Below are 115,343 nucleotides of genomic sequence, written 5' to 3'. Positions count from 1 at the left end.
AAAAGCTGACCAGATCGACCCCATCCGCCAACATGGCTTGGGGCGTCGGCTCTTGTTTTAGGCCAAAACGGCGTAAGTCGGTGAGTGAACCACTGCCAAGATCCGAGATCAGCGCGACCCCACGCTCGCGGCAGAGTTGGCCTAATCTGGCCTCATCCACCGAGGCGGTAAAACCACTGATATGGTAGTTGCTGGTGTGCACCTTCATAATGGCGGCGGTATTTTCGGTTATCGCCTGCTCATAGTCTTTGAGGTGAGTACGATTAGTGCTGCCGACTTCCACTAAAGTGCAACCCGCTTGGCGCATAATGTCTGGAATGCGAAAGGCGCCGCCGATTTCCACCAGCTCACCGCGGGAGACAATCACTTCTTTGCCCGCCGCGACCGCCGACAACATCAGCAGCACAGCGGCGGCGTTATTATTCACCACACAGCAGGCTTCAGCTCCTGTTAGGCGCTGGATTAACCCACTAATGGCATTATCCCGATGGCCGCGCTCACCGGCGGCTAATTCAAATTCCAGCGGCGTGGGATAACGCATCACAGAGGTCACGGCACGAATGGCCGCCTCAGACTGCTGGGCGCGACCAAGATTGGTATGCAGTATGGTTCCCGTGAGGTTCCACACGGGCTTAAGACTATGGCTATAGTCCTTAGACAATTGATCAACCAAATATCCGTTCAATAACGCCGGGTTAGCACACCAAGCGGGCAAGCGCCGCTCCTGGGCAATCAGCTCACGCGCCGTGCGTAACTGGCTATCCAGCGCCGCTTTTACTGCTGCTTTACCATAGCGTTGCAGCAAAGGGGCTAACGCCGCATCGGCGAGCAGACTGTCCATCGACGGCAGCGCGCGGTACAGGGCTTGGGGTGTATCGGGTACTTGGGTCATCATTTGTATCATCTTGATAAATATAAGGGGAAGGACTCGGTGAGCCCTTCCCGACTTTGGTTATTGCTCAGTTTCGTGGGCCAGCAGCAATGGATTGACCGTAGTCGCCCCAAAGCCCTTGGCATTTAGCTCACTGTCGAGCATCAGGGTAGCTAAGTCGTCAGCCGCAACATCCATCAGCGGTGACTTTTCGACGAACAGCATCTTGGTGTAACCATGGCATTCGTCGCAGCTCTCGATGCGCACCTGCGCCTTGGCATCATCGAATGACCAGAGCGTCGTCCCTTTATCCTGACCACAGCTAGTGCAGTGGGCGCGAATGTAATGCCATTCGCTCTCGCACAAACTGCAATGCAGATAACGCAGACCCGCTCGCGGCTGGTCGACGATCACGCTCGCCACGGGATGACACCCGCAAATCGGGCATAGGTTTTGCTGCACGACTTTGCGTTGATCGATCCGTTTAATCACCATAGGTGCCCAATGGGACCAGTAGACCCCCATCGCCGCCCAGATAAACAAACTGAAGCGCGCGGGCACTTCACTCATATGTCCCTGACGCAATGCTCTGCCCCAGGAGGTGAGTTGCTCTGGAGATTGCTGCATCAACAACCGCAGCACTCTCGCCATATCCTCATCCACCTGCGGCAGCAGATCGCTTAACAGTTGTTGTAGCAGTCCTTGCCAGTAGCTATCTGCCTCTGAACCCAAGTGGGAAAGCGGAATCGCTTCATCTTTCCCCCAAGCGAGAAGCTGACCGAAGTCAGCCTCCGCCGCCAATCTGGCCTGAATCGCAACCACACGGCGGCATAGCTCAAAGTAGTCGGCCAGCGGCGAGTCCTTGGCCAACGACAACAAACGCTGCGCCCGTCTGTGATACACAGTTTTAGGGTCCACCGCCTTTAAGGGTTTAAGCTCCAGCGGCGATTCGCTGCCGGGGACCATAGGTATCTCGGCTGTATGACTCATTAATGTTTCTCCACGTCCGAATGTTCATCCAACATCAGCGGATGATGTTTACGGCACCAAGCCTTAGAGACCTTGCCGTAAAGCATGCCTGTGATAGAACCTTCCACCCAGGTCGCCATCCAAAAGTGCACCATCACAAACATCAACATGATCAAGGCACAAATGGCGTGTAGCACGATCGCCCAGCCCACCACAGTGGCCGAGAAGTAAGGTGCAAAGTAGGGTTGCCACATGATGAATCCCGTCACGGTTAAGGTGATGGAAGTCAGCACAAAGGCACGGAACAGCACTTTTTGACCAGGGTTGTAATGGCCGATAGGCGGGATTTTGTCCTCGTTCTCGAACATCACGTCCTTAATGGCGAGCATCCAAGCCAAATCGTGTTTTTCCCATTTGTTGTGGTGGTAATAACGCACCAACATCAACATCAGCGGTAAACACATCATCAGGCCAGCAATTGGGTGAATAAACTTCGCCAATTGCGGTGTGCCCGCTATCGCGCCTAACCATTGGAAGGAGGGATAGAAGAAGGAAAAGCCCGTCAGAAAGGTGACTAGCCCCACGGCCACAATGAACCAATGACAGATGCGGTCGAACAGTTTGTGACGCACTACCATTTCTTGCTTGTTATGCTTGCTCATTTCTTGGCCTCCTCTTCCGCTTGCGCCTTGTCCTCTGGCGGCTGATAGCCGGGTTGGTCCTCTTCCACTATGTTGCGACCGACGGTGATCTTATGCAGGCAGGCCACAGCCGCCGTTGCAAGCAGTCCGACAGTACCCAGTGGTTTCACCCAGTCCTGCCACAGGGTGACAGACAATGGGATTTGCGGATCCTTTGGCATTTCGTAGGTTTCAGGCTGAGTGACATCGTGCAATATCATCAGCATGCCTGTGCCACCTACGCCCTCAGGGTTGTAGAGTCCCGCCTTGGCAAAACCACGTTCTTTCAGCTCGTTAACACGCTTTTCGGCGGAGAACAGCATGTCTTCGCGCGTGCCAAAACGCAGCGCACCTGTGGTACAAGACTTCACGCAGGAAGGCTCAAGCCCAACAGCCAAGCGGTCAGAGCACATAGTGCACTTGTAGGCTTTGTTGTCGACGGCGCTGATCTTCGGGATATCGAATGGACAGGCACTGGCACAATAACCACAGCCAATACATTTGTCCGAATCGAAATCCACAGTGCCATTGGCATGTTGAACAATCGCGCCAGAGGTAGAACAGGCCTTTAAGCAGGCGGGATCCGCACAGTGCATACAAGCACTGTGGGTAAACTGCCAACGTAATTTGCCTTGGTCTTCGATCTCGTTGTACTTCATCAGGGTCCAGCACTCTGGGGACAGAGATGCTGGGTTTTGATAAGTCCCTTGGAACGAACCCACCTCTTCACGCAGGTCATTCCATTCGGAACAAGCGACCTGACAGGCTTTACAACCATTACACTTAGTCGCGTCAAACAGCTTCGCAATTTGCTTCACGCCACCGACTCTCGCCTGGGCAGGCGGAGTCGCTTGCGAAGTGCCGGAACGTTGAATGATATCTTGAGTCGCCATTATCAGACCTCCGCCTTTTCAACATTCACGAGGAACGCTTTGTACTCAGGCACACCCGTGTTGGCATCACCCATCTCAGTGGTAAGGACGTTACAGCTATAGGCCTTACGTGTTAGCGCGTTATGGCTGCCGTGACGTGGGATACCGAGTGTGTGTACCGTTTGACCATTGACCTGCAATGGGCGCATACGCTTAGTCACTAAGGCTTTGGTGAGAATGTGGCCACGTTTCGAGCTCACTTTCACCCAATCGCCATTCTTAATGCCTTTTTCTGCTGCCAATTGCTCATTCATTTCCACAAAGGTCTCTGGCATGGCAATCGCCGCTAAACGGCAGTGTGTCGTCCAGAAGTTAAAGTGTTCTGTGAGTGAGTAAGTGGTACAGGCGTATGGGTATTCCTCTTTAGTACCTATGGTGTCTTTCACCCCTTCGAACCAACGCAGCACAGGGCTGTGCACCACATTGGGATGCAGTGGGTTGGTGCCGATGGGCGATTCGACCGGCTCGTAATGCTCTGGGAACGGTCCTTCTTTCAGCAGTTTGAGCGCGAAGAAACGACCCACGCCGTCAGCCTGCATAATGAAAGGATGCGCACTTTCCTGTGGATTCAACTTGGCATTGAAGTCGGGCACGTCTATCCCTTCCCACTTGCCGTCTTTCCACTCGACAATCTTACGGTGCTCATCCCAAGGTTTACCGTTCACATCACAAGAGGCACGGTTGTAGAGGACGCGGCGGTTAAGCGGCCATGCGAAGGCCCAGCCCGGCGTAATACCTTTACCCGATGGGTCATGGTTGTCGCGGCGAGCCATTTGGTTACCGGCTTCGGTCCAAGAACCCGCGTAAATCCAACAGGCACTCGCGGTACTGCCATCGGCCTTCAGTTCAGCAAAGCTGCTGATCTGACGCTTGGTCGCAACATCGTAACCATTCAACTCTTTCGTCAGTTCGATAGAGCTTGGGTTGTGCGGATCGATATAGTTCCAGTTAATCGCTTCAATGGGCTCTGGCAGTTTGCCACCCTCTTCGCGATAGAGGTGTTTTAGCTCCTGCAGCAGACCAGAGACAATCTCAGAGTCCGACATCGCTTCGCCTGGAGGATTAGCGCCTTTATAGTGCCATTGCATCCAGCGGCCAGAGTTAACGATCGAACCTTCTTCCTCTGCGAACACAGTCGCAGGTAGGCGGAAGACTTCGGTTTGAATACTGGCGGTATCGACCTCGTTAAAACCGGGTTCGTTTTGCCAGAAGGTGGCGGTTTCCGATGACAAGTTATCAAGCACGACTAAGTACTTAAGGTTACTCAGCGCCTTGATGTTCTTGTTACGGTTAGGCATGGAGTTAATGGCGTTAACCCCTTGCACGATGCAACCGTTCACTTTGCCACGGTACATCATGTCCAGATGCTTACCGAAGTCATACATCTGATCCCACTTAGGTAACCACTGATAACCGAACTCGTTTTCAGGCGTCGCGTTTTCACCCCAGAAGGCTTTAAGCAGGGACACATAAAACTTCGGATAGTTTTGCCAGTAGTTGGTTTGACCTGGGCGCAATGGCTTAGGCGTGTTCGCCGCCAAGTGAGCCGCTAAGGTCGGTTCTTTATCGTTTGGCAGTTTAAGGTAACCGGGTAAACTTTGGGCCAGTAGCCCCATGTCGGTTGAACCTTGAACGTTGGCGTGACCGCGCAATGCGTTAACACCACCGCCTAACTGACCAATGTTGCCCAGTAATAACTGGATCATCGCCATAGAACGGATGTTCTGCGCACCTTTACTATGGTGGGTCCAGCCCAATGCATACATAAAGGTTGCCACACGATCTTTAGTATGAGTGCTCGCAATGGCGTCACATACCACTTGGTAGTCCGCTGTTGGCGTACCAGTGATATTACTTACCGTTGCAAAATCATAACGTTCTACGTGTTGTTTGAGTAAGTTCCACACACAACGCGGGTGCTCAAGTGTTTCATCCACTTTGGCATAGCCGTCTTCGTCGAGTTGGTAGAACCAGGATTCTTTGTTGTACTCGCCTTTTGCTTCATCAAAGCCTGAGAATAGGCCGTCATGGAAGTCAAAATCATCCCGCACCAGATAACTGGCGTTGGTATAGGCTTTCACATAATCGAAGTTAACTTGATTGGTCGAAATCAAATAGCGAATCACACCCAGAAGGAATGCTATGTCAGTTCCTGAGCGGATTGGGGCATAGTGATCTGCCAATGACGCACTGCGGTTGAAACGTGGGTCAACCACAATCAACTTAGCATTGTTATGCTGCATAGCTTCTGTAACCCAGCCGAATCCGACAGGGTGAGCTTCTGCGGCATTACCGCCCATAATAATCACTACGTTAGAATTTTTAATATCGATCCAGTGGTTGGTCATGGCACCGCGCCCAAATGTTGGAGCAAGACTTGCTACCGTTGGGGAGTGTCAGTTACGTGCAATAGTATCGATAGCCACTAGGCCTAAAGCGCGCGCAAATTTTTGTGTCGCTAAGCCACTTTCATTGGCCATACCGGATGAGGTCATCATCCCTGTAGTTAACCAACGGTTAACCGTTACGCCATCGGCGTTTTTCTCAATCAGGTTCGCATCACGGTCATCTTTCATTAAACGAGCAATACGTTTAAAGGCATCATGCCAGCTGATCCGTTCCCACTTATTGCTGCCGGGGGCGCGATATTCTGGGTACTGTAAGCGGTGTGGACTGTTAACATAATCCACAAGGCCCGCACCTTTAGAGCACAATGCACCTCGGTTTACTGGATGATCGGCATCACCCTCGATATGGAAAATAGCATGCTCAGAGTTTTTGCCCCCACTGCCTTGGCTGTACATCAGCAGGCCACAACCGACCGAGCAATACGGACAGTTGTTACGGGTTTCTTTGGCTCCGATCAGCTTAAACTCTCGCACTGCTGCATAGGCCTTTTCGGACATCAATCCCAGCGCTGAAATCGCTGAGGTTGCCGCTCCGGCCGCACACAGTTTAAAAAACTGGCGTCTGTTCATAGCGTTCTCTCACACTTTTGTCGTTATGAGTTTGGTAATTGCAGTGGTAACGCTGCAATCGTTTGAGTGAGTCAATAAAGCCCCCACTTAATCTAAGATTATCCTTAAAGTGAAAATAGATAACAAATAATGACATGAGATCGAGATCTCAATTCACCAGCTACAAAACAAACCACCAAAAAATAGATTTTAAATTGATATTTTCAGAGTTTAATTTCAGCGAAACGACACAAATAAAGATACAAATCCAAAAAACACCAAAAGACATTTTGTCCACCACTTAATGGGCATTTTGTCTCACAATGACATATTAAGGTTATATAGAGTGTGAATTTAAAGCCGAAATGAAATAAGAGATGGTTAAAAACACCTCATATTTACCGGTTTTGGATGGATAGACAGCCATCAAAGCTGACAATGTAAAGATTGGATAAAAAAGCACTCATCCTGCGGTGTTAAACACACCTAAAGTACAAAGTGCAAAAACAGCGAAATCGCCGCATAGGATAGACAAAAGGCATAGCAAATCGCTATGCCTTTCACTTTATTGGTCGCTTGCTTCAGCACTTTTCACCCGCTGATGGGTTATCGGTACCAAAGACTGTGCATTACAGACTCGGCAATACGCCTTGGGGCAAGTAAGCATTGAAGCTGGCGGTATAAAGCAGATCCGTTGCCGCATCGATATCCGGCGCAAAGTATCTGTCTTTATCATAGTAGGCAACCACTTCGCGTAGCTCGGCCTTCGCCTGCGCCACTGCTTTGCTTGGCATTAATGGCGCGCGGAAGTCCAAGCCTTGGGCGGCCGCCAATAACTCAACCGCTAATACGCCACGGGTGTTTTCGCTCATATCCCGTAAACGGCGCGCCGCAAAAGTCGCCATAGACACATGGTCTTCTTGGTTGGCCGAGGTTGGTAAACTGTCGACCGATGCTGGATGGGCGTAGGTTTTGTTTTCAGAGGCCAATGCCGCCGCCGTCACTTGGGCGATCATAAAGCCCGAGTTCACCCCGCCGTTTTTAACCAGGAAAGGTGGCAGTTTAGACAGGCTAGAGTCGATTAGCAGCGCGATACGACGCTCTGCAATCGCGCCTAATTCGGCAATCGCAATCGCCAAGTTATCGGCTGCCATAGCAACGGGCTCGGCGTGGAAGTTACCGCCGGAGATAATATCGCCAGTATCTTGGAATACCAACGGGTTATCGGTCACACCGTTGGCTTCTGTGCCTAACACCTCGGCCGCTTGGCGGATTTGGGTCAAGCAAGCACCTAATACCTGTGGTTGGCAGCGCAGTGAGTAAGGGTCTTGCACCTTCTCGCAGTTGATGTGGCTTAAGCTGATTTCAGACTCTTCGCCCAGCAGATGACGGAACACCATGGCCGCATCGATTTGTCCTTTCTGACCACGGGCTGCATGAATGCGTGGATCAAACGGACTGCGGCTACCCATGGCTGCCTCGACGCTCATGGCGCCAATCACTGAGCTTGCAGCAAACAAGTCTTCAGCGTGGAACAAGCCTTCCAGCGCCAGTGCAGTAGAAGCCTGAGTACCATTGAGCAGGGCTAAGCCTTCCTTCGCGGCTAAATCGATTGGCTTTAGGCCGGCGATTTCTAAGCCTTCGGCGGCCGAAATAATCTGACCTTGATAGCTCATCTCGCCCTCACCCAACAGCGGCAAACACATATGGGCTAACGGCGCTAAGTCGCCAGAGGCACCCACAGAACCTTTTTCAGGCACGCAAGGATAAACCTCGGCGTTCACTAGGCTGATAAGGAAGTTGATGACTTCTAATCGGATTCCCGAGAAGCCACGGCTTAAGGAGTTGATTTTTAACACCATCATCAGGCGCACTGTGGCGTCCTGCATGTATTGGCCCGTGCCCGCAGCGTGGGATAACACGATAGAGCGTTGCAGCAATTGCAGATCTTCCGGGGCAATCTTAGTGTTCGCCAGCAGTCCAAAACCTGTGTTGATGCCATAAACGGTGCGACCTTCATCCAACACCTTTTGCACGATTTGCGCGCTGGTGTTGATATCGGTAATCGCCTCTGGCGCCAGTTCAAGTGTCAGCTTATGGCGGCTGATTTCACGCAATTGCGCCAGACTTAAACTGCCGGGCGTTAATACTAAATGATTGACTGATTTCATTTTTACATCCGTATTCTTGTCGTTGTTTTTCACGGTTTGTGTTGAATTGTTAGTCTTTAAGCATGGGCAGATCTAAGCCCTGCTCTTTTGCACAGTTTTTCGCGATCTCGTAACCCGCATCCGCATGGCGCATCACGCCTGTCGCAGGGTCGTTCCACAGCACGCGGCCAACACGTTTAGCGGCGGCCTCAGTACCGTCACACACGATCACTACACCCGAGTGTTGACTAAAGCCCATGCCCACACCGCCACCGTGGTGCAGCGACACCCAAGTCGCGCCGCTGGCAGTGTTTAGCAATGCGTTCAGTAATGGCCAGTCAGATACTGCGTCTGAACCGTCCATCATAGACTCGGTTTCACGGTTAGGGCTGGCGACTGAACCTGAGTCTAAGTGGTCACGACCAATGACGATGGGCGCCGACAGCTCGCCGTTTTTCACCATCTCGTTAAAGGCTTGGGCTAAACGCGCACGGTCCTTTAAGCCCACCCAGCAGATACGCGCTGGTAGACCTTGGAAGGCGATACGCTCACGGGCCATATCTAACCAGTTGTGCAGGTGTGGATTGTCGGGGATCAGCTCCTTCACTTTGGCGTCGGTCTTGTAGATATCCTCAGGTTCGCCAGATAGGGCCACCCAACGGAACGGGCCGATACCTTCGCAGAAGAGTGGACGAATATAAGCAGGCACAAAACCTGGGAAATCGAACGCGTTTTTAACGCCAGTTTCGAAGGCCATTTGGCGAATGTTGTTACCATAGTCTAAGGTCGCAGCGCCTGCCGCTTGCAGATCCAGCATGGCTTGTACCTGTACCGCCATCGAGGCTTTAGCCGCTTTAACGACGGCGGCTTCATCGGTTTTACGCATGTCAGCCGCTTGCGCCATGGTCCAGCCCTGTGGCAAATAGCCGTTTAGCGGATCGTGGGCAGAGGTTTGGTCGGTGACAACGTCAGGAGTAATGCCACGCTTTACTAATTCGGCAAATACATCGGCGGCGTTCGCTAACAGGCCGACAGAAACGGGTTTGCCGGAGGCATTGGCGTCGTTGATCATCGCCAAGGCTTCGTCTAATGAAGTGGCCTTTTTATCCACATAACGGGTACGCAGACGAAAATCGATACGGGTTTCATCCACTTCACAGGCAAGCACAGAGAAGCCAGCCATAGTACCGGCCAGCGTTTGCGCGCCGCCCATACCACCTAAACCACCGGTGAGGATCCACTTACCGGCAGCCACGCCGCCAAAGTGTTGTTTTGCCACGGCAACGAAGGTTTCGTAGGTACCTTGGACAATGCCCTGAGTGCCGATATAAATCCACGAACCCGCGGTCATCTGGCCATACATCGCCAGACCTTGCTTATCTAACTCGTTGAAGTGTTCCCAGTTTGCCCAATGTGGCACTAGGTTAGAATTAGCAATCAGCACGCGCGGGGCATCTGCATGGGTGCGGAATACGCCCACAGGTTTACCCGATTGCACCATTAAGGTTTCGTCGTCTTCGAGGCGTTTTAGCACTTCGATAATCTTGTCGTAGCAGTCCCAGTCGCGTGCCGCGCGGCCGATACCACCGTAAACCACTAAATCCTCTGGGCGCTCGGCCACATCTGGATGTAAGTTGTTCATTAACATGCGCATTGGCGCTTCGGTTAACCAGCTTTTGCAGCTTAATTGGCTACCATGGGGCGCAATAATGCGGCGGCTTGGGTCGTGTCGCTTGTCCATTGAGATGTCCTCTTTCAACCTGTTGAACTCACTCGCCATTCGGCTAAGTGCTATTGTTTTTATTGTGTTTTTGTCGCTAAACATTGGATGAATGCCATAAGCCTTCACCGCTGTTTGCGTACGTTATTTATTGAATGTCAGGTGTCCGCCGAGCTTAAAGCGGCTACCTGGGTGTACCAATTTGGCAAAACTCACCACCCCTTGGCGCGACCAAGTGCGGCGTGAAATCTGTAAACAGGGCTCAGTCGCCGGAATGGCTAACCTCTGCTGCAATTCGCTACTGGCAATAATGGCTTCGATGGTGTGGTGCGCCTCGGTCAGCGGAGCCACCTGCGACAGGTACTCATGGGGTGTCTGCTCGCTAAAGTCCTGCTCTAAGTAATCAGGCGCAAAGGCAGGATTCACATAACGCTCCTCGACTTGCAGCGGCACGCCCTGCTCGCAATGCACTAACACCGAATGAAACACCGGACTTCCGAGCTCCAGCGCCAGTGCGATGGCGATAGGCGCGGTGGCATTCACTTGTCTAAGTGCTAACTGCTGCACACTGTAACCATGACCACGGTCTTTGATTTCGTCGGCAATGTTGCGGATCGCCAACATGGAGGATTGCGACTTTCGCCCGGCCACAAAGGTGCCCAGCCCCTGCGAACGCTCAAGCACGCCGTTATCTGTCAGCTCAGTCAAGGCGCGACGCGCCGTCATACGGCTACAGACAAACAGTTCGGCCAGCTGATTTTCCGAGGGGACACGGGCATTTTCTTCCCACTCACCAGACTCGATACAGCCAATGATATATTGCTTAATTTCTGCAAACTTAGGCGTAGCCAAAACACTTCCTCAAGATCAAATCTACCTAGGTTTGGCATGGTAAGTACTCACACACCAAAACACTGAGCCACTTTCAAACGTTCAAAATTGCGGCTACAATCCTAGCTTGTATATACAAGTAAATACAAGCTAGCTCACATAACTTTCGATAATAAAGAGTTTGCGGGGCCAAAAAGCCAACGCAGCGAGGGATAACAATGTCTTGGGATCAGGTTTGGATAGACGTTAACGTAGCAACAATGGACCCTTCCATATCAGCACCTTACGGCGCAATTACCAATGCAGCTATCGCAGTAAAAGACGGTAAAATTGCCTGGTTAGGCCCGCGCAGCGAGCTGCCCGCCTTCGATGTGTTGTCCATTCCTGTTTACAGGGGCAAGGGCGGTTGGATCACTCCGGGGCTGATTGATGCCCACACCCATTTAGTGTTTGCCGGTAATCGTGCCAACGAATTCGAGCTACGCCTAAAGGGCGCTACCTACGAGGAAATCGCCCGTGCTGGCGGCGGCATTATTTCCACGGTTAACGCCTGCCGTGAAGCCGACGAAGCCGAGTTATTTGATCTCGGACGCCAGCGTTTAAATGCCTTGGCAAAGGAAGGCGTCACTACGGTTGAGATTAAATCTGGCTACGGTTTAGATACCGAAACCGAACTCAAAATCCTGCGTGTTGCCCGCGAACTCGGCCAACATCACCATGTGGATGTGAAGACCACCTTCCTCGGTGCCCATGCGGTGCCGCCCGAGTTTAAAGACAATAGCGACGGCTATGTCGACTTAATAATCAATAAGATGCTGCCTGCGGTGATTGCCGAAAACCTCGCCGATGCGGTGGATGTATTCTGTGAAAACATCGCCTTTAACCTAGAGCAAACCGAGCGCGTGCTGAGCGCCGCCAAAGCGGCTGGCCTGCAAGTCAAACTGCACGCCGAGCAATTATCCAATATGGGCGGCTCTGAATTAGCCGCACGCTTAGGCGCTAAGTCGGTTGATCATATTGAATATTTAGATGAGGCTGGCGTTAAGGCCCTAAGTGAAAGTGGCACCTGCGCCGTGCTGTTACCGGGCGCGTTTTACTTTTTGCGGGAAACCCAAAAACCGCCTATCGACTTATTGCGTCAATACGGTGTGCCTATGGTGCTCGCCAGCGACTTTAATCCCGGCTCATCGCCCATCTGCTCGACTCTGCTGATGCTGAACATGGGTTGCACCCTATTCCGCTTAACACCAGAGGAAGCGCTTGCGGGTTTAACATTGAATGCCGCTAAGGCTCTTGGGATTGAAGAGAGTGTCGGCAGCTTAGTGGTTGGTAAACAGGCGGATTTCTGTCTGTGGGATATCGCCACCCCAGCGCAACTCGCCTATAGCTACGGCGTGAATCCCTGCAAGGATGTGGTGAAAAACGGTAAGTTAGTGCATCAATAATCAGCGGTTCAGCTAAACAAGGTCGCCATGGATACTGCCGGCCTTGTTTAGCAATCATATCTGCGGTTATTGAGCGCCATTTTCTAACTGCTCATCTTGTTGTTTTACCAGCTTATGCTCGCCTTCATTACAGCCGATTTTCCAGTAACTTGATGTATAAAAATGGCTTTTCGGTAAGTCGTATGTCTGCTTAAGCAGCTTTCTTAGGGCGCGCATACTGCTAAATTCGCAGGCGAGCCACACGGCGCCTTGTCCCTCGAGTTTTGGCAACTGAGCAATGCGTTCGACCAAGGGCTTACCTTCTGGGTCGGCCTCTGGATTAATCACCCAATGCAGTTGCACATTGCGAGGATGCACTAAGGGCTGAATATCGGCTTCACTTAGCACCTCAATCACTGCGTAACCCACTGCATTGCTTGGCAATTGCGCCAAGTTCACGCTGATGGCGGGCAAGGCCGTCATATCCCCTGCCAATAAAAACCATTCGGCATCTAAGTTGATCAGTTTTTTCAGTCCGGGGCCACCGATTTGGATGGTATCCCCAATCTCGGTCGACTTTGCCCAACGGGATGCGGGGCCATCGGTATCGTGCAGCACAAAGTCCACATCGATTTCATTCATCCGCTGCTGACGAATGGTATAAGTGCGCATTAATGGCCGCTCATCCCCCGGCTGCGGAAACAGTAATTTGATATAGGCGCTTTCTTGATCGGCGGGAAAACCTGCGAAGCCATCGCCGCCTAAGGTGATACGTAGCATATGTGGCGTGACTTGGGTTTTACCTATCACGGTCAATTCGCGCGGGGCGGGTCTGTTCATACTAAAACTCCAAAAAATAAATGGCATTCAATCGTTAGCTTTCCGCCACGCTATCGCTGATCTGGTTGGCAATACGGATAAACACCGCAATTTCATCCTGACTGAGCGCTTGGGTCATATGGGCAACGGTGGCTTTTTCGGCGGCAATAATTTGCGTCATCAACTGCTCACCCTGAGCCGTCGGTCTCAGCAACTGACTACGACCATCCTTAGGATTATCGACCTTGAGGATATAACCAGCCTGCTGTAGCTCATTGAGCACCCGCGTAATTTGGGCTTTATCCCGCTGCATACGTAGGGCAATAGATTGCGCCGTGGCCTCGGGGTGACGGCAAATCCCCTTGAGCACCCGAATATGGGTGACAGGCAATTCAATCTGCTGCGCAGCAATATCCGCACGCAGCTGTTTTTTGTAGGCATGCACTAATCTGTGCAAGGTTTCACCGAGGGAAGTGGTAGACATAATGGCATCTCGAGATAGTTGACATTATCAACAATATCAAGATTGATTGACTATGTCAACTAACTGCGTTTTTTGGATAAAGCCTTTACTCAGAGAGTAGACTTAAGCAATTAGCTCATAGCGTGCTTGATAGAGGATAAGGGCGACTAAAGTACTCACCTTGAGTATCATTGAATTTACAAAGGAAAATCCTGTAAGTTAATACAAACAAGCTAACAGGTGCGAAATGGAATAGTTATGTTAAGGATACTGAGTTTGCTGCTACTGATTTTTTCCAGCCAAAGCCTAGCTAGCTCATGGCCTGTACCTAAGTCGATTGTGATGGTCAGCCCTGATGGAGGAGTCATTGCGCGACTCCACTCTGGCTCATTTCCCTTAGACAAACCTGAGTCAGCGCAAATGAGTATTTTTATCTGGGATGAACAGTCTGGATATGTGCTTTCCAAGCGCTATCCACTGCCTTATCGCTTCGCACCAGCCAAATTTGCAGTAAACGACAATGGGTTTGTGATTACCGTAGGTAAATATGTTGCGGAAGAAACTGGCCCAGATATTGGCATTTTTAATCCTCAAGGACAGCAAATACAGTCCCATACCTTGGAGCAACTTTTCCCAGATACAACGCAAAGACAGCAATTAATCGCCCAATCACAAAAATTAACCACTGAATGGCAGCAACCTCAGCGAGATGAGCCCCAATGGTATTGCCTATCTGCCCCAGAGGCCATGATGAACAATGCTTTCTCCGTTAGATATGAATTAGGCGCTTTATTGTTTTATGTCGATGGGAATCCATTTGAAAGCTACCTATTTGAGAGTGGTTGCCCTCGCCTCTGAAATAAACTGGCTAATGCGGCCTGCGCATTCTTTCGCTTCATGGTCCCGCATAAAACTACAGATATCGACTTTTAAACCATCAGGCATTTGTAAGGTGACAAAAGGTTGGTCGTAGTCAGGATTTTGTGCTGGCAATCCAACCTTTGTGATTTCAATTCGGTCGAGTGAATATACGGTTACTTGCTGGGTTATCAGGTTGCGCCGCGTTAGCACAACTTCATTCGTCACTGCATTAATCCGCAACTCTATCGACATGGCTAAGCCTGCAAACCAGAGGGAGAGTGTCATAATCGCGGTAGGTAGCAGGCACAAAAACAAGGTATGAATACCGAGAAACAACAAAGCAGGAGGATTTGACCAATCTATTTGCAGCCAATGAGATAGAAAATACCCGAGCGGAAGCAGAGGAGTTACCCCCCCCAACCAAACCTACTAATAACCTGAGCCAGCCCGAAATAGGATTATGATAAAAGATCGCCCGCTCTTGATAGAGCAGGCAATCATCTCTTTTTCGCAGTGAGTTAAGCCATGCCATTAATGCCATCCTAACGACATGCGGATAAGTAAAAAATCTCAGAAGAGAAGCTTAATTTAAAACCCTTTGCTCATCATCAACTTGATGATAAAACTTAACTTCTTTAATCTTTTGCTCTGACTCTTCTTCCGTTAGCACTTCTTGCTTAACTAGCCATTTGAATTTGTTGATCTCATTATTCAACTCATTCTCAGGGTTGATATCAGCATACCAATTGGCCAACTGTGCTTTACGGCGCGCCATTAACTCTTCAATCAAGACATCATGATGTTTGTCTTTGATAATAAAGATATTAGCACCCTCAGCTTTAAATACAGTATAAGTAACCTTGGTCATTAGTGCCCATGTTAAGCAGGCGGCCCCAATAAATATCCACATGGGGTCAAAGTAAAAGGCACCTCGCGTAAAACTGCCATAGCCACTTTGAAACAGGCCAAGCAAGATCCACAATACACCTACGTTTCTAAGCCAATCATTTTGCTCAGTTTGCTCAGAACGTTTAAGGGGTAAATCACCGTAATAAACTTCAACATCCCCTTTAGCTGATCCATCTTCATAGGCGTATTCAAACTGCTCTTGCCCTAAGCGAAAAGTATGTTTGTTTTTTCCCCTCTTTTGTATAACTTCCATTTTTTGTCCTTTTATTGCTCGCTCATCCAAAACAATAAGATTTAAGCAACTTATACATTAAGCCGTCAACAAATTAGCAACAAATAACGATTTAAAGCAGTAATAAAATGAAAGTCGTAGCTTACAGCTCTGACTTTAATCCACTCAAAACGAGTAACAAAAGTTATACGGTTTGAGTGCAATAAACTGCTAGGATAACCGTTCAAATTTGAGCTTGATCACACTAAATACGGTTTAACGCTTGAGGGGTCAGTTCGATAACGGATTTGCCTCAATGTCTTTGTATGAGTAACCCGATGAAAAGAATAATAAATGCTTTAATGCTGGCCATGTTAGCAACGGGCTGTAGCGATCCAAACCCAACACAGACCAATCAAACCGCCGAGCAGGCCAAGGCCGAAAAGGCCGTCCAAGTATTGAGCCTTAAGCAACAACTTGCGCCAATCACCCAGCGTTATTTTGCCCTTAGACCCGAAATCGCCACCTATTATGGCGTGGCCGAGGATGAAGCGGGCAAGGATGTACTCTCTAAGCTGACCGATTACAGCCCATCGGGGGAAAATCATCGCCGTAAAGCGCTTAAGGCCATATTGACCGAACTCAATACTATCGATGCCAGCCAGCTTAGCGCCTCTGAGCAAGTGAGTTTAGGCTCGATAAAATCTGAAATCGCTGGCGCCCTGCTGCCAGCCGAAACCGTGGCCTATGGCACTATGCTCGGTGAATACGGCGTTTGGTTTTTACCTTATGTCGTCAACCACTTATCTGGATTGCATGTTGAATTTCCGGGGTATATGGAAGATAAGTTTGCGGTCACCACCCCAGAGCAAGCTAAGGCCTATCTCAACCGCTTAACCATGTATCCTGCCGCCATGGGCACAGTTATCGATAAGCTGGATCAAGATGTGCAAATGGGCGTGATCCCACCCGATTTTATTATCGATAAGACCATAGCCGTGTTGCAGCAACAATTAGTGCACCATGCTAATGAACATCCCTTGGTCAGCAGTTTTAAAGCCAAATTAACCGCCGCCCAAGTACCAGAAAGTGAAGCGTTGGTGAACTCTGCCGCCGAACTGGTGGAGACAAAATATTACCCTGCGACGCGCCAGTTGATTTCCGCACTGCAAGCCGTGCGCCTCAAGGCCACCCATGTAACGGGACTCGGACACCAACCTCAAGGCGCTAAACTCTACAAGGCGATGATTAAGCACCTCGCCAATTCGGAGATGACCCCAGATGAGATCCACCAACTAGGATTAGACGAAGTTGCCCGCATTACGGCCGAGATGGATGTGTTACTCAAGCAAGTGGGTTACCGCAAAGGCACAGTGGGCGAGCGCATGCAGCGATTGCTTAAGGATCCTAAATACATCTACCCCAACACCCCCGAGGGTAAACAGCAATTAATGACGGACATTCACGGCTATCTGACGAAAGTGAACGCCAAATTACCGTTGTGGTTTGGGCTGTTACCGAATCAAGAGGTTGCGGTTGAAGCCGTGCCAGACAGTCGCGCCGCCGCAACCAGCGGTGCATTTTACGATGCGCCTTCTCAAGATGGTTCGCGTAAGGGCACCTTCTGGATAAGCCTGTACGATATGGCGGCGCTGCCCTCCTATTCGCTGCAAACCTTAACCTACCACGAGACCAATCCCGGCCATCATCTACAGACGCTCATCGGTCTGTCGGATACCTTGCCGCTGCTGAGTACCATTTTTTACTCTAATGCCGCGGGAGAAGGTTGGGCACTGTATGCTGAGCGCTTAGCCGCCGAGATGGGCATGTATCAGGATAATCCGATTAACGACCTTGGCCGCTTGCAGTCTGAGTTACACCGTGCGGTGCGCTTAGTGGTCGACACGGGTATGCATGCTAAGGATTGGAGCCGTGAGCAAGCCATTGATTATGCAGTGGCGACTGAGGGAATACACCTCTCTGAAGCCACGGGCGAAATCGAGCGCTATGTGGTTTGGCCGGGGCAAGCCTTAGGTTACAAGCTGGGCGAGCTAAAAATTATCGAATTGCGCACTAAGGCCAAAAAAGCCTTGGGCGATAAGTTTGATATTAAAGTCTTCCACGACAGGCTACTCGAAAATGGCGCCTTGCCCTTAGATTTATTGGAGCAAAAGATGGATCAGTGGCTCGAATCCGCTAAGGCGGCCAATGCCGCCGCCGAGACCAAGGTGTAACTCGGGTAAAACCGCTCACATCATCTCAATATAGGGGTAGCTTAGGCGGCCCCTGTCTTTTTACGGCTCCCTATGCTTTTACGTTTCAGGTTAATCCGCAAAACGACGTTGATACTTGCCGCTTAAATAGCGGATCACCACAAAACCGATAACACCTGGCAGTGTCCACGACAGCAGACGCAAATTGCCATGGTCGATAAACAAACGGCTGCCACCAAAGGCGAAAAAGGCGGTGTAACAGGCGATACCCGAGCCAATCATGGCGCCTAAATGCTCAATCCACCATTCTAATTTGGTCAGGGTCGCCTTAACGCTATAACGCAAGAATCCCGCCCCAACCGTAGTGCCTAACAGGCCGAAAATCATCGCGAGGATCAGCTTTTCTTGGTATCCCCATATCGCCATCACAGGGCCAAGTAGCGTTAAGCTCAGCATTAACGACAGATGCATAGGCGATTTTAATTGCTGACGCTGCGCCTTATAACGCAGGACCAACACGCCATGCCTAACGGTCACTAGAGTTAACAAGCTGATATAGATGAGAAATATCCAAGCATTTTTACGATCTGCAATCTGCGCCGCTAAGGCGTCAGCGTTGGCCGCAGGCTGTTTAATCACCGCGAGCGGATCAATCAGGCCCGTCGTTGCCATCGCCACGCCCGTCGCCGCCACTGTGTACATGGCATAAACATAATAACGGCCAAAACGACTATGGTTCGCGCTGCCCTTTTTCAGCATGGCAGGCATCCAAAATAACACTAATGCCAGTGCGCCCGCGGTAATATGCACAAATTGCGACAGGGTGAAAATCGTGTTCATCATCTTGCTCCATCAAAGTTTGAAGCTTGATATTAACGAGCACGGGGAGTCACCCATAAGTGCCAAAAGTCATGTTTTAAGCTGTCGCATAGAGCAGCTACATTCTGTGGCTGCAATTGAGGCGACTGTCGCTATAACCCGGTATGTTTATCGAGTCTTAAGGTATCGATGATCGAGAAGGTATAACCTAACTCGGTAAACATCCGCTCGATATTGAGCTTAAAATCGATGGGGCGATCTAAATCGAGTTGATTGATAAAGAAATGGTGTTTTGTCGGGATCTTAATCAACAATTGTTTTTGATAGAAACAGGCTTCCACCTCGGCATTTAGCTCGCGGCCTAGGGCCAAGAGATTTTCCATCATCAAGGGATTGAGTAAGTAGCGCGCCTCGACTTGGTCACTGCTATACACCTCAAAACAACGCTCAAAACGTACATCCTCAAGCTTGACCCGCGACAGCTTTGTCTTAAACCCCTCAATACGATTTTTTAAACTGCCCTTATCCGTGACTAACAAGGTAGTGCCGTTGAATCGCTTAGGAATATTGCACACCAGTAGCACACCATTGAAGATGGTCACTCGCTCAACCGAGCCATTATTGTTCGATTTAGTGTTGTAAGCATCGACCTCATAAAACTGAAACGGCACCTTGTTATAGGTTCCCTTAAGGCAATTTTGCGCATACTGCTTATCGGTTTTAGGCAGCAACCCCAACTCAAGGAAGGTTGAGAAGTCCACCTTAGGCTCCCTCGTTAATGCATAATCATTGCCGAAGTACTTGAGACTAATGGGATAGAGTTTTTCAAAGGCGGCATTATAGAGTTCATTGCTTTCCTTTCCCGAGGCTATCGCCACTAACGCTATCACGGGAGTCGGCAGAAACGCGCCAATCATCAAAGGCACAAAATAATCCATAGGCACCAACATAAACTGCACCCCGAGCAGCCCTGCGAAGGCGCCCAAAATCACCGTGATGCATATGTAGTAGATTGGGGTGGTGAACTTGGCATTTTCACGCCGCCTTTGGTTCACGCCTTCACGCTTTGCTTCAAACGGGGCGCATTTAGGGGCGATTTTTTGTTTGTAATACTTCTGAAAGGGAATACGGTGATCTTCGGGAATATCAAATTCAATCGAACTCATTGGCTCCTACTCTTACGACTCAAATCCATTTAGGCCAATGATTTTACGGATTTTATTTCAGCAAGGCCAGTTTAAGGCCAACAAATGACCGATTAAGCCCGAGCAAGCCTGCGGCTACGGCGCTGCAATAAGCCAAAAATAATCAGCACTCCAAAGGTGGCGCTAAATAGGGTTAAGGCTCTGGCTACGCCATAAAAATCCGTAAGATTAAAGGAAATCCCATCCGCCCACAGCACTAAGGAACCTAAGGGCAATTGCATCGCCACCGCTGCATACCAATCGAATGGCAATCGAGGAAACAGCCGCTGATAGCTAAATAACATCAGCCCAGAGAGCAGCAATAATAAGCCCGCATCATGGGCACCTAACCCCAGATAAACCGGGCTAGTGTGGCTGAGGTTATCAACACTTCCGAGCAAAGCGTACATATAGCCCGCCGTAGCAACCAGCGCGAAACTCACAAAGCTTAATACCGCCAACAGAATACCTAAGCCAAATGCGGGTAAATATTTCATAAACAGTCTCATCAGTGCAGAACTCGCTCGACCTCATCCCTAAAACCCTAAAGGTGAACAAATTCAGTCGAAAGATAGTAAAGCTACAATAACAGCCAAAATTTCCCTTAGCTATTAAGACCATAGTCTTATGCCGACAACAAACTGTGGGATCATAAACAGCATAATTCTTCCGACTAAATCCAGTATTTCATCCATATCCACTAGATAAGCCTCTAAAATTCCTCATTTAATTAAGTTTCAGTCGAATAGCTGAGTGATATGGTGCACAATCTCCCACGGTCTAAGGGCGAAATCCACTAGCCAATTACCCCAATAACGCTTAGGATCGGGGTTGCATTTTTTAGCCAACATATTGTGGAGTATCAAAACATTATGGGTATCAGAGCCATAGTCGTAGACACAGCAGGCACCACGACAGACCTAACCTTTATCCAAGATGTGCTATTCCCCTATTCTGTCAAAGCCTTACCAGACTTTTTAGCGCAGAACCAACACAATGTCTTGGTGGAAAACTGTATCTGCGACACCCGAGATATCGCCCTCGAACCCGATGCCGATTTAGCCCGCGTGACTGAAATTTTGCAGCAATGGGTACATGAAGACCGTAAAGCGACCCCACTCAAAACCCTACAGGGTTTGATTTGGAAGCAAGGTTACGCCCATGGCGAATTTACAGGCCATATCTTCCCCGACTTTATCGAAGCGGTTAACCGTTTTACCGCGCAAAAACTGCGTATTTACAGCTTCTCTTCGGGTTCGGTTGAAGCCCAAAAACTGCTGTTCAGCCACAGTGATGGTGGAGATTTAACCGAGATGTTTAGCGGCCATTTTGATACCCGTACCGGTAACAAATTAGATAAACAAGCCTACGCCAACATACTCAACACCATCAGCCTAAGTCCTAAGCAAGTGCTGTTTGTGTCCGACGTGGTTGAAGAGCTTAAAGCCGCCGAAGCTGCAGGCATGATGACCTGCCAAATGGTGCGCGACAGCAAACAACGCACTGGCGATTATCGCACTATTAACAGTTTCGATGAGCTAGTGATCGACTAACATCGGCACTGCAAACAAAAAGCGACCCAAGGGTCGCTTTTTGTTTATCTGGCAAATCAAATCTACCTGTCCGCCGGGTGATTCACCCCATCGCAAACCGGCACATCGCCTAATTCATAAGGATTAACGCCTTCGAGGCAACCAAGGTTATAGCCATATTCATTGGGATTAGAGCGCCTTTGATGATGGGTATAAATGCCGCACATGGAGCAGAAGTAATGTTTGGCCGTTTTGGTATTAAATTCGTAGCACTTTAATACGGTCTCGCCTTTGATAATCTTCAATCCCGCCAGCGGCACTGAACCGACGATAGCCCCCTTGCGCCGACAGATAGAGCAATCACAGCGCCTTGGCTTTTCAATGCCATTGGGCAGCGATAACTCCAACACCACGGCGCCACAGTGGCAACTGGCGAGATGCTTTGCTTGGATCTGAGTATTGCCAACTTGTTTAATCACTTAAGCTCCTTTTGATTAACGCCCCAACCTACCATGCAGCTCAACTTGCGCTTGCCAGTTTTGCACTTGCTGCGCCTTGGCATTGATCACAGGCCCCAACATTTGACTCTTGGCGCGCTTAAAGCCACTAAAGGCTAACGTCGCGGTATCTAATTGCTTTAGGGCGGGCGCGCCTTGGAACCACTTGTAATACCAAGGCGGCGTATCCATGGTCATGATAATACGTGAGGTTCTCCCCTCGAGCAGCCGATTAGGAAAGGTTTTCCCCTGCTGATACTGAAAGGCAAAACCAGGTAAAAATGTTCTATCAATTAACCCTTTAAACTTGGCGGGTACGCTGCCCCACCAAATGGGCACCACAATCACTAGATGCTCGGCCCATAGAATGGCCTGCTGAAAGCGTTGCAAATCCGCCTCTAATGGCTGTTCTTGATGGTATCCCTGCTCCAAATTAGGCTCAAATGCCAACTCGCAGAGCTTTAACAGGCGCACCGAATGCGACTCGCCCGCAGCCTTGGCGTAAGTGTCGGCTAAATGTTCACACAGACTATCGGGTTTGGGATGACCAGAAATCACCAGAATTTTTTTTGTCATAGTAAAAACCTTGAGTATTCAATATGACAACAGCTTAAGCTCTGCCCCTAGGGGCAGAGTCAAGCTTGGAATTAGGCGCGGGATTCGCAGGTATCCAAACCATCAATACAGGCATCGAGCCTGACTAATTTATCTTCTAATTCGCTGATCTGCCGCTGGAAATCGGCTTTGATATTCAATAAAAACTGCTGCACAGACTCAAGCTGCGCCGCCTGCTCACCCTCGGTAAACAAGTCTTTAAGTTGCGAGAGTTTAATACCTAAGGTTTTGGCCTCTTTGATCAGCAATAACTGCTTTATATCGGTTGCGCTATAAGTACGATAACGCCCCTTACGGATCGGCGCACTGATCAGTCCCCACTCCTCGTAGAGGCGAATCGCCTTGATCGACAGGCCCGTTTGCTTCGCCACAGCACCAATATACATAGTATTTAATCCATTAAAATAATTGAAAAAATCATCATAAACCTCCAAGCCTTAGCCAGCATATCACCGCGCTTTAGGCTTGTCGCTCGCACTTTATACTGCTAGTCTGGCTGCCTTAAACGAGCGTTTTAACTAGAGCTTTTGACTATGAGTAATGCAATGGAAAGTCCAACACTAAGTCCAATGGAAAAGTTTCTCGCACAGCACCCTATAGTGACCGAAATCCCCGTGGCTTGGGGCGAAATGGATGCGCTGCAACACGTCAACAACGTGGTCTATTTCCGCTATTTTGAAACCGCACGTATCGACTTTTTCAACCGCCTCTTTCCACTCGATGCCCTGTATAAATCCGGTGTTGGCCCAGTGATTAGCGAAAATCAGGCCCGCTATAAACGTCCAGTAACCTTCCCCGATACCCTATTGGTCAGCGTGAGTATCAGCGATATTCAAAGCGACAGATTTACCATGCATTATCAGGCCTTTAGTAAGCAGCAACAGGCCATAACGACCTTAGGTACTTCGGTCGCAGTGATGTTTAACTTTAAAACGGGTCAAAAAGCCGAGCTTCCCACGGAATTACTCGCCATTCTTAAACAACACGAGCAAGCTTAAGCTACCGAGTCTATGGCAACATTGCCATAACACTTTAGGCCATATCAGAGGGAGGCTGTATGTCAGAAAAAGCGCCAATAGAAGTCGTTGTTGAGCATCAACAGGATCAACAACGTTTTGTGATCCCCGTTGACGGGCATGAAGCCGTGCTGGAATACCGACTCAATGGCCAGCACATCGACTTTAACCGAACCTTTGTGCCCGACGAGCTACGCGGCAAAGGCCTTGCCGAACGTTTAGTTCGCCATGGCCTAAAGTGGGCCAAAGCCCAAGATTTTGAGATAGCAGCCAGCTGTTGGTATGTGCAGAAGTTTTTGAAATAACAGGCTTCGCAACAGGTGTGCTAAATCCAATAGACTGGATAGTGGCGTTTGGGATCGGTGGAGAGATTATTCACGACCAGCGCCACCAGCAATAGCAGTAGTGAGCCGAGAAAGACCGGCATCAACGCGTAGAGAAATCCGAGTTGATGCACGTTATCACCGCCTATCACGGCAATTAATGCCGTTGCGCCGCCCGGTGGATGCAGCGTGCGAGTTAAATACATCAATGCGATGGCTAGTGATACGGCTAGCGCACTCGCGAGCACCATATAATCGGCAAACACTTGATAAACAGCCACACCAATCAGTGCCGATAACACACTGCCGCCAATCAAGTTACGTGGCTGAGAAAACTCTGCCAGCGGCGCGCCATAGACTAATACCGCCGATGCCCCAAATGAGCCAATCACAAACATAGTGCCGAGCAGATTATCGCTCATATAACTGGCGAGACTGGCGACTAAGTAAATGCCGCAAAAGGCTCCCACCCATGACCAAACGATCTTTTTCAGGGGTTGTCGTGGCGGACAGATGTCCTTAGAACGCATTCGGGTGAAGTAAAATCTCATGCTAAATCCGGCCGGAAGGAATAAAGGCGCGGATAAGTGATCCGCATCACATTTGCGGCCGCCACGTTAACGTTTTCACCGCGCAATTGCAATTGTGCGGTGAAAGCGAATATCTGACTTATGCAGCTTCGCCATTCAGGCTAGCTAGGATTTCACGAATATCTTCGGGGATGGGGCGGCTTTTTTCGCAGCTGTAGTCGTAGTGCACTAAGGTGGTTTTCACTTCGGCGGTTTTATTGCCAACCTGCCAACAGGTTTGAGTCAGCTCGAAGCTGCTATTGCCGATACGGCTGACATAGGTTTTCACCGTCACACTCTTGCCGTAATAAGTCGGCGCGATAAAGGCCACGGTAAAGCCTGCCACTATGAGGTTCCACTGATGCAAATCCAACTCGGGATTAAAAATCTCGAAGATTGGCGTGCGCGCCGCCTCGCACCACACGGGGATCACTGTGTTGTTGATATGGCCTAGACCATCGGTTTCGGTAAATCTTGGGTGGATTTCAAGGCTGTATTCGGTGACTGACATGCAAACTTCCCTTTTGTTGTTCTTATACTTTTATGCTGTGAATGGGATAAACGAGGCGCTTGCCCCGTTTATCCCCACCAAGCCTAACAGAAATAAGAAGCGCGATGCTAGAACTGGCAGCTCGCGGTCTCTGGGGTTTGCTTGCCATTGGCATCGTACTTTTTCATACAGCCAGCCTTACCCATATCGAATATTTTTTCGTATTTCAGCTTGCCACTGCTGTCGTAGGACTTAAACACACCATGGCTTTTAGGGTTCTCTAAGTGATAGATTTTGCGCCCCTTAGTCACATGGGAAAAATCCGAGAATCCGGGTTCCTCTTGATAGATAACACCGTTGATATAGCGCTTATGCACCACATGCTGCTCATCGATACGCAGCATTTCGCTGGCCAACTTACCATTTTGGTCATAACAGACTTTATCCACGGCATAATTGCTGTCGAGATCCTCGATACAACTCACGGCACCATTATCAAAGTACTCCCGCTGGATACCACAGCGCGCAATGGCGTTATCCCAGAAATAGGGTTCACCGTTCCAGGTTTCGCCTTCTTGCTGGCAATAGTTCCACAAGCTCTTTAACTGGCCGTTCGGGTAGAAAGTGTAATGGGGGCCAGAGAGGCGGTTATTGATAAGATGACCATATTGCACGAGCGAATAGCCGCCGTCGGTGGAATAGCGGATGCTTGGGCCATATTCCTGACCCGCTTTATAGGCCTGCAGAGACATTAAGCGACCGTTAGAATCGAATCGATATTCTTTATCGACTGACCCATTGGTGTAATAGCTTAATTCGGATAGGCGGCCGCCACGATAAACACGCTGCTCACCGTCTTTAATCGAGCTAGTTTCAGCATTTTTTGAACTTAACACCCCCTCACAATCGCCTGCGTAGGGTTCTTTTCGCATCATGCATTCATCCTGCGAAGGCTTAAGTGTCACGGCGTCATTAAACTTATACTGACTCAACTCATTCAGATCGCCGTTAGACTCGAGCCACATTTGTGCGCCATCCAACTCCCCTTGACGGTAATTGGCAACATTGCTGACGATATTTGGCGCTGAGTACCATAGACTTTCACCGTGGAGGCGGCCCTTATCGTAATGTTTGAGGGCGAACATAAAATTATCTTTATTGAATAGCTTAGCCTCACCTTGGCGTAGGCCATTCTCATAGTTGACTTCGGTCTTGTAGAGATAAGTCACCGATTGCTTAGTGGTAAAAGCATCGTTCTCATCGGGCGTTCGAATATAGACCCAAGTACCTGAACGTTTACCATCGAGATAGCTGCCTTCACCGGTTTGAAAGCGATAATCCCCCTGGGTAACCTTTTCCACCCAAGCGCCTTGTTTTACGCCCTTTTGGTATTGGCCTTTGCTGCCATCGGACTCAAGCCACTCGCCATCTTTTACGCCATTGAGATAGATGCCCTTTTCGGACAACTTCTTCGCGCCTTCGGTGCTGGAATCGTAATCTGGGGTATAGATTTCACTCGGGCCATCGGGCACGCCCTTGTTGTAGTGAATAAAGCCGTAGTTATCGGCATCATCCATAATGGACTGCAACACCCATTTGCCCTGTTTCTTACCGTCGAGGTACTCGCCTTCCCAATAGGTTTCACGGCTGTCGGCTTCAATCCACTTACCCACTTGCTTACCCAGCTTATAGTCACCGGCATACATCACACTGCCATTGCGGGCATCGTAGGCGGCAAAGTGACCATCCAGCTCACCCTGCACATAATGGGCTTCACTGGCAACGCCAGCCCAAGTACTGCCCATACTCATAAATTCGTAAAAAGGCCCTGTTCGCGGGATTTTTTCGCCGCCATTTTTAAGCCAATCGATGTCGTCGGCCTCGTAGCCAATGGCCACCAGCATAAAGCTGCTATCTTCTTCGACGTAGGCGCTGCGATCAAAGGTTGCCACCAGACTGTATTTTCGTTCACGCCCCTCGGCATCCTTATCGGTGCGAGTCAGGGGATAGCGCAGCTTGTATTCCACTGCGGTTTTTACATCCGTTGCCGTGCCTTCAGAATTGCGATAGCCAATTAAGGTCGGTTTGAGTTTTGAGGTACCATCAAGAATCGCTTTGATGTCAGCATCTTGGACGCCCTCAGCCTCATAGGTCATACGGTACTGCTGCGGTGGTAACTGGCTTATTACTTTGCGAACGCCGCCGACGGTAAAGGTGCTAATGGTGGGTGCGACTTCATCGAGCACGGCTTGTAGGCGCGGCAGTTTAGTCAACTCCTCGCCCTCAAAACCATAACCCCGTAGATGCTGGCCATCGGCATCCTTGAGCATGACGATCACCTCTTTAGTGCCGCCCTTGTCGAAGTCATAGTAAAACACCGCCACGATTTCGGCGCGGCCGTAATCGTCAATGCGTACACCAGGCGCATCGCCGTAGAGCATTTCGCCCCATACCTGTTGATCTTTTTGATAAAAATTGAGCCATTGGCCATTGGGAAGATCCACGGGACCGTGAACCATTTTGTCATATTCCGCCGCAAGTGCAGCAGGTATAACCGCAAAAGAAGAGAGCAACACCGCACCAACTGCGGCGCATAAACGACGAATCGAAAGTTCCATTTAACTATCCTTTACACCGACACCTTGCGCCTCGTGCGCACCAGTAAGCGGGGCGAATTTTAAGCGAAGTCCGATGCTTCAGGAAGTGGCTGACACAAAAAAGGCCGCTTAGCGGCCTTTTAAGATCAAAGATTTAACAATCAATTATTATACATAGCATTAATTTCATGGGCGTACTTGTGGTAAATCATTTTGCGGCGCAATTTAAGCGTCGGGGTGATTAATCCCGCCTCCATCGAAAAGGCTTCTGGCAGCAGGGTAAACTTTTTGATTTGCTCAAAACCCGCCAACTCTTGCTGTAAATGCTTTAAGCGCTGCTCGAAATGTTCAACCACATGGCTGTGACGCAGCAGCTCGATAGGCGACTCGTATTTCAAGCCCTTATCCTTGGCCCAGGCTTCGAGGGATTCAAAGGCAGGCACAATCAGCGCCGTCACATAGTTACGGGCATCGGCAATCACAGCCACTTGTTCGATAAAGGGGCAACGGCCCACTGTGCCTTCAACCCGTTGCGGAGCAATGTATTTACCGTTGGAAGTTTTCATTAACTCTTTGATGCGGTCGGTAATAAATAAATTGCCATTGGCATCGAGTCGTCCCGCATCGCCAGTCTTTAACCAGCCATCTTCGAAAGCAGCTGCGGTATCTTCGGGGCGATTGTAATAACCGCGCATCACGGTATCACCACGGACTAAAATCTCGTCGTCCTTACCAAGCTTCACTTCGATTTCGGGTAAGACTTTACCGTTCGAACCCGCAACTCGGTTATCAAGGGTATTACAGGTCACAGTGGCGTTCGTTTCCGTCATGCCGTAACCACAAAGTACCGGAATACCAATAGCATGGAAGAAAGACGCTACGTTTAAATCGAGGGCGGCACCACCGCAGGGCATAAACTTTAAGCGTCCACCGAGCACGGCTTGCAACTTGCTGTAAACCAGCTTGTGCGCTAAACGCCATTGCAAGGATAACCACAAACCGCCCTTAGCGCGGCCTTGGCTCACCTCAAACTGACGCTCGCCGACGCCCATGGCCCAGGCAAACAGTTTTTTACGGCCTTCGGCGGATTTAGCGACCTTATCCTGCACTGCGCTGTAAACCTTTTCGAGGAAACGCGGCACCACACACAGGGTATGTGGACGCACGGCGCTGATGGCCTCTTTCACTCTTTGAGTGTTTTGCAGATACACGTTGTGGCCGCCACGGCATAGCACATAGAAGCTCCAACCACGCTCAAACACATGGCTTAGCGGTAGGAAAGCTAACGACACATCGCCAGTGGTAAACGGCAAGATCTGATCGTGCTGACGCACAGTCGAAGCCATATTGCGGTAATCCAACATCACGCCCTTAGGGTCGCCCGTGGTACCAGAGGTATAAATTAGGGTTAACAGGTCGTCGAGATTGGCATCCTTTAAGCGCTGCTCAAGCTCAGCACTCTGGCCATATTCTTTGTCTAACAAACTGTCTAAATGCTGATGTTGAGCCTTGTCCTGCGCCAGCTCAACACTCGCGTCGAACACAATCACATGCTCTAGGGTCGGACACTGTTTTTGCAGTTCACAGGCCAGCGCATATTGCTTAGCATCGTCGACAAAAATCACCTTAGCCGCCGCATCGTTAATGATAAAGCTGGCTTGCTCTAAGGTGCTGGTCGGGTAAATGGGGACCACAACGGCACGACTTTTCAGGGTACCTATGTCGGCGCAGGTCCATTGAGGGCAGTTTTGCGACAGGATCACGCAACGGTCTTGCACTTGTACGCCAAGTTCAATCAACACCTGTGCAATTTTATGGCTGATTTGATCGAATGCCTGCCAACTGACTTGATGCCAAGGCGCAGCCATTTCAAAACCTTCCAGCGCTATAGCCTCTTTTAATGACTGGCTTTGCTGCTGTAATAGTCGAATTACGTGATATTGTTCGAGAGACATGAGTGACTCACCTTTTAGCTTACAAGTGTACCGCTTTTGCGGCATTCTACCTGAAGGCAAGCCAAAAACTAAGAGTTTTTGCTCTAATCTTGTGCAAATGTCGCCCAAATCACGCCATTTCAGGGCAATTAGAGCCCGCTAATGTCGCCCTGCCAGAGCTTTTTACTGCCCCAAATCAGTGCGATTTGACCAAGGATCAGCAGCACTAGATTACCCAGCGACCAATAGAGCAGACTGCCCTCGTGTTGCAGCGCCGCGAGGCTAATAGACACCCAGAGCGAATGCCCAAGCACCACCAGCATGGTCAGGCTCACTTGCAATACGCGGCGACACAGGCAACCTAGGCCTAACACTAAGGCGCAGGCCCAATACGTGCTCATCACTATGTGCGCCAGCAGAGGCAAGCTCAAATCACCATCGAGCCAAGTGACAAACAGACTGCAGATTAACACGCTCAAACTGAGCAGAAGCAGCAAGCGTTGTTGACCACGACCAAAGGCCTTAACTAAGCCTGCACGGCCGTCAAAGCTTGGCATCAACAGCAGCATTTCAGTCGCCCGAGAGCGTTGTACACGGCTCCAATGCACCAGCGAACAGCTAATCACACTAAATTGTGCCAATAGCAGTAATACGGGGAAGTTCCAATGCAGCTCGTGGGAGACGATCCCAAGTCCGATGGTTAACACGGGGAGCAACAGCAGTAACACGGTCAGCATAGGACCGATAAAGAAGTTAACCGGATGCAGATAACGCTCTAACCGAGTCAATATCCGTATGGATTGCAGACTAGGCAGCCAAAACCAGCCCATTTCCAAGCCGTTAAGATACACACTTCGTGCCTCTACCCGCCAAGGTAACACTAAGCATCGGCGCCAAATCAAGGCCGCGAGTACAAACAGCACTATGATGCTCAGCCACAGCGGCACTTGCTCCGCCAACTCGTTGGAAAACGGCACTAAGATAAACAGTAAAAAGGAGCTGTAAAACCATTGGGTTTGCCGCAGGCACAGCAAGATAAACCCTAGGCTTATCCCTTGGGCAAAGACCAGTAACGACAGAGTATCGGTCAGGTCAAACAGCACACACTGCAACACCGCAAGGCTAAAGGCGCCTATCAGCATCACTTCACACTGGATAAAAATATTCTGCCGATAACGGGGGATTAATATGGAGCACTCACTCGCCATCAGGCGGATCAGCTGCCATGCCACCGCTGCCGAGGTAGACACTAGCCCCATAGTGACAAAAATATCGAAACTCGCTTTTTGCCCCGCCCATCCCGCTAACACGCTCAGAGCCAAGCCAAATATGCCTGTGCCTAAAAAACTCACGCTGCCCACATCAAAAAACCATAGCCGCAGCATACCGTTAAAGGGATTGAGCGAATGGCCAGTGCCAATGCGGGTCGTTGATTCAACTATGGGTTTCGCGGCACTCATTTGTGCAGCTCCACAAAGAGTTGTTCTAAATTCAGCGCTTCGCTGCGCTGCACGCCGGGCAAATTAAGCTCCACATCGCCCCTATCCACCAGCACAGAATCGCCATCGCGGCTGAGGATACGCACCTGCTCAGATAACTCGGCGCCCTCCGCGAGCTTGACTAAACGCACCTCTTCCCGCAGGGCATCAATCTCCTTAAACAGCACTAACTCGCCCTGTTTAATCAGGGCAACATGGCTCGCGACCCTTTCTAAATCTGAGGTGATATGGGATGAAAACAACACGGCCGAGCCGGATTCGAGGGCCAAGTCGAACAAATCGACCATAAACTTGCGTCTGACTATCGGGTCGAGGCTGGCCACGGGTTCGTCGAGGATCAGCAACTCGGGACGATAGGCCATCGCCATGATCAAGGCCAAGGATTGACGCTGACCAACGGACAGGCGCTGCACCTGTTGAGTCACATCTAATTCGAAGCGGGTGAGCCAATCCTGCTCTAACTGCATATCCCAGTGGGGATAAAAACTGCGGTGCAAATCGAGGGCGCGTTCAACGGTAAAGCCTTCATAACCAAAGGGTTGCTGCGGAACATAGCCTAAGCGTTCCTTCGCGGCAGAAGAAAGCTGTTCCGGCGTTTCACCTAAGGTGCGGATTTCACCCGAATCTGGCGAGAGGATCCCCAAGGCGCAGCGCATTAGGGTCGATTTACCCGCACCGTTTTGTCCCAATAGACCGACCACCATACCGGCCGATAAACGTAAGGTCAGATCCTTGAGCGCACGTTTTTCGCTGGCGCCTTTGCCACGAAACACTTTGTTTACGTTAGAAAACTCTAGTATTGGGGTACAGTCTTGGTCCATCGAATTGCGTCCTTTTTATTCTCGTTTTCGCTTAGCTCGACTCAGGCTACCAACGCTCATTAATCAATTGCAGTAACTCGGGCAAACTCACGCCCAGCTGCTTTGCCTGCGCCAGCAAGGCATCTAATTGCGGCTCGAGCAGACTCACGCCCGACTCCATCGCCTCGGTACGCGCCGCGACCCTAGTCGCTTGACCACGGCGGCGCTCAAGCCAACCTTGATCGACCAATTGCTGAATCGCGCGGGACACCGTCATCGGATTGACCGCAAGATATTCAGCAATTTGGCGCACTGAGGGTAATACGTCTTCCTCTTGCAACTGGCCGCCCACAATCAAGCGCACGATTTGCTCGTGTAATTGCTTGTAAATTGGCTCACCACTGCTGGGGTTGACATTTAAAAGTTCTAACATTAGTCTTTACACACTGTATTAATACATTGATACACCGATACACTGTATTTAAAGTAACACACTCATCCTGAAATGCAAAAAGGAAAGCGCTCATGATAGATAGCATGATCCACAGGAAGTCCCATAATGCCAGCGCTGACGTGGCAATGAAGCGCATTGATACGCACCAGCTCTCGAGCAAGTTAAGCAAAAGCATCATCAGTTTGAGTGCGCTGATGCTCGCCATGGGTAGCGCCACGGCTTGGGCGAGCGACAACTCAGTAAAGCCCACTGAATCCGCCAACACCTGTTATGTGGAGGGCGTATCGGACCGCTTAAACTGCGGCTTTGTCACTGTGCCGGAAAACCCTAATAAGCCCGATGGCAAACAGATCCAAGTGCATTATGTGGTCTTGCCCGCGGTGAAAAACGTCAACCACGAAGAGGCCTTACTGGCGATCGCCGGCGGCCCAGGTCAATCGGCCATAGATAACGCGGCAGGCTTCGATAGCATGCTGAACAAAGTGCGCCAACAGCGCGACATTCTGCTTATCGATCAACGGGGCACTGGCCGCTCGAATCCACTGAACTGCAACTCAGGCCCGCAATCTCCGCTCGCCATCGACGAGGATAATGTCGATACCTTGGTCGAGGCGCAAAAATGCCGCGATCAATTCCCCGATACTGACGTTACCCAATATGGCAGCCTCAATGCGGTGCAAGACTTCGAAGCCGTACGCGCCAAGTTAGGCTACAAAAAACTGCACCTCTACGGTATCTCCTACGGCACGCGTATGGCGCAGCTCTATATGCGCTTATATCCCGAGCACTTAGCCACAGTCACCCTAGACGGCATTGTGCCCATGCAGCAGAGCGTATTGGAGATTGGCTCGGCGATTGAACGCGGCTTTGACTTGCTGTTTAAAGACTGCCAAGACACAGCCGCCTGCCATGCCGAGTTTCCTGAGCTCAAGGCCGAGTTTGACCAAGTAGTCGCTAAACTCAGCCAAGGCCCAGTGATGGAGCAAGTGCACGACCCTGTGACGGGAGAAAAGACCCTACTCACTATGACGCGCTCAAAGTTTTACGGCGCGATCCGCATGGCGCTGTATCAAACCAATGTGCGCGCCTTAGTGCCCCATGCGATTCATCAGGCCGCTAAGGGTAACTACCAACCATTACTCGGGTTATTTGCCTTAACTACGGATAATGCGGGTATGGCAATGGGCATGCACGCCTCCGTCGTCTGCGGCGAAGACATGCACCGCATCACTCCGGCGATGCGTGAACAGGCCAAAAACTCCTATGTCGGCAAAACCATGCTCGAAAGCCTCGAAACCTCCTGCTCTGTGTGGAAGGTGCCAGCGGTCGATGCCAACTTTAGCGAGCCTATCAAGAGCGATATCCCCACACTGTTGCTGTCGGGCGAAATTGACCCTGCAACCCCACCGAGCTGGGGAGAGCTGGCAATGGAAAAACTCACCAATGCCAAACACTTTGTCGCGCCATACGCCACCCATGGCGTGGCCTATCAGTCCTGTGCCAATAACTTAATCGCCGAGTTAGTGCGTACTGGTTCGGTCAAAGATCTCGATGGTGAATGTTTGAAGAAGGATGTACGCCGTAGCTTCTATTTAAATGCCAGCTCGGTTGAGCCACTCGCGACCGAAGCCGCAACCCAATCAGCCAAGAACAAGCCCAGCACTGGTGCCAAGGAGTAATCATGATCAAAGTATCCCATCTTTCTAAGCGTATCGGCGAAGTGCAGGCCCTAAACGATTTGAGCTTCGTGGCCGAAAACGGCCAGATCACCGGCCTGCTCGGCCCCAATGGCGCGGGTAAAACCACCTGTTTACGCACGATTTTCGGGCTGTTAAAACCCGACACTGGCACGGCTGAAATTGAAGGTATCGACGTTGCCATCGACCCGATTGGCGCTAAGCAGCAGTTAGGCTTATTCCCCGACCCGTTTGGTCTGTATGAGCGCTTAACACCGCGGGAATATATCCGTTACTTTGCCGAACTCAGCGGTTTATCCGCGAGCGATGCCAAGGCGGCCACCGACAATGTCATCGCCAAATTGCGCCTCGAAGATATCAGCGATCGCCGCTGTAAAGGCTTCTCCCAAGGGCAAAGAATGAAGACCGCACTCGCCCAGGCCATAGTCCACAGTCCGAGCAATATTATCCTCGACGAACCGACCCGTGGACTCGATGTAATGAGTACTCGTTTGCTGCGCGACATTCTTATTGACCTTAAGAATCAAGGGCATTGTGTGCTGTTTTCCAGCCATGTGATGCAGGAAGTCGCAGCATTATGCGACCAAGTGATCGTGATGGCGCAGGGTCGAGTGGTCGCCATCGGCAGCCCTGAACAGCTCTGCGCGCAAACGGGTAAGGCCTCACTCGAAGATGCCTTTATCCAGCTGATCGGTACCGATGAGGGGATTGCCGCATGATGACTCACAGCATTAACGCTCACACAAATTGCGATAACGCCTGCTTCGACCTCATGGCGAACAGACAAACTTGGGATAAGGAATAATCATGAACAAAATCATCGCAATGGTTCGCAAGGAACTGATAGACGCCGCCCGCGATAAACGCTCTGTGATGGCGGGACTCTACTACGCCATCGGCACGCCACTGATCATGTGTGGCCTGTTTATGGTGCTTATCGGCCAGCTGACCAGCCCAGACGATCTCAAAATCAACATCACTAACCCCGACAAAGCACCTGACTTAGTGAGATTTTTGTCCAACAAGGGCATTACCCAAGGTGAAGCTGGCGCTAAGGATCTGAAAGCCATCGAGCTGATTATCAGCCCCGACTATGCCAAGCAGATGAACCAAGGCAAAGGCGCCGAGATCACTATCGTGGCCGATAACTCAGAGGAAAAACTGCAAAACTCGATTCGTCGCTTAGAGAAACAGTTGCAGGCCTACAGCGCCGAAATGGGTAGCCTACGCTTAATCGCCCGTGGTATCGACCCTCGAGTGGTGCAGCCACTGAAAGTAAATGTGCATGACCAAGCCACGACCGACTCTAAGGGCGGGATGATCTTAGGCATCGCCATTTTCACTATGATTTATTCAGTGTTTATCTCGGGGATGAATCTGGCCATCGACACCAGCGCCGGTGAGCGTGAGCGCAACTCCTTGGCATTGTTACTCAGCCATCCACTGACCACACGCCAATTAGTGCTCTCTAAAATCATCGCCGTCGGCCTATTTGCCCTGCTCGGCTTAGTGTTGATTTTACTGGTGTCTAAGGTCGCCTATACCTTCGTGCCTTGGCAGGAACTCGGCTTTAGCGTCAGCATCACCAATGAGTTTATGGCGCTAATGCTGCTGGTCGGTATTCCCGTCGCGCTGATGGCCGCCTGTCTGCAATTGTTTGTGTCCTTTATGGCGAAAACCTTTAAGGAAGCCCAATCCTACCTGACCATGGTGTTGTTTGTGCCCTTAGCGCTATCGATGGCGGCCAGCTACAACATAGCGCCGGACATTCTGCAGTGGTTGCCCGTCTCGGGTCAGCAACAGGCACTGATGGATTTTATCAAAGGTAAGGACATGAGCATGCTGCAACTGCTGGTATCGACGCTCGGCACCTTAGCCATCGCCCTCGTCTTGGCGTTCGGTATGGAAAAATCCTTAAAGAGTGAAAAAGTGGTCTTCGGCTTATAACACTATCGACCCAAGGGCACTGTACGCCCTTGGGTTAAAGAGGTCAGTTATGGAAAACGAATATGTGCTGATGGTGATCATGGTGACTTTTGTGGTGGGCGTGAGTGCCACAGAAATGTTTAAGCATTATCTAAAAATCCGCCAACTGGGCGGCGGCAACGAGCGACAGCTTGAGGATAAACTCACGCAACTGAGTTTACAGAATCAAGTGCTTACCGAGCGTCTGCAAGTGCTGGAGCGCATAGTGACAGACGCAGAGAATGACACAGCCAAGAGATCTCTGGCGCAGCAGATTGATGCGCTGAAATAGCCGTTAATGCAGTTCGGCCTCGCAGCAGTTGTCGCTATCAAACTCATATTGCTGAGTATTAAAGCGCTGCCTGTAGGCCCTCGGGGTTAAGCTCGTTAGCTGAATGAATAATTTGCGAAACGAGCTGACATCCTCATAACCCACACGGGTGACCACTTCCTCTAAGCCTAAACTGGTCGTTTCCAATAGACGTTTTGCCTCATCCACCCGCAGACGCTGTACATAGCTGGCCGGAGTCTCGTTTAATGCCTTTTTAAAGCGGCGAATAAGGGTACGCTTACCTAAAGCAAATTTATCAGCAATATCATCTAGTAACAGCGGTTCGGTTAAATGATGCTGCATCCATTGCTGCACATTCCAAATCACCTCGTCCTTATGGCTCGACGTCATCAGATCCATGGTCATAAAGGGTTGTTGGGATTGGCGATTAGGATCAATCAACAGGATTTTTGCCATCTGGCTTGCTAACTGCTCACCCACCAAAATGTGCACTAAATGCAGGGCGAGGCTCATATTCGAGGTCGTCGCCCCCGCGGTATGCAGATGGCCGTCGGACACCACCAGCTTGTCCATCCGCAGGTTCACCTTGGCAAAGTGTCGCTGAAACATCTCATTCAGCCACCAGACGGTGGTCGCTTCACGCCCATCCAGCAGGCCGGAGGCCGCTAAAATCAAGGTGCCGGAGCAATAGGCCGCCAATGGTTTTCCTGAGGCAGCAAACAGCCTTAACGGTTCGAATAAGGATTCAAAATCATTGAGATAGGTTTGAAACTCGCTTTTATTGGTCACCATGGCCGAGGCCAAGATCACCGCATCGGAGTGCAGAATATCACTCGGGGTATTAAGCCCAACGGCAGGCACTTTAATACCTTGATTCGTTAGGATATCACCGCCATGACTCGACACCACTTGGCACTCAAACAAGTCTTGTTCGGCCTGTGGATTGACTCGCCGCCAATAGGTATTGCAGAAACTAAACACATCGAGAAAACCAATAATCCCGCTGGCAACCGTATTATCCGTCGCCAAAATAGTGATCCTTCTCATCCCAATGCCCTCCCCAGCCTCATCATGCATTGAGTCTAGCGCACTGGCCAAAAATGTCACTACTCACCCTAAAACTGTCAATAACGACACTTCAAACCCAATATGGGAGTTTTTAGACTGTGCTTAAATCTCCAGCACACAGGACGACACTATGACACAGCGCACCCTCAGCCAGTTTAAACGCCTGCTGGCCTTTGGCTTACTCAGCCTCATTTGGGCACTCTTGCTCTGGTTAAACTTCAGCATTGCACCCAATGCCTTCGCGCATTTTGTGGCTATCCCAGTGCTGTTTATCGCGACGGGCGTGTCGGCGCTGCTAATCACCAGCAAGCCACCAACTCCGAACAAGCCAATAAAAAACCCAAGCTAGGCTTGGGTTTATGTCATCTTGCTGTGCGGCGCGTTATTTTGCCTTAGGCCTAAAAGGCTTAATCACGGCTTCGTTACACTCGAGGTACGGCCCTTCCATCAGGTCGATGCAGTAAGGGATGGCGGGGAACACCGCATCTAAACATTCGCGGATAGATTTTGGCTTGCCCGGCAGGTTCACAATTAATGAATCCCCTCGCAAGCCCGCAGTTTGGCGCGAGAGAATCGCCGTAGGCACAAACTTTAACGACTCGGCGCGCATCAGTTCACCAAAGCCCGGCATCATGCGATCGCACACGGCCTCAGTCGCCTCAGGCGTGACATCGCGCTTGGCTGGACCAGTGCCGCCCGTGGTCACAATCAAGCAGCAATCCTGCTCATCGGCCATCTTGATCAGGGTCGCTTCAATCACATCCTGCTCGTCGGGGATCACTTGATAAATCGGCTCCCACTCGCTGGTGAGGTAATCATTGAGGGTGTCGATAATGGCCTTGCCCGAGATATCCTCATAAATCCCCGCGCTGGCACGATCGCTTACCGTAACAATCCCGATTTTTGCTTTGCTCATAGGAAATCCCCAATCATGTTGAAATAAAACCAATCGACCGAAAGCAGAGGAGAAACCTATGCTCCTTCGACTATAAGCCGCAGCTAAAATAGCATAAATGCTCGACTAATGGGGCAAGTAAAACGTGATGAAGTTCGCGCAATAGGCTCGAAAAAAAGCTAAGGCAAGCAATCACTCACCTCAGCTTGATGGTTTGCAGGAAGAGTTAACTCACCTGTGACAGTGTGGGCAACGCAGGGAAAGCGCCCTTCTGCCCACAGGTTACGGCGCCGCAACGCACCGCAAACTCAATCGCCTTGCGCAACTGTGTCTGACATGCGAGTCGATGTTTTAAGGTTAGATGCTCGAGATCAAACGCCAACTCAGAACCTAGCGCAAACAAAAAACCCGCCATAAAGCTGTCGCCCGCCGCCGTGGTATCAACGGCTTTAATTTGTGGGACTGGCACACTAAATCGTTCATTCACTGTGATGCATTGCACTGGATTGGCGCCGTCAGTAATCAAAATAACTTCAACACCTTGCGCCAAACAAAACTGCAAATAATCTTCGAAACTCTTATTCCGCGTTAATGCTAAATACTCAGCCTCTTCACGGCTCATTTTCAGCACTTGTGTGTAACGAAAACACTGCTCAACCCGCTCAGCAAGCAATGCGGTATCGGGCCAGAGCGATAAGCGCAAATTAACATCAAAACTCACTATCTTATTGAATGAATTCGCACAACGAGCGCCATAGAGACTCGCGTTAAAAATGCTCGCTTCGGTAAAGGTATTGGAGCAGAGATGAAAAATATCCATCTGTTGCCATGGAATGGCATCAAAATGGCGCGGGCTATAGCAAAGGTCGGCAGTCCCTTGGCGGTTAAACTCAAAGGTCCGTTCGCCATGCTCATCCAAATTTACCACCACAGTCGCCGTTGGCGCCTCCGGCACTTGGGTCAAGTAATCCGTTACAACCCCTTCATTCGCTAGGGCTTGTTTTAACATAGCCCCATAATCATCGGTGCTGATGCCGCCGGCAAAGTAACTCTTGCCCCCCAGTTTGGCATAACCCACAGCCACGTTTGCAGGCGCGCCGCCCGCAATGGCTTGATGGGACTTGCCGCTAATATCTGTGGGCAATAAATCCACTAACACCTCACCGAAACTGAGTAATACCGTCATATGGATCCCTTTATGTCTCTAATGGTTAAGCAAAAAGCCCATGCTTGATGGGCCTTTTAAATTGTTGGTTTTAAGCCTCAAACCCGCCGGAGTTAAAACTCGTATCTCAAGGTTGCACTCGTGGTTCTGCCATTAATGGTGCGAGCACGGATAATATTGTTATCAGGAATCGAACCCTCTTCAGCTTCAGTGATACCCGTAGCATCAAACAGGTTGTTGACGTTTAACGAGACGCTTAAGGCCTGAGTCAAGTTGTAGGTTGCAAAGGCATTGACCTGATTGTAACCATCAAACTTGAGATCATTATTATCCTGTGCATAGGAGTCAGTGGTACCAATCAGGTTGATGCCCACTGAGCCTTGGTCAAAGTTATAACGGCCCATCAGCGAGTAGATAAAGTCGGCCTGTCTTCTTGGGGTATTCCCCACAACGTCTGGCGTTAACGCATCCTTGGCAATTTCAGCGTCGGTCCAAGTGACATTGCCCCTAAAATCGAAGTCACCGATAAAATAGGCCGATTCAATTTCAATACCTTTGGCTTTGTACTTACGGTCGAAGAAACGCTGACTGGTCGCCTCGAAGTTTTGCTCTTCGGTCTCTGAATAGAAAGCGGTCGCGAACACCGATAAATCATCGTAACGGTACTTAACGCCTAACTCATATTGATCCACATTATCGACAGCGTCTTCTTTTGCCACTGAACCATCGGCACGAACCTTACCAAATAACAGGCGATCCGCATTGGCGCGGCCACCATGACTCAAGCGACCAAATGCAGCTAAATCACTGTCAAACTGATAGTTTGCTCCGAGTGAATAGGAGGTGTAGCTCCAGTCATAATTCACGGGTTGCGGATTGGCATTATCGATAGAAGAGACGCTCTGCTCAGGAATAGAGATAACGCCATCCAAGTTCATATCCACTTGCGATTGCACATTACCTGCGTAGTAACCACTGGCATCGCCGCTGTCGTACCGCACACTGGCATCCAACGACAAATCCCCAAAACTTGACGCTACCGCAAGATAAGGCGCCTTAATGTTGTATTCGGTATCGTAATTACGTTGGCAACAGTTGCCCCAATAAGGCACACCATAGCCGTAGAGCCCAGCATCAGAATAGGCGGTACCATCGGTGGCCACCACATCGAGCAATGCGGCGTTATCCCCTTTGACTTCCATCAGATAGGAGTTCCACATCCAGGTCATATTGATATTTTGGGTGGCATTGTAATAACCCAGAGTAACGCTGGTATCGTCAAAAGTTTTCGTCAATTTTAAGTCGTTTACGATTGAGCCAAAGTCATTCATCTTGACGTCGAAGGTATGGATACGCATGGCGAGTCCATCCATAGGATTGCCCGCATCGGGACCATTGGCATAAATCAACTTGGCGCCAGTGCCGGCAATACTGGCCGCAATGTCGGCACCATTAGCCACTTCGGCAGGGAATGGCGCCATAAAATTACCGCTCACATCCGAGAAACGGAAACGGTTTTCGACCTGCCAATCATTGCCTAAATCAAAAGACGCCTCTAAACCCACAGAGTTAACCTCAGGGTTCATACCATCGCGCATATCACCGCGACGACGCTCACCATCGGCGCCCAAACTCAGGGTTGAGAGGAAATAAGCTGATTGAATAGCATCGGATTTCGCATTAAAACCTGGGACAGAACTACCGTCCGAATACATTGGCATAGGTAAGTAGCCAATACTCTTATCATCTAAGTGTTTAAAATAAAGACGAACATAGCCACTATCGAACTCTTTGGTAATGTTGGCTTTTACCTGGCCGCCCTTGTTGGCATCATAACCAGCTTGGCGAGGACCTTCGCCAGTCCGCACAAATCCCCCCACATGGAAACGCAGACTGTCATTGATACTCGTGCCATATTCAAAGTCGGTGCGGAAGGTATCGTAGTCCAAGCCAAAGGTGGTAGACACACTGCCAGCATCCGAGCTACCAGTTTTACTGATCACGTTAATAATACCGCCGGGAGCATTACTGGCCGCAGTAGACGCCGAACCACCGCGAATCGATTCAATAGTTTGCACTGTAGAATCTAAGCGTAAGAAGATATCCGCATTACCAAAGGCAATATCGCCAAACTGCAGAATAGGTAATCCATCTTCTTGGATTTGAAGAAACTTAGCACCGCCCGATGCCACAGGTAAGCCACGGACAGCAATGTTAGCGTTACCTTCACCACCCGTTGATTCCACCTTCATCCCCGGAATGATCCGGAATGCTTCGGCAGATGAACGGGGAGTACTAACCTCCAACTCGGCGAGTGATACGCTGCTAACTGACACGCTCGAGTCCATGACGCGGGTACCACGAGCAACGCCCGTAACGGTAATACGCTCGAGGCCTAACGCATCTTTCTTGGTTTCTTCCTGCGCGGGTGCATCGGCAGCCCAAAGCTGAGAACTCACCAAGACGGCGATGGTACTTAACAAGAATTGTTGTGATGTGCGATTTATCATTTTTATGTCCCCACCCATATTTTGAGAAGCTGCCTATATCTCCCCACGGCAACTTCTACTGAATTGTTGTTAATCGATTAGTGAGTCTTGTTTGGTTCCCAAAAACATCTTAATCGATTAAGTTAACAAGTTAGCAACTAAATAACAAAAAGCAAGTGCGTTTTTTGTACAAGCCAACAAACTTAAAGTGGGAACAGCTAGCAATTAATTGATTAATCGAAAAAATGTGACAGAAAAAATTTTTCTGTCACATTTCAATTCAAACGGTTTCACGGCTTAACAGAGCTTGAGAAGGATCTTTAATCAGATTAATCCCCGCTAACAGGCACAACAAAACGGCAAACCCGGTTGCGAGGTAAAAGCCATACTTCACATGGCCGAAAATATCCCCAACTAACCCCATGCACAGGGGAGCCAACGCCGCAGAAACCGCGGTAAAAAACAGGATAACTCCAGCCACAGAGCCGTGCTGTGCCACGGGGAAACAACTGATCCCCTTGGAGTTTAAAGTGGGATACATCATTGACATAAACAGCCCTGAGAGGGGCAAGAGAATAACGGCGGCCTCAACGCCATAGAGCATAGAGCCGAGGTAGCAAAGGCTGATCGCTAAGCTAAACCAGAACATAACCTGTTGCCACGAAAAGTGATTTAATATCCACCCACCCAAAAACCGTCCACCCGCTCGCAGGGTAAAAAAGATGGTCAAGGCATAGGCCGCAAGTACTGTGTAATCCCCCTGATACTCTTGCAGCAAGCTAGGCATCCATACATAAATCGCCACTTCGGTGGCCACATACAAACCAATCGCAAGGGAAAACCCTAATGCATAAGGATTTTTCATCATACTGAAGGTATTCGTCAGATTAATTGTTTCCGTTGAAGATCGCTTAACCTGCGGATAATCGGCCCTAAACGCTAGCCAACAGAGCAGCAGACAAAACACACCCGCCCCAAAATACAAATACTTCCATGACACACCACTGATAAGCAGATAGCTGACGATGGCTGGCCCCACCATGGCGCCGACCCCAAAAAATCCTTCGACCGTATTCATGGTGCTGGAATGCTGTTTTGTCGACCGAGAAATATCACCGATCAGGGCTAAGGCCCCGGTTTTAAATACCCCTATTGCCAAGCCCACCAAGGCCAATAGCAGCAGGAAATAATAAAACGACTCCCCAAGCGCAAATAAAAAACAGGCAATGGCGAACAACAACAGCCCTAATAAAATGGTTAGTTTACGCCCTATTTTATCCGCCAAAAAACCGAGGAATAGACCACTTATTGCAATAAAAATCATCGGCATATAATGAAAGGCGCTCGCCTGTGATAAAGAGAGGCCAAACTCAGAAATCAGCTGAGGAATGATCACGCCCACGGCATCTGAGGTCATAGCGAACATAAAAAACATTAAATACGTCAACACTCTAATTCGAGTGTGATGGCGATTTTCTACAGAATTTGAATCACTTACCATACTGTTTCACCTTATCGTTATCGCGCTAAATCCCCTTTGAAGCTAGCTAAGCCCCAAACAGCTTTAGGCATTATTTATGTACAGCAGTGAGCTAATCCCCCCAAAACCAAGACTAACTCAAAAATCTAACAAACCACTTGAATAATGTTTCACATTGGTTAAATATACAACTTAATCGATTAAGTTTGTTTGTGCAATTTATAAATAACCGCCAGCAAACTTTACTCTGGGAAGGCTACTAAAGCGTGGGCAAAGTATGAAAAATCAAGTGCAATTGATCACCTATGTCGATCGGATAACCGGTGCCGGACTCAAACAACTCAAAGCCTTACTCGATAATGAGTTAGATGGTTTATTTGGGGGCGTTCATCTACTGCCATTTTACTATCCCATCGATGGCAGCGATGCGGGGTTTGATCCCATAGACCATGTACAAGTGGACTCACGCTTAGGTGATTGGGACGATGTCAAAAGCATAGGCGAAGCGTTCGACATCATGGCCGACTTGATCGTTAACCACATGTCCGCAGAATCCCCCGAGTTTAAAGATGTACTCAAACATGGCAAACAATCGGTTTACTGGGATTTATTCCTGACCAAGGACAAGGTATTCCCTGAGGGATTAAGTGAACAGGATCAAAAAGCTATCTATCGCCCCCGCCCAGGGAGCTGCTTTAGCACTTACACCTTAGCGGATGGTTCAACGGAAGAATTTTGGACCACCTTTACCCGTAACCAGATCGATATCGATGTTAACTCAGCTGCAGGTAAGGATTATTTAAACCGCGTATTGGCGCGATTTAACCACAGCAAAGTCAATTTAATCCGCTTAGATGCTGCAGGTTATGCGATAAAAAAACCCGGCACTAGCTGCTTTATGATTGAAGAGTCCTTCGAGTTTGTGGATAAATTAGCGAAGCAGGCCAATGAGTTAGGTATGACAACCCTAGCCGAAATCCACTCCCATCATATGACGCAAATCGATATCGCCAAACGAGTGGACATGGTTTACGACTTCGCCCTGCCACCGCTCATCCTGCACACGCTGTTTAGCCAAGATTGTAGCGCCCTGAGTCACTGGCTAGACATGGCCCCTCGCAACTGCATTACCGTTCTCGATACCCACGATGGCATTGGTATTATCGATGTCGGCCCAATGGATGGCTTACGCGGATTATTGGACGAAAAACAAATCGATAATCTGGTCGAAACCATACACGACAACAGTAAGGGCGAGAGTCTACAAGCCACAGGGGCGGCCGCCAGCAATGTCGATTTGTATCAAATCAACTGCACCTATTACGATGCCCTAGGGCAAAATGACCTTGATTACTTGATGGCGCGAGCAATTCAGTTTTTCGCACCGGGTATTCCTCAGGTCTACTACACAGGCCTGCTTGCCATACCAAACGACATGACGTTGCTGAATCAAACCCACGTCGGCCGAGACATTAATCGCCCCTATTTAAACCGGGAAAAAGTGCAACAAGCCCTGCAAAAACCTGTGGTTAAAGCCCTCATCCAATTGATTAAACTGCGTAATAGTAGCGCAGCATTCAATGGCCGCTTTTCGATGGCAGCAAGTGGAAAAACACTAACTCTCACATGGTCTGCACAAAATGCATCGGCCAGTCTTAGTCTCGACTTTGCCCATAAACAAGGGCTGATCACCCTACTTGATGAGCAAGGCATCGAAACCCAAATCGCATTAGCAGACCTGCTCACTCAAGCACAGGCCTAATGCAGAACAAAAACAAAAGGCGCTTAATTAGCGCCTTTTGCATATAAAACTGATTGTATTAACAGCTTTTGCCTAAACGTAGTTCATACCCTAATACCTGAGCATGCACGGCATCGTCGATAAACATCTGCGCCGCCATTTGGCCTTTTTGTTCCGAGTATTGGTAAACCGTGGTCAGTGGTGGATTCGAGCGAGTCGCCTCATCAATACCATCAAATCCCACGACACGAATATCCTCAGGAATCGCTAATCCCATGGCCTGCGCCTCACCCAGCACACTAAGGGCAATTAAGTCGCTCATACATAAAAATACATTGGGTCTTGGGGTTGAGTTTAATGCCTCCTTGGCCGCAATCCGCGCATACTCCGCATTACTTTCTGGAATATTCCAAATCCGATCATTACCAAGGGTGACACCCGTTTCCTCAATCGCCTGTAAATATCCCTGCAACCTCTGGTGCGCAATCGACATATCGATTTCGAGCAAATTCAAATCGTAAACTCGGCAAGTTAAATGGGTATCGAGTAGCCTCAATCCCAATATTGCAACTTGATCGGAGGGAGATTTTAACGCCAATTTTGCCACCTCATAGGCGGCTAACTTATTGTCAATGCTGACAGAAGCGTTGCGGTGGATATCAAAGTCCACTGTAACCACCTTCTTCTTAACCTGTTTTAATTGCTCGGCGAGCAAGGTATTGCGCGGGCGACCATAACAAATAAACCCATCCACAAAATCGGCCACCGCATTCACACTGTCGGAGCTGCCAGAAAATAGCAGTAAGTTGAGTTTTTCCCGCTCCAATACCGAAGCCACCCCCTTCATAAACTTACTGGCGACAGGATCGGACACCATATATTCAACACTATCGGACAGTACCAGCGCGACGGTATCAAATTTGCCCCTACGTAGGGACTGCGCCGCCTTATTTGGGCCAAAATACCCCAGTTTAGAGCAGGCGGCTAAAATCTCGTTGCGACGTTTTTCCGATAGCTGATCGGGACGATTAAAAGCATTAGAAACAGTGGCGTTAGAGACACCTAGCTCGTTAGCTATGCTCTTTAAAGTCCAGTTTTTAGTTGTCATGCAGAATTCCTGGCAAAGAATGGGGTCACAGCGGAAGCGAACCTACCGCAAATACTACACAGCTTAAATCCGTCGTGCACCAACAAATCTACTCATGATCCCTAAGCGCAGTCGCAGGCGAGAAATAACCCACAATCGCCGAGCTGAGTGCCACCAGAGCCGCCGCGATAAAACCCCATTGGAAGGCGTGATGCACAACCTCTATGGGTAACTGCTTTATTGCCGCAATTCCCACCTGCGCCCCGTCGAGCGGTAATAAGCCATATAGCAACAGACTGAATAAAGCCGTACCAATTGCCGCGCCCATGGAACGACTCAAGGACACCATGGCGGTGATTTGACTTAAACGCGCCTTGCCCGACACGCTCTGCACCACTAGCTGTACGCTGGGCATCACAGTCCCTAAGCCAATGCCCACCAGCACACCTAAAGCGCCGATAAGATTCGCATTCGGCGGCACTAAACCGATTAAGAGCAAACCGATAAAGGCCAAGCTCATGCCGAAGGTCGGCAACCATTTAGGCGCCACATCCCGACTCAACAGCCTGCCAGCGATGGTGGAACCTGTGACAATGCCAAAGGTCATTGGCATCAGCAGCAAGCCCGTTTTGGCCGGATTGGTGTGCAGACCGACCTGCAGGTAAATGGGTAAAAAGAAGATCATCGCAAACAGGCAGGCGGCAAACAGCGCGGCCGTGAAGAGCGGCATATAAATGGCTTTATTGGCGAGTAAATCCAGCGGTAAGAAAGGACTCTCTCGCCGACGCTCCCACCACAAGAGCACTAGGGCGCCCACACAGATAAATCCCATAAAGCCTAAACTTGTGGTCGATAGCCAAGCAAAGTCTTGCCCCGCCACTGACAACCAATACAGCAGCGCCGTGATGATCGTGGGAAATAACAGCACGCCGAGTAAGTCAAACCGCCCTTGCCGCACGGGTTTAATACTCTGTTTATGCAAGCGATTAAGTCGCCAAACCGCCAGCATGACCAAAGGAATATTCGCCCAAAATAACCAGTGCCAAGAATAGGCATGCACCACAAAGCCACCAATCACAGGGCCGCCAACACTGGCGAGGGTAAACATAGCGGCAAAATAGCCCTGAAAACGCGCCCTTTGCCGTATCGGCACCAATTCCCCTACCAGGGATTGGGACAGACTCATCAGCCCGCCACCGCCGAGGCCTTGGAGTATCCGCCCGGCAATCATATGGTCCATAGCCCCAGCACTGGCGGAAACAATTGAACCCAACGCAAACACCACTAAGGCGATCATCAGGATTTTAGCGCGGCCAAAGTTATCCCCTAGCCAGCCGTAAATAGGCACACTGGCCGCCATCGCCAGCATATAACCGATAGTGATCCACGAGGCTTGCCTGAGGCCGCCAAGATCTTCCACTATCGCAGGGGTGGCGGTGGCGAGTAGGGTCTGATCGACCGCCGCCAGAAACATGGGTAAGAATACGGCGGAGAAAATCGCCAGAAAAACCGAGGTGGGCAGAGGCTCATGAGGGGACGAAGCAGACGCTGGGGTCATAGAGTCTCCACCTGTGATTAAGGCTTAAATTCGCCTTGCATTCCAATACTTTGATGCCCAATAACTATTTAGCAGACTCGAAATTTTCACCCCTTGGCTCGTCGAGACATGGAGGAAATTATTCCCGCCCACATAAATGCCGACATGGTGCGTGCTCCAACCCGTTTTGAAAAACACTAAGTCGCCTTTACGCAGTTGGTCCCGCGCCACAGGTTTGCCGAGAGCTTGCTGTTCTTCCACAGTGCGCGGCAGAGTCATGCCCAACATCTTTTGATAAGCGACCGACACAAAGGCCGAGCAATCGATGCCTTTCTTAGTGCCGCCACCTAGGCGATAGGGTACGCCGCGCCATTCGGAATGGAAATCGGCGATATTGCTATCGTTCCAAACGGAGACAGGTTCAACTTGCTTCACCACAGGCTTAGGTTCTGGCGCGCTCGCACAGGCGCCAAGACCTAAGGCTAAGATAACTATCAGTAATCGTTTCATTAGCGTAAAACTCATCGCAGGCAATTCTTGCGTAATATGGGTGCTATCAAAGCGATAACGAAAATATCGTGAAAAAACCGATGGTAACAGCCTAAGCTAATCCCAAGCTTAAAACTATAACGCCGTCCACAATAAACGAATACCCACCAGCACCATTAAAATCAAGATGATGCGTTTAAACAACCTATCGCTGATCTTATCTTGAATCGCCAACCCCAGTTTTACGCCTAACCAAGCCAAAGGCGCAAGTAATAGCGAAATCAGAATGTTACCTTGGTTAATTTGCCCGAGCAGACTATAGGGCACCAACTTAACCAGATTCACCACCGCAAAAAATACCACTGCCGTGGCTAAAAACTCTGGCTTGGCCAAGCGTAACGGCAGCAAATAGGCATTGAGTGGCGGCCCGCCCGCATGGGCCACAAAGCTGGTAAAGCCTGCGGTTAAGCCGCAGAGTCGCCCCACGAGTGGCGAAGGCGTTGCTTGGGTTTTATCCCCTAATATCAAGCCATAAAGACCAAAACCTAAGGACACACAGCCTAAAATCGCCCGTAAGTAATCTTCGTTTAAGCGGTCGAACAACCAATAGGCTATGCCTATGCCCACAATCGCTGAGGGTAAAAGGATCCATAATTGGCGAGGATTATGTTGGCCCCACCAGGAGCGAACACTTAAAAAATCCATATAAATCAGCAATGGCAACATGATTGCCGCCGCGGTTGCCGGGCTAATGGCCAGCGCTAACAGGGGCACGGTCAAGCCACCGACTCCGCCGGCAAAACCCGATTTAGAGATCCCAGTGATCAACACCGCAGGAATCGCCACCAGCCAAAAAACAGGGTCTGTTAACATCCCTTATTCCCAATATTGCGTTAAAGTCATTAAGGTCGAGCAACGAGTAACAGACCTTGAGGGCGATAACACGCCTCGCTGCACCAGCATAAATGTTAAGTCTATCCGTGTCTAAATGAAGATAAGGAGTCGATATGAGTCAAATGCAAACATCGCCATTTTACGGCGGCCCAAGGGAATGCCCCGTCGAAGATGGGCGGATCCAAATCCAGCAAATTGCCCCAAAAATCAGTGATGTGGGCGGGATACCCGTGGCGCGGGCGATTCCGCAAAAACCGCGTCGACTCATAGGACCTTGGTGTTTTCTGGATCATATTGGCCCAGTCTCCGACGGCCCCTTAATGAATGTGGGCGAGCATCCCCATATCGGCCTTCAAACCTTCACTTGGATGCTGGAGGGGGAAATCATGCACAGGGACAGCCTAGGTAGCGCCCAAGTGATCCGCCCAAAGCAGGTCAATCTGATGACCGCGGGCCATGGCATAGCCCACACCGAAGAGTCCGTCGAAGGTCATCGCACTATGCATGCGGTGCAGCTATGGATTGCGCTGCCGCTGGAACACAAAGACACAGCCCCTAGATTCGACCATTATCCCCAGCTGCCGACTTGGCAGGAGGCGGGCGCGGAATTCACCCTATTGATTGGCTCGTGGAAGGATAAACAGGCGCCCACACAACACTTTTCGCCGATCGTCGCGCTTGATATCTTCGCAGCAGAGGCCACTCAACTAACACTCAGGCTGGATCCGCGATTTGAATATGGCCTAATGCCCCTCGAAGGCCGATTCGATATCGACGACGAGGCCTTTGATAACAATAACCTCGCTTACCTTGGCATGCTGCGCGAGAGTGTGACGCTCGAGCTTCACCCTGGCGCACGTTTGCTGCTGATTGGCGGCGCGCCCCTCGCCGACACCGTCAGTATTTGGTGGAATTTTGTCGGCCACAGCAAGGAAGATATCGCCAGCGCCCAAGCCGATTGGGAGGCCAAGTCACCACGTTTTGCCACAGTGCCGGGTTATAACGGCAAACGCTTAATACCGCCGCCCATCCCTTGGTAATCTAGGTCGTTAATCCTTGCTGTTCATGTGTTAGCGCGAGGTAATCGAGCTAGATTGCCTCGCGTAATGGCGGTATTTGCAGCCACTATCTAATGTAAGTTGGTGAGTAGAACCGCCTGCCTGATGTAAATGTCAGACAATGACCACACGCCAAGCCACAGAAAATTTTACGGATTTTTTACGCGCTATCCCCACAGGCCTTTGCTAGAGTAGCCTTAACTTCAGCAACGCCTTAGCCGTTATGACTTTTGCAAATACAGCCTCCATCAACCAATACTGGCGCACGCATCCCGCGTTATTTACCGCCATGTTGTTAATGATTGCTCTGCTCACTAGCTATTTGATTGATCACTTTTCAGGCTCGGCCATTGCCGTACTGCTTATCCTGCAATTAGCCGTGGTCGCCGTGGCCCTGCAATGCAGCGCCAACTACGCCTATTTTGTGGCCGTGTTTGGCGCTGTAAGTTTCAATTTTTTATTTACCACGCCGCGCTATTCGTTGCAGATGTTCAACGTCGAAGACATAGTCAATCTAAGCGTGTTTTTGCTGGTCGCCCTCACTAGCAGCAAGTTAGCCGAACATTATCGCCGCCAGCAGCAAGCGCTCGAACAGGCACAGCTCAGAAACAGTATTTTACTCTCGGTCTCCCACGATTTACGCACGCCGCTTGCGACCATTATCGGCACCTTAACCACACTGAAGGAATACCAAGCTAAACTCAGCCCAGAGCAAAACGAGGAGCTTATCGACTCGGCCGCCGCCGAGAGCCATAGGCTGCACCAATATATTGAAAACCTCTTGCAGGCGACCAAGTTACAACATGGCGCACTCAAATTTAGCCTAGACGAAGCCAATCTACGCGAAGTGCTACAGCGCACTATTGCCCGCTTTCAAACCGCGCAACCTAGGATCCAAATTCATAGTGAGCCAGAACTTCCGCCATTAATGATTTGCAGCTCTTTGATTGAACAGGCGATTTTTAATGTGCTCGACAATGCCCTGCGCTACTCGCCCGCAGAACTGCCTGTCACGGTAAATCTGTACCGCCACCAACAGATGCTGCGCATCGATATTCAAGACTTAGGACAAGGCATAGCGCCAGCCGACGCCGAGGCCATTTTCGAACTGTTCTATCGTCAACATCCCTCGACCGATGGCGGTGCGGGATTAGGCCTAGCGGTCGCCAAAGGCATTATTACCGCCCACAGGGGTAGCATCGGCGCCGAAAGTGTTGCCCAAGGCAGCCTGATCCGCATCGCTTTACCCATAACCACGGAGGCGGCATAAATGGCATATAGGGTCTTAGTAGTGGATGATGAGCCGCAAATCCATACCTTTATGCGGATCTCACTCGAAGCGGAAGGCTTTGAATACTTAAGCGCCACCAGCATAGCCACGGCGCTTAAACAATATCAAAGCCACCAGCCGCACCTTATCGTGCTCGACCTCGGCCTGCCCGATGGCGATGGTATCGAATTGCTCCATGGGCTGCGCCAGCAGGATAAGACCCCAGTGCTAGTGCTCACCGCCCGCGATCAGGAGGAAGAAAAAATCCGCCTACTCGAGGCAGGCGCTAACGATTATCTGAGTAAGCCCTTTGGCATCAGGGAATTAATCGTGCGTATCAAGGTATTAGTCCGTGATCTTGTGGATACCTCAAGCACTATCGATATGCTGCAATTCGGCCCGCTCACCCTACAAAAGAGCAGCCATCAATGCTGGCTCAATCAACAGGAAGTGGCACTAACCAAAAAGGAATTTGCCCTGCTCGCCCAACTCATGTCCCACCCAGGGCAATTACTGAAACAGAGCGAGCTGCTGCGCAATATTTGGGGCGAGACTCACCAGGAAGATAGCCACTACCTGCGGATTCTAGTCCGCCAACTGCGTAAAAAGCTTAACGACAGCGACGAACAACAGCTGATCAAAACCGAGCCCGGTTTAGGGTATCGACTCACCGACCTCGGCCTGCCCTAGGTCAGCTCGCCTCACTCTTTAGCTCAACCACAAAAGGATATGAAATGGCACATTTTACTGTCATCGGATTAGGCCGCTTCGGCGTTGCCGCGAGCCTCGAACTCATCCACTTAGGCCACACGGTTACCGGTGTCGATAGCGACCCTAAAATCGTTGAAAAATATGTAGAAAGTCTTACCGAAGCGGTGATTTGCGACTGCGCCGATGAGGCGTCGCTGCGCGAACTCGATCTGACCAACTGCGAGGCCGTGCTGGTCGCTATCGGTGAGGATATGCAGTCTAGCCTGCTGTGCACGCTGGCACTGAAAAACCTCGGCGTGCAGACGATTTGGGTCAAGGCCAGCACCAAGGCGCACCATACCATAGTGTCGAAACTCGGCGTTGCCCGCATTATTCATCCCGAGGAAGAAATGGGGATCCGCGTCGCCCAGTCGCTTAACTATCCTATGGTGAATAACTTTCTCGCCATCGGCGACGGGCTTTATATTGTTGAAATCCATATTAAAGCCCAGTTGCATCACACCACTGTTGGCCAACTGCTCGGGAGCTTGCAGGAGCACAGCGCCGATGAGCAAACCAATGTCCCACGCAATCCTAAGGGCAAGGTAGCGGCGCTGATGGTTAAGCGTGAGCACAACGTATTTAGCAAGATTGATAGCGACTTTAGCCTGCACACAGAGGATGCCCTATTCCTCTGCGGTAGCCGTGCCGAGTTAAAACAGCTCGCACCAAGGTTGGTGTAACGTGGTTCAATGGCACCCTTCGCTCACCCTAGAGCACACACCTAAAAGCGGTAAAAAACTCTTTGGCGCGCCGCCTTTTATCTTAAGTGTCAGTTTTGCTCTGCTGATCTTACTTGGCACTTGCTTGCTTAAACTGCCCATCGCCACCGAGTCGCCCATTACTTGGCTGCAAAGCCTCTTTACCGTGACCTCGGCGGTGACGGTCACAGGGCTTGTGGTCGTCGATACAGGCAGTGTGTTCACGCCCTTTGGCCAAGTGATTATCGCGCTGTTAATTCAATGCGGCGGCCTAGGTTTGATGACCTTTGCCATCGTCACACTGATAGCACTTGGCGGTAAGATAGGTTTCTTGCAGCAAACGGTGGCGAAAGAAGCGTTTAATCAAACCGATACCTCCACCTTAGTCTCGACCGCTAAGGCCGTGCTGGTGTTTTCACTATTGGTTGAAGCTGTGGGTATGCTGATTTTATCTGTCTACTGGAGCGGCGAATTGGGCTGGCAAACCAGCCTATTTCATGGCTTCTTTTATACCATTAGCGCCTTTAATAACGCGGGTTTTGCCCTAAGCCCAGATAGTTTAATCCCCTATGTGGCCGACCCAGTCGTTAACCTCACTATTACGGGTTTATTTATTGTGGGCGGCCTTGGGTTTTCGGTGTGGATTGACCTCAAGCGCAATAAACGTTGGTCGAAGCTCACCGTCTACAGCCGCATGATGATTACCGGCACCATACTGATCAATGCCGTAGCAGTGATAGCCATTTACCTGATTGAGTACAACAACCCCAACACCCTCGCGCCCTTAAGCGAACTCGGCAAATGGTTAGCCTCTTGGTTTCAAGCCGTAACCCCTCGCACCGCAGGCTTTAACACCCTGCCCATAGACCAACTCGAGGATGGTTCCACCCTATTGATTTTAGTGTTGATGTTTATCGGCGGCGGCTCCCTCAGCACCGCCAGCGGCATTAAAGTCGTGACCTTTATGGTGCTTATTCTCGCCACCTACGGCTATTTACGCCGCGATGAAGCAGTGTATGTGTTTAAGCGCGAAATCCCCAAAGACACCATTAGCAAGGCACTCGCCCTAACGATGATCTCCATCGGCGTCACTTGGCTGGCAATATTCGCCCTCGTGCTCACCGAAAAAGCCCCAATTATGGATATCGCCTTCGAAGCCGTATCCGCCCTCGGCACAGTTGGGCTATCCCGCGGATTAACAGGCAATTTATCCAGTGCAGGCCAAGGCATTATCATCTTTATGATGTTTATGGGGCGCCTCGGCCCATTGATGTTGGCCTACTTCCTTGCCAACCCAAGGGTAAAAAAGCTGCGCTATGCAGAAACCAAATTAGCAATTGGCTAAGGATTGGTTGGTGGCACAACAAATTTACTGATAATCAGAGAGTTGTAATCTTGAGCCTGTGGGATGCGGTGTTTTTCAAGATAGTTGTCACTCTTTGTTTAAATATTAAGCTGCATTTATTACGCCTTCTTCTGGTGCCTTATCTGGGTTGAGTGTTACAGCGCCAACCGCTTCACAATTTCTGATCTCTGTAGACCAACGCATCGGTTTTCTTTCCTTCGCCGCCTCAAGCACTTTCTTGCGCTTCGCTAAAATAGCGCCATCTTGCAGTGCATGACGTTGCCCTGGTGAGACAAAATTTAGCTGGCTGTGTTTATGCTCATCGTTGTACCAGGTTACAAACTTTTCCACCCATTCTCTTGCTGTTGCTAAGCAGCTAAAACCTGATGCCGGCCACTGTGGGCGGTATTTCAACGTTTTAAATAACGACTCTGAAAAGGGGTTGTCATTACTCACCCGCGGCCGACTTAATGATGCCGTAATACCAAGCTCTTCCAGCTTGGCTTTCATGGTCAGTGACTTCATCGGCGCCCCATTATCAGAATGCAGCACTAATGGCGTGTTAAAGCATTGCTCGCGTAACAGACAGCGTTGGATTAGCGCAGCGGCATATTCCCCACTTTCTTGCTCATGAACTTCGTAACCCACTATTTTTCTACTGTAAATATCTTCAAACAGGTACAAATAGTAGAACTGGCCTTTGACGATTGAGGCTAAATAAGTGATGTCCCATGACCACACTTGATTCGGCCCATCTGCCCGATAACTCAACGGTTTGCTTCGATTGACCGCAGCCTGAGTGCGGCCACGATGGTTAAGTTGACCATGAGCATTTAACACTCTGTAGAAGCTGGATTCCGAGGCGATATAAATCCCGTTATCTAATAATGTTGGCACAATTTGCGACGGGGGTAAGCTGGCGTACTCCGCTTGATTGCACACACTTAATATCTGTTGTCGCTCATGTTCTTCGAGTTTATTTGCTGGCTCTGGTCGAGCTGCTGTTGGCCTTAAATCAGCTTGCACTTGACCTTCTCGATACCAACGTCGATAGGTACGCTTACTGAGGCCCGTTTCAGCACAAGCCTTATAAAGGCGAGCACCATTGGTATAGGCCTCTTGGATTAAGGCAATCAATGCTATGCGCTCAGGCAAGGGGGTTAGCTCTCCTCGCTGTCGTCCCCCCAGAGCGCATTGAGCTTTTTTCTGAGCACCAGTAACGCAGCAGCTTCAGCCAGCGCTTTCTCCTTATAGCGCAATTCCCGTTGCAGCGATTTGATTTCGGCTTTGTCAGCCTTAGCCTGCTGTTTAATGGTTTTAGTTTGTACTTCTGAGGTTTGAAAACCAGCTAAACAATCCTGTTTCCACTGCTGTACTTGCTCGCGGAACAAGCCCTTTTCACGGCAATACTGGTTTATCTCCGCTTCCGACAGCGGCGCTGTTTCAATAATCACGGCAAGTTTTGCTTCAGCCGACCAATCATCGGCTGTTAATGTTTTACCTGGCACGGGGCGACCTTCTTTTCTGGCAATATCTCGCCAATGATACAAGGTTTGCACCGCGATGCCTTCTTCCCGAGCGACCTCTGCGACCGTTAAGTTGTGAGGAGGTAATAATTTTTTAAGGATCGCTTCTTTACGTTCTGGTGAATACCGAGCCATATCGTTCTCTTTTGCCGCACCCTGTCTTTAAACATAATGATTATTTAGGGGTGACAACAATCCTGACACAGGGGGGATGGTCGAGTTGTCTATGGAAACGCTGACGGATAGGTGAGCCATGGCATTTGCTCGACGACGCGGAGAATAGAAACCTTGGGGTTCTAAGCTTATGAACGATAGCCATGGAAGACGAACTGGCCGTTAAGCACGGATGTTGTTCAAGTCCATCCGAAGATGCAAGGCCGCCCGTCTGATGTAAATGGATTCACGAATGCCACGATGGCATGGATGCCAAAGAGCGGCCATGGGGCGGACGGTCGTCTCACTAATCACCATGACTCTTCTGTTTAACATCGGCGTGACCTGTTTGTTTTAAAGAAGATATGCGACTCGTTTATGGGACATTTTCGAGTTAAAGCCTTAACTCGAACGTGTCTGTTTTGGATAAGAATATCTATGGGCTAACGCTAAGCTCAGTAGCCGAGCACTGGCGCGTAATTTTGCTCCGCAAAATGCGTGACATTGTGAGGTCTATTGCAGCGCCTTGTTATGAGCTACATATCTATTGAGCTAACAACTGTTTTTCCACAGCTTTCTGACTTTTTGCACTCACTTTCGTAATTCGCTTTTGCTTAATAGACCACACTTTATTAGCTAATATTGAACCGCTTAAATTAAGATCTTTAGCATTAACTAGTTTTATTGCCTTTTCTAAATCTGTATTTTCTTTGGTCAAACTTGATAATATAACTTGCGTGTACATATCCCACCCTATTGGTCTAAGTAACAAATGCCCACCATCATTACTATTTCTGTATTGTCCAATTAAGGTGCTATCGACTAGGATTTCGCCTAACTCTCGACTATGTTTAAAAGTTAACCGAAAAAAAACTATCAATATAATCGAGCAAATTTTCATGATCTCGAAATCTAAATTTCTCTAACTCAGTAATTTTTACTTTTAATTTGTGAGCCACAATCCTTTGCACATTATCATATACATTAACAATCGACGTTATGCTTGTTTTATCCCTAACAGGTCCAGAGCTAAAGGAAATATTTTGTTCATTAAAATAAGGATACTCATCAGATTCAATTAACTTTCTTGTTATACATGCTGCTATATCATCTTCATCCAAAGCAATAATTGCATCTTTACTAACTAGTTTTGCTTTCTTATTTAATGTAGTAAATAATCTTCTGGAACGAATTTTCCCTTGATTAGTATTTGAATGGGCAACAATAATTACGTTTATTAAGTCTTCACCAATATCTGAACTTTCTTCTATTGCAGCTTTAATACCAGCTAATCTATGTTGACCGTCTAAAGCAAAAAATTTTTCTTTTTTTGTGACCGAGAGAAACCCTATACATTCTTCGGCATATTCAGGAAATTCTAGTTTTTTTGATTCTTCATTATTTGGTCGAAGGTTATCAACACCATGCCAATTTGGATCACCATCATAAACGGCAACCACTAATGAATTAAAGAACCTATCTTCATTATCAATTAAATAGTTTTTAATTTCCTGTGCTCGATCTTTATTAAGATCTCTCTGAATTTTGTCAGATAATTTTTCTATTTGATGGAGCTCATTAGCAAAACCAATGAGATCTCCTACATCAGTGAGCCTCATCATACAACTATAGGTTGTCCAACTACCTATATAACCTCTTAGACAAGGCAAAACGAGTCTTTTATCGCTCAAAGTCTTACACCTCGCAATAATGTCCTAACTTCTGCAGAAAAATCCATTTGGCAACATGGCGGAACAAAAACATCGGCTAAGATTCTCTCTACTGCAGATGTTGATTGACCATTTGGAATTGTTGCATAGTGATAAACAAGATGATCCGAAAAATGTTTAATGAGTTTTTTTACCCTGCATCTCCGATAATACCCTGATTTATTAACATAATCATAAAATCGATTTGCGATAGTGTTATTGGAATCTGTATCACCAGCTTTACCAACATACATAACATACGAATTGTCCGGTAGATTATTATTTTCAAAACTAACCATGAAAATATATACACCTTGTTGTTCTGGAAATGTATGATTTTGATGTTCATCATATTTAACTTTGACCCAATTTAAATCTGGTAATTCTTCGGATCTTTTCGCTAATGTAGGACAAAGCAAGAAAGGGAAACTGTTCTTAAAAAATCCTAAAAAAGCTTCTCGATGCTCATCTTCATCCAAATCGTCTATGGCATCATCGATATCTTCGTAAATACTTTCCACAAAAAATAATATCCTCATAATTTTTTCAAACACGATATTTTGACGTAGCTCATAACATTTGATTAGTGCGCATGCGCGTTTATCTCGTTGGACCAGTAAAAACGCGCACAGTTAACTATCTGTATGCAAAGAACTTATCAGCTTTCTGCCAAATACACCATCTGGAAAAACGCGCATGCGCGTTTTCCAAACCTATTAACTAAAATTCAGTTACTGTATTCACCTGATTTTATAGAGTTTTATTTATTTCGGATGGAATTAGTGCGCACTGATTTTGTCTAAAAATCATACCAAAACACCTAAATTTAAATACGATTGTATACCCATACATTGTTAGTCGCTTTACGTTAGGTCCAAACATTAGGTAAATGGATGAGACTTTGTATGGCAACAAGAGTAGGAATTTTCTATTGAGCCAACGAACCGAAACAAGGAATGAGGCAAAAGCCTTTAGCCAGATGAACAGTTCAATGGTCGTTAAAATTGCCATTGTTGCAACAGTGGCCGTTGGCGGCATTTACACTTCCATGTATTGCAGATGCCGCCGTCGAGCCTATAGGGATACTTCTTGTAAAATAAAAGGGCGGCGTGTCACTGGGGAAACAGTGACAATGTATACAACGCCAACTGCCTTGAATTGTTATGTGCAGAAAACAAACTTAAATTTACGTATTCCACCGCGCTAGCTGAGAATTTCCCAATATAAATTCGATTTCATTTTGCGACAGTACATTTGCATCTTCAGATTCAAGCACTTTGATATCTAAATGACATCCCATATTGGCACAAAAGAACTGTACTATTTTCAATCTAAAACTAGTGAGTTCATTTACTTCTAACTCTTTGCTTGCGCTACTTAGCAACTTGAGAGCATCAACTCTTATACGGACGTATTCTTCATCAACCCAATGTTCATCTGAGTCATGCTTAAAATTGTTATGACAAGCGATTTCTAGTTCATTTAATTTTTCTAAATATTTCTTCAAACTTTATTGTTCCCAAACAAACTAAACCGCCCTACCAGCGGCGACGCCAGATGCCCAGGCCCATTGAAAATTAAACCCGCCTAACCAACCGCTGACATCCATCACTTCGCCGATAAAAAACAGGCCGGGGACTTTAATGGCTTCCATGGTTTTGGAGGACAGTTCATGGGTATCCACGCCGCCAAGTGTCACTTCGGCGGTGCGATAGCCTTCGGTGCCATTCATTAGTACTGTCCAGCGATGCAGATCCTCGACCAGCTTGGCGCGCTCGGCATGAACAAGCTGATTTAAGGCTTTGTTGAGTAAAGCCTCATCGAATAACACCTCCACCAGCCGCTTAGGTAACCACTGGCTTAAGGTATTACGCAGACTCTGTTTAGGATGTGCGGCCAGTTGTTGCTCTATGGCCTGTGCGGCATCCATATTGGGTAATAGATTGATTTCTATGGTTTCGCCCGCTTTCCAATAGTTGGAAATCTGCAAAATAGCGGGGCCAGATAAGCCTCTGTGGGTAAAGAGTAAGGCTTCGCTAAAGGCAGTGCCATCTTTGGCGGTAATGCGGCTCGGTACAGCAATGCCCGATAGCGGTTCGAAGCGAATTTTATCTTCGCTGTGCCAAGTAAAAGGCACCAGACCCGCGTGAGTTGGCAACACCTTAAGTCCAAACTGCTCGGCCAATTGATAGCCGTAAGGCGTGGCGCCAAGTTTTGGCATGGATAAACCGCCGGTGGCGATCACTAAGGAGTCGCAACTTAACTCGCCATTTGAGGTGTTTAGCTCAAAGCGGCCAGCCTCGGTTTTGCTCACTGCCAGAATATCGGTGCGAAGTTTAATGCTCACACCCGCCCACTCACATTCGGTCAGCAGCATAGTAACTATCTCTTTGGCCGAGTCATTACAGAACAGCTGGCCATGGTCGCGCTCGTGGTATTCAATGCCGTGGCGCTCAACCAGTTCGATAAACTGCTGCGATGGATAACGCGCCAAGGCGGATTTTACAAAGTGCGGGTTACCACTGATAAAGTTGGCGGGTTCGACTTTAAGGTTGGTAAAGTTACAACGGCCGCCACCGCTGATGAGGATTTTACGCCCAGCCTGCTTGGCATTATCGAGTACAAGTACATCACGACCTCGGTAACCCGCTGTTGCAGCACACATTAATCCTGCGGCGCCGGCTCCGATAATAATTACATCATGATGTTTCACACTCATACTCCAGTCGATAAATTGATTTGGCTATTGCCCATCATCCCAAATAGTTCAAAGACTGAGTTACGCTATTGGTCTTCGATATTGGGGTAGATATTTCGCGTTCAGCATCCAACCTTAATGGATACGGCCAATGCCGACAGCTGCCTGTCACATTAAGGCGATGGCGATCGGACATAAATCCCCTCTTTCACCATCTGACCTCCAAGGATGGAGGAAATGTCCTTGATGTAGGGAACATCAAGGGCCATGGCGCTCGGGGATACTTCTTGCACCAGAAGTCCATGTATAAAAAAGGGCGCTATTTTAGCACCCTTTATTTTATTCAGCATCATCACGGCTCGCGCTTTATTGCGCTGGCGTTTCTGATTTCTTTTCTCTGCTGAGCAGTTCTTTGGCGGCATCCAAGGGCGCTTTGCCTTGGTATAACACTTGGTAGATTTGCTCGGTGATCGGCATTTCGACGCCCATGCGCTTCGCCAGCGTAAACACTTCTTTAGTATTGCGATAACCTTCAACCACTTGGCCGATTTCGGCCTGAGCGGTATCCACATCGCAGCCTTTACCTAAGGCTAAACCAAAGCGGCGGTTACGGGATTGGTTGTCGGTACAAGTCAACACAAGGTCGCCTAATCCAGCCATCCCCATAAAGGTGGCAGTGCTGGCGCCTAAGGCTTCGCCTAAGCGGGTTAACTCGACTAAACCGCGGGTAATTAACGCCGTTCTGGCATTAGCACCAAAGCCAATACCGTCGGACATGCCCGCGCCAATGGCGATAACGTTCTTCACCGCGCCGCCTAATTGCAGGCCGATAAAGTCGTCATTAGCGTAAACACGTAAACGTTTAGGGCTGTGCAGCAATTCCACTAGCTCAGCGGTAAATTTAGGACAGGTGCCCGCAACCGAAATCGCCGTAGGTAACCCCATGGCTAATTCCTTCGCGAACGTCGGCCCTGACAATACCGCCAGCGGATATTGCTCGCCTAACACATCACGGGCCACATCTTGCAGCAAACGTCCGGTTTCAGGCTCGAGTCCTTTGGTTGCCCATACGATGCGAGCATCTTGGCGTAACAAAGGTTTTGCTTGGGCCAATACCGAGCCAAACACATGGCTAGGTACCACAACCAGCACATTATTGCTGGCCGCTAAGGCTTTGGCTAAATCGGCTTCGATATGTAAACACTCGGGGAAGGCAATACCAGGCAGGAATGCTTGGTTGCATTTGTCCTGAGCGAGCGTTTGCATATGGGCAGGATCGTGCCCCCACAACAAGGTCTTATGACCATTGCTGGCTAAAGAGATGGCAAGGGCGGTGCCATAAGAGCCCGCCCCTAACACCGTGATATCGGCAGAGTTTTTCATGTAATTAAGCGTTAGCTTCTTCGGCTGCTGGTGCAGCTGCTGCGGCTTGACGTTGTTGCACGTATTGTGCGAACAGAGCGTCGAAGTTTACTGGTGCTAAGTTCAGTTGTGGGAAAGTACCACGACCCACTAAGCTACCTACAGCTTCACGCGCATATGGGAATAGGATGTTAGGGCAGTATGCACCTAATGAGTGAGCCAGTTGTGGCTCAGTCAGACCTGCGATTGAGAAGATACCTGCTTGTTGTACTTCACACAGGAATGCAGTTTCGCCAGCGTTTTGTGCAGTCACAGTCAAAGACAGAACCACTTCGTATACGTCGTCGGCTAATTTAGCGCTGCGAGTGTCTAAATCTAACTTAACTTCTGGATTCCATTCTTTTTGGAATACAGCTGGGCTGTTAGGTGTTTCGAAAGAAACATCTTTAGTGTAAACACGTTGGATGTTGAATTGTGGGGCTTGTTGTTCGTTGTTTGCTACTTCAGCCATAATTTCCTACCTATCCTATCAATGTTATGCCAACACTTATCTGGTTGGCTTTTTTGTCTATTTAGCTGGGCTTATGCTTTGATGCCTGAATGAGATCTCAGTACCGTCCCAACGTTCCCTTAACGGGGTACTTTTGAAGTCAATCTAAATACTTAATTTAAGCCCTTAGTGACCACAGGATTAGTATGCCAAACAATGATGACGCAACTGCTGCACAATCAGTTAACTATGCAGCACAGCGCATAACTGCCGCCGACAACTTATCTTTTGCTTTTTGAAACAGGCATATTCGCTGCCTGCCATTCACCCATACCACCTTTCAAGTTATATAGGTTTTCAAAACCTTGTTTACTTAAAAGCTGAGCCGCTTGAGACGAGGTCATGCCAGCATTGCATACCAGTATAATGGGACTGTCTTTGAACTTTTCAAGGGCTGAAACCTGATTATTTTTGATATCCGCGAGCGTAACGTTAACTGCATCAACAATATGGCCCTTACGGAACTCGTCATTTGAACGCACATCCACGACTTTAGCGTCTTGTCTGTTCACCATAGTGGTGAGTTCTTGATGAGTGACATTTTTGATTTTAGAGAAGCTCGATTTGATCACACTGACCACAAGCATTACAAACAAACCCACCCAAGCCAGACTTAGCATAGTGTGAGCCTTAAAAAATTCGATATATTCTTGCATGGTTACAGCCCGTATAAATGGCGAAAAATTCGATAAGGGCACAGAGTATACCCATTGCCTTGGCAGATTGCAGCAGTTTAGTCACAGTTCTAGAACACAGCTCGGCCCTTGCGCCATCTCGCTTCTCTTGGCGCTCACAGAATCGGCTCAAATAGCGATTCGATGACCTTAATCTAGGTAAAGCGCTTTTTCGTACCCCGCTTACGTAGTAATATTTAACCAATTTCAGATTTCTTTAGCTTCCTTAAACTTTAAAGGTATCACCATGACGACAACTAAACGTCCAATCGCGTTGTTGATCCTCGATGGCTGGGGTTACCGTGAAAATACGCATATGAATGCGATTTACCACGCCAACACACCAGTACTCGACCGTCTCAACGCCCAATATGCCCACGGTTTAATTTCAGGTTCAGGCTTAGATGTAGGTTTGCCCGATGGGCAGATGGGGAACTCTGAAGTAGGCCATATCAACTTAGGTTCTGGCCGAATTGTTTACCAAGAGCTGACCCGCATCAGCAAAGCCATTGCAGATCATGAGTTTGAACAAAACCCAGCCCTTTGCGATGCCGTCGATGCTGCCGTCAACGCCGGTGGTGCAGTGCACATTATGGGCCTGCTCTCTCCCGGTGGCGTACACAGCCATGAAGAGCATATCGAAGCTATGTGCCGTATGGCGGTAGCGCGCGGTGCCACTAAAGTGTACTTACATGCCTTCTTAGATGGTCGCGATACCCCACCTCGCAGCGCCAAAGGCAGCCTAAGCCACTTTGATGATCTGTTTACTACATTGGGCCATGGCCGTATCGCCTCGATTATTGGTCGTTACTTTGCCATGGACCGCGATAACCGTTGGGACCGCGTGTCTCAGGCTTACTCACTGATCACCCAAGGCAAGGCGAAGTTCCAATACGATAACGCCGTGACCGCGTTAGAAGCCGCTTATGACCGTGATGAAAACGATGAGTTTGTGTCGTCTTCTGCCATTACCGATAGCGAAGGCAAGGTTGCCAGCTTGAACGATGGCGACGCGCTGATTTTCATGAACTTCCGCGCCGACCGTGCTCGTCAAATCACCCGCAGCTTTATCAATGCCGATTTCGACGGTTTTGAACGTGCGGTGACGCCAAAGGTTAACTTTGTAACGCTGACCGAATACGCGGCCGATATCAAGGCGCCTATCGCTTATCCTTCTGAAAACCTAGTGAATACCTTAGGTGAAGTGCTGCAAAATCGTGGCCGTACTCAGTTACGAATCTCCGAAACTGAAAAATACGCCCATGTGACCTTCTTCTTCAACGGCGGTAAGGAAGAGCCATTCAACGGTGAAGATCGCATCCTGATCAACTCACCTAAAGTGGCAACCTACGACTTGCAGCCTGAGATGAGCTCAACCGAGCTGACGGATAAGTTAGTCGCGGCGATTGAATCCGCTAAATACGATGTGATTATCTGTAACTACCCGAACGGTGATATGGTGGGTCATACTGGCAACTTCGATGCGGCGGTTAAAGCCTGCGAAGCTGTCGATGCCTGTATCGGCCGCGTAGTCGATGCGCTGGCGAAAGTGGGTGGCGAATGTATTATTACCGCCGACCACGGCAACGCCGAGCAGATGACCGACGAGACCACAGGCCAAGCCCATACGGCGCATACCAGTGAACTCGTGCCCTTTGTGTTTGTTGGCCGTGACGCCACCATAGACGAAGGCGGTAAACTGAGCGATGTCGCCCCAACGATTCTGCACCTGATGGGTGAAACCATTCCCGCAGAGATGGCGGGTAAGCCCTTAATCCACGTAAAAGAGTAGTTGTTACCTAGTGAGCACTCGACTCCCCGTTAAAGCCAGCATTATTGCTGGCTTTATGATGTTATCTTTCTCGGTCTACGCTTCTGATTTGGAGAAGCGTCAGTCCGAGTTGAAATCCATCCAAGCGCAGATAAACCAACAACAAAGCGCGCTCAAAAACACCAGTAAACAGCGGGAAAAGTTACTCGCTCTGCTGCGTAGCGATGAAGAGGCGATTGCGGCGGCAGCCAAAAAGGTCAATAGCACCAAAAACAGTTTGGCGCAGATTGATACTAAGCTCGCCGAACTCAAACAACGCCAAGAAGAGTTAGAAACCCTCAAGGTCAGCCAGCAAAAAACGCTCTCAAAACAACTCTCGAGCGCCTATCTTGCCGGTAACCACGATTACACTAAGATGATGCTGAATCAGCAGAGTCCCGCCACGATTGAGCGGATGTTGGCCTATTACCAATACCTCAACAAGGCACGCATGAACTCGATTAACGAGTTAAAAAAAACCATCACCGAACTAGATGAAATTAAAGTCTCGCAAACCAGCAAGCAAAAACAATTAACTAAGCTGATGGCCGAGCAACAAGTGCAATCTAAGCGCTTGAACCAAGAACAAGATCAACGCCAGCTAACCCTAAAAGAATTACAGCGCACCCTGAATACCAAGGGTGCCGAACTCGAACAACTGCAAATCGAAGAGGCCAGCTTAAAACGAGTGGTTGAGCAAGCGCTCAAGGCGATGCGTGATAACCCCTCGATGGAAGGCTTCGATAAACAAGGCGGAAAACTCAAGTGGCCAACTAAAGGCCGTGTCAGTGCCAGCTTTGGCAGCCCGAGATCCGGCCAAGTGGTGTGGAAAGGCACTATGCTATCAGCACCCGAAGGGCAAAATATTCGCGCAGTTTCCGGCGGTAAGGTCATTTATGCCGACTGGCTTAAAGGCTTTGGTATGGTGATGGTGATAGACCATGGCAAAGGTTATATGAGCCTCTACGGCCATGCGCAGGCCCTGTTAAAAAGCCCTGGGGATATGGTCAAAGCCGGTGAAGCGATTGCTTTAGTCGGACGTTCGGGTGGACAGACAGAGCCTGGCCTATACTTTGAAATAAGGTATAAGGGGCAAGCGGTCGATCCAGCCAAGTACTGTCGTTAATCAGTACTGTTGCTAAGGTGGCCGTCCCCATCAACACAGGGGACGGCTATGAAACAACTAATCCGCAATATCGTCTGCCTTGGACTCGGCCTAAGCCTAGGCCTGTCCATTAGCCTCTCCAGCCAAGAGAATGCCAAGTCATATCAGAGTGACTTCGACTACCCACTATTGCAGGATGTATTAGAAACGGTCGAAACCTATTACGTTAAAATCGTTTCCAAAGATGAGCTAGTGCAAGCCGCCATTAAAGGGATCTTTGAGCATTTAGATCCCTATTCCAGCTTTTTAAATCACCAAGAGTTACTCGACTTAAAAGACTCCAATCGGGGCGAATACTTCGGCTTTGGCTTTGAGGTCGCCAGCGATAAAGACCATATCAGCATTATCGCGCCCTTCGCCAATTCCCCCGCCGAACAGGCCGGTATCCAAGCGGGCGATATTATTATCAAGCTGAATAACACGCCAACAACTGAAACCAATCTTGCGGATATCCTCAATCAAATCAAACAGCATAGTCTGAGTAATCAGAGTATTCACCTCACCCTGAAGCACCATAATGATGACGCTCTGTTCGAGGTATCACTCAAACCCAGTACCATCACCATTCAATCTGTCACTAGCAAATTACTGGATGGCAATATCGGCTACATTAGGCTCAGTAGCTTCCAAGAGAACTCCACCGAGGATATGGTGCGCAGTTTAAGCCAGTGGCAAAACGCGCATCTCACGGGCTTGATATTAGATTTACGCAATAATCCCGGCGGCTTGCTGGATCAGGCAATCAAAATTGCTGACCTCTTTTTAGCGAAGGGCCGAATCGTCTCGACCTCTGGCCGCTTCTTCGATGCCAATTCCGACTATTACGCCTCGCCCCAAACCATGTTGACCAATGTGCCTATGTTAGTGCTGATCAATAAAGGCTCGGCCTCCGCCTCCGAAGTGCTCGCCGCCGCCCTGCAGGAAAATGGCCGCGCCAAACTGCTCGGCGAAACCAGCTTCGGCAAAGGCACAGTGCAAAGCCTAATCCCCATACTGAACGACGGTAATGCCATTAAGCTCACCATTGCCCAGTACAACACGCCCAGAGGGGAAAACATTCACAATATCGGCATAGTGCCCGACATTAAAGTTGCGAGCGAAACTGGCTCCAATCAAAAGAATATGGCTATAATCGACGCCATCTCAGCACGAACCGATGTCAGCCAAGACAGCCTAGTGACCTCTGCTATCGCTTGGATGCGACATCATGACTAATAAGAAGAAATAGTGCGTCTATTTTACATATTGACCCTTTGGGCCCTGTGCATTGCACCAAGCAATGCGGCTCAAATTGCCCTGATCATCGATGATATTGGCTACCGCCACACCGACGAAGCCGTGCTGTCACTCCCCAGCGCAGTCACCTTGTCGGTGCTGCCACACACACCGCTCAGCAATAAATTAGCCAAAGCCGCGCATGCCAAAGGCCACGAGATTATGCTGCACTTACCCATGCAGGCACTCAATGGTAAAGCCTTAGGTGTTGGTGGTTTAACGAATAATATGAGCGAAGCACAAATCCGTAGCAGTGTACTTGCAGCCATCGCCAGTGTGCCCTTTGCTAAAGGCGCCAACAATCATATGGGAAGCCTGCTAACGCAGCTCGATGATCCTATGCTATGGGTGATGGAAACGCTAAAGCAGAAGCAGCTCTACTTTGTCGACAGCATGACAACCAAGTTTACTAAGGCAGGAGATAAAGCAGATTTACTTGGCGTGCCACTGCTACGGCGCCAACTCTTTCTCGATAATGACGTCAGTGCCGCAGCGCTGGAAAAACAATTTAATCTGATGATAAGTCAGGCTCACTCGCAAGGCAGTCTGGTGGCTATCGCCCATCCTTACCCCGAAACCATTCACTTCTTAAAAACGAACTTAGCGCGCCTAAAGGCGGAAGGGATTGAGCTAGTGCCGACATCAAACTTGTTGCCCATCGAACTAGCCCATGAGAAAGGCGCTAATCCAACTGTAAGACAGAAATAGTCATATCTGGCAGCAGTGCCAGCAGCTCATTTCGATTGCTAACAATGTCTTGCAGGCTGTATTGATCGAGCACATTTAAATACGCCTCAACGGCTTGGGCTAATACGCCCTTCAACTGACAGGCTGGAGTGAAGCGGCAGTAAGGTTTGCTGCAATCAATCGGTGCCAGAGAGTTCTCTAAAGCACGGATCAGTTGCCCAAGGTTAATTTCGCTCGCTGGTTTACCTAAACGAAATCCGCCCATTTTGCCGCGTATGGTTTCCAGATAACCCAACTTGCCTAAGTGGTGCACAATCTTCGAGACATGATTTGGCGACAAATCGAAGACCTCGGTAATCTCTGCGATCCTAAAAAGGGTAGTTCTATCGGGCTGAACCGCCAGATACATCAGCGTGCGAACACCAAAGTCGGTATAGCGTGTTAACTGCATAATTCACCTGTCAGCAATAAACTATTGAGATGTTTGAGATTCAAGGTTTGTGATCAACCAGAGCGCCTCTTCGTTTGAATCCCCACAGACATCTAAAGACGCTTCAAAATCACTACAAACCGCAGGACGATCAGGCGAGCCGAAAATCAAACATAAATTGTCATCACTGAGCTGCACACAGCGCTCTCCAGCCGCCTTACCATTTGGCATACCAGGGATCCCACTGCTGATTGAAGGCGCAATACAGCAAGCACCGCAACCTAGACGACAATTCATTTTATTACTCGTAAAAATTGGTAAACATTATACCGTTTAATTTATCTGAGGGCAGAAACACAGTTCAATACTGCCAAGTGGCGCACAACCACCTCACCCACAAATGAAAAACTGACCTGTCCAGCCGTAAAAACTAGCAGTCTATCATAAAGAAAACCGCTAAACCCTTTTAATAAAAAGAGTGGTTTCAGAATAACTTACATAAACGAGGCTGAGTAAAACACCGCTGAAAATGAGTCTGAGTAGATTTATCCAGCGTATAAACGAAAAAAGCCTCATCTTTCGATGAGGCTTATCTCTTTATGTTGGCGGAGCGGACGGGACTCGAACCCGCGACCCCCGGCGTGACAGGCCGGTATTCTAACCAACTGAACTACCGCTCCAACTCTGTCTGGTCATTGACCAAATTAGGCGCTTGGCGATGACCTACTCTCACATGGGGAGACCCCACACTACCATCGGCGCGATTGCGTTTCACTTCTGAGTTCGGGATGGGATCAGGTGGGACCACAATGCTATTGTCACCAAGCAAATTTGTTATTCACTACCCGTTTTATCTTGATGCAGGCAGTAAATTAAATTCGGAAAGCTGCTTTGAGTGTCACTTCTTAAGTGTTTGTATTCTATCTAAGTACTGTACGACCTCCAGGGTAGGAGGAAGTACTGGAAAATGTCTGGAACATTTTCAGTAAAACCCATCTGGGTTGTATGGTTAAGCCTCTCGAGTCATTAGTATCAGTTAGCTCAACGCCTCACAACGCTTACACACCTGACCTATCAACGTCCTAGTCTCGAACGGCTCTTTAGTGGACTTATAGTCCAAGGGATGACTCATCTTGGGGCTCGCTTCCCGCTTAGATGCTTTCAGCGGTTATCGATTCCGAACATAGCTACCGGGCAATGCCATTGGCATGACAACCCGAACACCAGCGGTTCGTTCACTCCGGTCCTCTCGTACTAGGAGCAACTCCCCTCAATCATCCAACGCCCACGGCAGATAGGGACCGAACTGTCTCACGACGTTCTGAACCCAGCTCGCGTACCACTTTAAATGGCGAACAGCCATACCCTTGGGACCGACTTCAGCCCCAGGATGTGATGAGCCGACATCGAGGTGCCAAACACCGCCGTCGATATGAACTCTTGGGCGGTATCAGCCTGTTATCCCCGGAGTACCTTTTATCCGTTGAGCGATGGCCCTTCCATTCAGAACCACCGGATCACTATGACCTACTTTCGTACCTGCTCGACGTGTCTGTCTCGCAGTTAAGCTGGCTTATGCCATTGCACTAACCGTACGATGTCCGACCGTACTTAGCCAACCTTCGTGCTCCTCCGTTACTCTTTGGGAGGAGACCGCCCCAGTCAAACTACCCACCAGGCACTGTCCTTAACCCCGATTAGGGGCCCAAGTTAGAACATCAACACTACAAGGGTGGTATTTCAAGGACGACTCCACGAGAACTAGCGTTCCCGCTTCAAAGTCTCCCACCTATCCTACACATGTAGGGTCAATGTTCAGTGCCAAGCTATAGTAAAGGTTCACGGGGTCTTTCCGTCTAGCCGCGGGTATACGGCATCTTCACCGCAATTTCAACTTCACTGAGTCTCGGCTGGAGACAGCGTGGCCATCATTACGCCATTCGTGCAGGTCGGAACTTACCCGACAAGGAATTTCGCTACCTTAGGACCGTTATAGTTACGGCCGCCGTTTACCGGGGCTTCGATCATGAGCTTCTCTTGCGATAACCCAATCAATTAACCTTCCGGCACCGGGCAGGCGTCACACCGTATACGTCATCTTGCGATTTTGCACAGTGCTGTGTTTTTGATAAACAGTTGCAGCCACCTGGTATCTGCGACTGCCGTCAGCTTAGGGAGCAAGTCCCATCACCAACAGCAGCGTACCTTCTCCCGAAGTTACGGTACCATTTTGCCTAGTTCCTTCAGCCGAGTTCTCTCAAGCGCCTTGGTATTCTCTACCCGACCACCTGTGTCGGTTTGGGGTACGATTCCCGCTAACCTGAAGCTTAGAAGATTTTCCTGGAAGCATGGCATCAACTACTTCATCCCCTTGGGGACTCGTCATCAGCTCTCAGTGTATAGTGACCCGGATTTGCCTAAGTCACCCACCTACCACCTTAAACGCGGACTACCAACGCCGCGCTAGCCTAGCCTTCTCCGTCTCTCCATCGCAGTTAGCGGAAGTACAGAAATATTAATCTGTTTCCCATCGACTACGCCTTTCGGCCTCGCCTTAGGGGTCGACTCACCCTGCCCCGATTAACGTTGGACAGGAACCCTTGGTCTTTCGGCGAGGGGGTTTTTCACCCCCTTTATCGTTACTCATGTCAGCATTCGCACTTCTGATACCTCCAGCGTGGGTTACCCCTTCACCTTCAACGGCTTACAGAACGCTCCTCTACCGCGCAACCCTAATGGATTGCACCCGTAGCTTCGGTGGTATGTTTAGCCCCGTTACATCTTCCGCGCAGGCCGACTCGACTAGTGAGCTATTACGCTTTCTTTAAATGATGGCTGCTTCTAAGCCAACATCCTAGCTGTCTAAGCCTTCCCACATCGTTTCCCACTTAACATACACTTTGGGACCTTAGCTGACGGTCTGGGTTGTTTCCCTTTTGACGACGGACGTTAGCACCCGCCGTCTGTCTCCCGGATAGCACTCTTTGGTATTCGGAGTTTGCAAAGGGTTGGTAAGTCGGGATGACCCCCTAGCCTTAACAGTGCTCTACCCCCAAAGGTGTTCGTCCGAGGCGCTACCTAAATAGCTTTCGAGGAGAACCAGATATCTCCCGGTTTGATTGGCCTTTCACCCCCAGCCACAAGTCATCCGCTAATTTTTCAACATTAGTCGGTTCGGTCCTCCAGTTGATGTTACTCAACCTTCAACCTGCCCATGGCTAGATCACCGGGTTTCGGGTCTACGCCTTGCAACTAAACGCGCAGTTAACACTCGGTTTCCCTACGGCTCCGCTATTCGCTTAACCTCGCTACAAAACGTAAGTCGCTGACCCATTATACAAAAGGTACGCAGTCACGGTCTCAAGAACCGCTCCCACTGCTTGTACGTATACGGTTTCAGGTTCTATTTCACTCCCCTCACAGGGGTTCTTTTCGCCTTTCCCTCACGGTACTGGTTCACTATCGGTCAGTCAGGAGTATTTAGCCTTGGAGGATGGTCCCCCCATATTCAAACAGGATATCACGTGTCCCGCCTTACTCGTTTTCATCAAAGGTTAGTTTTCGTGTACGGGGCTATCACCCTGTGCCGCTGGACTTTCCAGACCATTCCACTAACACCCCTCTGACTTAAGGGCTAATCCCCGTTCGCTCGCCGCTACTAGGGGAATCTCGGTTGATTTCTTTTCCTAAGGGTACTTAGATGTTTCAGTTCCCCTCGTTTGCCTCACTACACTATGTATTCATGCAGTGATAACAGCTTATGCTGCTGGGTTCCCCCATTCGGACATCGTTAGCTCAAATGCTTGTTACTAGCTCGCCAACGCTTTTCGCAAGTTACTACGTCCTTCATCGCCTCTGACTGCCAAGGCATCCACCGTATACGCTTAGTCGCTTAACCATACAACCCAAATGAGTTTCACATCACTTGCGCTGTTGCGACCAGCTGGTTTTACTTGTCTCATCTTCGACCAAGAAGATGGACTCGCCTTAGACTTGAATATTCAAGACACTTAAAAAGTGTTTTAAGAACTCAATTTTTTCGTATTAACACAACGACAGACATCATTGTATTAATTACTATCAGCTTTCCAAATTGTTAAAGAACAATGCTTACCGGCTCGCGGTGCATTTCGCTCTCCCTTCCCTTTCGAGAAGTTCAACAAGCCATCTGTGTGAACACTCAACAAACATCGAGTTAGTCGTATAGGTAAGGAGGTGATCCAGCCCCAGGTTCCCCTAGGGCTACCTTGTTACGACTTCACCCCAGTCATGAACCACAAAGTGGTGAGCGCCCTCCCGAAGGTTAAGCTACCCACTTCTTTTGCAGCCCACTCCCATGGTGTGACGGGCGGTGTGTACAAGGCCCGGGAACGTATTCACCGTGGCATTCTGATCCACGATTACTAGCGATTCCGACTTCATGGAGTCGAGTTGCAGACTCCAATCCGGACTACGACGAGCTTTGTGAGATTAGCTCCACCTCGCGGCTTTGCAACCCTCTGTACTCGCCATTGTAGCACGTGTGTAGCCCTACTCGTAAGGGCCATGATGACTTGACGTCGTCCCCACCTTCCTCCGGTTTATCACCGGCAGTCTCCCTAGAGTTCCCGCCATTACGCGCTGGCAAATAAGGATAGGGGTTGCGCTCGTTGCGGGACTTAACCCAACATTTCACAACACGAGCTGACGACAGCCATGCAGCACCTGTCTCAGAGTTCCCGAAGGCACTAAGCTATCTCTAGCGAATTCTCTGGATGTCAAGAGTAGGTAAGGTTCTTCGCGTTGCATCGAATTAAACCACATGCTCCACCGCTTGTGCGGGCCCCCGTCAATTCATTTGAGTTTTAACCTTGCGGCCGTACTCCCCAGGCGGTCTACTTAATGCGTTAGCTTGAGAGCCCAGTGTTCAAGACACCAAACTCCGAGTAGACATCGTTTACGGCGTGGACTACCAGGGTATCTAATCCTGTTTGCTCCCCACGCTTTCGTGCCTGAGCGTCAGTCTTTGTCCAGGGGGCCGCCTTCGCCACCGGTATTCCTCCAGATCTCTACGCATTTCACCGCTACACCTGGAATTCTACCCCCCTCTACAAGACTCTAGTTTGCCAGTTCGAAATGCAATTCCCAGGTTGAGCCCGGGGCTTTCACATCTCGCTTAACAAACCGCCTGCGCACGCTTTACGCCCAGTAATTCCGATTAACGCTTGGACCCTCCGTATTACCGCGGCTGCTGGCACGGAGTTAGCCGGTCCTTCTTCTGTAGGTAACGTCACAGCTGCAAGGTATTAACTTACAACCTTTCCTCCCTACTGAAAGTGCTTTACAACCCGAAGGCCTTCTTCACACACGCGGCATGGCTGCATCAGGGTTTCCCCCATTGTGCAATATTCCCCACTGCTGCCTCCCGTAGGAGTCTGGGCCGTGTCTCAGTCCCAGTGTGGCTGATCATCCTCTCAGAACAGCTAGGGATCGTCGCCTTGGTGAGCCATTACCTCACCAACTAGCTAATCCCACCTAGGTTCATCCAATCGCGAGAGGCCCGAAAGTCCCCCTCTTTCCCCCGTAGGGCGTATGCGGTATTAGCAGTCGTTTCCAACTGTTATCCCCCACGACTGGGCAGATCCCTAGGCATTACTCACCCGTCCGCCGCTCGCCACCTCAGGAGTAAACTCCCTTGTGCTGCCGCTCGACTTGCATGTGTTAGGCCTGCCGCCAGCGTTCAATCTGAGCCATGATCAAACTCTTCAATTAAAAGTTTTGTGAACCCTAAGGTTCGGCTCAATGAATTCTGATTTGTCGTTTCGACTCGAAAGTCAAAACAAACTGTACATATTGCTATGAACACTCATTCATTGATGTAAATTTTGATTACTCGCCAAACGGCAGAGTAATTTCGATTAACTCAACACCTGTGAGTGTCCACACAGATTTCTTGTTTAGATTGTTAAAGAGCATTTGACCATTCACTTCGCGTTACCGCTCAACGGGTCAGGGCTGCGTATTCTACGCATTTCCCTTGTCGCGTCAAGGCGTTTTTGCAAACTTCTTGATGCTTTCGAATCAACTGCACATTTTGCATTCGATTCGCACTGATACTGCGGTTGCTTTCGCTGTCTGCCGTGTCAGTGGATGCGCATTATAGGCAGCAGAACTTTTTGTGCAACCCCTAAATTGAAGATAATTAGCTTTTTTACGCTGTTCGTTGGATATTTGACCTGACCAGTCAGTTTTTAGCCTTTATAATGCGAAAAACCACTCAATTAGGGACTTTTTTATGTCAGGGCCACTCAGAACTTACCAAGGGATTCATCCACAACTCGGCGATAATGTGTATGTAGACCCAGCTTCGGTACTCGTTGGTGATATCGCTTTAGATACAGACGCCAGTATTTGGCCTATGGTGGCGGCGCGTGGTGACGTAAACCATATTCGTATTGGTAAGCGCTCCAATGTACAGGATGGCAGCATATTGCACGTGACCCGTAAATCCGCTTCTCGTCCTGAAGGTCATCCACTGATCATTGGTGATGATGTGACGATTGGACATAAGGCGATGCTGCATGGCTGCAAGGTTGGCAATCGTGTATTAGTCGGGATGGGCGCGATTATCCTCGACGGTGCCATATTAGAAGATGATGTGATTTTAGGTGCGGGTTCGTTAGTACCGCCAGGCAAGGTGTTGCAGAGCGGCTACTTATATGTCGGCAGTCCTGCGAAACAGGCGCGACCTTTAACCGAAGCGGAATTGAAGTTTTTACCCGAATCCGCAGATAACTATGTGCGCTTGAAAAACGAATACTTGGCAGAACCTCAGCCAGAGTAGTGTTTCTATTAAATTGGATGGCAGTGTTTAGGCTGCCATCTTGTTTATTTTGCTCTTAGCCTAAGTGCACTGCGCCAAACTCATCAAACTCTTCTGCTTCAATTAAGGCTTCTGCCATTTCTTCCGCATCGAATCGCACCGCATCAAATAGCGCTAACATGGCGGCCGCTTCATCGCTATTAGGCTGGGGCGAAAAGTCATTTAACTGCGCCAGCTTCTGCGCGCTGATATAGCACTTAATATTCATTCCCTGCTGCTGGGCAATAAAGCAAATGTGTTTTTGGGTTTCATCCCAATGTTGCAGATCGGGGAATAAAATACTCTGATTCATCTTATCTTCCTCTTGAGCCTCTATTGCGCGTCGGCCTGCAGTTTGTCCCTGAGCAATTTAAGCACTCCTGAGGTATCTGGCTCTACGCCACGCCAGAGTGCAAAACTCTTCGCCGCTTGACCGACAAGCATACCCAGCCCATCAATCACTTGTGCTGCGCCCTGTTGCAAAGCCCATTGATTAAATGCCGTTGGTTTGGCGCCATACATCATATCGTAGCAAGCCGTTTTGTTGCCTATGATGGACTGTGGTAGTGGCGGTAACTCTCCCGCTAGACTCGCTGAGGTCGAGTTAATCACTAAATCGAACTCACCCGACAACTCTGGCATCGACATCGCCTGGAGTTTATCGCTGTAGCGCCCCTCTTGTACTTGGCTAAAAATATCCACTAAGGCCTGCGCCTTACTTTGAGTGCGGTTAGTGATGACTAGTTGACCCACTTCAGCCTTAAGCAATGGCAAGATACAGCCGCGCGCCGCGCCACCAGCCCCCACCAAGAGCACCCGCTTATGCTGCAAACTGCCGAGATGGCGAATAAGATCGGCCACCAGCCCCAAACCATCGGTGTTATCACCATAAATAGTGCCATCGGCCAACAAGCTTAGGGTATTGACCGCCCCCGCCAGCGTCGCTTCGGCACTAAGGCTGTCGCAGAGAGCAAAGGCTTGCTCTTTAAAGGGAACTGTCACATTCGCGCCCTTTCCTCCCGCCTGAAAAAATGCTCGTAAACTCGCTTCAAAACCATCGATGGGCGCCAGAATCGCTTCATAACTCAAAGGCTGCTGCGTAAGGGACGCAAACTGTCCATGGATAAAGGGCGATTTACTGTGACCTATCGGATTGCCAAACACGGCATATCGTTCTGGCATAGTTACTGAGGGCATATCTGTCATCTGCGGGATTCTATTGGCTGTGAGTGGCTTGCAGTCTAGCGTGCTTTTGGGCGGTAGCACAGCTTAATGGTGAGTCTAAGTTGTTGTACCTGACTTTAGCCTTCTGTTTCGCAGTGGCATTCAGGTTATAATGCGCGCATCGATATTGTAGACAGCAATGCAGTTAGACCTATGAACTGGCTTAAAAAGATTTTTAGTAAACACACAAGCGTGCCGGATGACAGGGATCCGAATCAGTCAAATGCCTATGATTTAATTGGTGGCGACAAAGTGATCCGCGCGATTGCCAATAGTTTTTATCAGAAAATGGCAAGCTCAGAAGAAACACAAGCCTTATTCGCAATTCACCGTGCGCCGATTGCGGAGTCGGAGCAGAAGCTCTATGAATTTTTAAGTGGCTGGCTCGGCGGTCCGCAGCTGTATCAGCAAAAGTATGGTCATCCCGCATTACGGGCTCGGCATATGCCCTTCGCTGTTGATGAGACAATGCGGGATCAATGGCTATTTTGCATGAAGTTTGCCATTGAAAAACATATAAAAAAGCCAGAGCATCGCGCCGCTATCTATGAGGCGATTTCAACTCTGGCTGATCATATGCGTAATCAATAAAGTACGATTACGCGACTCATGTTAGCGTGCTTATACCCAATCTCGAGGTTTGAGGTAGTTATCGTAAAGGTCTGCCTCAGGGCTACCCGTCTCTGGCGTATAAGCATATTGCCAGCGAACCAATGGCGGCATTGACATCAAAATAGACTCTGTGCGACCACCGGTTTGCAGACCGAACAAGGTACCTCTGTCGTATACCAGATTGAACTCAACATAACGGCCGCGACGATACAACTGGAACTCACGCTCACGCTCGCCATAGGGCGTCTCTTTACGGCGCTCAACAATCGGCGCATAAGCGGTTAAGAAGCCATTCCCCACCGCTTGCATAAAATCGAAACTCTTATCGAAGCCAGCTTGATTCAAGTCATCGAAAAACAATCCGCCCACGCCGCGGGTTTCGTTACGATGTGGCAGGAAGAAATACTCATCACACCACTTCTTATATTTAGGATATACGTCGTCGCCAAAGGGCAGACACAGATTTTTAGCGGTTTGATGCCACTCACGTACGTCTTCCTCGAAAGGATAGTAAGGCGTTAAGTCGAAACCGCCGCCAAACCACCAAACGGGATCCGCGCCGTCTTTATGGGCAATAAAGAAACGCACATTAGCATGGGTAGTTGGAATATAAGGATTTTTAGGATGAATCACTAAAGAGACGCCCATGGCCTCAAAGCTGCGACCGGCCAATTCTGGGCGATGAGCCGTTGCCGATGCGGGCATGGCTGCACCTGTTACATGGGAAAAGTTCACCCCGGCTTGCTCGAATACCGCACCTTGGGTTAAGACACGACTGGTGCCGCCACCGCCTTCGGTGCGCGTCCATGAATCGGCCGCAAAGCTTGCTTGCCCATCCAACTGCTCAAGACCCGCACAAATTCGATTTTGTAGATCGAGTAAAAATGCTTTTACCACTGTCGCATCTGGCACGCTCATCTGCTTTTATCCTTTGCGTTATAAATCAGTTATTGTCCGTTACGTAATATCTTACCGCTGCGGGCATCAATAATGGTGGAGGGTTGACGCTGTTCGCCTAATGCCCCTAACACTAAGGCATCAATCTTACCCTCAAAGGCATTAAGAATTTCATCATCGCTGAGCGCGGGATCTTCACCGGCTAAATTGGCGCTAGTCGAGACCAGCGGTTTACCTAAGGCCTGGCATAAGGCGCGCACACCTTCATGGGCAGAGACGCGCACGGCGATAGAATCAAACTCACCACATAAATAGCGCGAAACATGCGGCTTAATCGGCATTACAAAGGTAAAGGGGCCTGGCCATTTAGAAAAAGCAAACTCGAGTTGCTCGGCGCTCAGCTGTGACTCATCGACATAATCCACTAACTGGGAAAACTCGCTCGCCACTAAGATAAGCCCCTTCTGCCAAGGACGTTGCTTTACCGCGAGTAATTTTTGGATGGCGGTGTCGTTGTCAGGATCGCAGCCTAAACCATAAACGGCTTCAGTGGGATAGGCGATAACGCCACCGTTTAGCACTATGTCTTTAATTTCAGATGGGTGCAGCTGTAACATCTTAATATCACCTTATGAATTGAATCGATTTCTACAAACACGTTTTGGCTTTTTTAGCGCTTGGCCACCCCATCCGTGGTCGATGGGGGATTATACCCAAGGGTGTTTATACGACCAAATCTTTAGAACCAGATCACACTAAAGCGCGCGTTTGTATTTACAGCTTTTTTGCGGACATTCTAAACGCATCCCCGCGGCCCCTTTGCGCTCGACTAAAATACCAAAGCCACAACTCGGGCAAGTTTCAGCAACGGGAGGATAATTCACGATGAATTTGCATTTGGGATAAGCACTACAGGCATAAAAACTCTTACCAAAACGGCTGGTACGATGCTCAAGCTTGCCGGTTTTGCATTCGGGACATGCCACCTCAGGTTTATCACTCTCCTGATCAGGCCTTTCTATGTGGGTACAACTGGGATATTGAGTGCAACCGATAAAGATACCAAAACGCCCCGATTTGACCGCCAGCTCATGCCCGCACTCGGGACACTTGGAACCTTCAATCACTTGGGTTTCAATCGATTCATGCTGCACTAAAGGACGGGTATATTGGCAGGTGGGATAGTTGTTGCAACCAATAAAACTCCCATGTTTGCTATGTTTTACCGACAACTCGCTGCCACACTCTGGGCATAGCTCGTATTCTTTTTCCAGTGCGTGCTCATGGGCACTAAATAGTTGTTCATCGATCTTAGACATAATCATTACCACCAGTCATTGCGTCTAATCCGCAGATAACTCACCACACAGGTATTAACAAGCTTATGGCATCAAAAAAGGAGGGCTAGCCTCCTTTCTCATTATTCATCACATCGCAACGCTTAAGAATGTAGCCGACCTTCTTCAGGCTGCTCAAAAATTAAATCTTCCATTTGCTCATAGGCGGACTCATGGCCGGGCGCATTAAAGAGCACCATCAGAATCACCCACTTAAGATCTTCGAGGATCAAGGCAGGCTCATCGAGCTCCATGACTCTGTCGATCACCATCTCACGGGTTTCAACATTCAGCACTTTCACTTGCTCTAAAAATAGCAGGAATCCACGGCATTCCACGTCCAGCTTTTCCATTTCTTCTTTGGTGTAAATCCGAAATGAATGCTGATCATGATTGCACAGGTAAGGCTTATCCCCTTCCTGCAACTCAGCCAGACGCTCCAACCAAGTTAAGGCTTTCAAAATCTCTGACTGGTGAAAACCAGCACGAGTGAGTTCCTTGGTTAACTCGTCTTCATCCACTAACAGTTCAACTTCACTGTGAACATAGTTTTCAAATAGATACATGAGGATATCAAACATGGCTAGCTCCTCTTTACTCTGACGTAACCACCGGGTACTGCAACAACCCAACCTTGCAACTCAAGTTCAAGCATTTGTTCTAACACCAGATCTATCGTTTTCCCACTATGTTCGACTACAGCATCAATTGTTGTAGTTTCATAACCTACACTAGCTAACAGCGATGAAAATGGCAAATCACAAATCTCACCTTGCTGTATATGGTGGCGAGTGTTGACTTCTTCAAGGTGAAAAGCCGTCAAACTTACCAGCTCTTCCACTATATCGGCCGCACTCTCCACAAGTTTTGCCCCATCCCGTAATAAATCATGGCAGCCTTGATGAAAGCCGCCGAGAATCGAGCCCGGAACCGCAAAGACCTCACGCCCCTGCTCCATGGCCAACCTAGCGGTGATGAGCGAACCACTCTTACGGCAAGCCTCTACCACCAGCGTACCTATAGAAAGACCGCTAATAATGCGGTTTCGTTTCGGGAAATTGCCCGCAAAAGGCCCGATATCCGGCCAAAACTCGCTTATTATACAGCCTTGGTGCTGAATATCCTCATAAAGCTGCTTATGTCGACGCGGATAAATAATATCAATCCCAGTTCCCAGCACCGCAAGCGTTCTTCCTCCATGGTCAACACAGGCTTTATGGGCCGCACCATCTATCCCCATCGCCATGCCACTACAGATATTAAATCCTAGCGCGGACATCTCTCGAGCTAACTGATAAGCAACCTGTAATCCACCGGGAGACGCATTACGGCTCCCCACTATCGCAAGCGATGGGAACAAGAGCGCCTCAACACAGCCTTTGATAAATAAGACGCTTGGAGGATCGGGTAACTGTTTGAGTAATGGAGGATAAAGGGGATCGGTAAAACAAACGAGGTGGTGTAGTTCAGACTGCTGTTGCCATTCGAGGGCGGCATCGACCCTTTGATAATCAATGACTAAGCTATGGAGTAGATTATCAGACAAAGGGAGCGAGTGCCTCTCATGCTCCAATCTTTGCCTGAGGTCGTCCACATCCATGTGTGTTAATAATTGTTGTGTCCGAGCGGGTCCTAGCCCAGATACCGCATTAACAATTAACCAATCGACCAAATGTTCAGGGATTATTCACCTCTAAAGGCTAAGGAGTCTGGCGCAATTAATTTATCGTCGACACGTACAGAACGTTCAGTCGAGACAATCAAACCTAAGCTCGCTTTATCAAACACTTTAAAGACTAAGAGTTTGCCATGGTAAATATCGGGCATCTTGATGGCGCGATCTGACGACAGTGACGCCACCACATTGTCATAGGCGGTGCGCTCGGTAGTAGGTACGGGTTGGCCATCGTTATTAATCACAATTTCTTCGCCATCGCGGTAAATGGAGAACACTTCACCCGGCTCAACACCATCCTGCGTGCCTTTATCTAAGTACACCACATTGAGCTTACCCGCCTCGCGCATTTTCGACTCAATCGCTAGTACGGCCGCCGGCGTCTTAAGCTCGGCAGGTTTTGGCGTAAAATAGGCTGACATCAGGGCTTCGTCTTCCATAGGCAACGCCCTAAAACCCGCCTTGGTTTCACGGTAGTTGCTGAGGATTTTGACCTTAGACACTTTGCCAGATTCAATAACTTGGCCAGTAGACGCCAGAATCGCTTCTTGTCCTAAGGCTTCACCCGTTTGTTTGTTGAAGAAGTCACGACCGCGTTCATACATACCCAGCTTTTGGTTTAAGGGCAGTTCGCTATCGATATAAATCACATCGCCAACCACATGGTGACGTGAAGGACTCTCACCCGCGAGCACCATAGGTTGCTGTGCAAACCAGTCGGCATCGACCACACGGTTTTGCACCAGATAGTTTTGGATTAACGCTAAATCAACCGCAGGCACCGCATTGCTCTTAGCAATCACGCGTCCCTCAGGGGTTTTGCGAATATGGGGTTTTCCCTCGTTAGCGCCATTACGCACTAATCGGGGTTGACCATCGATAAAGACTAAAGTGAGCTGATCGCCAGGATAAATTAAATGAGGGTTAGCAATTTGGGGGTTAACATCCCATAAACGTGGCCACTTCCAAGGGTCATTTAAAAAGGTGGCCGAGATATCCCACAGGGTATCGCCCTTCTTTACCACATATGACTCAGGATGCCCTGCTTTCAGCGTGAGTGTATCAGCGGAAACCAACGTGCAATTAAATGTCATTAACGCAAGTAAAATTAGCCGTTTCATGGTGCGGTCCATGTTGTTTAGCTCTTAAATCGAGCTTTTACTGTTATTGATAGGCACTAAAGATTAAAATTAGCCCATTAGCCTCAGTCAGTATAACCAACTGATTGAGATTTGACAGACTTGTTAAGAGTTTAAGTATGGCACTATTAAAAGTTTTACGCTTTCCCGATGAAAGATTGCGAACTCAAGCGACCCCGGTCACAGAGTTTACTGCTGAGTTGCAAACGCAAATCGATGATATGTTCGAGACCATGTACCAAGAGAAAGGCATTGGTCTGGCAGCAACCCAGGTTGACTATCATAAACAACTGATCGTGATGGATTTACAAGACGAGGTCGATCGTCCTAAAGTCTTTATCAATCCCGAAATTATTGCCAGTAGCGGTGATTTCTGTAACGAAGAGGGTTGTCTGTCAGTCCCAGGTATCTATGCCAAGGTCGACCGCGCCGAGTTTGTTACCGTTAAAGCACTGGATAGACACGGTAATGAATTCACAGTTGAAGCCGATGAGCTTTTTGCTATTTGTATTCAGCATGAAATGGATCACCTGAAAGGTAAGTTATTTGTCGATTACCTGTCGCCATTGAAGCGCCAACGGATCAAACAGAAACTTGAAAAAGCGGCCAGACAGGACGCCAAATAAGCATTAGGATCAGATTTGAAACCACTCAATATCATCTTCGCCGGAACACCGGATTTTGCCGCTCGCCATTTACAGGCGCTGATCAACTCACATCACAATGTGATTGCCGTCTACACTCAGCCGGACAGACCCGCAGGGCGTGGTAAAAAACTCACCGCCAGCCCAGTTAAAGAACTCGCAGTCAGCCACGACATTCCGGTTTATCAGCCAGGTTCACTGCGTAAAGAACCCGCGCAGCAAGAACTTGCCGCCCTCAATGCCGATATTATGGTGGTGGTCGCCTACGGCTTAATCCTGCCTAAAGTAGTGCTCGACACGCCGCGTTTAGGCTGTATCAATGTTCACGGTTCTATTCTGCCACGCTGGCGCGGCGCTGCGCCGATTCAACGCGCGTTGTGGGCAGGCGATAAAGAAACCGGCGTGACTATCATGCAAATGGATGTCGGCCTAGATACCGGCGACATGCTACTGAAAACCTACTTGCCGATTGAAGATGATGATACTTCCGCCACCCTTTACGAGAAGTTAGCTCTTCAAGGGCCAGACGCGCTGCTTCAAGCACTCGAAGGTTTAGCCAACGGCACGCTAACGGCCGAGAAACAAGATGAAGCCTTAGCGAACTACGCCGAAAAACTCAGTAAAGAAGAAGCGAGACTCGATTGGAGCAAATCAGCGACTCAATTGTGGCAAGAAGTCCGCGCCTTCAATCCTTGGCCTGTGAGCTATTTTGAACACCAAGGCAATACCATCAAGGTATGGCAGACCCAAGTCAGCACCAGCAGCAGTAATGCCGCACCCGGCACTATTATCAGCGCCAGTAAAAAAGGCATTGAAGTCGCCACTGGCGATGGAGTGTTAACTCTGCTCAGCATGCAATTACCCGGTAAAAAACCGCTCAGCGTGGCCGACATACTCAATGCCCGCGGCGATTGGTTTACCCCAAACACTCGTCTTAATAACGAGGCGCAATAATGATGAACTTGCGTGCACTGGCGGCCAAAGCCATCTTCGAAGTCTTAGAGAAAGGCGTGTCACTTTCAGTTGCCCTGCCAGAACAGCAAAAGCATCTTGCCAGTGGTAAAGATAAAGCCTTGCTCGCAGAGCTATGCTACGGCGTGATGCGCACCTTGCCGCAGATCGAAAAACGCGTGGCCGAGTGTTTGGCCAAGCCGCTTAAAGGTAAGCAAAGGATCATCCACCAGCTATTAATTGTTGGCTGTTATCAACTTTACTTCACCCGCATTCCAAGCCATGCCGCTATCTCAGAAACCGCCGAGGCCTGCCGTCAGTTAAAATTTGAGGGCATGGTAAAGGTCGTCAATGGCGTGCTGCGTAATATTCAGCGCCAATTAACGCCGCTAAGCACTGAGTCAGAGACCTTAAGCTACAACACGCCGGGCTGGTTAATTAAGCGTTTAAAAGCCGCTTATCCCGATAATTGGCAAGAAATAATCCAGCAAAGCCATGAGCGTCCACCAATGTGGCTACGTAACAATCGCCTCTCCCAGAGCCGCGATGCATATCTTGCCGCCCTGAGTGAGCTAGAGATAGAAGCCAGTGCGGGCCTCAGTGATGATGCCATCTTGCTTGCCCACCCTAAGGATGTGGCGACATTGCCACGCTTCCACGAAGGCGCGGCATCGGTGCAAGATGGCGCCGCCCAATGGGCCGCAACCCTGCTGGCTCCGCAAGCCAATGAACTGGTTCTCGATGCCTGTGCAGCACCGGGCGGTAAGAGTTGCCATCTACTCGAACTTGAACCCAGCATCCAGCTGGTCGCCGTCGATTTCGATGCTAAACGACTGGAACGCGTGCAACAGAACCTTGACCGTTTATCATTAAAAGCGGAAGTTATTCATGGCGATGCGGCCAATATCGACTCATGGTGGCAGGGCGAACAGTTTGATCGTATCTTACTCGACGCGCCTTGCTCGGCGACGGGCGTTATTCGCCGTCATCCCGATATAAAGTGGTTACGCAAAAACCATGACATCGAAGAACTGGCCGAGCTGCAAAGACAAATTCTCGATCACTGCTGGAAGTGGCTCAAACCCGGTGGCACACTCCTGTATGCAACTTGCTCTATTTTGCCGCAGGAAAATCGAGACCAAATTAGTGCATTTTTAGCCAGAACCGCAGATGCTAAGCTAGACACTCTTGCCCAGCAGGCTTCAAGCCAAGATATAGGTTGGCAAATCACGCCGGGACAACACAACATGGACGGGTTTTATTACGCCCGTTTATTGAAAGCGACCCATTAGGAAGTAAGCAAGGCCATGAAAATTATCATATTAGGTGCGGGTCAAGTCGGGGGAACCTTGGCCGAAAATTTGGTGGGTGAAAACAACGATATCACCATAGTCGATAGCGACAAATCCAGATTACGCGCCCTGCAGGATAAATATGACCTTCGCGTCGTGGCGGGCCACGGTGCCCACCCCGATGTACTCAAAGAAGCAGGCGCCGAAGATGCCGACATGCTGATTGCTGTGACCAACAGCGATGAATGCAACATGGTTGCCTGCCAAATGGCCTACAGCCTATTTGGTACACCGACTAAAATCGCCCGTATTCGCTCCGAGCCTTATCTCGCGATGCGCGATAAATTATTTATCGACAGTGAAACCAAAAATAGCGAGGGACGTCCCCGCGGCGGTTTTGTGATCGATGAGCTTATCGCACCTGAACAGTTAGTGACCGCTTACATTCAACGTTTGGTTGAATATCCTGGGGCGCTGCAAGTGCTCGAATTTGCCGAAGGCCGCTTAAGTTTGGTTGCGGTTCGCGCCTATTACGGCGGCCCTTTGGTCGGCAACGCCTTGGCCGCGCTACGCGAACATATGCCGAATATTGATACCCGGGTGGCGGCAATTTTCCGCCAAGGTCGCCCTATCATGCCCCGCGGTACCACGATTATCGAAGCCGATGACGAAGTGTTTTTCGTCGCCGACAGTCGTCATATCCGCGCGGTGATGAGTGAGATGCAAAAGCTAGATAACTCCTATCGCAATATCATGATTGCGGGAGGTGGTAACATCGGCTTAGGCTTGGCTAAACGCCTCGAACGCACCCACTCAGTCAAGCTGATTGAGCATAAGTTCGAACGCGCCGAAACGCTCTCAGAACAGCTTGAAAACACCACAGTTTTTTGTGGTGACGCCTCAGATCAAGAGTTGCTGCTCGAAGAACATATCGACCAAACCGACGTGTTTATTGCCGTCACCAACGACGATGAAGCCAACATCATGTCCGCCCTGCTCGCTAAACGCATGGGAGCGAAAAAGGTGATGGTACTGATCCAGCGCGAAGCCTACGTAGATATTGTGCAGGAAGCCAATATCGATATCGCGATTTCACCCCAGCAGGCGACGATTTCAGCCTTATTGACCCATATCCGCCAAGGCGATATCTGTAACGTGTATTCCTTACGCCGCGGCGCCGCCGAAGCGATTGAAGCTATTGCCCATGGCGACTCCAGCACATCCAAGGTTGTTGGCAAGGCGATTGGCGATATCAAGCTGCCGCCGGGAACCACCATTGGCGCCATAGTACGTAATGAAGAAGTACTGATGGCCCACGACAAGACAGTGATTGAGCAAGGGGACCACGTGATTCTGTTCCTCGTGAACAAAAAGTTTGTCGGCGAAGTCGAGAAACTGTTCCAACCTAGCGCTTTCTTCTTCTAAGTCAACATCTTATGCTGAACTTTAGACCGCTATTGTTTATTTTGGGGCTGTTTCTGTCGATGTTAACAGCCTTTATGTTAGCGCCCCTGCTCCTTGCCGTGTTCAACGGTGAGGAAACCGTGGGCGCTTTCATGCTGTCGGCTTTAGTCACTGGGATTTGCGCCAGCCTCTGTTTGCATAACGGCCAAAGCAAAACCATTAACCTCAATATTCGCGATATGTTTCTGCTCACCAGCCTCACATGGCTGATCGTGAGCCTGTTTGCCGCCATGCCGTTTACCTTGTACCACGGCATTGGCTATACGGACGCCTTCTTCGAGACCATGTCCGGCATTACCACCACAGGTTCAACCGTGCTCTCGGGCTTAGATACTATGGACCACAGTATCTTAATCTGGCGCTCGTTGTTGCAATGGCTAGGCGGTATCGGCTTTATCGTGATGGCGGTAGCGATTCTGCCCTTCTTAAACGTCGGAGGTATGCGGCTGTTCCGCACCGAGTCATCGGATTGGAGCGATAAGGCTGTGCCACGCACCCAAAACATGGCTAAGCATCTCTTTTTTATCTATATCTTGCTGACCGTGATGTGCTGCGTTGCCTACCATCTTGCTGGCATGACTTGGTTTCAAGCCATTAACCACGCGATGACCACGCTGTCGACGGGGGGCTATTCGACCTCTGATAACTCGATGGCGGCGTTTTCAAATTCGGCCCATTGGGTTGGTGTTGTGTTTATGGCGGCGGGTGGCTTACCCCTGCTGATGTTTGTGCAGATGATCCAGCAGCGAGACTTAACTGTTTGGAACGATGCACAAGTTAAAGGTTTCTTGTTTTTCCTCACTTTTGTGTCTTGTTTTATTGGCTTCTGGCTGTGGCAAACGAGGGACATCGCCCTTATCGACGCGCTGCGCCTCTCCAGCTTTAACGTAGTTTCCGTGGTCACCACCACAGGTTATGGTTTAACCGACTACGGCGCCTGGGGCGCGTTTGCTAATATCGCGTTTTTATTCTTAATGTTTGTCGGTAGTTGCTCAGGCTCTACCTCGGGCGGGATAAAAATCTTCCGCTTCCAAATTGCCGGCGCCATTATGCGCGAGCAGTTAAAGCAGCAATGCCATCCCAATGGCATCTTCCGGGAGCGCTATAACAACCGCTTGATCAGTGAAGATATTGTGCGCTCATTGATCACCTTTGTACTGCTGTTTATGTTTGTGATTGTTGGGTTATCTGTGATTCTGGTGCTGACGGGGCTCGACCCCATGACCAGCTTTACCGGCGCTATTACCGCAGTCACCAACGTCGGCCCAGGGCTTGGCCCCATCATTGGCCCAGCGGGTAACTTCTCGACGCTGCCCGATGTAGCTAAATGGGCGCTCTCTTTGGGTATGTTGCTCGGCCGCTTAGAGATTTTAACCGTAGCCGTACTGTTCCATCCCAGCTTTTGGAAATACTAGTCGTATCAATCAAAAACTAAAAATGCGCTCACAGAGCGCATTTTTATTAGGCGGGTTCAGCAACCTCAGCCAAGGTCAGCAAATGGTCGGCATAGACCTTCACATCTTCCCAGTCGGTATAATCGATCACCGCCTTAGGGTCCGTTGGTCCTTTGGTGATTTTCATAATCAGCTGGATCATTAGTCTGTCGTACCAAGGCCACGAGGGGTAATCCACCTTACCGGCGATAATCTTCAAATCGGCGGGAGTCCAAGGTGATAAGGCGATGAATTTTTGCAGGTATTTGTTGTTCTCAGGGATGCGTTTCTCCGGATTACGCGCCACCACGTTGACACAGAAGAAACTGTTTGGCAACGCACTCAAAGCTGGCGCATTCTGCTCAATAAATTGGAATACGCTCTTATCGTAGGTGCCATAGAGCACACAAGCCCCTAGCGCCACCAGCTGATAATCGGGCCAGTTAATTCTGGTGGCCGCCGCACTATTGATATCCACCAAGTCAACCTTGGCACCACGCAGGGTTAATTGCTGCGCAATCGCATTCGCTATCTTGGCCGTATGGCCACCACGGGTAAAATAAAGCACCAGAATGCGTGTCATGGGGTATTCCCGTTCAGTAAAAGTATGTCACCATTGTGGCAATCATTGGTTAAATAAACCCCTGATAGGATCACAAATCAGCGTTGTCTCATATTCTGAAATGCAAAAATTGAGATCTGAATTGCCGAGCAGTATGATTGCGTATAGAAACACCTTCAATTAGAATTATCTAATCAAAAGCGATAAAGTGAGTACCTTATGCAAAATGATATTGATGTAAATGCAATGGTAACGAATGCGGAAAGTGCGGCTAAATGGCTCAAAGCCATAGCGAATCCTTATCGCTTAATGATTTTGTGCCTATTGCTGGATAAAGAGCTGAGTGTAACCGAGCTGAATGAAACTGTGCCCTTAAGCCAATCGGCGCTATCACAGCATTTGGCGGTGTTGAGAGCCGAAGACTTAGTCGATACCCGTAAGAGCTCGCAGATTGTGTATTACAAGCTTAAGAATGAGCAAGTCACCCAAGTGATTTCGATTCTCCACAGCCGTTACTGCGCCGTATAAATCCTGTCATGCAGTAACAATAAAGCCCTAGCTGAGACTAGGGCTTTATCATTTTTACAGCTTGCTAAAGTGTGCCCCAAAGGCTTCGACTTTACTCCAGTCGGTAAACTCGAAGGTGCCCTTCAGATCGGTTGGTCCCTTTGTCATCCACATGATGAAGCGGATCATAGTGCGGTCGAATAAACCGTATTTAGGGTAATCAATCTTGCCCGCAAACACTGCCAATTGCTGGGGTTGCCACAGGGATAATTTGAGGAACTTTTGCATATAAGGATTGGTTTCTGGCGTGTTCTTTAATGGCTTACGCGCCACTACATTCACAGTAAAAAAGCCGTTGATTTTACTGTCCAGCACCGCATGGTTACGATTCACAAACTGGTAGAGATCGGGCCTATGTTTGCCATAGCGAATGCTCGCACCAATCAACACTTTATCGAAATCGGCAAGGCTTAAGGCTTCGGCCTGTTCTAAGGTCACTAAAGACACCTGCTCACCCGCTTGTTCGGCAAGCGTTTTGATTTTGCGGCAGATTTCCAGTGTTTGACCATCGATTGTCGAATAGATGATTAGTGTCTGCATGTTAATCCCTCCAGAAAGTTGGCGTGAACAAAATCAACAAGGTAAAGACTTCGAGGCGACCAAATAACATGGCTACCACCAGCACCCATTTGGCTCCATCACCAATACTGGCGTAGTTACTTGCTACCTCCCCAAGACCCGGACCTAGGTTATTTAAGCAGGCCGCCGTGGCACTAAAGGCGGTAATATCATCCAGCCCCATGGCCATCAGTGCTAACATACACAGCACAAAGACTAAGGCGTAGGCGGAGAAAAATCCCCACACGGCATCGACAACCCGGTCAGGTAACGCCTTGGAGCCGATACGAATCGAGAACATCGCCTTCGGGTGAACGAGACGCTTAAGTTCGCGTGAACCTTGCAACAGCAGCAGGATAACCCGGATCACCTTAATCCCGCCCGCAGTTGAACCACCACACCCACCGATAAAGCTTGAGAAGATCAACAGAATCGGCAGGAACAGCGGCCACATATGGAAGCTTTCGGTACCAAAGCCGGCAGTCGTCGCTACCGAAACAGCTTGGAATAAGGCGTGATCTAAGGTTTCTTCTGGCGAGTCATAAATCCCTGAGTGATAAAGGGTTAAGAAGCAAATCGCCGTTAACACCAGCTGAATCGCCACCAGCATCTTGAACTCGGTATCTCGAAAATAGACTCTAAAATTGATCCCGCGGCGGGAAAATGCCGCAAAGTGCACGCTAAAGTTCACCGCTGAGACAATCAAAAAGAACACACAAATCAGGTTGATCACTGAGCTGTCGAAGTATCCCATACTGGCATCGTGGGTCGAAAAGCCCCCGATGGCGATGGTCGAAAACGAGTGACACACGGCATCGAATACGCTCATCCCCGCCAGCCAATAAGCGCCCGCACAGGCAATGGTTAGCAATAGATAGATGTACCATAACGCCTTAGCCGTTTCGGCAATCCTCGGCGTCATCTTACTGTCCTTCACGGGCCCCGGGATCTCGGCGCGATACAGCTGCATGCCCCCAACCCCAAGCACTGGCAGAATCGCCACGGCTAAAACGATGATCCCCATACCGCCGAGCCATTGCAGCATATGCCGATAAAACAGAATGGCCTTAGGCAAGGAGTCCAGCCCGACAATGACTGTGGCTCCCGTGGTGGTCAGTGCGGAGAAGGATTCGAAAAAACTGTCGGTCCAGCTGAGATCGGGTTGGCTTGAGAAGATAAAAGGTAAGGCACCAATGGAGCCAAGAACGGTCCAGAACAGGACCACAATCAGAAACCCCTCGCGGGTTCGCAATTCCTCTTTGCAGCGACGATTAGGGTACCAGAGCCAAAAACCGATAAATAAGCTGACAAAAAATGCCTGAATAAACGCAGTACCACCGCCATCGTTATACCAAATGGCAATTAAGGCTGGCGGCAGCATAGTGATGGAGAACAGGCCAATTAGCAGACCTATGATTCTTATTATGGTTTTGTATTGCATTCCGCTTGTTCAATTATTCCATTGGCTGCAAAGGTATTTTCAGCATTTTGCATATTTTGGCATAATTTACGCAGGCATCACAGCTCAAACTCTGCGCGCAGGATGCCCTGACTCAAAGTTGCCAACGATTCATTCAATATGCCCTGCTGCTGTTTGCCTATTTCAAAATGGATATCAACGGCTTCGGCAAATTGTTTATCGATGATCACCGCGTCTAACTGCTGCAGTAGATGCTCAACATCCCTTAATTGGGTGTAATCACAATGCAGTTTTGCCGGATAACGTAATTGCTTCACTCGCGTCGGCAATTGCCCTAACCCCTGGCGTAATCCCGAGGTATAGGCACGCACTAAACCGCCCACGCCTAACTTAGTACCACCATAGAAACGCACCACCACGGCACCGACTTCACCAATATTCGCACCTTGCAATACTGCGAGCATTGGACGACCTGCGCTGCCCGCTGGCTCACCATCGTCACTCGAACCGATGGCAATGCTGTCGTTAGGCGCTCCAGCGATAAAGGCATAGCAGTAATGGCTGGCGCCGGGATAATCTCGCTTTATGTCAGTAAGTACTAACTTCAGTTGTTCTAAACTAGCACAATGAAATAGAAAAGAGATAAAGCGGCTATGCTTTATCTCTTCTTCTATCTGCACATTTTCACTCGGTATCAGATAACTTTCGAGCACTCGCTCTCCCTAAACTCACGCTAAGCCCAGTTCGCGGGTCATATTTTCGTTTCTATCTAGATGCACAATCACATTGTCCTCGATACGAATACCGCCGAAAGGTCGCAGCTCATCAACGGTGCGCCAATTAATTTGCTGGCCACGGCTATCTTGTTTTAGCTCATTGAGTAACGTGTCGATAATGTACAAACCTGGCTCCATCGTTAGCACTTGGTTTGGTGCTAAAATGCGGGTGCAACGCAGGAATGGATGGGCCTCAGGGGCCGGAATATGGGTGCCACGTTCATCGAAGGCAAAACCACCCACATCATGCACTTGCAAGCCTAGCATATGGCCGAGTCCGTGGGGGAAGAAGGCGCTGGTAATGCCTTGGTCGACTAAGCCTTGGGCATCGCCCGTGGCTAACTCAAAATCCAACAGCATTTGCGCGACTTTGCCATGGGTCGCCAAGTGTAAATCGGGATAACGCACGCCCGGGCGCATCATATCGATCAGTTCGAGCTGCGCTTTGTTCATGGCAGTGATTAATTCATCGAAGCGATTCTTCTCAAACGCATAGGTACGCGTGATATCCGACGCATAGCCAAAGTAACTGGCACCCGCATCGATTAAAAAAGATAAGCGGCGCGCCGGATTTTGATGCTCAAGCGCGGTGTAATGCAAAATCGCCGCATTTTGGTTTAAAGCAATGATATTACCGTAGGGTACTTCGTTCTCGCCCTGTCCCACGGCAGATAAATACTGCTGCTGAATTTCAAACTCGCTCGCACCGTTATAGAAGGCATTTTTTGCCGCTAAATGCCCTTGCACCGCAATCTGGTTCGCACGGCGCATACATTCGAGTTCATATTCGGTTTTAGTAGTACGGTGGAAATGCAGATAGCTCATCACAGAGTCAGGATTGCGACTAGTGAAACCCAGCACCTCAGCCACATCTAAATGCTCACCCAAATACGCCCAGTTGGCGATATCGCTAGGCAATAGCTCGGCAACTTTATCGGCCTTAGTGAGCAACTTGATCTCAAAATGCTCAGTCCAGAACATCTCCGGAACGTCAGACACTTTATGCCAAAAATCCACTGGGCGATAAAAAATCAGTTGCGGCTTATCGCGACCGTTCACCACTAACCAGCAGTTAGGGTTATCCAACACGGGTAACCAAGCCTTGAAGTGGGGATTGGCTTTAAAAGGGTAATTAATGTCGTCCAAAAACATTCGATGTGGCTGACCCGAGTGGATCACTAAACCTGATAATGCTTCACGCGATACAATTTCAGCGACTCGACGATTAAGCTCGGCGATGTGGGCATGATAGTGATGAGCCAAGTGATCCATGTGTCATATCCTGTAATGAACGATAGTTAATAAAAAAAACGCAAATCTGACAGAGCCATACAGGCTCAGTGTTTTCCTTCGCTAACACCCTGTGATTTCACAGGTTAGCAAATTCTCGATTTAAGCCTATGCTTTTAATTCTAAAAATAAAATTATCCATTTAGCCAGCGAGTAATACCGCTAAAGTACAAATTCCCACCACGTACTCTTTGGCGTAATCTGGCACTTCTACACTTTGTGCAGTGTATCACAAAGCTGAAAATTCACTCTAGCCGACAAGAAATTAAACAGTCGTTTAAATTGGGTGTTGTAATTTATCGAATTTCGAAGCACACTGGCACACAACTGGTCAAATGATGGCCGAAGCTGCTGTGAGATAGAGAGTCGTACTAACACCAACAGATAATGGTGGGTATCACTTTTAAGCCAAAAGGAAGCAAGCAATGATCTACCAAAGTCCTACAATTCAGGTTGAGTTACTCGAGGATAATATTGCCAAGCTGTGCTTTAACGCACCCGGTTCGGTGAACAAATTCGACAGAGAAACACTCGCCTCACTAGATGCCGCATTAGACAGCATTAAACAACAATCAAACATTCAGGCCTTAGTGCTGACCTCAGGTAAAGATACCTTTATCGTGGGTGCCGACATTACTGAATTTTTAGGCTTATTCGCACAGGATGATGCGGTACTGCTCTCTTGGGTTGAACAGGCCAACGCCGTATTCAACAAACTCGAAGATTTACCTTTCCCAACCGCTTCAGCGATTAAAGGTTTCGCCTTAGGCGGCGGTTGTGAAACTATTCTGGCAACGGATTTCCGTATCGCCGACACCACAGCCAAAATCGGTCTACCCGAAACCAAACTAGGTATTATCCCAGGCTTTGGTGGCACAGTGCGTTTACCACGTGTAATTGGTGCTGATAACGCCCTTGAGTGGATCACCACGGGTAAAGATCAACGTCCAGAAGATGCCTTAAAAGTAGGTGCGGTTGACGCCGTTGTTGCGCCAGAGGCTTTAGAAGCCGCTGCCATTCAAATGCTAAAAGATGCAGTTGCAGAAAAGCTTGATTGGCAAGCCCGTCGCCAACGTAAGATGTCACCACTGACCTTACCAAAACTCGAAGCCATGATGTCTTTCACTACGGCTAAAGGCATGGTGTTTGCGGTGGCGGGTAAACACTACCCTGCACCGATGGCGGCTGTCAGCGTAGTCGAACAAGCTGCGACCAAAGGCCGCGCCGACGCACTGCAAATTGAGCATCAAGCATTTATCAAGTTAGCAAAAACCGATGTAGCCAAAGCGTTGATCGGTATCTTCTTGAATGACCAATTAGTAAAAGGCAAGGCTAAGAAAGCGGGCAAGCTCGCTAAAGATGTGAAAAGCGCCGCCGTATTAGGTGCAGGTATCATGGGTGGCGGTATCGCTTACCAAAGCGCCAGCAAAGGCACGCCAATCGTGATGAAGGATATCGCTCAACCAGCATTAGATTTAGGTTTAGGCGAAGCCGCAAAACTGTTATCTGCGCAAGTTGCTCGCGGCCGCTCTACCCCAGAAAAAATGGCTAAAGTGCTGAACAACATCACTCCAGCCCTAGACTATGCTCCAGTTAAACATGCTGACGTGGTTGTCGAAGCCGTCGTTGAGCATCCAAAAGTGAAGGCACAAGTACTGGCGGAAGTTGAGCAATACGTGAGTGAAGATGCGATTATCGCCTCTAACACGTCAACCATTTCAATCAACCTGCTCGCCAAGAGCATGAAGAAACCTGAGCGTTTCTGCGGTATGCACTTCTTTAACCCAGTGCACAAAATGCCATTGGTTGAAGTTATCCGTGGCGAGCACAGCTCGGAAGAAACCATCGCATCTGTTGTTGCCTACGCCAGCAAAATGGGTAAAACCCCAATCGTTGTTAACGATTGCCCGGGGTTCTTCGTTAACCGCGTACTCTTCCCTTACTTTGCTGGATTTAACGGCCTGCTTGCCGAAGGTGGCGACTTTGCCGCTATCGATAAAGTGATGGAAAAACAATTCGGCTGGCCAATGGGCCCAGCTTACCTGCTAGACGTTGTCGGCCTAGATACGGGTCACCACGCGCAAGCGGTAATGGCCGAAGGCTTCCCAGATCGTATGGGAAAATCCGGCAATGACGCGATTGACGTGATGTTCGAGAACAAACGTCTCGGTCAGAAGAATGGTAAAGGCTTCTACGCTTACTCTGTGGATAGCCGCGGTAAGCCAAAGAAAGATGTCGACCCAACCAGCTACGAGCTGCTTAAAGCCGCCTTTGGTGAGCAAAAAGCATTCGATGCGGATGAAATCATCGCCCGCACTATGATCCCAATGATTATCGAAACTGTTCGCTGTTTAGAAGAAGGCATTGTGGCATCACCTGCCGAAGCGGATATGGGCTTGGTCTATGGTTTAGGTTTCCCTCCATTCCGTGGTGGTGTATTCCGTTACTTAGATACTATGGGCGTAGCGAACTTTGTCGCCTTAGCTGACAAATACGCTCACTTAGGTGGTTTGTATCAAGTCACCGACGCCATGCGCGCCCTTGCAGCCAACAACGGTAGCTACTACCAAGCCTAATTAGCGGGAAAGGAATTTAATTATGAAACAAGCTGTTATCGTAGATTGCATTCGTACTCCTATGGGCCGTTCTAAGGCTGGGGTGTTCCGTAATGTACGTGCAGAAACACTCTCTGCCGAATTAATGAAAGGTCTATTACTGCGTAACCCGCAATTAGATCCCAATACTATTGAAGACGTTATTTGGGGCTGCGTGCAGCAAACCCTAGAACAAGGCTTCAACATTGCCCGTAACGCATCATTGCTGGCTGGTATCCCGAAAACAGCTGGCGCAGTGACAGTCAACCGCCTATGTGGTTCTTCAATGGAAGCCATCCACCAAGCCGCTCGCGCCATTATGACTGGCATGGGCGACACCTTTATCATCGGTGGTGTTGAACATATGGGCCACGTGCCCATGAACCATGGTGTGGACTTCCACCCAGGTTTAGCCAATAACGTCGCCAAAGCGTCTGGCATGATGGGCTTAACCGCAGAGATGCTAGGTAAGCTTCACGGCATCAGCCGCGAGCAACAAGATGCCTTTGCAGTGCGTTCACACCAACGCGCTCACGCTGCTACTGTTGAAGGCCGCTTTGCCAAGGAAATCTATGGCATCGAAGGCCATGATGCTAACGGCGCACTGATTAAAGTGCTGCACGATGAAGTGATTCGCCCAGAAACCTCAATGGAATCATTAGCGGCGCTGCGCCCAGTCTTCGACCCTGCAAACGGTACTGTTACTGCGGGTACCTCTTCAGCATTATCTGACGGTGCTTCGGCAATGTTAGTGATGGAAGAATCTAAAGCACGCGCTCTAGGTCTACCAATCCGTGCCCGTATTCGCTCAATGGCGGTTGCAGGTTGTGACGCGGCAATCATGGGTTACGGTCCAGTACCTGCAACTCAAAAAGCACTGGCTCGCGCAGGCATTACAGTCAATGATTTGGATGTTATCGAACTGAACGAAGCGTTCGCAGCTCAGTCTCTACCCTGCGTTAAAGACCTAGGTCTGCTCGATGTGGTAGAAGACAAGATCAACCTCAATGGTGGCGCTATCGCACTTGGCCATCCACTGGGTTGCTCTGGTGCACGTATTTCGACAACGTTGATCAACCTGATGGAACACAAAGATGCGACCTTAGGTTTAGCGACTATGTGTATCGGTTTAGGCCAAGGTATTGCGACCGTTTTCGAACGCGTTTAATCCTTAACGATTCTTCCTTCGAAGCCGGACTCAGTTCCGGCTTTTTTATTTGCGATAGCGCCTTAATTATCTTCCTTTCTGCTCAGCTTCAATTTGAAAATCAGGCAGTTTTCGACTTAACTTGATAAATATCCTTAATGCACTTCTCCGCATTTGACCGTCATTATGACACTGCTAAGAAGCATGGATGCGTTTCATTCTTTAGGCTACGAGAGGGATGTTCAATGCTGCAAACGGAACAAACGCTTTTCGAACAAATGCGGATCACTGAGCTTGAGATTGATTTTCGCAAGTCCTTGTTCTCTTTTACCTTAGCCGATGTCAGAGCACTGCAATCCTTCAAACCTGTGATTGAAGAGAACATAGACAAAATCGTTGATGACTTTTACGGTCTACAAACCAGTGTGTCCGAGATTGCTCTGCTGATCGGTGACTCCGATACCCTCGCTCGTTTACGTACCGCCCAGAGACGCTATGTGCTCGACCTGTTTAATGGAGTGTACGATTTAGAGTACGTTAACAACCGCCTGCGGATTGGCTTAGTACACAAGCGTATCGGCGTTGAACCTAAACTCTACCTCTCTGCCGTTCATACACTAAAAGAGTTGATTTATGCCGAGATAAATAACTCGGTTGCTGATGACTTGCAAAATGAACGCATTCGAGTCGCCATAGATAAACTTGTTCTCTTCGACGTCACCCTCGTTTTCGATACCTATATTCGAAGCCTAGTATCTGAAATTGAGAACGCTAAAGACAAGGCTGAACGTTACGCACAGAGCATGGAAAGCAAAGTCAAAGAACGCACACAACAGCTCGAAGAATTATCTCAAACCGACCCGTTAACGGGGCTATTAAATGTGCGACATCTACAAGAAATTGGCACTCGGATTTTAAGAGCAGCGCAGAGACGAGCCGAGCCGGTTAGCGTAATCTACTTAGATGTTGATGACTTTAAATCCTTTAATGATACCCAAGGCCACCGCTCTGGAGATGAAGTGCTTTGCGCCGTCGCGCAGGCCATCAAAGAAAGCACCCGCGTAGAGGACCATAGTTTTCGATATGGTGGTGATGAATTCTGCATCATCATGCCCAATTGTCGAGAAGACCAAGCCAGAGACAACTTTATCGAGCGCTTTAATCAAAACATTAAACTGCACCTAAACAACATCTCCCTCAGTTACGGTATTGTTGATACAGGCCCCTATGATTATGATGATGCCAATACCTTGATCCATAAAGCGGATCAAAAAATGTATAGCTATAAACGTGCTGCCAAGTTGCAGCAGCAAGGCTCAGTGTCGATGGCGGCAAATGATATAAAATCCGATATGCCTCAGTCCGCTTCTCAAGTGGGAACACCCCAAGCAGCAATTACGCCAATCATAGTGCATAGCATTCAACAACCTCAGGGAATAAACAAAGTTGCCGAGTAATAGAAATGTTCCACGTGAAACATTCTGCTAGCGGTAAATAAATCGGCAAGAGCAATGCCTAGCCCCATCACAAATTCAACCCATCAACTTGGTTTATCCAAACCACTGGAGTAACATTAGCCAATTCTGTTTAACCGTTCAGTAGAGGTCATATGAACGACGTTTTCTCAACCGCACAACACAAACTGGATGCTCTTGGTTTACGCTGCCCAGAGCCGGTAATGATGGTGCGAAAGACGGTAAGACAAATGGCACAAGGTGAAACCTTGTTAATCATCGCAGATGATCCTGCGACTACACGTGATATTCCCAGCTTTTGTGAGTTTATGGACCACACACTGGTCGCCAGTGAAACCAGCCAAACACCCTATCAATATTTGATTAAAAAGGGACTCTAAGTCTCTACATCGACATCAGGATAAGGACATCAAACATGCCGAAACTAGTTGCTATCGCCTACAAAACGGTTAAAAGCGGGCCAATGAACGAAGTGCTGTGCGCGAATGTCACTCAGCACAGCGGCGTCGAAAAAGATGTATTTGGTCGCCCGGGTAAACGGCAAGTCACGGTACTGTCGCTGCAGCAGTGGCAAATAGCTTGTCAGAGCATAGATGCAAATTTACCTTGGACGACTCGCCGAGCAAACCTATTGGTCGATGGATATAGTTTTGGGGCAGCGGATGTTGGCAAGCTGCTCCGCATTGGTGATCTCTGCCTCGAAGTGACTGGTGAAACCGATCCCTGCAAGAAGATGGAACAGGCTCATGCTGGCTTGGAATCCGCGCTTACTCCCGATTGGCGCGGCGGCGTCACCTGCCGTGTCATCAATGACGCCATGATCCACATCGGCGATGCCGTTACATTAGACTAATCATACTTCGTGGAGAGTAAGCCACATTACTCTCCCACAGTTTGCCCCGCCTCAGCTTCTCCCCTCGGTCATTAATTGAAACAGTATTTCCGTTTTCCTTACTGGGTATTTGTGCGATAACTTAGCGCAGCATTAACAAAAGTTTATCTAATCCGATAACAGCAAAGCCCTAGAATAACGATAACAGGACATAACATGTTGAAACCTAAGCTGACACCGCTTTATATCGCCCTGATGCTTGGCCTTAGTTCCCATACAGTACAGGCAACAGACGCCCCAAAAGCCAGTTGGAACGTCAATGCGCCAGCCAATGCCCCACTAGAAAAAGTGACCATAGATGTAACCGAAGGCACTTGGATGAACATCAGTGTCAGCCCGGATGGTAAACATTTAGTGTTTGATTTACTGGGTGATATTTATCAAATCCCAGTCACGGGTGGCGAAGCCAAACCATTAGCCCAAGGCATCGCCTGGCAAATGCAGCCCGTGTATAGCCCGGATGGTAAGCATATTGCCTTCACCTCAGATGCGGATGGTGGCGACAATATTTGGATTATGGATGCCGACGGCAGCAATCCACGCACAGTCACGACAGAGACTTTTCGTTTACTTAACAGTCCCGCATGGAGTCCTGATTCGCAATATTTAGTTGGTCGTAAGCATTTTACCGCCAGTCGGAGCTTAGGCGCTGGTGAAGTCTGGCTCTACCATGTCGCAGGTGGTGAAGGTGTTAAACTCACCGAACGTCCTAACGATGAAAAGGATTTAGGTGAGCCAGCCTATTCACCCGATGGCCGTTACATTTACTTCAGCCAAGATGACACACCGGGAAAAACCTTCCATTATTCCAAAGACTCAGTAAACGGCATCTATAAAATCAAGCGTTACGATACCCAAACGGGTGATATTGAAATCTTGATCGAAGGAACCGGTGGCGCCATTCGTCCAACACCGAGCCCTGACGGCACCAAACTGGCGTACATCAAGCGAGATGATTTCCAATCCTCTTTGTATTTGCTCGATTTGAAATCCGGCGAAACGACAAAACTCTACAGCGATTTGGACCGCGATATGCAAGAGACTTGGGCAATCCATGGTGTTTACCCGACGATGGCATGGACTCCAGACAACAAAGACATCTTCTTCTGGGCTAAGGGCAAAATCAATCGCCTGAATGTTGCCAATAAAACGGTCACCAACATTCCCTTCAGCGTAAAAACCCAGTTAGATGTGCAGCCTTCAGTACGCTTTAAACAAGATATTGATAAGGATGTATTCGACGTAAAGATGCTGCGAATGGCACAAGTTTCACCGGATGGCAGCAAGGTCACCTTCGAAGCATTGGGTAAAATCTGGTTGAAGACACTTCCCGACGGCAAGATGTCACGCTTAACCGAGTTAGGTAACGACATTGAAGAGCTCTATCCCCAGTGGTCGCGTGATGGCAAAAATATTGTCTTCACAACTTGGAATGACCAAGACCAAGGCTCTGTACAAGTGATCAGTGCAAAAGGTGGTAAAGCGAAACAACTTACCACTGAGCCAGGCAAATATGTTGAGCCCACCTTCTCACCCAATGGTGAGTTGGTAGTGTATCGCAAAACCCAAGGTGGACACCTTACACCTCGTACTTGGTCGCAGGAACCCGGCCTGTACAAGGTCGATTTAAAAACCAAACAAAATAAGAAAATTAGCGCTGAGGGTTATCAAGCACAATTCGGCGCTTCGGCCGATCGCATTTTCTTTATGAACACAGGTGATAACGACACACCACAGCTTGCCTCAATTAACCTAGATGGGTTTGATAAACGCGTTCACTACAGCAGTAAGCATGCAACCGAATTTAGAGTATCACCCGACGGCGAACAACTGGCATTTGCCGAACGTTTTAAAGTTTGGGTTACCCCCTTCGCTAAACATGGTGAAACCGTTGAAATCGGCCCTAACGCTAGCAATCTTCCTGTTACTCAATTAAGTGTGCGAGCCGGCGAAAGCATCAGTTGGAATAGCAAAAGTAACCAACTCTATTGGACTCTTGGCCCAGAACTGTACCAAGCCAATGTGGATTCCCAGTATCTCAAAAGGGACGAGCAAGCCAAGCCAAGTATTATCAACTTAGGCTTTACCGAAAAGGCCGATGTTCCACGTGGAACAGTCGCCTTTGTCGGCGGCAAAGTGATCACCATGGAAAATGACCAAGTCATCAATAAGGGTGTGGTCATAGTCAAAGACAATCATATTGTTGCCGTTGGCGATGCAAATACAGCGATTCCAAAGGATGCACAAGTTATCGATATTAGCGGCAAATCCATTATGCCTGGCTTGTTTGATGCTCATGCCCATGGTGCCCAGGCCGATGATGAAATCGTGCCACAACAAAACTGGGCACTCTACTCTGGATTATCCCTAGGCGTGACAACCATCCATGATCCATCGAATGATACCACTGAGATTTTTGCAGCCTCGGAACAGCAAAAGGCTGGTCACATCGTTGGTCCACGGATTTTCTCCACTGGAACAATTCTTTATGGCGCAAATGCTCCCGGCTACACCTCGCATATCGACTCACTCGATGATGCAAAATTTCACTTAGAGCGACTCAAAAAAGTCGGTGCCTTTAGCGTTAAGAGCTACAACCAACCGCGTCGTAATCAAAGGCAACAGGTTATCGCCGCCGCTCGCGAACTCGAAATGATGGTTGTGCCAGAGGGTGGCAGCTTGCTACAACATAACCTGACTATGGTTGCCGATGGTCATACAACCGTAGAGCACTCGTTACCCGTGGCGAGTATTTATAACGATATTAAACAGTTCTGGAGCCAAACTAAGGTCGGTTACACCCCAACCTTAGTAGTCGCCTACGGCGGTATTTCGGGTGAAAACTATTGGTACGATAAGACCGATGTGTGGGCACATCCACGTTTGTCTATGTATGTTCCAAGCGATATTTTGCAGGCTCGCTCAATGCGTCGCCCCCATGCCCCCGACAGTCACTACAACCACTTCAATGTTGCTAAAGTCGCTAATGAGTTTAATAAATTAGGCATACATCCAAACATTGGCGCCCACGGTCAGCGTGAGGGTTTAGCCGCACATTGGGAAATGTGGATGTTCGCCCAAGGTGGAATGAGCAATATGGATGTGCTGAAAACTGCGACTATCAATCCTGCCACCACCTTCGGGCTAGAGCATCAACTTGGCTCAATTAAAACCGGTAAGCTTGCAGACTTAATCGTTATTGATGGCGACCCATTAGCGGATATTCGAGTCACAGATAAAGTCACTTATACTATGGTCAATGGTAAGTTGTTTGATGCTGAGTCGATGAACCAGCTGAATGGTAACAAACAACAGCGTAAGCCTTTCTTCTTCGAGAAAATCTAATCTCAACAAAGTAAAATAACAAAAGGCATGTTCCACGTGGAACATGCCTTTTTATTTTGGATTTAAGCTCAATTAGATGTATGACTTATTTGCCGCCACAGCAAGCATCATAGGCAATGCAATCAACTAGATGATCGTTCACCATCCCCACCGCCTGCATAAAAGCATAACAAATCGTCGGACCAACAAAGTTAAAGCCAAGCTTTTTTAATGCCTTAGACATTGCCTCTGATTCAGGTGTTTGCGCAGGCACTTGCGACATGGAGGTAAATTGATTCACCAAAGGCTTACCACCAACAAAGCTCCACAGAAATTCAGAAAAATCTTTGCCATCCGCAGTGTAGGCTAAGTAACCTTTTGCATTACGAATAATCGAATGGATCTTAAGGCGATTACGAACAATACCAGGATTGTTCATCAACTCCTCTACCTTAGCGTCGTCGAAAGTTGCAATCACTGCCGGCTCAAAATCCGCAAAGGCTTGTTCGTAATTTTGTTGTTTCTTTAAGATAGTAATCCAAGACAACCCAGCTTGTTGGCCATCTAAACAGAGCTTGGCAAATAACTCCTTCGAATCATAAACAGGGCGTCCCCACACCTTATCGTGGTACTCACGATACAAGGGATCATCGCTGACCCAATTACAGCGGATTTCTTCCATGGCATATCTACCTTAACGTTTTAACGAAGAAGGTAAAAAATAACCTACATAAGCAGAGATCTACAAGGTATAATCGAAACCATTTTCTATTAAAGCTGACGGCAGTAGACAAGTAGACATGACGACGAAACACGACGTAAAAACATTTCAGGGTTTCATTCTAACCCTGCAGGAATATTGGGCGCAGCAAGGCTGTGCAATCGTTCAACCTTTAGATATGGAAGTCGGTGCGGGTACATTCCACCCACAAACTTTCCTACGCTCTTTAGGGCCTGAGCCAATGAGCAGTGCCTATGTGCAGCCATCGCGCCGCCCTACCGACGGCCGTTACGGTGAAAACCCAAACCGTCTGCAGCACTACTACCAATTCCAAGTCGTGTTAAAACCGTCACCGGATAATATCCAAGAACTCTATTTAGGTTCTCTGCAAGCCCTTGGTATTGATACACAAATCCATGATATCCGTTTTGTGGAAGACAACTGGGAATCACCAACATTAGGCGCTTGGGGTCTGGGTTGGGAAGTCTGGTTAAACGGCATGGAAGTGACTCAGTTTACTTACTTCCAACAGGTCGGCGGCTTAGAGTGTAGCCCTGTCACCGGTGAAATCACCTACGGTTTAGAGCGTCTCGCCATGTATATCCAAGGTGTGGATAGTGTTTACGACCTAGTATGGACCGATGGCCCCATGGGTCGCATCACCTACGGCGATGTGTTCCACCAAAACGAAGTTGAGCAATCGACCTATAACTTTGAGCACGCAGACGTCGACTTTATGTTTGCCCTGTTCGATCAATGCGAAAAGATGTGTCAGCACTTATTGTCGCTTGAAAAGCCATTACCTCTACCCGCCTATGAGCAAGTGATGAAAGCCTCGCACGCCTTCAACTTGCTCGATGCACGCCACGCCATTTCAGTGACTGAACGTCAGCGTTATATCCTGCGCGTTCGTACCATGGCTAAAGCCGTTGCTGAATCCTATTATCAGGCACGCGAAGCGCTTGGCTTCCCAATGTGTAAGTAGAGGTAGCACATGAATTTTGAAAACTTACTCATCGAGTTAGGCACTGAAGAACTGCCGCCAAAGGCGCTGCGTAAACTGGCTGAGTCTTTCTTAGCGAACTTTACCGAAGAATTAACCAAAGCCGATTTAGCTTTTAAATCAGCTGTTTGGTATGCAGCACCCCGTCGTCTCGCCATTAATGTGACAGAACTAGCGCTTGCTCAAGCGGACAAAATCGTTGAAAAACGCGGCCCCGCTGTCAGCTCAGCATTCGACGGTGAAGGTAAACCAACGAAAGCCGCAGAAGGCTGGGCACGTGGTAACGGTATTACCGTTGACCAAGCTGAACGTTTGGTGACCGACAAAGGCGAATGGCTGGTTTATAACGCCAAAGTCGAAGGCGTTGAAACCAAGAGCTTAATCGCTGCGATGGCGCAACGTGCGCTGGATAAGTTACCGATTCCTAAGCCAATGCGCTGGGGAAGCAGCAAGACACAATTCATTCGCCCTGTTCACACCGCCACTATGCTGTTAGGCAGTGAGTTAATCGAAGGTGAATTGCTCGGCATTAAATCGGCACGCAATGTTCGTGGCCATCGCTTTATGGGGACAGGCTTCGAGCTTGACCATGCAGACAACTACCTGACGCTACTGAAAGAAAAAGGTAAAGTCATCGCCGACTACGAAAGCCGTAAAGCCTTAATCAAAGCCGATGCCGAAAAAGCGGCCGCTAAGATTGGTGGCACCGCCGATATCGAAGATGACCTGCTAGAAGAAGTCACCTCTTTAGTTGAATGGCCAGTCGTGTTAACCGCAAGCTTTGAAGAGAAGTTCTTAAACGTACCTTCAGAAGCCTTGGTTTATACGATGAAGGGCGATCAGAAATACTTCCCAGTATTCGATGATGCAGGTAAGTTACTGCCAAACTTTATTTTTGTCGCGAACATCGAATCAAAAGATCCGGCGCAAATCATTGCTGGTAACGAGAAAGTGGTTCGTCCACGCTTGGCCGATGCCGAGTTCTTCTTCAATACCGACAAAAAACACACGCTGGAATCACGTTTACCGAGTCTTGAGACTGTCTTGTTCCAACAACAACTAGGTACTTTAAAAGACAAAGTCACTCGTATCTCTGCCCTAGCCGCCTTTATTGCCGAGCAAACTGGCGCTAACGCCGTTGATGCTGCCCGTGCTGGTTTATTGTCTAAAACAGACTTAATGACCAATATGGTGATGGAGTTTACCGATACTCAAGGCACTATGGGTATGCATTACGCCCGCCTAGACGGTGAAACTGAAGCCGTTGCCTTAGCCATGGAAGAGCAATACAAGCCCAAATTCTCTGGCGATACAGTTCCGACGGCAGCAGTATCTTGCGCGGTAGCTTTAGCGGATAAACTCGACACCTTAGTCGGTATCTTCGGTATTGGTCAGGCACCTAAGGGCGCTGCCGACCCATTCGCACTGCGCCGCGCCGCTATCGGTGTGTTACGCATTATCGTTGAGAACAAGCTGCCACTAGACTTAGTGACCCTGATTGCTAAGGCTCAAGAACTTCATGGCACTAACTTAAGCAACGCGAATGCAAGCGATGAAGTGCTTGAGTTCTTAATGGCGCGTTTCCGTGCTTGGTACCAAGATAAAGGTATCGAGGTTGACGTGATCCTCGCCGTATTAGCACGTCGCCCAACTCGCCCTGCTGATTTTGATAGCCGTATCAATGCGGTATCACACTTCAGAAGCTTAGAAGCCTCTAGCGCTCTGGCAGCGGCGAATAAGCGTGTGTCTAACATTCTGGCGAAAGTGGAAGGCGAATTACCCACTGCGATTAACTCAGCTCTGTTAGCCGAAGCCGCAGAACAAGCATTAGCCGCTAAGCTTGCCGAACTGCAGCCTCAACTCGCTCCGCTGTTCGCTAATGCTGATTACCAACAGGCATTAACACTGCTGGCGAGCTTACGTGAGAGTGTTGACCAGTTCTTCGAGGACGTGATGGTTATGGCGGATGACGAAGCATTGAAAAACAACCGTTTAGCACTGCTAAATAACCTACGTGAACAGTTCTTACATGTAGCGGATATTTCTCTGCTTCAGTAAATCGCACGTTAGAGTCTTAATAAAAAACGCGCATATAGCGCGTTTTTTATTAGCTGCAATATATTAAAACTGCTGAAGTTTTTCGTGCAACGCTTCGAATTGAGCGGGCTCGAGTCCAACCAAGGCTAACAAGTTGCTCAGCATGTCAGCAGGCAATTTACCCGCTTGCTGCAGCATCGAAATCTCACTGATGATATTAGCGCGCCAAACCACTGTGGCAATTCCCTCATTCGGCCGAGTATGGACATGGGCTAATTTATCCAGCTCGGTTTCAAAGGTACTTGGCAATTGCCAATGCTTTGCTAACAAAGCACTTAAGGTGAGAGATTTGGCCGTCATCACTTGTCGGAATAACCAAGAGTTTGGCTGCTCCCCTGGTTCTGCTTGCACAAAGGCATCAAGTAACATTTTAAAGATGGCGAGCTTACCTACATCATGCAGTAATCCTAATAGGAATGCAGTGTCTCTATCTTCTTCACTCAGTTCGCTGGTTAAAAAGGCCACCTGCATCGAATGACGCCAAATTTCGGCACCAAAGCGACGAAAATAAATGGGTTTAATATCGAGCATCTCACGCACTAGGCAGCTCGTCACAAAGCGGCGTAACTGTTCACGGCCGAGCTGCACTAAAGCCTGCTGCAGGCTTGTGACCTCTCGATCACCACGCTTAAAGGCTGGTGAGTTACACAGCTTAAGCACTTCGACGCTCAGTAAGGGATCTTTCTCGATTAACGCCAACAAGTCCTTAGTATCAAACTGTGGCTCAGCTAATTTACGGTCTAACTCCAAAACCTTAGAGGGAAGCTTAAGCACCTTTTCGGCTATCACTTGTGGCGATGCTAAGGCGAGTTCTATTTCAGCCATAACACGCCGTTCAAGGTTATTGGCAACGCCACCAGCATCTTTGGTTCTGGCGGGAAACAACAAGCTGTAAAACAGCGCCGCAAGGTCGATACTCACCACGGTATCAACGGGTTCTTCTTGGCGTTTAGGGGCTGAAACTTTGTCCAACGATTTACTGAGATCGGTTTGACTAAAGCTTTTAGGTCGCTCCAGTGTTGTCTCTTCGCGGATATTAAACATTTTATTAAATATGGACTTAATCAAGACGTTCCAACCTATAAGAGCTGAGTTAACTGACCCTGCATAATTATCAGTCCATTGTAGTTCATATACTAGTGGTCACATCATGTATTACGCGCAGCTTTACTATATATCCCTAGACTTAAGGCTGCATTATCAAATCGAATGTTTCACGTGAAACCTTATTCCAAGTAGCCTTGATAGGCCCGTGCAATTTGTTTGGCCAATTCCGCGTTGATTGGAGAATAAGCTTTCGCGGAAATAACCAGTGCGACGGCGACCACAGGCAAGGGTGGAAGTGTTCCAGAATCAATAATATTCAGTGGTGCCGATACACTGCATTCGGCCATGGCACTAATAGCCAAATTCTTAGCCACTATCGCTTTAAGAGCCGCAGCACTGCTGCTACAGGCTAACAACTGATAATGCCTATCTTGCTTCATCAATCCATCTAACGCCGCGATATGGAATTTACAGTCCTTTTGGAATAGCGCTATAGGTAAGGGATCGGCATCACTCAAGTTCGAACCACTCGCGCTCACCCAAACACCTTTTGAGGTTTGTAATAAGTAGCCTTCATCGGACTCGGGCAAACGAGTCACTATCGCCGCATCGAGCTGCCCAGAATCCAGCATGATCCGCAGCTTTTGGCTCGAGGCGCAGGTAATTTGAAGATCGAGTTGCTTAATGTGACCATGTAACAACGCCACTATCCGCGGCAACACGGATTCGGCATAGTCATCTGGACAGCCCAAATGCAATTGTGTGCCGACTTGGGTCTGCTTAATGGTTGTGACAGTCTCATCATGCAATTGCAGTAATTGCTTAGCGTACAAACCAAAACGTTGGCCTTCGGTAGATAAGACTAAGTTTCGCCCCTCTTTTACAAAGAGCGTTTTTCCCAACTCTTGCTCTAAGCGCTTCATTTGCATACTGACGGCAGATTGAGTCTTATAGGTTTGCATTGCCGCACGGGTAAAACTCCCGGTATCGACAAAAGCCACAAAGCTGCGCAGCGCTTCTATTTCCATAATATTTCCTATCTGATGTCAGCCTATCTATTCATTTTGCTGATAGATGACATCAAATCTATTCGTTAGTCATGCAAAGTACAAGCGCCTATATTGATAAGCACAACCCCAAACAGGAAGGTGAAAATGGAACTCTACATTGGTAATAAAAACTACTCTAGTTGGTCGCTCCGTGCTTGGTTAATGGCAGCAAAATCAGGTATTCAGTTCGATGAAATCCTACTACAACTCGATACCGATAGCTTTTATCAGCGGCTCAAATCCATTTCGCCTACCCTAAAAGTTCCAACACTCATCGATGGAAATATCACGGTTTGGGATTCATTGTCGATTTGCGAATATATCAACGATACTTATCTTTCAGGCACAGCCTGGCCACAAGATCCGAAACATAAGGCCAAGGCTCGCTCCTTCGCCTGTGAAATGCATTCAGGCTTTCATGCCCTGCGAAATGCCCTGCCGATGAATATCCGTGCCCATCGTTATGTCGAATTAAGCCCTGCCGTGTTGCAGGATATTACCCGCATCGACAGCATCTGGTCACAGCAAATGGCAGAGTTTGCCACCGCCCAAGGCACTTGGTTATTTGGCAAGTGGTCGATAGCCGATATGATGTTTGCGCCGGTTGTGATGCGCTTCTTCACCTATGAGATTGAAGTCTCCCAAGCGAGTCGAGCCTATATGGAATTTATTGTGAGCCAGCCGGAAATGCAGGCCTGGATACAAGCCGCCAAAGCCGAGACTGAAATAGTGGACATCGACGAAGCTGGTGTTGATAGGTAGTTTTCAACCAAACAAAAAGGGAAAGCTTAGCTTTCCCTTTTTATCAATCGCTAACGATATAGATCGTTAAACGTCTAAGTTAGCCACGTTCAGCGCGTTGGCTTCGATAAAGTCACGGCGTGGTTCAACTTGGTCGCCCATCAAACAAGTAAATAGCTGATCTGCACCAACGGCATCATCAATCGTCACTTGCAGCATACGGCGAGATTCAGGATCCATCGTGGTTTCCCACAATTGCTCAGGGTTCATCTCACCCAATCCTTTATAGCGTTGGATGTAGAGGCCACGCTTGGCTTCGCCGATGGTCCAATCTAACGCTTCAATGAAGCTACCCACTTCCTTCACACGGTCGCCACGTTGTACATAACCACCGACTTCAATCAGACCTTCGAGCGCCGCACCTAACTTACCAATGCGTTGGTAATCAGTTGATTGGAAGAAGTCGTAGCTGAACAGGTAGTGTGTATCGATACCGTGTTTACGGATAGTGATCTTCGGCAGATACACTTTACGCTCAGGATCGAGTACAGGCTCACCAGAATACAACACACCGCTGTTTTCTAATTCCACCAGCTCATGGATAAAGGCGTCGATCCACTCCTTCATCTTACCTTCATCCGCCAACATCTCGTTGTTGATCATTGGATGATAAAGCATGCGGTTGGTGATCTGCGTTGGGTAACGTTGCTCTAAACGGGCCACAATCGCTTCCACTTCACGGTACTGAGTCACTAAACGCTCTAATGGCTCACCCGACATGCCAGGCGCACCTTGAGATGGGTAAATGCTAGTACCATCTAACGCTTGAGTGGTCAGATACTGAGTCAGTGCCGCTTCGTCTTTCAGATATTGTTCTTGCTTACCTTTCTTCACTTTGAATAAAGGCGGCTGAGCAATATACACATAACCACGTTCAATCAGTTCAGGCATTTGGCGGAAGAAGAAGGTCAACAGCAAGGTACGAATGTGCGAGCCGTCGACGTCAGCATCCGTCATGATGATGATGTTGTGGTAACGCGTCTTATCCGGGTTGTATTCGTCACGACCAATACCACAGCCGAGAGCGGTAATTAGCGTGGCAACCTCTTGAGAAGAAAGCATTTTATCAAAGCGCGCTTTCTCAACGTTTAAGATTTTACCTTTCAGTGGCAGAATCGCTTGGTTCTTACGGTTACGTCCCTGCTTAGCGCTACCGCCAGCAGAGTCCCCTTCCACTATGTAGATTTCTGAAAGACCAGGGTCTTTCTCCTGGCAATCCGCCAGCTTACCTGGCAAACCACCTAAGTCGAGTGCACCTTTACGACGGGTCATTTCACGGGCTTTACGCGCCGCTTCACGGGCACGGGCCGCATCGACAATCTTACCGACGATTAACTTAGCATCGGCAGGGTTTTCCAGCAGATAGTCGTTTAGCTTTTCACCCATGGTTTGTTCAACCGCGGCTTTCACTTCGCTAGAGACTAACTTGTCTTTAGTTTGCGAGCTGAACTTAGGATCAGGCACTTTAACTGAAATCACGGCCGTTAAACCTTCGCGGGCGTCATCGCCTGTCGCGTTAGTTTTGCCTTTCTTGTTATAGCCTTCGTTTTCCATGTAGTTGTTAAGGTTACGTGTCAACGCACTACGGAAACCCGCTAAGTGAGTACCACCATCGCGTTGTGGAATGTTGTTGGTAAAACAGAAAATGCTTTCTTGATAACCATCGTTCCACTGCATCGCCACTTCAACGGTAATGCCATCTTCACGTTCTTGCATAAAGTGGAATACGTCTTTGTTTACTGGCGTTTTATTACGGTTCAGGTAATCAACGAATGCGCTGATACCACCTTCATATTTAAAGAATTCATTCTTATTGTCACGCTCGTCGACTAAGCGGATACCCACGCCTGAGTTGAGGAATGACAGTTCGCGCACGCGCTTGGCCAGAATCTCGAAGTGGAACTCAACATCGCTGAAGGTTTCTTCACTTGGCCAGAAACGGATTTCGGTACCGGTTTTAGTCGCATCGCCGATCACTTTGATTGGCTCGTCAGGTACACCGTGGGTATAAAACTGCTCGTGTACTTTTCCTTCGCGGCGAATGGTTAACTGCAGCTTTTTAGACAGCGCGTTAACTACCGACACACCCACACCGTGCAGACCACCTGACACTTTATAAGAGTTATCGTCGAACTTACCGCCCGCGTGCAGTACCGTCATGATCACCTCGGCGGCAGACACGCCTTCTTCCGGGTGAATCGCCACAGGAATACCACGGCCGTCGTCGCGAACGGAGACCGAGCCATCCACATGGATAGTAATAGTGATATCAGTACAATGGCCGGCTAAGGCTTCATCGATAGAGTTATCGACTACTTCGAACACCATATGATGTAGACCCGTACCGTCGTCGGTGTCACCAATATACATCCCAGGTCTCTTACGTACTGCATCAAGGCCCTTAAGGACCTTAATACTCGAAGAATCGTAACTATTCTCTGACATATTATTCTCTCAATGGTTATTCAATTACCGTTACACGTCCCTGTTCCACATGGAACATCCTACTGGGAGGCGTGTGTAACGAATCGACTATTGCTGCAGGCTCAATGGCAGTGACAAACACTTGCGCACCTGTGTCCACTAGCTGCTTAAGCAATAGCTGCCTATGCTGTGCATCCAACTCGGATGGAAGATCATCCACAAGATAAATACTGTGTTTATCTATTTGTTGTTTGAGCAACTTTCCCTGTGCAATACGCAGTGCACAGACTAATAATTTCAATTGACCACGGGACAGGGCATCCTGCGCCGGTAAACTACCTACACGAAGTCTTAGGTCAGCTTTATGGGGACCGCTGACGGTATGACCCGTAGCCAAATCTCTGGGATATTGGGATTCGAGAAGTTGTGCAAAATCCGTTTTGCTATCCCAGCCGCGGGTAAATGAAACCTTAACATCTACCTGCGGTAAAAACTCCCCGATTATACCCTTAAGTAGCTCATTTAACGAGTCTACATAACGGTTTCGTATTTCTGTGACCTGCTCGGTGTAACGGACAAACTCCCTATCCCAATATTGGATTTGATCATAGGAAGAATTATTTCTAAGCAATTGATTTCGTTGTTTTAGAACCCTTCTTACATTCACCCATGCCGCATAAAACTGTGGGTCGGAATGAAAGGCGCCCCAATCGATAAACTGTCGACGGGATTTAGGACCTTCAAACAGGAGCGAAAAGCTTTCCGGCGTGATCACTTGGATAGGTAAAGTTTCGGCTAAGGTCGATAGCCGTTTCACCTTTTCCCCGTCGATTTTGACTTCGGTTTCGCCACTACGGAAACGTCGCAAGCCGATTTTACTGTCACCACGGGGTAAATTTAAGGTCGCAAACAGGGTTAACTTGTCCTGTTCGTTATTGATCACCCGTTGGGATAAATGACTGCGAAACGAACGCCCCATCCCAAGAAAGTAAATAGCCTCGAGTATGCTGGTTTTGCCGCTGCCGTTTTGACCGTAAATCAGATTGATCCCTTCAGTCGGGCTCAGCTGCGCCAATTGAATATTGCGAAAAGAATCAATATTAAGACGGATAAGACTCATGCGTTACTCATCAAACCGCATCGACGGCTTAGGCCAATACTCAGAACAGTCATCATACCGCAATTCACATCCATCCGAGTAAATAAGGCAACAAAGGATAAAGGCTTGAAGACATATACGCCGCTAAAAAGCGGCGTATGGCACAAAGTAGGCAATGGAATACTATAAGCGCATCGGCATAACCACATACATGGAATCTTCTTCCAGGTGGTTTTCCAATAAGGCACTCGAGTTACCATCGATTAAGGTGATACGCACATCATCGGACTTAAGGTTGTTTAGCACATCCAATAAATAACTGACGTTAAAACCAATTTCGAGTGGCTGATTGTTGTAATCCACATCGATGATTTCTTCCGCTTCTTCCTGCTCTGGGTTATTGGCGGTGATTTTCAGTAATCCCGCTTCTAACTGAATGCGTACACCGCGAAACTTCTCATTCGATAAAATAGAAGCACGGGTTAAGGCTTGTTTGAAGTGGTTACGGCTGGCGATAACGATTTTATCACCGCCCTTAGGTAACACACGGCGATAATCGGGGAAACGACCATCGACTAATTTACTGGTAAAAACTGTGGTGCTGGTGGTCGCACGAATCGCATTATCACCAATGGCAATTGCGATATCTAAATCATCAGCTTCCAACAAGCGCGCCATTTCCATCACACCTTTACGGGGCACAATCACTTGTTTTTCAGGTAATTGCGCATCAATAGTTCTGTGACTTAGGGCTAAGCGGTGACCGTCGGTAGCAATGGCACGCAGCACATTACCTTCGGTTTCGAGCAATAAACCATTCAGATAGTAACGAACGTCTTGGTTCGCCATCGAAAACTGAGTCGCATCAATCAGTGACTTCAGCACGCCTTGCTTAAGGGTAAATTCGATTTCCGCCTGAAAGGCTTCCACATTAGGGTATTCTTCTGCAGGCAGGGTTGCCAGCGAGAAACGGCTACGGCCAGAGCGTAACAACCATTTGTTATCTTGTTGCTCGACCTTAAGCTCACTTTGCTCGGGTAAGGATTTAACTATGTCTAACAGCTTCTTAGCTGGAACTGTAGTACGACCTTCTTCGATATCACCATGAATGACCGCCTGGCCCACTAACTCAACTTCGAGGTCGGTACCTGTCATTTTGAGTGAGTGCCCACTAACTTCTACAAGGAGATTTGCCAAAATAGGCAAGTTATGGCGTCTTTCTACCGCACCACAAACCAATTGAAGCGGCTTTAATAGGGCATCCCTATCAATTGAAAATTTCATAGTGTCCAAATTCCTTGATTTTAAGAAGATAAGGTTCTAATCAAGTTAGCATAATCTTCTTTAATGTCGTGACTCTCTTCCCGTAGCTGAGCAATCTTACGACAGGCATGTAACACTGTGGTGTGATCTCGACCACCAAAGGCATCACCAATTTCCGGCAAGCTCTGGTTAGTTAATTCTTTGGATAACGCCATGGCCACTTGTCTAGGGCGCGCAACACTGCGCGAACGACGCTTAGACAACATATCAGCCATCTTTATTTTGTAGTATTCAGCTACGGTTTTCTGAATGTTGTCTATAGTGACTAATTTTTCCTGCAGTGCCAAGAGGTCACGCAGGGCTTCACGCACAAAATCAATTGTAATTGGGCGGCCAGTAAAGTTAGCGTTGGCGATAACGCGGTTTAACGCCCCTTCTAACTCGCGAACGTTCGAACGTAAGCGCTTAGCAATAAAGAAGGCAACTTCGTCGGGAAGATTGATACCGCTCTCCTGGGCTTTACGCATCAAAATCGCCACACGGGTTTCAAGCTCTGGCGGTTCAATCGCAACCGTTAAGCCCCAACCAAAGCGAGATTTTAATCTGTCCTCTACCCCGTCGATCTCTTTAGGATAACGATCCGATGTCAGGATGATCTGATGATTACCTTCAAGCAGCGCGTTAAAGGTATGGAAAAATTCTTCCTGCGATCTGTCTTTATTGGCGAAGAATTGAATATCGTCGATAAACAGGGCATCGACACTGCGGTAGTAACGTTTGAACTCTTCGATCGCATTGTTTTGTAGCGCTTTCACCATGTCTTGCACAAAACGCTCCGAGTGCATATACACAACTTTCGCATCGGGATTATTTTTGATGATGCCGTTACCGACTGCATGTAATAAGTGGGTCTTACCTAAACCCGTACCACCATAAAGGAACAGCGGGTTATAGGCACCACCCGGATTTTCAGCAACCTGCAGAGCGGCCGCTTTACCGAGTTGGTTAGACTTACCCTCAACGAAGTTGTCGAATTGGTAAGTGGGATTGATATTGCTGCGATGATTAGCGTTAGCAACAGGCTCAGTGGTATTAAATGAAGTCCCTACTGAAGCTTTAGTTTGGGGATTAGGCACACGCACAGCCGCAACTGGAGCTGGCTCAGGCTTTTTCGCTGACGGACGGCTACCGATATCGAAGCGTAACTTAGGTGCATCATTACCCATTTGCTCAGTAAAAAACTGATTAATGATATTGATGTACTTATCCCTAACCCAATCGAGCACGAAGCGGTTAGGCGCATAAAGCACCAAAGTATCTCCATCCATTTCGGCTTGTAACGGTCTGATCCACATACTGAACTGCTGAGCAGAAAGCTCGTCTTGCAGTCTTCCGATACATTGTTGCCAAAGTGAAACCGCCAC

103 protein-coding genes, 1 tRNA gene and 3 rRNA genes (1 of these 107 running past the window's edge) are annotated in these 115,343 nt (G+C 48.8%); 38 read left to right on the top strand and 69 right to left on the bottom strand.

Annotation, left to right across the window (positions count from 1 at the left end; translation table 11 throughout):
* From selA to hutC, 8 genes are all read right to left on the bottom strand, one after another.
* A protein-coding gene (selA, locus tag N7386_RS00535) for an L-seryl-tRNA(Sec) selenium transferase (protein WP_279766741.1) crosses the window boundary here: on the bottom strand, positions 1-895 show its 5' portion. Its footprint begins 527 nt before the window's first position; 895 of the gene's 1,422 nt are visible here — the first part of the coding sequence; it begins with the start codon at positions 893-895; the stop codon falls past the left edge of the window.
* A gap of 57 nt (positions 896-952) precedes the next feature.
* Positions 953-1,861, bottom strand: a complete 909-nt coding sequence (gene fdhE, locus N7386_RS00530) for a formate dehydrogenase accessory protein FdhE (protein WP_089066641.1) — start codon at positions 1,859-1,861, stop codon at positions 953-955.
* Entirely contained in the window at positions 1,861-2,502 is a 642-nt protein-coding gene (locus N7386_RS00525) for a formate dehydrogenase subunit gamma (RefSeq protein ID WP_011620938.1), read from the bottom strand. The genes fdhE and N7386_RS00525 overlap by 1 nt, the downstream gene beginning before the upstream one ends.
* Complete coding sequence (gene fdxH / locus N7386_RS00520; protein WP_023265886.1) at positions 2,499-3,413, bottom strand: formate dehydrogenase subunit beta; 915 nt, start codon at positions 3,411-3,413, stop codon at positions 2,499-2,501. The genes N7386_RS00525 and fdxH overlap by 4 nt, the downstream gene beginning before the upstream one ends.
* Positions 3,414-3,415: 2 nt before the next feature.
* Positions 3,416-6,430 (bottom strand): formate dehydrogenase-N subunit alpha, encoded by a 3,015-nt coding sequence (gene fdnG / locus N7386_RS00515; RefSeq protein WP_157705907.1) that lies wholly within the window; start codon positions 6,428-6,430, stop codon positions 3,416-3,418.
* Positions 6,431-7,038: 608 nt separating this feature from the next.
* Positions 7,039-8,580, bottom strand: a complete 1,542-nt coding sequence (hutH, locus tag N7386_RS00510; RefSeq protein ID WP_089066640.1) for a histidine ammonia-lyase — start codon at positions 8,578-8,580, stop codon at positions 7,039-7,041.
* A gap of 49 nt (positions 8,581-8,629) precedes the next feature.
* A complete protein-coding gene (hutU, locus tag N7386_RS00505; RefSeq protein ID WP_089066639.1) occupies positions 8,630-10,300 on the bottom strand; it encodes a urocanate hydratase in 1,671 nt (556 codons plus the stop codon).
* Positions 10,301-10,423: 123 nt separating this feature from the next.
* The gene (gene hutC, locus N7386_RS00500) at positions 10,424-11,131 is read right to left on the bottom strand and encodes a histidine utilization repressor (protein ID WP_011715378.1); all 708 of its coding nucleotides are present in this window, start codon (positions 11,129-11,131) and stop codon (positions 10,424-10,426) included.
* Between the two features lie 197 nt (positions 11,132-11,328).
* Here hutC and hutI point away from each other — a divergent pair, with 197 nt between their 5' ends.
* Positions 11,329-12,555 carry an imidazolonepropionase gene (gene hutI / locus N7386_RS00495; RefSeq protein WP_011715377.1) on the top strand — a complete coding sequence of 409 codons (1,227 nt, stop codon included), beginning with the start codon at positions 11,329-11,331 and terminating at the stop codon, positions 12,553-12,555.
* Between the two features lie 66 nt (positions 12,556-12,621).
* Here the strand turns inward: hutI and N7386_RS00490 are convergent, their stop codons facing one another.
* Together N7386_RS00490 and N7386_RS00485 are read right to left on the bottom strand one after the other, a co-directional pair.
* The gene (locus N7386_RS00490) at positions 12,622-13,374 is read right to left on the bottom strand and encodes a siderophore-interacting protein (RefSeq protein WP_089066638.1); all 753 of its coding nucleotides are present in this window, start codon (positions 13,372-13,374) and stop codon (positions 12,622-12,624) included.
* Between the two features lie 34 nt (positions 13,375-13,408).
* On the bottom strand, positions 13,409-13,837 hold the full coding sequence (locus tag N7386_RS00485) for a MarR family winged helix-turn-helix transcriptional regulator (RefSeq protein WP_279766740.1): 429 nt from the start codon (positions 13,835-13,837) through the stop codon (positions 13,409-13,411).
* Between the two features lie 237 nt (positions 13,838-14,074).
* Between N7386_RS00485 and N7386_RS00480 the strand changes: the two genes are divergently transcribed.
* Positions 14,075-14,674, top strand: a complete 600-nt coding sequence (locus tag N7386_RS00480; RefSeq protein WP_279766739.1) for a hypothetical protein — start codon at positions 14,075-14,077, stop codon at positions 14,672-14,674.
* Here N7386_RS00480 and N7386_RS00475 read toward each other — a convergent pair.
* Both N7386_RS00475 and N7386_RS00470 read right to left on the bottom strand, forming a co-directional pair.
* Complete coding sequence (locus tag N7386_RS00475; protein ID WP_279766738.1) at positions 14,645-14,929, bottom strand: hypothetical protein; 285 nt, start codon at positions 14,927-14,929, stop codon at positions 14,645-14,647. The genes N7386_RS00480 and N7386_RS00475 overlap by 30 nt on opposite strands.
* Positions 14,930-15,260: 331 nt before the next feature.
* On the bottom strand, positions 15,261-15,839 hold the full coding sequence (locus tag N7386_RS00470; RefSeq protein WP_279766737.1) for a hypothetical protein: 579 nt from the start codon (positions 15,837-15,839) through the stop codon (positions 15,261-15,263).
* A gap of 296 nt (positions 15,840-16,135) precedes the next feature.
* On the opposite strand from N7386_RS00470, the gene N7386_RS00465 reads away from it, so the two are divergent.
* Entirely contained in the window at positions 16,136-18,031 is a 1,896-nt protein-coding gene (locus N7386_RS00465) for a DUF885 domain-containing protein (protein ID WP_240520050.1), read from the top strand.
* 90 nt (positions 18,032-18,121) lie between these two features.
* On the opposite strand, the gene N7386_RS00460 is transcribed toward N7386_RS00465, so the two are convergent.
* From N7386_RS00460 to N7386_RS00450, 3 genes are all read right to left on the bottom strand, one after another.
* The gene (locus N7386_RS00460; RefSeq protein ID WP_167373524.1) at positions 18,122-18,853 is read right to left on the bottom strand and encodes a hypothetical protein; all 732 of its coding nucleotides are present in this window, start codon (positions 18,851-18,853) and stop codon (positions 18,122-18,124) included.
* Positions 18,854-18,981: 128 nt separating this feature from the next.
* A complete protein-coding gene (locus N7386_RS00455; RefSeq protein WP_279766736.1) occupies positions 18,982-19,995 on the bottom strand; it encodes a DUF3137 domain-containing protein in 1,014 nt (337 codons plus the stop codon).
* Between the two features lie 92 nt (positions 19,996-20,087).
* A complete protein-coding gene (locus N7386_RS00450) occupies positions 20,088-20,510 on the bottom strand; it encodes a hypothetical protein (RefSeq protein ID WP_279766735.1) in 423 nt (140 codons plus the stop codon).
* A 375-nt stretch (positions 20,511-20,885) separates the two neighbouring features.
* Between N7386_RS00450 and mtnC the strand changes: the two genes are divergently transcribed.
* Entirely contained in the window at positions 20,886-21,566 is a 681-nt protein-coding gene (mtnC, locus tag N7386_RS00445) for an acireductone synthase (RefSeq protein ID WP_279766734.1), read from the top strand.
* A gap of 62 nt (positions 21,567-21,628) precedes the next feature.
* On the opposite strand, the gene N7386_RS00440 is transcribed toward mtnC, so the two are convergent.
* From N7386_RS00440 to N7386_RS00430, 3 genes are all read right to left on the bottom strand, one after another.
* A complete protein-coding gene (locus N7386_RS00440) occupies positions 21,629-22,024 on the bottom strand; it encodes a GFA family protein (protein WP_279766733.1) in 396 nt (131 codons plus the stop codon).
* Between the two features lie 15 nt (positions 22,025-22,039).
* The gene (locus N7386_RS00435) at positions 22,040-22,618 is read right to left on the bottom strand and encodes an NAD(P)H-dependent oxidoreductase (protein WP_279766732.1); all 579 of its coding nucleotides are present in this window, start codon (positions 22,616-22,618) and stop codon (positions 22,040-22,042) included.
* A 71-nt stretch (positions 22,619-22,689) separates the two neighbouring features.
* Entirely contained in the window at positions 22,690-23,043 is a 354-nt protein-coding gene (locus tag N7386_RS00430; RefSeq protein ID WP_011624722.1) for a MerR family transcriptional regulator, read from the bottom strand.
* Between the two features lie 183 nt (positions 23,044-23,226).
* On the opposite strand from N7386_RS00430, the gene N7386_RS00425 reads away from it, so the two are divergent.
* The gene (locus N7386_RS00425; protein ID WP_041416664.1) at positions 23,227-23,655 is read left to right on the top strand and encodes a thioesterase family protein; all 429 of its coding nucleotides are present in this window, start codon (positions 23,227-23,229) and stop codon (positions 23,653-23,655) included.
* 59 nt (positions 23,656-23,714) lie between these two features.
* Positions 23,715-23,978: a GNAT family N-acetyltransferase gene (locus N7386_RS00420; protein ID WP_011624720.1), complete on the top strand. Its 264-nt coding sequence runs from the start codon at positions 23,715-23,717 to the stop codon at positions 23,976-23,978.
* A gap of 20 nt (positions 23,979-23,998) precedes the next feature.
* Here N7386_RS00420 and N7386_RS00415 read toward each other — a convergent pair whose 3' ends face one another.
* The 7 genes from N7386_RS00415 to N7386_RS00385 all read right to left on the bottom strand — a co-directional run bounded on the left by N7386_RS00415 (position 23,999) and on the right by N7386_RS00385 (position 32,318).
* The gene (locus N7386_RS00415; protein WP_279766731.1) at positions 23,999-24,547 is read right to left on the bottom strand and encodes an HPP family protein; all 549 of its coding nucleotides are present in this window, start codon (positions 24,545-24,547) and stop codon (positions 23,999-24,001) included.
* 118 nt (positions 24,548-24,665) lie between these two features.
* Positions 24,666-25,076, bottom strand: a complete 411-nt coding sequence (locus N7386_RS00410) for a thioesterase family protein (protein ID WP_279766730.1) — start codon at positions 25,074-25,076, stop codon at positions 24,666-24,668.
* Between the two features lie 107 nt (positions 25,077-25,183).
* Entirely contained in the window at positions 25,184-27,673 is a 2,490-nt protein-coding gene (locus N7386_RS00405) for a hypothetical protein (protein ID WP_279766728.1), read from the bottom strand.
* Between the two features lie 140 nt (positions 27,674-27,813).
* Entirely contained in the window at positions 27,814-29,607 is a 1,794-nt protein-coding gene (locus N7386_RS00400; protein WP_279766727.1) for a long-chain fatty acid--CoA ligase, read from the bottom strand.
* Positions 29,608-29,735: 128 nt separating this feature from the next.
* Positions 29,736-31,046 (bottom strand): ABC transporter permease, encoded by a 1,311-nt coding sequence (locus N7386_RS00395; RefSeq protein WP_279766726.1) that lies wholly within the window; start codon positions 31,044-31,046, stop codon positions 29,736-29,738.
* Positions 31,043-31,906, bottom strand: a complete 864-nt coding sequence (locus tag N7386_RS00390) for an ABC transporter ATP-binding protein (protein WP_279766725.1) — start codon at positions 31,904-31,906, stop codon at positions 31,043-31,045. The genes N7386_RS00395 and N7386_RS00390 overlap by 4 nt, the downstream gene beginning before the upstream one ends.
* Before the next feature lie 46 nt (positions 31,907-31,952).
* The gene (locus N7386_RS00385; RefSeq protein ID WP_011620909.1) at positions 31,953-32,318 is read right to left on the bottom strand and encodes a GntR family transcriptional regulator; all 366 of its coding nucleotides are present in this window, start codon (positions 32,316-32,318) and stop codon (positions 31,953-31,955) included.
* A gap of 146 nt (positions 32,319-32,464) precedes the next feature.
* Between N7386_RS00385 and N7386_RS00380 the strand changes: the two genes are divergently transcribed.
* From N7386_RS00380 to N7386_RS00365, 4 genes are all read left to right on the top strand, one after another.
* Positions 32,465-34,018 carry an alpha/beta hydrolase gene (locus N7386_RS00380; RefSeq protein ID WP_279770937.1) on the top strand — a complete coding sequence of 518 codons (1,554 nt, stop codon included), beginning with the start codon at positions 32,465-32,467 and terminating at the stop codon, positions 34,016-34,018.
* A gap of 2 nt (positions 34,019-34,020) precedes the next feature.
* Positions 34,021-34,755, top strand: a complete 735-nt coding sequence (locus N7386_RS00375) for an ATP-binding cassette domain-containing protein (protein ID WP_023265913.1) — start codon at positions 34,021-34,023, stop codon at positions 34,753-34,755.
* Positions 34,756-34,843: 88 nt separating this feature from the next.
* Positions 34,844-35,983 (top strand): ABC transporter permease, encoded by a 1,140-nt coding sequence (locus tag N7386_RS00370; RefSeq protein WP_088212736.1) that lies wholly within the window; start codon positions 34,844-34,846, stop codon positions 35,981-35,983.
* Positions 35,984-36,032: 49 nt separating this feature from the next.
* Complete coding sequence (locus tag N7386_RS00365; RefSeq protein WP_088212737.1) at positions 36,033-36,293, top strand: hypothetical protein; 261 nt, start codon at positions 36,033-36,035, stop codon at positions 36,291-36,293.
* Between the two features lie 3 nt (positions 36,294-36,296).
* Here the strand turns inward: N7386_RS00365 and N7386_RS00360 are convergent, their stop codons facing one another.
* The gene (locus tag N7386_RS00360; protein ID WP_279766723.1) at positions 36,297-37,340 is read right to left on the bottom strand and encodes a helix-turn-helix domain-containing protein; all 1,044 of its coding nucleotides are present in this window, start codon (positions 37,338-37,340) and stop codon (positions 36,297-36,299) included.
* 151 nt (positions 37,341-37,491) lie between these two features.
* Here N7386_RS00360 and N7386_RS00355 point away from each other — a divergent pair, with 151 nt between their 5' ends.
* The gene (locus tag N7386_RS00355; RefSeq protein WP_011620903.1) at positions 37,492-37,710 is read left to right on the top strand and encodes a hypothetical protein; all 219 of its coding nucleotides are present in this window, start codon (positions 37,492-37,494) and stop codon (positions 37,708-37,710) included.
* Positions 37,711-37,743: 33 nt separating this feature from the next.
* Here N7386_RS00355 and mog read toward each other — a convergent pair whose 3' ends face one another.
* The 4 genes from mog to N7386_RS00335 form a co-directional block, all read right to left on the bottom strand.
* Positions 37,744-38,277 (bottom strand): molybdopterin adenylyltransferase, encoded by a 534-nt coding sequence (gene mog, locus N7386_RS00350; RefSeq protein WP_006083754.1) that lies wholly within the window; start codon positions 38,275-38,277, stop codon positions 37,744-37,746.
* A 205-nt stretch (positions 38,278-38,482) separates the two neighbouring features.
* Positions 38,483-39,442, bottom strand: a complete 960-nt coding sequence (locus N7386_RS00345) for a carbohydrate kinase (protein ID WP_086902922.1) — start codon at positions 39,440-39,442, stop codon at positions 38,483-38,485.
* 92 nt (positions 39,443-39,534) lie between these two features.
* Positions 39,535-41,931, bottom strand: a complete 2,397-nt coding sequence (locus tag N7386_RS00340; RefSeq protein WP_086902923.1) for a TonB-dependent receptor — start codon at positions 41,929-41,931, stop codon at positions 39,535-39,537.
* A gap of 259 nt (positions 41,932-42,190) precedes the next feature.
* On the bottom strand, positions 42,191-43,411 hold the full coding sequence (locus tag N7386_RS00335; protein WP_086902924.1) for an MFS transporter: 1,221 nt from the start codon (positions 43,409-43,411) through the stop codon (positions 42,191-42,193).
* 256 nt (positions 43,412-43,667) lie between these two features.
* Between N7386_RS00335 and gtfA the strand changes: the two genes are divergently transcribed.
* The gene (gtfA, locus tag N7386_RS00330) at positions 43,668-45,152 is read left to right on the top strand and encodes a sucrose phosphorylase (protein WP_086902925.1); all 1,485 of its coding nucleotides are present in this window, start codon (positions 43,668-43,670) and stop codon (positions 45,150-45,152) included.
* Positions 45,153-45,210: 58 nt separating this feature from the next.
* On the opposite strand, the gene N7386_RS00325 is transcribed toward gtfA, so the two are convergent.
* The 4 genes from N7386_RS00325 to N7386_RS00310 form a co-directional block, all read right to left on the bottom strand.
* Positions 45,211-46,239, bottom strand: a complete 1,029-nt coding sequence (locus N7386_RS00325; RefSeq protein WP_086902926.1) for a LacI family DNA-binding transcriptional regulator — start codon at positions 46,237-46,239, stop codon at positions 45,211-45,213.
* A gap of 88 nt (positions 46,240-46,327) precedes the next feature.
* Positions 46,328-47,776 carry an MFS transporter gene (locus N7386_RS00320; protein WP_279766722.1) on the bottom strand — a complete coding sequence of 483 codons (1,449 nt, stop codon included), beginning with the start codon at positions 47,774-47,776 and terminating at the stop codon, positions 46,328-46,330.
* Between the two features lie 24 nt (positions 47,777-47,800).
* Positions 47,801-48,265, bottom strand: a complete 465-nt coding sequence (locus tag N7386_RS00315; RefSeq protein WP_041408656.1) for an NlpC/P60 family protein — start codon at positions 48,263-48,265, stop codon at positions 47,801-47,803.
* Positions 48,266-48,379: 114 nt separating this feature from the next.
* On the bottom strand, positions 48,380-49,117 hold the full coding sequence (locus N7386_RS00310; protein ID WP_279766721.1) for a sulfite exporter TauE/SafE family protein: 738 nt from the start codon (positions 49,115-49,117) through the stop codon (positions 48,380-48,382).
* A 134-nt stretch (positions 49,118-49,251) separates the two neighbouring features.
* On the opposite strand from N7386_RS00310, the gene N7386_RS00305 reads away from it, so the two are divergent.
* The 5 genes from N7386_RS00305 (at position 49,252) to N7386_RS00285 (ending at position 54,262) form a co-directional block, all read left to right on the top strand.
* The gene (locus tag N7386_RS00305) at positions 49,252-50,178 is read left to right on the top strand and encodes a pirin family protein (RefSeq protein ID WP_279766720.1); all 927 of its coding nucleotides are present in this window, start codon (positions 49,252-49,254) and stop codon (positions 50,176-50,178) included.
* A 241-nt stretch (positions 50,179-50,419) separates the two neighbouring features.
* Complete coding sequence (locus N7386_RS00300; RefSeq protein ID WP_279766719.1) at positions 50,420-51,466, top strand: DUF4118 domain-containing protein; 1,047 nt, start codon at positions 50,420-50,422, stop codon at positions 51,464-51,466.
* Entirely contained in the window at positions 51,467-52,156 is a 690-nt protein-coding gene (locus N7386_RS00295) for a response regulator transcription factor (RefSeq protein ID WP_279766718.1), read from the top strand.
* Positions 52,157-52,200: 44 nt separating this feature from the next.
* Positions 52,201-52,899 (top strand): TrkA family potassium uptake protein, encoded by a 699-nt coding sequence (locus N7386_RS00290; RefSeq protein ID WP_011624699.1) that lies wholly within the window; start codon positions 52,201-52,203, stop codon positions 52,897-52,899.
* 1 nt (position 52,900) lies between these two features.
* Positions 52,901-54,262 carry a TrkH family potassium uptake protein gene (locus tag N7386_RS00285; RefSeq protein ID WP_279766717.1) on the top strand — a complete coding sequence of 454 codons (1,362 nt, stop codon included), beginning with the start codon at positions 52,901-52,903 and terminating at the stop codon, positions 54,260-54,262.
* Positions 54,263-54,367: 105 nt separating this feature from the next.
* On the opposite strand, the gene N7386_RS00280 is transcribed toward N7386_RS00285, so the two are convergent.
* The 9 genes from N7386_RS00280 to N7386_RS00240 form a co-directional block, all read right to left on the bottom strand.
* Positions 54,368-55,923 (bottom strand): IS3-like element ISSpu6 family transposase gene (locus N7386_RS00280; RefSeq protein ID WP_086937296.1). Its coding sequence is split into 2 segments (ribosomal slippage): positions 54,368-55,461 and positions 55,461-55,923, totalling 1,557 coding nucleotides; the frame shifts between segments, so codons are not numbered across the junction.
* Positions 55,924-56,485: 562 nt separating this feature from the next.
* Positions 56,486-56,686 carry a hypothetical protein gene (locus N7386_RS00275; protein ID WP_279766716.1) on the bottom strand — a complete coding sequence of 67 codons (201 nt, stop codon included), beginning with the start codon at positions 56,684-56,686 and terminating at the stop codon, positions 56,486-56,488.
* A gap of 106 nt (positions 56,687-56,792) precedes the next feature.
* The gene (locus N7386_RS00270) at positions 56,793-57,632 is read right to left on the bottom strand and encodes a DNA sulfur modification protein DndB (RefSeq protein ID WP_279766715.1); all 840 of its coding nucleotides are present in this window, start codon (positions 57,630-57,632) and stop codon (positions 56,793-56,795) included.
* On the bottom strand, positions 57,629-58,171 hold the full coding sequence (locus N7386_RS00265; RefSeq protein WP_208145254.1) for a hypothetical protein: 543 nt from the start codon (positions 58,169-58,171) through the stop codon (positions 57,629-57,631). The genes N7386_RS00270 and N7386_RS00265 overlap by 4 nt, the downstream gene beginning before the upstream one ends.
* A gap of 665 nt (positions 58,172-58,836) precedes the next feature.
* Positions 58,837-59,157, bottom strand: coding sequence for a hypothetical protein (locus N7386_RS00260; RefSeq protein WP_089066613.1), 321 nt, complete (start codon positions 59,155-59,157; stop codon positions 58,837-58,839).
* A gap of 21 nt (positions 59,158-59,178) precedes the next feature.
* Positions 59,179-60,363 (bottom strand): NAD(P)/FAD-dependent oxidoreductase, encoded by a 1,185-nt coding sequence (locus N7386_RS00255; RefSeq protein WP_279766714.1) that lies wholly within the window; start codon positions 60,361-60,363, stop codon positions 59,179-59,181.
* A 351-nt stretch (positions 60,364-60,714) separates the two neighbouring features.
* Positions 60,715-61,731 carry an NAD(P)H-dependent glycerol-3-phosphate dehydrogenase gene (gene gpsA, locus N7386_RS00250; protein WP_011620883.1) on the bottom strand — a complete coding sequence of 339 codons (1,017 nt, stop codon included), beginning with the start codon at positions 61,729-61,731 and terminating at the stop codon, positions 60,715-60,717.
* Between the two features lie 4 nt (positions 61,732-61,735).
* The gene (secB, locus tag N7386_RS00245) at positions 61,736-62,221 is read right to left on the bottom strand and encodes a protein-export chaperone SecB (RefSeq protein ID WP_011620882.1); all 486 of its coding nucleotides are present in this window, start codon (positions 62,219-62,221) and stop codon (positions 61,736-61,738) included.
* 260 nt (positions 62,222-62,481) lie between these two features.
* Positions 62,482-62,916, bottom strand: coding sequence for a rhodanese-like domain-containing protein (locus N7386_RS00240; protein ID WP_279766713.1), 435 nt, complete (start codon positions 62,914-62,916; stop codon positions 62,482-62,484).
* A gap of 265 nt (positions 62,917-63,181) precedes the next feature.
* Between N7386_RS00240 and gpmM the strand changes: the two genes are divergently transcribed.
* Genes gpmM through N7386_RS00220 form a run of 4 tightly spaced genes read left to right on the top strand, consistent with a single transcriptional unit; the run spans position 63,182 to position 67,892 of the window.
* Positions 63,182-64,726: a 2,3-bisphosphoglycerate-independent phosphoglycerate mutase gene (gpmM, locus tag N7386_RS00235; protein WP_279766711.1), complete on the top strand. Its 1,545-nt coding sequence runs from the start codon at positions 63,182-63,184 to the stop codon at positions 64,724-64,726.
* A 10-nt stretch (positions 64,727-64,736) separates the two neighbouring features.
* Positions 64,737-65,870: a peptidoglycan DD-metalloendopeptidase family protein gene (locus N7386_RS00230; protein ID WP_279766710.1), complete on the top strand. Its 1,134-nt coding sequence runs from the start codon at positions 64,737-64,739 to the stop codon at positions 65,868-65,870.
* A gap of 48 nt (positions 65,871-65,918) precedes the next feature.
* Positions 65,919-67,124, top strand: a complete 1,206-nt coding sequence (locus N7386_RS00225) for a S41 family peptidase (RefSeq protein ID WP_279766709.1) — start codon at positions 65,919-65,921, stop codon at positions 67,122-67,124.
* Between the two features lie 12 nt (positions 67,125-67,136).
* Positions 67,137-67,892, top strand: coding sequence for a divergent polysaccharide deacetylase family protein (locus N7386_RS00220; protein ID WP_279766708.1), 756 nt, complete (start codon positions 67,137-67,139; stop codon positions 67,890-67,892).
* On the opposite strand, the gene N7386_RS00215 is transcribed toward N7386_RS00220, so the two are convergent.
* The 6 genes from N7386_RS00215 to N7386_RS00190 form a co-directional block, all read right to left on the bottom strand.
* Positions 67,867-68,322, bottom strand: a complete 456-nt coding sequence (locus N7386_RS00215; RefSeq protein ID WP_011620877.1) for an Rrf2 family transcriptional regulator — start codon at positions 68,320-68,322, stop codon at positions 67,867-67,869. The genes N7386_RS00220 and N7386_RS00215 overlap by 26 nt on opposite strands.
* 21 nt (positions 68,323-68,343) lie before the next feature.
* Entirely contained in the window at positions 68,344-68,598 is a 255-nt protein-coding gene (locus tag N7386_RS00210; protein ID WP_011624688.1) for a YkgJ family cysteine cluster protein, read from the bottom strand.
* A gap of 306 nt (positions 68,599-68,904) precedes the next feature.
* Positions 68,905-68,981, bottom strand: a tRNA-Asp gene (locus tag N7386_RS00205).
* A gap of 30 nt (positions 68,982-69,011) precedes the next feature.
* Positions 69,012-69,127: ribosomal RNA gene (gene rrf / locus N7386_RS00200) — 5S ribosomal RNA — on the bottom strand.
* A gap of 179 nt (positions 69,128-69,306) precedes the next feature.
* Positions 69,307-72,199, bottom strand: a 23S ribosomal RNA gene (locus tag N7386_RS00195).
* A gap of 310 nt (positions 72,200-72,509) precedes the next feature.
* Positions 72,510-74,052, bottom strand: a 16S ribosomal RNA gene (locus N7386_RS00190).
* The 16S, 23S and 5S rRNA genes sit together here with 1 tRNA gene alongside, the layout of an rRNA operon.
* Positions 74,053-74,575: 523 nt before the next feature.
* Here N7386_RS00190 and N7386_RS00185 point away from each other — a divergent pair.
* Positions 74,576-75,124, top strand: a complete 549-nt coding sequence (locus tag N7386_RS00185) for a gamma carbonic anhydrase family protein (RefSeq protein WP_086904512.1) — start codon at positions 74,576-74,578, stop codon at positions 75,122-75,124.
* A 55-nt stretch (positions 75,125-75,179) separates the two neighbouring features.
* Here N7386_RS00185 and N7386_RS00180 read toward each other — a convergent pair whose 3' ends face one another.
* Together N7386_RS00180 and aroE are read right to left on the bottom strand one after the other, a co-directional pair.
* Positions 75,180-75,455 (bottom strand): DUF1488 domain-containing protein, encoded by a 276-nt coding sequence (locus N7386_RS00180; RefSeq protein WP_011620874.1) that lies wholly within the window; start codon positions 75,453-75,455, stop codon positions 75,180-75,182.
* 20 nt (positions 75,456-75,475) lie between these two features.
* Positions 75,476-76,348 (bottom strand): shikimate dehydrogenase, encoded by an 873-nt coding sequence (aroE, locus tag N7386_RS00175; protein WP_279766706.1) that lies wholly within the window; start codon positions 76,346-76,348, stop codon positions 75,476-75,478.
* A 171-nt stretch (positions 76,349-76,519) separates the two neighbouring features.
* On the opposite strand from aroE, the gene N7386_RS00170 reads away from it, so the two are divergent.
* The gene (locus tag N7386_RS00170) at positions 76,520-76,957 is read left to right on the top strand and encodes a group II truncated hemoglobin (protein WP_023266018.1); all 438 of its coding nucleotides are present in this window, start codon (positions 76,520-76,522) and stop codon (positions 76,955-76,957) included.
* Positions 76,958-76,987: 30 nt separating this feature from the next.
* Here the strand turns inward: N7386_RS00170 and hemF are convergent, their stop codons facing one another.
* The 6 genes from hemF to N7386_RS00140 form a co-directional block, all read right to left on the bottom strand.
* Positions 76,988-77,896 (bottom strand): oxygen-dependent coproporphyrinogen oxidase, encoded by a 909-nt coding sequence (gene hemF, locus N7386_RS00165; protein ID WP_279766705.1) that lies wholly within the window; start codon positions 77,894-77,896, stop codon positions 76,988-76,990.
* 29 nt (positions 77,897-77,925) lie between these two features.
* Complete coding sequence (locus N7386_RS00160) at positions 77,926-78,492, bottom strand: L-threonylcarbamoyladenylate synthase (protein WP_279766704.1); 567 nt, start codon at positions 78,490-78,492, stop codon at positions 77,926-77,928.
* A gap of 138 nt (positions 78,493-78,630) precedes the next feature.
* Positions 78,631-79,194, bottom strand: a complete 564-nt coding sequence (locus N7386_RS00155; RefSeq protein WP_279766703.1) for a type I DNA topoisomerase — start codon at positions 79,192-79,194, stop codon at positions 78,631-78,633.
* A 122-nt stretch (positions 79,195-79,316) separates the two neighbouring features.
* On the bottom strand, positions 79,317-79,793 hold the full coding sequence (locus N7386_RS00150) for a DUF494 family protein (protein WP_011620868.1): 477 nt from the start codon (positions 79,791-79,793) through the stop codon (positions 79,317-79,319).
* A gap of 2 nt (positions 79,794-79,795) precedes the next feature.
* Positions 79,796-80,812, bottom strand: a complete 1,017-nt coding sequence (gene dprA / locus N7386_RS00145; RefSeq protein WP_279766702.1) for a DNA-processing protein DprA — start codon at positions 80,810-80,812, stop codon at positions 79,796-79,798.
* A gap of 83 nt (positions 80,813-80,895) precedes the next feature.
* Positions 80,896-82,020, bottom strand: a complete 1,125-nt coding sequence (locus N7386_RS00140; protein WP_011624683.1) for a LysM domain-containing protein — start codon at positions 82,018-82,020, stop codon at positions 80,896-80,898.
* Positions 82,021-82,145: 125 nt separating this feature from the next.
* On the opposite strand from N7386_RS00140, the gene def reads away from it, so the two are divergent.
* From def to N7386_RS00115, 5 genes are read left to right on the top strand one after another with little or no spacing between them, the layout of a single operon-like run.
* Positions 82,146-82,652 carry a peptide deformylase gene (gene def / locus N7386_RS00135; RefSeq protein ID WP_011620865.1) on the top strand — a complete coding sequence of 169 codons (507 nt, stop codon included), beginning with the start codon at positions 82,146-82,148 and terminating at the stop codon, positions 82,650-82,652.
* A gap of 15 nt (positions 82,653-82,667) precedes the next feature.
* On the top strand, positions 82,668-83,624 hold the full coding sequence (gene fmt / locus N7386_RS00130) for a methionyl-tRNA formyltransferase (protein ID WP_279766699.1): 957 nt from the start codon (positions 82,668-82,670) through the stop codon (positions 83,622-83,624).
* Positions 83,625-83,626: 2 nt separating this feature from the next.
* Positions 83,627-84,913: a 16S rRNA (cytosine(967)-C(5))-methyltransferase RsmB gene (rsmB, locus tag N7386_RS00125; protein WP_041412890.1), complete on the top strand. Its 1,287-nt coding sequence runs from the start codon at positions 83,627-83,629 to the stop codon at positions 84,911-84,913.
* 15 nt (positions 84,914-84,928) lie between these two features.
* Positions 84,929-86,338: a Trk system potassium transporter TrkA gene (trkA, locus tag N7386_RS00120; protein WP_011620862.1), complete on the top strand. Its 1,410-nt coding sequence runs from the start codon at positions 84,929-84,931 to the stop codon at positions 86,336-86,338.
* 11 nt (positions 86,339-86,349) lie between these two features.
* A complete protein-coding gene (locus N7386_RS00115; RefSeq protein ID WP_279766698.1) occupies positions 86,350-87,792 on the top strand; it encodes a TrkH family potassium uptake protein in 1,443 nt (480 codons plus the stop codon).
* 46 nt (positions 87,793-87,838) lie between these two features.
* Here the strand turns inward: N7386_RS00115 and hemG (N7386_RS00110) are convergent, their stop codons facing one another.
* On the bottom strand, positions 87,839-88,393 hold the full coding sequence (gene hemG, locus N7386_RS00110) for a menaquinone-dependent protoporphyrinogen IX dehydrogenase (RefSeq protein ID WP_088212865.1): 555 nt from the start codon (positions 88,391-88,393) through the stop codon (positions 87,839-87,841).
* Between the two features lie 198 nt (positions 88,394-88,591).
* On the opposite strand from hemG (N7386_RS00110), the gene N7386_RS00105 reads away from it, so the two are divergent.
* Positions 88,592-88,900: a metalloregulator ArsR/SmtB family transcription factor gene (locus tag N7386_RS00105; RefSeq protein ID WP_023266030.1), complete on the top strand. Its 309-nt coding sequence runs from the start codon at positions 88,592-88,594 to the stop codon at positions 88,898-88,900.
* Positions 88,901-88,954: 54 nt separating this feature from the next.
* On the opposite strand, the gene hemG (N7386_RS00100) is transcribed toward N7386_RS00105, so the two are convergent.
* The 4 genes from hemG (N7386_RS00100) to pepQ form a co-directional block, all read right to left on the bottom strand.
* The gene (gene hemG, locus N7386_RS00100; RefSeq protein ID WP_279766697.1) at positions 88,955-89,479 is read right to left on the bottom strand and encodes a menaquinone-dependent protoporphyrinogen IX dehydrogenase; all 525 of its coding nucleotides are present in this window, start codon (positions 89,477-89,479) and stop codon (positions 88,955-88,957) included.
* Position 89,480: 1 nt separating this feature from the next.
* Positions 89,481-90,938: a TrkH family potassium uptake protein gene (locus N7386_RS00095; protein ID WP_011620857.1), complete on the bottom strand. Its 1,458-nt coding sequence runs from the start codon at positions 90,936-90,938 to the stop codon at positions 89,481-89,483.
* 77 nt (positions 90,939-91,015) lie between these two features.
* Positions 91,016-91,630, bottom strand: a complete 615-nt coding sequence (locus N7386_RS00090; RefSeq protein WP_279766696.1) for a YigZ family protein — start codon at positions 91,628-91,630, stop codon at positions 91,016-91,018.
* Between the two features lie 15 nt (positions 91,631-91,645).
* On the bottom strand, positions 91,646-92,965 hold the full coding sequence (gene pepQ, locus N7386_RS00085) for a Xaa-Pro dipeptidase (RefSeq protein ID WP_279766695.1): 1,320 nt from the start codon (positions 92,963-92,965) through the stop codon (positions 91,646-91,648).
* Between the two features lie 443 nt (positions 92,966-93,408).
* Here pepQ and fadB point away from each other — a divergent pair, with 443 nt between their 5' ends.
* The 6 genes from fadB (at position 93,409) to N7386_RS00055 (ending at position 102,436) form a co-directional block, all read left to right on the top strand.
* Positions 93,409-95,559 (top strand): fatty acid oxidation complex subunit alpha FadB, encoded by a 2,151-nt coding sequence (gene fadB / locus N7386_RS00080; protein ID WP_279766694.1) that lies wholly within the window; start codon positions 93,409-93,411, stop codon positions 95,557-95,559.
* A 22-nt stretch (positions 95,560-95,581) separates the two neighbouring features.
* Positions 95,582-96,745 carry an acetyl-CoA C-acyltransferase FadA gene (fadA, locus tag N7386_RS00075; protein ID WP_279766693.1) on the top strand — a complete coding sequence of 388 codons (1,164 nt, stop codon included), beginning with the start codon at positions 95,582-95,584 and terminating at the stop codon, positions 96,743-96,745.
* A 224-nt stretch (positions 96,746-96,969) separates the two neighbouring features.
* The gene (locus N7386_RS00070) at positions 96,970-98,181 is read left to right on the top strand and encodes a diguanylate cyclase (RefSeq protein ID WP_279766692.1); all 1,212 of its coding nucleotides are present in this window, start codon (positions 96,970-96,972) and stop codon (positions 98,179-98,181) included.
* A gap of 152 nt (positions 98,182-98,333) precedes the next feature.
* Entirely contained in the window at positions 98,334-98,579 is a 246-nt protein-coding gene (gene tusA / locus N7386_RS00065) for a sulfurtransferase TusA (RefSeq protein ID WP_011715314.1), read from the top strand.
* 35 nt (positions 98,580-98,614) lie between these two features.
* Positions 98,615-99,052 (top strand): MOSC domain-containing protein, encoded by a 438-nt coding sequence (locus tag N7386_RS00060; protein ID WP_279766690.1) that lies wholly within the window; start codon positions 98,615-98,617, stop codon positions 99,050-99,052.
* Positions 99,053-99,247: 195 nt separating this feature from the next.
* Entirely contained in the window at positions 99,248-102,436 is a 3,189-nt protein-coding gene (locus N7386_RS00055) for an amidohydrolase family protein (RefSeq protein ID WP_279766689.1), read from the top strand.
* Positions 102,437-102,521: 85 nt separating this feature from the next.
* Here the strand turns inward: N7386_RS00055 and N7386_RS00050 are convergent, their stop codons facing one another.
* The gene (locus tag N7386_RS00050; protein WP_279766688.1) at positions 102,522-103,097 is read right to left on the bottom strand and encodes a DNA-3-methyladenine glycosylase I; all 576 of its coding nucleotides are present in this window, start codon (positions 103,095-103,097) and stop codon (positions 102,522-102,524) included.
* A gap of 118 nt (positions 103,098-103,215) precedes the next feature.
* Here N7386_RS00050 and glyQ point away from each other — a divergent pair, with 118 nt between their 5' ends.
* On the top strand, positions 103,216-104,121 hold the full coding sequence (gene glyQ / locus N7386_RS00045; protein WP_011070431.1) for a glycine--tRNA ligase subunit alpha: 906 nt from the start codon (positions 103,216-103,218) through the stop codon (positions 104,119-104,121).
* Positions 104,122-104,130: 9 nt separating this feature from the next.
* Complete coding sequence (gene glyS, locus N7386_RS00040; RefSeq protein ID WP_279766687.1) at positions 104,131-106,197, top strand: glycine--tRNA ligase subunit beta; 2,067 nt, start codon at positions 104,131-104,133, stop codon at positions 106,195-106,197.
* A gap of 63 nt (positions 106,198-106,260) precedes the next feature.
* Here glyS and N7386_RS00035 read toward each other — a convergent pair whose 3' ends face one another.
* Complete coding sequence (locus N7386_RS00035; RefSeq protein WP_279766685.1) at positions 106,261-107,304, bottom strand: HDOD domain-containing protein; 1,044 nt, start codon at positions 107,302-107,304, stop codon at positions 106,261-106,263.
* 158 nt (positions 107,305-107,462) lie between these two features.
* Positions 107,463-108,311 carry a LysR family transcriptional regulator gene (locus N7386_RS00030; protein WP_279766684.1) on the bottom strand — a complete coding sequence of 283 codons (849 nt, stop codon included), beginning with the start codon at positions 108,309-108,311 and terminating at the stop codon, positions 107,463-107,465.
* 126 nt (positions 108,312-108,437) lie between these two features.
* Here N7386_RS00030 and N7386_RS00025 point away from each other — a divergent pair, with 126 nt between their 5' ends.
* Positions 108,438-109,094, top strand: a complete 657-nt coding sequence (locus N7386_RS00025) for a glutathione S-transferase family protein (RefSeq protein WP_279766683.1) — start codon at positions 108,438-108,440, stop codon at positions 109,092-109,094.
* A gap of 66 nt (positions 109,095-109,160) precedes the next feature.
* Here N7386_RS00025 and gyrB read toward each other — a convergent pair whose 3' ends face one another.
* From gyrB to dnaA, 4 genes are all read right to left on the bottom strand, one after another.
* Positions 109,161-111,578: a DNA topoisomerase (ATP-hydrolyzing) subunit B gene (gene gyrB, locus N7386_RS00020; protein ID WP_011620841.1), complete on the bottom strand. Its 2,418-nt coding sequence runs from the start codon at positions 111,576-111,578 to the stop codon at positions 109,161-109,163.
* Positions 111,579-111,594: 16 nt separating this feature from the next.
* Positions 111,595-112,677 (bottom strand): DNA replication/repair protein RecF, encoded by a 1,083-nt coding sequence (recF, locus tag N7386_RS00015; protein WP_086903526.1) that lies wholly within the window; start codon positions 112,675-112,677, stop codon positions 111,595-111,597.
* A gap of 162 nt (positions 112,678-112,839) precedes the next feature.
* Positions 112,840-113,940, bottom strand: coding sequence for a DNA polymerase III subunit beta (gene dnaN, locus N7386_RS00010; RefSeq protein WP_011620839.1), 1,101 nt, complete (start codon positions 113,938-113,940; stop codon positions 112,840-112,842).
* 20 nt (positions 113,941-113,960) lie between these two features.
* Positions 113,961-115,343, bottom strand: a 1,383-nt coding sequence (dnaA, locus tag N7386_RS00005; RefSeq protein WP_279766682.1) for a chromosomal replication initiator protein DnaA, incomplete at its 5' end; no start/stop codon positions are given.

The sequence above is a fragment of the Shewanella sp. GD04112 genome (assembly GCF_029835735.1).
In the GTDB taxonomy this organism is placed as follows: Bacteria; Pseudomonadota; Gammaproteobacteria; order Enterobacterales; family Shewanellaceae; genus Shewanella.
Note: the sequence above shows the minus strand (reverse complement) of the source record. Positions and strands in the feature narration are given on the sequence as shown.

Bases quoted from the DNA above. Each gene is read 5' to 3' on its own strand.
- N7386_RS00325 (WP_086902926.1), bottom strand. From the start codon at position 46,239: ATGACAACTAAAAACTGGACTTTAAAGAGCATAGCTAACGAGCTAGGT.
- mtnC (WP_279766734.1), top strand. From the start codon at position 20,886: ATGGGTATCAGAGCCATAGTCGTAGACACAGCAGGCACCACGACAGAC.
- N7386_RS00105 (WP_023266030.1), top strand. From the start codon at position 88,592: ATGCAAAATGATATTGATGTAAATGCAATGGTAACGAATGCGGAAAGT.
- N7386_RS00215 (WP_011620877.1), bottom strand. From the start codon at position 68,322: ATGCAGTTAACACGCTATACCGACTTTGGTGTTCGCACGCTGATGTAT.
- N7386_RS00405 (WP_279766728.1), bottom strand. From the start codon at position 27,673: ATGGAACTTTCGATTCGTCGTTTATGCGCCGCAGTTGGTGCGGTGTTG.
- N7386_RS00525 (WP_011620938.1), bottom strand. From the start codon at position 2,502: ATGAGCAAGCATAACAAGCAAGAAATGGTAGTGCGTCACAAACTGTTC.
- tusA (WP_011715314.1), top strand. From the start codon at position 98,334: ATGAACGACGTTTTCTCAACCGCACAACACAAACTGGATGCTCTTGGT.
- fdhE (WP_089066641.1), bottom strand. From the start codon at position 1,861: ATGAGTCATACAGCCGAGATACCTATGGTCCCCGGCAGCGAATCGCCG.
- N7386_RS00095 (WP_011620857.1), bottom strand. From the start codon at position 90,938: ATGCAATACAAAACCATAATAAGAATCATAGGTCTGCTAATTGGCCTG.
- dnaN (WP_011620839.1), bottom strand. From the start codon at position 113,940: ATGAAATTTTCAATTGATAGGGATGCCCTATTAAAGCCGCTTCAATTG.
- N7386_RS00290 (WP_011624699.1), top strand. From the start codon at position 52,201: ATGGCACATTTTACTGTCATCGGATTAGGCCGCTTCGGCGTTGCCGCG.
- N7386_RS00170 (WP_023266018.1), top strand. From the start codon at position 76,520: ATGAACTGGCTTAAAAAGATTTTTAGTAAACACACAAGCGTGCCGGAT.
- N7386_RS00025 (WP_279766683.1), top strand. From the start codon at position 108,438: ATGGAACTCTACATTGGTAATAAAAACTACTCTAGTTGGTCGCTCCGT.
- def (WP_011620865.1), top strand. From the start codon at position 82,146: ATGGCACTATTAAAAGTTTTACGCTTTCCCGATGAAAGATTGCGAACT.
- N7386_RS00210 (WP_011624688.1), bottom strand. From the start codon at position 68,598: ATGAATTGTCGTCTAGGTTGCGGTGCTTGCTGTATTGCGCCTTCAATC.
- N7386_RS00315 (WP_041408656.1), bottom strand. From the start codon at position 48,265: ATGAAACGATTACTGATAGTTATCTTAGCCTTAGGTCTTGGCGCCTGT.
- N7386_RS00160 (WP_279766704.1), bottom strand. From the start codon at position 78,492: ATGTTACAGCTGCACCCATCTGAAATTAAAGACATAGTGCTAAACGGT.
- secB (WP_011620882.1), bottom strand. From the start codon at position 62,221: ATGGCTGAAGTAGCAAACAACGAACAACAAGCCCCACAATTCAACATC.
- N7386_RS00155 (WP_279766703.1), bottom strand. From the start codon at position 79,194: ATGTCTAAGATCGATGAACAACTATTTAGTGCCCATGAGCACGCACTG.
- N7386_RS00275 (WP_279766716.1), bottom strand. From the start codon at position 56,686: ATGTACACGCAAGTTATATTATCAAGTTTGACCAAAGAAAATACAGAT.
- N7386_RS00390 (WP_279766725.1), bottom strand. From the start codon at position 31,906: ATGGACCAAGACTGTACCCCAATACTAGAGTTTTCTAACGTAAACAAA.
- fadB (WP_279766694.1), top strand. From the start codon at position 93,409: ATGATCTACCAAAGTCCTACAATTCAGGTTGAGTTACTCGAGGATAAT.
- N7386_RS00415 (WP_279766731.1), bottom strand. From the start codon at position 24,547: ATGAGATTTTACTTCACCCGAATGCGTTCTAAGGACATCTGTCCGCCA.
- N7386_RS00240 (WP_279766713.1), bottom strand. From the start codon at position 62,916: ATGCAAGAATATATCGAATTTTTTAAGGCTCACACTATGCTAAGTCTG.
- aroE (WP_279766706.1), bottom strand. From the start codon at position 76,348: ATGACAGATATGCCCTCAGTAACTATGCCAGAACGATATGCCGTGTTT.
- N7386_RS00425 (WP_041416664.1), top strand. From the start codon at position 23,227: ATGGAAAAGTTTCTCGCACAGCACCCTATAGTGACCGAAATCCCCGTG.
- hemG (WP_279766697.1), bottom strand. From the start codon at position 89,479: ATGCAGACACTAATCATCTATTCGACAATCGATGGTCAAACACTGGAA.
- pepQ (WP_279766695.1), bottom strand. From the start codon at position 92,965: ATGGATCACTTGGCTCATCACTATCATGCCCACATCGCCGAGCTTAAT.
- N7386_RS00340 (WP_086902923.1), bottom strand. From the start codon at position 41,931: ATGATAAATCGCACATCACAACAATTCTTGTTAAGTACCATCGCCGTC.
- N7386_RS00150 (WP_011620868.1), bottom strand. From the start codon at position 79,793: ATGTTTGATATCCTCATGTATCTATTTGAAAACTATGTTCACAGTGAA.
- N7386_RS00030 (WP_279766684.1), bottom strand. From the start codon at position 108,311: ATGGAAATAGAAGCGCTGCGCAGCTTTGTGGCTTTTGTCGATACCGGG.
- hemG (WP_088212865.1), bottom strand. From the start codon at position 88,393: ATGACACGCATTCTGGTGCTTTATTTTACCCGTGGTGGCCATACGGCC.
- N7386_RS00475 (WP_279766738.1), bottom strand. From the start codon at position 14,929: ATGTCGATAGAGTTGCGGATTAATGCAGTGACGAATGAAGTTGTGCTA.
- N7386_RS00050 (WP_279766688.1), bottom strand. From the start codon at position 103,097: ATGGAAGAAATCCGCTGTAATTGGGTCAGCGATGATCCCTTGTATCGT.
- mog (WP_006083754.1), bottom strand. From the start codon at position 38,277: ATGAGCAAAGCAAAAATCGGGATTGTTACGGTAAGCGATCGTGCCAGC.
- dprA (WP_279766702.1), bottom strand. From the start codon at position 80,812: ATGGATGTGGACGACCTCAGGCAAAGATTGGAGCATGAGAGGCACTCG.
- N7386_RS00465 (WP_240520050.1), top strand. From the start codon at position 16,136: ATGAAAAGAATAATAAATGCTTTAATGCTGGCCATGTTAGCAACGGGC.
- N7386_RS00070 (WP_279766692.1), top strand. From the start codon at position 96,970: ATGCTGCAAACGGAACAAACGCTTTTCGAACAAATGCGGATCACTGAG.
- N7386_RS00185 (WP_086904512.1), top strand. From the start codon at position 74,576: ATGTCAGGGCCACTCAGAACTTACCAAGGGATTCATCCACAACTCGGC.
- gtfA (WP_086902925.1), top strand. From the start codon at position 43,668: ATGAAAAATCAAGTGCAATTGATCACCTATGTCGATCGGATAACCGGT.
- gyrB (WP_011620841.1), bottom strand. From the start codon at position 111,578: ATGTCAGAGAATAGTTACGATTCTTCGAGTATTAAGGTCCTTAAGGGC.
- hemF (WP_279766705.1), bottom strand. From the start codon at position 77,896: ATGAGCGTGCCAGATGCGACAGTGGTAAAAGCATTTTTACTCGATCTA.
- fadA (WP_279766693.1), top strand. From the start codon at position 95,582: ATGAAACAAGCTGTTATCGTAGATTGCATTCGTACTCCTATGGGCCGT.
- N7386_RS00295 (WP_279766718.1), top strand. From the start codon at position 51,467: ATGGCATATAGGGTCTTAGTAGTGGATGATGAGCCGCAAATCCATACC.
- hutH (WP_089066640.1), bottom strand. From the start codon at position 8,580: ATGAAATCAGTCAATCATTTAGTATTAACGCCCGGCAGTTTAAGTCTG.
- N7386_RS00420 (WP_011624720.1), top strand. From the start codon at position 23,715: ATGTCAGAAAAAGCGCCAATAGAAGTCGTTGTTGAGCATCAACAGGAT.
- N7386_RS00370 (WP_088212736.1), top strand. From the start codon at position 34,844: ATGAACAAAATCATCGCAATGGTTCGCAAGGAACTGATAGACGCCGCC.
- N7386_RS00300 (WP_279766719.1), top strand. From the start codon at position 50,420: ATGACTTTTGCAAATACAGCCTCCATCAACCAATACTGGCGCACGCAT.
- N7386_RS00430 (WP_011624722.1), bottom strand. From the start codon at position 23,043: ATGTATATTGGTGCTGTGGCGAAGCAAACGGGCCTGTCGATCAAGGCG.
- glyQ (WP_011070431.1), top strand. From the start codon at position 103,216: ATGACGACGAAACACGACGTAAAAACATTTCAGGGTTTCATTCTAACC.
- N7386_RS00360 (WP_279766723.1), bottom strand. From the start codon at position 37,340: ATGAGAAGGATCACTATTTTGGCGACGGATAATACGGTTGCCAGCGGG.
- N7386_RS00055 (WP_279766689.1), top strand. From the start codon at position 99,248: ATGTTGAAACCTAAGCTGACACCGCTTTATATCGCCCTGATGCTTGGC.
- N7386_RS00470 (WP_279766737.1), bottom strand. From the start codon at position 15,839: ATGGAAGTTATACAAAAGAGGGGAAAAAACAAACATACTTTTCGCTTA.
- N7386_RS00365 (WP_088212737.1), top strand. From the start codon at position 36,033: ATGGAAAACGAATATGTGCTGATGGTGATCATGGTGACTTTTGTGGTG.
- rsmB (WP_041412890.1), top strand. From the start codon at position 83,627: ATGAACTTGCGTGCACTGGCGGCCAAAGCCATCTTCGAAGTCTTAGAG.
- glyS (WP_279766687.1), top strand. From the start codon at position 104,131: ATGAATTTTGAAAACTTACTCATCGAGTTAGGCACTGAAGAACTGCCG.
- N7386_RS00395 (WP_279766726.1), bottom strand. From the start codon at position 31,046: ATGAGTGCCGCGAAACCCATAGTTGAATCAACGACCCGCATTGGCACT.
- N7386_RS00375 (WP_023265913.1), top strand. From the start codon at position 34,021: ATGATCAAAGTATCCCATCTTTCTAAGCGTATCGGCGAAGTGCAGGCC.
- N7386_RS00380 (WP_279770937.1), top strand. From the start codon at position 32,465: ATGAAGCGCATTGATACGCACCAGCTCTCGAGCAAGTTAAGCAAAAGC.
- N7386_RS00455 (WP_279766736.1), bottom strand. From the start codon at position 19,995: ATGAGTTCGATTGAATTTGATATTCCCGAAGATCACCGTATTCCCTTT.
- N7386_RS00435 (WP_279766732.1), bottom strand. From the start codon at position 22,618: ATGACAAAAAAAATTCTGGTGATTTCTGGTCATCCCAAACCCGATAGT.
- N7386_RS00400 (WP_279766727.1), bottom strand. From the start codon at position 29,607: ATGTCTCTCGAACAATATCACGTAATTCGACTATTACAGCAGCAAAGC.
- gpmM (WP_279766711.1), top strand. From the start codon at position 63,182: ATGACGACAACTAAACGTCCAATCGCGTTGTTGATCCTCGATGGCTGG.
- N7386_RS00480 (WP_279766739.1), top strand. From the start codon at position 14,075: ATGTTAAGGATACTGAGTTTGCTGCTACTGATTTTTTCCAGCCAAAGC.
- N7386_RS00450 (WP_279766735.1), bottom strand. From the start codon at position 20,510: ATGAAATATTTACCCGCATTTGGCTTAGGTATTCTGTTGGCGGTATTA.
- N7386_RS00490 (WP_089066638.1), bottom strand. From the start codon at position 13,374: ATGAACAGACCCGCCCCGCGCGAATTGACCGTGATAGGTAAAACCCAA.
- N7386_RS00180 (WP_011620874.1), bottom strand. From the start codon at position 75,455: ATGAATCAGAGTATTTTATTCCCCGATCTGCAACATTGGGATGAAACC.
- N7386_RS00225 (WP_279766709.1), top strand. From the start codon at position 65,919: ATGAAACAACTAATCCGCAATATCGTCTGCCTTGGACTCGGCCTAAGC.
- trkA (WP_011620862.1), top strand. From the start codon at position 84,929: ATGAAAATTATCATATTAGGTGCGGGTCAAGTCGGGGGAACCTTGGCC.
- gpsA (WP_011620883.1), bottom strand. From the start codon at position 61,731: ATGAAAAACTCTGCCGATATCACGGTGTTAGGGGCGGGCTCTTATGGC.
- N7386_RS00320 (WP_279766722.1), bottom strand. From the start codon at position 47,776: ATGACCCCAGCGTCTGCTTCGTCCCCTCATGAGCCTCTGCCCACCTCG.
- N7386_RS00345 (WP_086902922.1), bottom strand. From the start codon at position 39,442: ATGACGGTATTACTCAGTTTCGGTGAGGTGTTAGTGGATTTATTGCCC.
- recF (WP_086903526.1), bottom strand. From the start codon at position 112,677: ATGAGTCTTATCCGTCTTAATATTGATTCTTTTCGCAATATTCAATTG.
- N7386_RS00115 (WP_279766698.1), top strand. From the start codon at position 86,350: ATGCTGAACTTTAGACCGCTATTGTTTATTTTGGGGCTGTTTCTGTCG.
- N7386_RS00060 (WP_279766690.1), top strand. From the start codon at position 98,615: ATGCCGAAACTAGTTGCTATCGCCTACAAAACGGTTAAAAGCGGGCCA.
- N7386_RS00385 (WP_011620909.1), bottom strand. From the start codon at position 32,318: ATGTTAGAACTTTTAAATGTCAACCCCAGCAGTGGTGAGCCAATTTAC.
- N7386_RS00310 (WP_279766721.1), bottom strand. From the start codon at position 49,117: ATGTTAACAGACCCTGTTTTTTGGCTGGTGGCGATTCCTGCGGTGTTG.
- N7386_RS00335 (WP_086902924.1), bottom strand. From the start codon at position 43,411: ATGGTAAGTGATTCAAATTCTGTAGAAAATCGCCATCACACTCGAATT.
- N7386_RS00305 (WP_279766720.1), top strand. From the start codon at position 49,252: ATGAGTCAAATGCAAACATCGCCATTTTACGGCGGCCCAAGGGAATGC.
- N7386_RS00485 (WP_279766740.1), bottom strand. From the start codon at position 13,837: ATGTCTACCACTTCCCTCGGTGAAACCTTGCACAGATTAGTGCATGCC.
- N7386_RS00410 (WP_279766730.1), bottom strand. From the start codon at position 25,076: ATGTCAGTCACCGAATACAGCCTTGAAATCCACCCAAGATTTACCGAA.
- N7386_RS00355 (WP_011620903.1), top strand. From the start codon at position 37,492: ATGACACAGCGCACCCTCAGCCAGTTTAAACGCCTGCTGGCCTTTGGC.
- fdxH (WP_023265886.1), bottom strand. From the start codon at position 3,413: ATGGCGACTCAAGATATCATTCAACGTTCCGGCACTTCGCAAGCGACT.
- N7386_RS00140 (WP_011624683.1), bottom strand. From the start codon at position 82,020: ATGGACCGCACCATGAAACGGCTAATTTTACTTGCGTTAATGACATTT.
- hutI (WP_011715377.1), top strand. From the start codon at position 11,329: ATGTCTTGGGATCAGGTTTGGATAGACGTTAACGTAGCAACAATGGAC.
- hutU (WP_089066639.1), bottom strand. From the start codon at position 10,300: ATGGACAAGCGACACGACCCAAGCCGCCGCATTATTGCGCCCCATGGT.
- N7386_RS00460 (WP_167373524.1), bottom strand. From the start codon at position 18,853: ATGATGAACACGATTTTCACCCTGTCGCAATTTGTGCATATTACCGCG.